The following is a 114538-nucleotide window of genomic DNA, read 5'->3' as shown; positions in this document are numbered from 1 at the left end:
TGCGCCACGCGCTCACCGGGATGTGCCGGGCGGCGGTGAAGCAGGCGTCGGCGCTCTCCTCCGGGGTGGCGTCGAGCACCGTGCCCATGTCCAACTCCATTCCGTCGGCGTCACACAGCGTGAGGTCGACTGCTCCGCCGGTGCTGTGCGGGGCCACCTCGACCGGCGACACGAACTTGGTGGTCTCCCGGTGCAGCCGGTCCGCCGGCCAGTCCGGGTGCCGCCGCCGCAACTCGTCCCGGTAGCCGGTGAAGATGTCGAGCTGCGCCCGGTACGGCCGGTAGCCCTCGACCACGAGCAGGCGCAGCCCGGCCGGCAGCGCGCGTTGCGCGGCCAGCAGGCGGTCCGCGACACCGCACCGCACCCGCGCGTACGCCCCGGCGGGGTCGGCGGCCCGCGCGTCCACCCGCAGCCCGGGCACCTCGCGCAGGTCAACCAGGGGTTCGCCGTCGTCCCGGCTGGACACGGCGGCGACGCGGGGGTCGGAGAGGAGGATCACGGCGTACCCCCGGGGTGCGCGGTGGACGGCCGGGCCGCGTGCCGGGTGAAGGCGAGCGCGACCAGCCGGTCCACCACCTCGGAATACGCGACGCCGGACTCGGCCCACACCTTCGGGTACATCGAGTGCGCGGTGAAGCCGGGCAGCGTATTCAGCTCGTTGACGTAAAGGTCGCCGGCGGTCTCGTCGTAGAGGAAGTCGACCCGGGCCAGGCCCCAGCCGCCGATCGCGGTGAACGCCCGTACCGACAGCTCGCGGATCCGCTCGGTGACCTCGTCCGGCAGCGGGGCCGGGACGATCATCGGGTCGGCGTCGCCGAAGTACTTCTGCCGGTAGTCGAACCAGCCGCCCGCGACCCGGACCTCGCCGACCGCCGACGCCTCGGGCTGCCAGCCGCCGAGCACGCCGCACTCCAGTTCCCGGCCGGTCACGCCCTGCTCGACCAGCACCACGTGGTCGTGCCGGAACGCCTCCTCCACGGCCGCGACCAGGTCGTCGCCGCCTGCGACCCGGGAGATGCCGATCGAGGAGCCCATCCGGGCCGGCTTGACGAACAGCGGCCCGCGCAGCCCGACGACCAGCTTCTCCGGGTCCGCCGCGGCCCGCCAGGTCGGCTCGTCGAACCAGACGTACGGCGTCGTCGGGACGCCCTCGGCGCGCAGCGCCCGCTTCATCGCCACCTTGTCCATGCCGACGGCGGAGGCGAGGATGCCGCACCCGACGTACGGCACGCCGAGTGATTCCAGCAGGCCCTGCACCACGCCGTCCTCGCCGTACGGGCCGTGCAGCACCGGGAACACCACATCCAGCTCGGCGTGCACGGTGGCCGGGGAGTCGGCGGCGGTGACCGCCACAGTCCCGGCGGCTGCCCCGCGTCGCAGCTCCACCGCCTCGCCGGTGACCGGCAGCCGGTCGTCGATCGCCCGTCCGGCCGCCACCGTGCCGAGGTGCTGCGCGAGCACCGGCTCGGGCAGCAGCCGGAGCCCGCCGGTACGGGTGAGGCCGAGCGCCACCACCCGGTGCCCCTGCCCGGCCAGGGCGCGGGCCACGCCCAGCGCCGAGGCGCAGGAGACCTCATGTTCCGCCGACGGGCCTCCGAACAGGACACCGATCCGCACTGTCGCTCTCATGCCGCCACTCCCACAGTCATCGGGTCGCCCGCCAGCCGGGCCACCAGGTCCGCTTCCACGTTTCCGCCGGTCAGCACCACGCCGACCGTCCGCCGCGTCCCGGTGCCCGAGCTGCCGGGACCGCTCACCTCGTCCAGCCGCAGCGCGCCGGCCAGCGCGGCCGCGCCGGACGGCTCGACCAGCACCTTCAGGTCCAGCAGGAGCAGCCGGAACGCCTCGACGATCGCGTCGTCGTCGACCCGGACCACGCCCCGCACACCGGTGCGGGCCACCGCGAACGGCAGGTCGCCGACGCACCCGGGGCGCAGCCCGTCGGCGAGGCTCGGCGCCGGGGCGACGGGTGTGGGCCGTCCGGCGGCCAGGCTGCGGGCCAGCGAGTCGCACCCGACCGGCTCCACGCCGTACACTTGGATCGGCGTTCCGGCCACGGCCAGGCAGGCACCGGCGATGCCGCCGCCCCCGCCCACCGGCACCACCAGCGCGTCCAGCGGTGCGCCGCGACGCGCCGCCTCCTCGATCAGCTCCAGGCTGGCGCTGCCCTGCCCGGCCACCACATCCGGGTGGTCGTACGCGTCGACCAGCGGGTGGCCCTCCACCTCGGCGATCCGCCGGGCGACGGCGAGGCGCTCCTCGACCGTGGTGCCCGCCCGGACCACCCGGGCGCCCGCCGCCCGCGCCCGGTCCACCTTGACCGGCGCGGCGTCCACCGGCAGCACGACGGTCGCGGCCAGCCCGTGCCGACGCGCGGCCAGCGCCACCGCGACGGCGTGGTTGCCGGTGCTCTGCGCGACCACGCCGGTGTGCCCGGCGGCGGCGAGCCGGCCCACCGCCAGCATCGCGCCGCGCATCTTGTACGAGCCCCCGTCCTGCAGGTTCTCCGCCTTGAGCAGGATCCGGGCGCCAGCCAGGCGGTCGATCACCGGGCTGTGCAGCACCGGGGTACGCACCACCCGGCCGGACAGCGCGCGGGCGGCCTCCTCGACATGTGTGCGGTCCGGCAGCGCCGGCCCGTCGATTCGGGGCATGGTCTCTCCTTCGGTATTCGAGTGGACGCGGCTGCGCGGCAGGTCGAACAGCCAGTGCGCGCCGAGCGCGGTGAGGCCGCGGTGCGCGGCGAGGCTGAGCGCCAGCACGAGCGCGGTGAGCACGACCGGGTAGACGGTCACCAGCAGCGCCCGGGCGGGTCCGCCCAGACCGGCCACCGGCGCGGCGAGGAGCCGGTCCAGCAGCGCCAGCACCGGCATGTGGATCACGTAGACACCAAGCGTGCGGCGGCCCAGCCGGGCCAGCGCCGGACCGGCCAGGCGGTGCCGGGCCAGCCGGGCGGCGGCGGTCAGCCCGAACGCCACAGCGAGCACGGAGACGAACAGGTACGCGCCGGGCCAGCTCTGCACGCCGGCCAGGCCCATGGCGGCCAGCCCGATCGCGTACGCCGCGCCGGTGCCGGCGAGCCGCCGGGTGCTCGCGCCGTCCGCCCACCGCGTGAGGTACGGCTTCAGGCGCACCCCGGCCAGGAAGAACACCAGGTTCTGGTAGACCTGCCCCCGGTTGCCGGGGCTGTCCAGCAGCCCGGTGGCCGCCACGGCGGACAGCGCGCCCGCGGCGGTCAGCAGCACCGCCGGGTGGACCCGGCGCAGCGCCTTGGCGAGCACGAAGTAGAGCGCCAGCGCGTACAGGTACCACAGGTTCGAGGGCGTCACGGTGAGCTGGGCCAGCAGCTCACCCGGGTCGGTGGCCCGGTCGGTCGGGAAGCCGGGCGCCAGCGCCAGCAGCGCGGTGTGGATCAGCAGCCAGATCGCGTACAGGTAGAGGTTCCGCGTGATCCGGGGCCGTCCGGACACCCGCCACGGGCGGGCCACCGCGTTCGCCGCGAAGATGCCGGAGATCGCGAAGAACAACGGCATCCGCAGCGGCAGCAGCTGCTCGCCGAGCAGCCCCCACGCGCCCGGCACCGGCAGGCCGGCCCGCCAGTCGATGCGCAGGTAGTCCTTGACGACGACGTGCCACAGCACCACGAGCACGATGCAGGCGCCCTTCGCCACGTCGGCCCAGGCCACCCGGTCACCGGGTGGTGCGCTCCCCTCGGTACGCGTCGGCACTGCGGTCTCCTCTCCGGCCCTCTCCAAGGCAGGCGGCGGTGCCGCCGGTCCGGTCCTCGGGCAGGTGTCATCGCGGGATGCCGCGACGGCGGCTCCCGGAGTCGTATGTGGGGTGGTCAGCCCACGTGGGGCAGGTGGACGTCGACCCGCAGGCCGCCGTCGTCACCTGGGCGGGCAGCGATGATGCCGCCGTGCGCCTGGGTGATGGAGCGGGCGATGGCCAGGCCGAGCCCGGCGCCGCCGCCCTGGTTGGTCCGGTCCCGGGCGAGGCGCCGGAACGGTTCGAACAGCCCGTCGACCGCTTCGGCGGGCACGGCCTGCCCGCTGTTGGTGACGGTCAGCGCGGGGTCGCCGCCGACGGTGACGACGAGCCGGCCGCCCGGGCGGTTGTACTTGATGCCGTTCTCCACCAGGTTGGTGACCAGGCGTTCCAGCAGCACCCGTTCGCCGGTCACGATCCGGGGCGACAGCCGGGTCTCGACCGTCACGCCGGCCTCGGCGGCCCGGTCGGCGTACGCGGCCAGCACGCCGCTGACGATCTGTTCGAGGCGTTGCGGGGTGGAGGACCGCAGGCCCTGGTCGCTCTCGCTGAGCGCCAGCAGCCCTTCGATGAGCCGCTCGTTGCGTTCGTTCGTGGCGAGCAGTTGCGCGGTCAGCAGCTCCAGTTGCTCACCGGTGAGCGACTGCGCCATGCCGACCTCGATCAGCGTGCGTTGCACCGCGAGCGGCGTACGCAGTTCGTGGGAGGCGTTCGCGGCGAACCGCCGCTGCCCCTCGTACCCGGCGGTGACCCGGTCCAGCATCGCGTCGATCGCGCGGGCGAGCCCGGCCAGCTCGTCCCGGCCGCGATGCCGGATGCGGTAACCGAGGTTCTGCGGGCCCAGGTTCGCGATCGGGGCGGCCAGGTCGCGCACCGGGCGCAGGCACCAGCGGGCCGCTCCCCACACCGCGAATCCGGCGGCCACCAGCACCAGCAGTTGGACCAGCAGCGGCAACAGCGGGACGAACGGGCGGCCCGGCTCGCACACCGCGCCGATGGTGGCCAGGCCGCAGAACCACTGGGCCTGCCCCCACACCAGTTCGAGCAGCGACTTGACCATGTTGGGCACGAAGAACCCGGCGAGCAGGGCGAGCAGCCCGACCAGCAGGATGCGGCGACGGGGGCTCATTCCGGCTCGCCGATCCGGTAGCCGGCCTTCGGCACGGTGTGGACGACCGACGGCTGGCCGAGCTTCTTGCGCAGGGTCATCACCGTCACCCGGACCGCGTTGGTGAACGGGTCGGCGAACTCGTCCCACGCCTGTTCCAGCAGCTCCTCGGCGCTGACCACCCGGCCGCCGGCCCGCATCAGCACGTGCAGGACGGCGAACTCCTTCGGGCTCAGCCCGAGCGGGCGGCCGTCCCGGGTAGCGGTGTGCCGGGCCACGTCGAGTACCACGCCGTGCCGTTCCAGCACCGGCGGCAGCGCCGGCGTGGACCGGCGGCCCAGCGCCTGGACCCGCGCCACCAGCTCGGCGAACGCGAACGGCTTGGTCAGGTAGTCGTCGGCGCCCAGCCCGAGGCCGGCGACCCGGTCCCGGATGCCGGCGGCTGCGGTCAGCAGCAGCACCCGGGTGCCGGCGTCGGACCCGGCCAGGCTCCGGCACACCTCGTCGCCGGTGGCGCCGGGCATGTCCCGGTCCAGCACCGCCACGTCGTACCGGTTGACCCCGATCCGTTCCAGCGCGCCGTCGCCGTCGTAGCAGACGTCGACAGCCATGGAGAACCGTCGCAGCCCCTCGGCGACCGTGTCCGCCAAGAGCCGCTCGTCGTCCGCCACCAGCACCCGCACCTTGCGCTCCCCGTGTCTTCCCTCGTCGTCCGGCACACCTTCGCAGGCCGGAGTTAAGGGTTCTGTAAGCGTCCGCAGCAGCCATCCTCCACGCGGGCCACGCTGCGACAACCGGCGTCGGGCCGTCTGGGCCGTTCGTCCGGTCCGCGGGCGGCGCGAGCACCGCTGAAGTGACCCGGATCACGCATTGGCGCTCGGGCGTGAGGTGGGTCACGATGGGTGGAAGGAGGCGCTGGTGGCTGACCCGTGGCTCGCCCTGGAGTTCGGCGCGGATCCGGCGGAGCGGATCGCGCAGGTCGGTGCCGCCCACGAGGCGTTCCTCACCGCCGGCACCACATCCGGCCGGGTCCGGGAGGTGGTGGCCCGTTCCTGGGAGCGGTCCGCGCTGCTCGACCCGGAGGCCACCGCGCCGGTCGACCTCACCGACGACGCGCTGGAGACGTACCGCGCCGCGCACCCGCTCGCCCGGGTGATGCCGCTCTTCCGCGACCTGCTCGGCGGCATCGCGCAGGACGGCGCGCACCTGATGGCGGTCTGCGACGCCGCCGGGCGGCTGCTCTGGGTGGAAGGCCACCCCGGGGTGCTGCGGCACGCCGAGCGGATGAACTTCGTACCGGGCGCACGCTGGGACGAGGCGCACGCCGGCACGAACGCGCCCGGCACCGCCCTCGCCGTCGACCACGGCGTGCAGATCTTCGCCACCGAGCACTTCGTGCGGCCGGTGCAGCGCTGGACCTGCGCCGCCGCGCCGATCCACGACCCGGTCAGCGGCGCGCTGCTCGGCGCCGTCGACATCACCGGCGGGGACCACCTGGCCAACCCGCAGAGCCTGGCTCTGGTCCGGGCCACCGCCCGGGCCGCCGAGGCGTTCCTGGCCGGCGTCGCGCCCGCCGCGCCGGACGTCGCGTACGTGTCGGCGCTCGGCCGCGACGAGGCGGAGCTGCGCGTCGGCGGCCGGCGCATCCGGCTCGGTCGCCGGCACAGCGAGCTGCTGGTGCTGCTCGTCGACCATCCCGAGGGGCGCACCGGGGAACAGCTCGGCCTCGACCTCTACGGCGACGACAGGCGGCACCCGGTCACGCTGCGCGCCGAGCTGTCCCGGCTGCGCCGCGTGCTCGGCGAGGAGCTGCTCGACTCCCGCCCGTACCGGCTGCGCCCGACCGTGCGCGCCGACTTCCGTACCGTCACCGAACTGCTGGAACGTGGCGATCCGGCGGCGGCGCTGCGCGCGTACCGTGGGCCCCTGCTGCCCCTGTCGGACGCACCGGGAGTCGCGCGACTGCGCCGCCTGGTCGACGGCCAGTTGCGCGCCGCCGTGCTGGCCGGCGGCGACCCGGGGCTGCTCGCGGCCTGGACCGCGACGGCGGCCGGCGCCGACGACCTGGCCGCTTGGCAGGCCCTGGCGCGGGCGCTGCCGCCGGGCGCGCCCCGCCGGCCGCTCGCGCTCGCGCGGGCCCGCCAGCTCGCCGAGGAGTACGCGCTGCCGCGCGCAACGTTCCTGCAACGTCCTGGAAACTAGCCTGCCCGCCATCCACCCCAGACGGACGGCGGAGGTACCCATGACGCGCTACGACGCCCCCACCCACTGGCAGTCCCGCTACGACCACTACATCGGCGGCGAGTACGTGAAGCCGCACGGTGGCAAGTACTTCGAGAACCCGACCCCGGTGACCGGGCAGACCTTCTGCGAGGTGGCCCGGGGCGCCGCCGAGGACGTGGAGAAGGCGCTGGACGCGGCACACGGCGCGGCCGACGCGTGGGGCCGCACGTCGGTCGCCGAACGCTCGCTGATCCTCAACCGGATCGCCGACCGCATGCAGGACAACCTGGAGTCCCTGGCGATCGCCGAGACGTGGGAGAACGGCAAGCCGGTACGCGAGACGCTCGCCGCCGACATCCCGCTCGCGATCGACCACTTCCGCTACTTCGCCGGGGCGATCCGGGCGCAGGAGGGCTCGCTCGGCGAACTCGACGACGACACCGTCGCCTACCACTTCCACGAGCCGCTCGGCGTGGTCGGGCAGATCATCCCGTGGAACTTCCCGATCCTCATGGCGGTGTGGAAGCTCGCCCCGGCGCTGGCCGCCGGCAACGCGGTGGTGCTCAAGCCGGCCGAGCAGACGCCCGCCTCGATCCACTACCTGCTCTCGCTGATCGGCGACCTGCTGCCGCCGGGCGTGATCAACGTGGTGAACGGCTTCGGCGTCGAGGCGGGCAAGCCGCTGGCGTCCTCGCCGCGGGTGGCGAAGGTGGCGTTCACCGGCGAGACCACCACCGGGCGGCTGATCATGCAGTACGCCAGCGAGAACATCAAGCCGGTCACGCTGGAACTCGGTGGCAAGAGCCCGAACATCTTCTTCGACGACGTCAGCGCCGCCTCCGACGACTTCCTGGACAAGGCTCTCGAAGGCTTCACCATGTTCGCCCTCAACCAGGGCGAGGTGTGCACCTGCCCGTCCCGGGCGCTCATCCAGCAGGGCCACTACTCCGACTTCCTCGCCGCCGCCGTCGAGCGGACGAAGGCGGTCAAGCAGGGGCACCCGCTGGACACCGACACGATGGTCGGCGCGCAGGCCTCCAACGACCAGCTGGAGAAGATCCTGTCCTACCTGGACATCGGGCGGCAGGAGGGCGCTCGCGTCCTGGCCGGCGGCGAGCGGGCCGACCTCGGCGGCGAGCTGTCCGGCGGCTATTACGTCCAGCCGACGATCTTCGAGGGCGACAACTCGATGCGGATCTTCCAGGAGGAGATCTTCGGCCCGGTGGTGTCGGTGACCTCCTTCGCCGACCTGGACGACGCCGTGAAGATCGCCAACGACACGCTGTACGGGCTCGGCGCGGGCGTGTGGACCCGGGACCTCAACACCGCGTACCGGGCCGGGCGCGCCATCCAGGCCGGCCGGGTCTGGACGAACTGCTACCACGCCTACCCGGCGCACGCGGCGTTCGGCGGCTACAAGCAGTCAGGCATCGGCCGGGAGAACCACAAGATGATGCTGGAGCACTACCAGCAGACCAAGAACCTGCTGGTCAGCTACTCGCCGAAGAAGCTCGGCTTCTTCTGATGGGCGACACCGTGACAGTGACCCCCGCGGCGGCCGACCTGATCCGGTCGCTGCGGGGGCAGCACGGCCCGCTGATGTTCCACCAGTCCGGCGGTTGCTGCGACGGCAGCGCCCCGATGTGCTACCCGGCCGGTGAGTTCCGCACCGGCGGCTCGGACGTGCTGCTCGCCTCGCTGGCCGTCGACGGCGTGCCCGAGCCGGTGGAGTTCTGGATGTCGAAAGCCCAGTGGGAGCTGTGGAAGCACACCCGGCTCACCGTCGACGTGGTGCCCGGCCGGGGCAGCGGCTTCTCCCTGGAGGCACCGGAGGGTGTCCGCTTCCTCATCCGGTCCCACCTGAACCGCTGATCTGTCCGAGATCTTGCAGCTCGCGGGCATCGCGGCGGTGGGATGCTGACGCCGTCCACTTCGGAGTCGCATCCCACCGCCCGACAGGAGACCGCCCATGCACCCGGTCCGACAGCCAGTGCTCGCCGCCGGCCTCACCGCCTTGGCCACCGCCGCCACGCTCGGGCTCTCACCCGGCGCCGCCGTCGCCGCCCCGGCGGCCTCTCCGAGCATCTCCGTCAACTGGTTCGGCACGGCCGACGGGCGGGCGCACACCGCCACCGTCGGCGGCCGGTTCGACTGCGGCGACGAGCGCGGCCTCGCGTACATCGAGGTGCACCTGGAGCAGCGGCGCGGCTCGGTCACCGGCTTCGGGTTCGGCGTGATCGGCGCGTGCACCGACGAGCGCACCGCCGGCACCTGGACCGCGACCATCCCCGCCGACCAGGGCAGGTTCCGCCCCGGCCCGGCCACCACGATCGCCCGCCTGGTGATCGAGCCCAACTCGATCACCGAAACCACCGAGCCCGTACGCCTGCGCCCCCGCTGCGCCCGCCCCTGACCGCCCTCCCCGTCTTCTCCCCCGCGATCTTGCACTTGGTGCCCCGAGGTTGTCGTTATTGCTCCTATTTGTCGGGCACCGAAGTGCAAGATCGCGAGGGAGAGAGGGCGAGGGCGGGGCAGGTTAGGGGGTCAGGGCGGCTCGGAGGGTGGTGAGGATGTGGGACGGGCGGCGGTACAGGTCGCGGTCGGTGAAGTAGCGCATCCGCCATCCGTTGGCGTCGAGCCAGTTGATCCGGTCGCGGTCGTACCGCATGTGCTCCCGGTCCAGGTGGGACAGACCGTCGTACTCCACTCCCACCCGCCGCTCCCGGTAGCCCAGGTCGATGCGGAAGCGGGGTATGCCGTACCGGTCGTGAACCCACATCTGCGGTTCAGGTGCCGGCAGCCCGTCATCGAGCAGCAGCAGCCGCAACTGGCTCTCCTGCCGGCACTCGGCCCGGCCGTCGGCTCGTGGCACGAGGTCACGCGCCTGCCGTACGCCACGAAGCGCTCGATGCAGAGGCAGCTCGGCCGCGAGGTCGTCGACCGTCACGGCGCCCGAGCGGAGCGCGGCGTCCAGCACGGGAAGGGCGTCCATCCGGCGTACGCCTCGGGCCAGGTCGATCGCGCACTGCGCGGCCGGCACGCACGGTAGGCCGCCGACGAACACCGGCCGGACCGGCAGGACCGAGTGATGGACGACGAGCCCCGGTAGCCGTGGCTTGGCGACCTCCGGCGGCAACTGCACGTGCACAGCGGATTCCCGAAGTACGCCGAAGCCGTGACGGCGTGCCGCACTCTGCATGGCGAGCATCGCGCCGTCGGGAAGACACAGCAGCAGTGCCCTCAGTTCGTCCTCGTCATCGCACGGCGTCGGCGCATAGACACCGCGTCGAACCCGGGTCAGCTCCTCCCGTTTGACCTGTGTGCGTACTCGCTTCACGGTGAGCACCCGCATCAGCTCCCGGGTCCGCCAAAGCTGCGTAGACATACGCAGACCATGCCGCCCTCACCCTTCCGAGGCCCCTCGTCCCACGCTTCCCCTGTGGACAACCCTGTCCTTGTGCACAACCCCCACACCACCCCGCCCTCGTGCTAGACCCCACCCACCCCCGCGCGATCTTGCAGTTGGTGCCCGTGGCACACCCGAAAGGACCGGAATGCCGGGGCCGAAAGTGCAAGATCAACGGGGAGAGGGAGGGGTGGGGGCGGGTTAGCGGGAGTCGAGGAGGGGCTGGGTGGGGTTCCACGGGGTTCCGCCGGCGGCGTCTCGGCGGCGGCGGGCTATCGCTGAGAGCGCCTCCAGCACCACCCGGTTGCCCAGGTACGCGGTGATGTCGGCGTGGTCGTACGGCGGGGCGACCTCGACCACGTCCAGCCCGACCACCGGCAGCTCGTAACAGACCCGGCGGACCGCGTCGAGCAGCTGCCGGGACGTGAACCCGCCCGGCTCTGGCGTGCCGGTGCCCGGCGCCATGCCGGGGTCGACCACGTCCACGTCGACGGAGAGGAACACGCCCTCGCACTCGTCGGTCGCGATGCCGAACGCCTCGGTGAGGCAGGTGTCGAGGCCGCGCGCCACGATCTCGGTCATCTCGTACGAGCGCATTCGCTGCTCGGCCATCCACGCCAGCGTGTCCGGGCCGGGCCAGTAGCCGCGCAGCCCGATCTGGAGGAAGCGGTCGCCGCGTACCGCGCCGGACTCGATGAGCCGGCGCATCGGCTGGCCGTGGCCGTGCAGCGAGCCGAACTCGACGTCGCCGGTGTCGGCGTGCGCGTCGAAGTGCACCAGCGACACCCGGCCGAGCCCGTGGTGCCGGGCCACGCCTGTGGCGTCGGGCAGCGCGATGGAGTGGTCGCCGCCGAGGACCACCGGGATCGCTCCGGCGGCGGCGACCGCGTGGACGGCGGTCTCCAGCGCGGCGAGTGAGCGCTCGATGTCGCCGGCGAACATCTCCACGTCGCCGGCGTCGTAGACGCACAGGTCCTTCAGCGCGTCCACGCGCAGCGCCAGCGACGGCCGGGAGCCGTCGTGCGGCAGGTAGCAGGCCTGCCGGATGGCGGACGGCCCGAACCGGGTGCCCGGCCGGTGCGAGGTGCCGCCGTCGAACGGCGCCCCGATGATCACCACGTCCGCGTCGGCGTACGTGACCGGCTCCTCGACCGTGCACGGCGGCACGCCGAGGAACGTGATGTCGGGGCCGTACATCGGGCCGTACCGGGTCATCGTTCCTCCATCCCCCACGGCGAACCGTAGCCGGTGAGCAGGTCCAGGAAGGGGGTCGGCGGGAACGCCTCGGGACCGAGCACGCCCGTGCCGGACCAGGCGCCGGTGGCGAGCAGCTCCAGCGCGACGACCGGGTTGACGGCGGTCTGCCAGACCACCGCCTGGTGGCCGTACTCGGCCATCGACCACTCGTTGTCGACCACGTGGTACAGGTAGACCCGGCGCGGCCGCCCGTCCGGGCCGGTGCCTGTGACGTACGTGCCGGCGCAGGTCTTGCCGCTCATCCGGTCGCCGAGCGTGGCCGGGTCGGGCAGCGCGGCGGCCACCAGGTCGCGCGGCGACACGTCGACGCCGCGTACGCGCACCGGCTCGGTCGAGTCGAGCCCGAGCTTGTGCAGCGTGCGCAGCACCTCGATGAACTCGGCGCCGAGGCCGTACTTGAAGGTGACCCGCTTCGCCTGGACCCAGCGCGGGATGAGCAGCACCTCCTCGTGCTCGACGTTGACGCACTCGACCGGGCCGATCCCGGCCGGGAAGTCGAAGACCTCCGGCTCGCTGAACGGTTCGGTGGTGAACCAGCCGCGCCCGGCCTCCCAGATCACCGGCGGGTTGAGGCACTCCTCGATGGTGGTCCAGATGGAGAACGACGGCGCGAAGTCGTAGCCGGCGACTGTCAGGTTCGCGCCGTCGCGTACCCCGATCTCGTCGATCTCGGCGAAGAGTTCGTCGGCGGCGTAGCGGGCGAAGACGTCGGACAGGCCCGGTTCGACGCCGATGCCGCAGAGCGCGAGCCGCCCCGCGGCGGCCCATTGCTCCGCGACGGCGAACTGCTCGTCGCCGAGCTTGACCCCGGTCTGGGCGTAGGGACGCTCGGGGTGCGGCCGGGACAGCGACATCGCCATGTCCAGGTAGTCGGCCCCGGCGGCGAACGCGCCGTCGAAGATCGGCATGACGAAACGCGGGTCGACCGCGTTCAGGACGTGCGTGATCCGGTGTTCCCGGCACAGCGCGGCCACCGCGTCGGCGGAGGAAGCGTCCACAGTGGCGGCGACGAACCGGTCGCCGTGCCCGGCGACGGCCCGCGCCGCCCGCGCCGGGTCGTGGTCGGCGACCACCATGAGCTCGAAGAAGGTACGGCGGGCGGCGATGGATACGGCTGCGGAGCCGACGCCACCGGCGCCGACGAGGAGGATACGCATCAGGAGTCGAACCCCAGTCCAAGACGGTCGAGAGTACGGAGCCAGAGGTTGCGCCGTCCGTCGCGCGCGTCGGCGCGGGCGAGCGACCAGCGGGTGAGGTTGATGCCCACGGACCGGACCGGTTCCGGCGGGAACGGCAGCGGCTTGCGGCGCACCAGGTCGAGCCGGGTCAGCGGGGTGTCGGTGCCGGAGAGCAGGTCGAGCGTCACGCGGGCGCCGAATCGCGTCGCGCCCACGCCGAGCCCGGTGAACCCGGCCGCGTACGCCAGGCGTCCGGAGTACGCGGTGCCGAAGAACGCGCAGAACCGGGTGCAGGTGTCGATGACGCCACCCCAGCGGTGACTGAAGCGCACATCGGCGAGCTGCGGGAACGTCGTGAAGAAGTGCGAGGCGAGCGTGGTGAAGGTGGCCTCGCGCTGCTCCAGCGCGGGCGCCACCCGGTTGCCGTAGTGGTAGATCGCGTCGTAGCCGCCGAACAGGATCCGGTTGTCGGCGGTGAGCCGGTAGTAGTGGAACTGGTTGCCGGTGTCGGCGAGCCCCTGCCGGTGCCGCCAGCCGATCGCGTCGCGCTGCGCGGCGGTCAGCGGCTCGGTCATCAGCGCGTAGTCGTAGACCGGCACGATCCAGGAGCGCAGCCGGCGCAGCAGCGGCGGGAACGCGTTCGTGGCGAGCACGACCTGCCGCGCCCGTACCGTGCCGGGCGCCGCTTCCGCGCCGCCCGCAGTGGTGGCCCGCAGCGCGGCGCCGCCGTTGGCCAGGCCGGTGACGCGGGTGTGCTCGTGCACGCGTACGCCCAGGTCGAGCGCGGCCCGGCGCAGTCCCCAGGCGAGCTTCGCCGGGTCGAGCAGCGCCACCCGGTCGCGATCCCACATCCCGCCCAGGTACGTCGGCGACGCCACCTCGGCGCGTACCTGGTCGCGGTCGAGCAGCCGCACGTCGTGGCCGTACCGGCGGGCCAGCTCGGCGTCGGCGGCGAGCCCGTCGAGCTGGTGCGGCTCGACCGCCACCGCCAGTTCACCGGTGCGTTCGAAGTCGCAGTCGATGTCGTACTTCGCCACCGTGGCGGCGATGGCGTCCAGGTTCTCCCGGCCCAGCCGCTCCAGCTCGTCGATCTCGCCGGGGAACCGCTCGACGCCGTTGGCGAGCCCGTGGGTGAGCGACGCGGCGCAGAACCCGCCGTTGCGCCCGGACGCCGCCCAGCCGCACGTGCCCGCGTCGACCAGCAGCACGTCGCGGTCCGGGTAGGCCTCCTTTGCGAGCAGCGCGGTCCACAGCCCGGCGTACCCGCCGCCGACCACGAGCAGGTCGGCGGCGTGCGCACCGGACAGCGGCGGCAGCGGGTCGGGGCGCTCCGGCCGGTCCAGCCAGTACGACACGGGCGCGGCGTCGGCCAGCGCCCGGCCGGTATGCGGGAGTGTCATGGCTTGCCCGCAGGTGTGGCGACCACCGCGAGGGCGGCCCGTCGTGCCCGCCGTCCGCGCAGCGAGGTGGCCCCGACCAGCAGCAACGCGATCACGAACATGGCCGTGCCGATCACGTTCACCTGCGGCGGGATGCCCCGCTGGGAGGCGCCCCAGACGTACATGGGGAACGTGACTGTGGTGCCGGCGTTAAAGTTCGTGATGATGAAGTCGTCGAAGCTGAGCGAGAAGGCCAGCAGCGCTGCGGCCACGATGCCCGGCAGCACCAGCGGCAGCGTGATCCGCCGGAACGTCTGCCACTCAGTGGCGTACAGGTCCATCGCGGCCTCCTCCAGCCGCCGGTCCATGCCGGAGAGCCGGGCCTTCACGGTGACCACGACGAACGACACGCAGAACATGACGTGCGCGATGACGATGGTCCAGAAGCCCTGCGGCACCCCGGCGGCGACGAAGAGGGCGAGCAGCGAGGTGCCCATCACGAGTTCCGGGGTGGCCATCGGCAGGAAGATCAGCCCGTTGAGCCCGGACCGGCCGCGGAAGCTGTGCCGGACCAGCGCGAACGCCATCAGCGTGCCGAGGAGCGTGGAGACGACTGTGGCGATGAGCCCGATCTGCATGCTGCGCACCACTGCGTCGCACATGTCCGAGGTGGCGCAGGGCTGCTTCCAGTTGTCGAGCGTGAACTCGTTGAAATCGTAGGAGAGCCGGCTGGAGGGCCGGTTGAAGGACAGACCGGCGACCACCATGATCGGCAGCGTCAGGTAGCCGAGGACGAGCAGGGCCACGCCCATCACCCACCGGTCGGCGAGCCAGCGCCTCATCAGAGCACCTCCTCCGTGCCGGCCTTCCGCAAGTAGACGAAGACGATCGCCAGGATCGCGGCCATCAGCAGGAACGACAGCGCCGCGCCCTGCGGGTAGTCCAGCCGGACCAGGAACGCCGAGTCGATGACGTTGCCGATCATGTACTCGTTCGGGGTGCCGAGCAGCTCGGCGTTGATGTAGTCACCGGTGGCCGGGATGAAGAACAGCAGCGTGCCGGCGATCAGGCCGGGCATCGACAGCGGCAGCGTGACCTTGGCGAACGCGCGCAGCGGGCTCGCGTACAGGTCGCTCGCCGCCTCCAGCAGCCGGGGATCGAGCCGCTCCAGGCTCGCGTACAGCGGCAGCACCAGGAACGGCAGGAAGTTGTACGTCAGGCCGAGCACCACGGCGATCGGGGTGGCCAGCAGCCGGCCGTCCGGTCCGAGCAGGTGCACGTCGCGCAGCAGCCCGACCAGCGCGCCGTTGTCCGACAGGATGGTCTTCCAGGCCAGCGTGCGCACCAGGAAGCTGGTGAACATCGGTGCGACCACGGCCACCAGCAGCAGGTTCTTCCACCGGCCGGCCTTCTGCGCGATCGCGTACGCCAGCGGGTAGCCCATCAGCAGCGCGAGCACCAGCGCGATCGCCGAGTAGAGGAACGACCGGGAGAACTGCGGCCAGTACGCCTGGAGCGCGTCCGGGTAGTTGCCGAACGCCCAGGTCATCGCGTACCCGGTGGAGAGCGAGCCGGCCGGGTCGTAGAGGCTGGCCGAGGCGAGCTGCACCAGCGGCAGCGCGAAGAAGACGAGCAGCCAGACCGCGCCGGGCAGCAGCAACAGGTACGGCAGGAGCCGGCTGCGCCCGCGCCGCACCGGCGGCGGCGCCGGTTTCCCGGCGGAGGTCGGTACGTGGGCCAGCGCGCTCATGCCGCCACTCCGCTTCGCTCCGTGCCGCCATGAGACACCTTCGCGCTGAGCCAGCCGATTCGCTCGCTGCGCTCGCTCATGCCGACGCACCCACCGGCGGCTCGTCGAGCAGCGGCGCGGTCTGGTCGTCCTCACCGGCGGCCCGGGGCAGCAGGAACGCGTGCCGCGGATCCCAGTGCGCGGTCACCGCCGTGCCGACCGCCAACTGACCGCCCAGCCCGCTGTTCGCGGCGAACGCGGTCAGCTCGCTGCCCCACGCGGTGCGCACCAGGTACTGGGTGCTCACCCCGACGTAGGAGGCGTCGCTGACCACGCCACCGACGTGCTGGTGTCCGGCCGGCACCCGGTCCGGGTCGTCGACCAGGTGCAGCTTCTCCGGACGTACGCCGAGGAAGGCCGGCCCGTCGGTGAGCCGGGCCCGGCCGGCGGGCACCGAGAAGCGCGAGCCGTGCGCCGTGACCAGCACGTCGTCGGCGGCGCGCCCGCCGGCTTCGGCGGCGAGCAGGTTGGACTGGCCGAGGAAGTTCGCCACGAACGCGGTGGCCGGGTACTCGTAGATGTCGGCGGGCGCGCCGAGCTGCTCGATCCGGCCGGCGTTCATCACCGCGACCGTGTCGGCCATCGTCATGGCCTCCTCCTGGTCGTGGGTGACGTGCACGAACGTGATGCCGACCTCGGTCTGGATCCGTTTCAGCTCGATCTGCATCTGCCGGCGCAGCTTGAGGTCGAGCGCGCCGAGCGGCTCGTCGAGCAGCAGCACCTGCGGGTGGTTGATGAGCGCCCGCGCCAGCGCGACGCGCTGCTGCTGGCCGCCGGAGAGCTGGGCCGGGCGGCGTCGGCCGTACCCTTCGAGCTGCACCAGCGCGAGCATCCGCTCGACCTGGTCGCTCACCTTGCGGATGCCGCGGCGGCGCAGCCCGAACGCCACGTTCTCGTGGATGTCCAGGTGCGGGAAGAGCGCGTAGCTCTGGAACACCGTGTTGACCGGCCGCTTGTACGGCCGCAGCCCGGCGATGTCCTGCTCGCCGAGCAGCACCTGCCCGCTGGTCGGCTGCTCCAGCCCGGCGATCATCCGCAGTGTGGTGGTCTTGCCGCAGCCGGAGGCGCCGAGCAGGGCGAAGAACGAGCCCTGCGGGATGGTGAGGGTGAGGTCGTCGACGGCGGTGAAGACGCCGAACCGCTTGGTCAGGTCGACCAGGCGCAGGTCGCCGGCCGGGGTCTGCTGCCCCTTCACGCGCCGATCACCTGCTGGAACTTGGTCTCGTACTCCTTCTCCTGCGCCTCGTCGAGCGCCATGAAGACCTTGGCTTTGGACAGCATCGTGTCGTCTGGGAAGATCAGCGGGTTGCTCGCCAGGTCCGGGTCGATCTTCTCCATCTCGGCCTGCGCGCCCTGCACCGGGCAGATGTAGTTGACGTACGCGGCCAGCTTCGCCGCCACCGCCGGGTCGTAGTAGTGGTTCATCAACGCCTCGGCGTTGGCCTTGTGGGTGGCCTTGTTCGGCACCAGCATGTTGTCCGACCAGAGCATCACGCCGGACTCGGGCACCACGAACTTGATCTTCTCGTCGTCGAAGCCGAGCTGGACCACGTCGCCGGACCAGCCGATGCACGCGGCGATGTCGCCCTTGGCCAGATCGGGCGCGTAGTCGTTGCCGGTGAACCGCCGGATCTGCTTGCTGTCCACGGCCTTCTTCAGCTTGTTCAGCGCGTCGTCGAACTGGGCCGAGGTGAACTTGGCCGGGTCGTGGCCGAGCGACTGGAGCAGCAGGCCGATGGTGTCGCGCATCTCCGACAGCACAGTCACCTTGCCCTTGAGATCGGGGCGGGTGAGCAGCTCGTCGACGGTGCGGATCTCCTTGGTGACGTTCGCGTTGTACGCGAGCCCGGCGAGACCGGACTGCCACGGGACGGCGAGCTGGGTCTCGGCGTCGAAGGAGCGACCGCGCAGCGACTGCAGCAGGTTCGCCTCGACGTTCGGCATCTTCGACTTGTCCAGCTTCTGGACCCAGCCGAGGCGGATCACCCGGGCGGCCATCCAGTCGGTGAGCACCATGATGTCCCGGCCGGTGCTCTGACACCCGGCGAGCTGGTTGCGCACCTTGCCGAAGAACTCGTTGTTGTCGTTGACGTCCTCGGTGTACGTCACCTGGATGCCGGTGGCGGCGACGAACGCGTCGAGCGTGGGGCGCTTGGACTCGTCCTTCTCGTCGGTGTCCATGTACTGCGGCCAGTTCGAGAAGGCGACCTTCTTCTCGGTGGCGGACAGATCCTCGCTCTTGCAACCGGCTTCGGTCTGCTGGGCGCCCTTGGTCCCGCAGCCGGCCAGGGCGCCCGCGGTGGCGAGCAGTGCGGCCGAGCCGACGGTCCCGGTGAGCAGACCACGCCGGGTGAGGGTCCGAAGGGGACTACGCATGTGACGACTCCTTGGGGGCATCGTCGGCGGCGGGACGGGGGGCGGCACGCCGGCGGGAGGGTCAGTGGCGATGGACGACTGATCCTGACATGAGAAAACCTCTCTCACAAGGGATTCCGTTGCTGGAATAGCCAGTCGCCACGAAATACGCCAGACTGCGCGGGGCACTACGCTCGATACGAAGAATCGGACACAAGGAGCGTCGATGGTCAACCGGCACCAGGAGAACGCCAACGGCGGCCGTCGGGTCACCGTGCGTGAAGGCGCCAATCACGTTCTGCTCGACGACGTGGCGAAGCAGATCATCGAGCAGCTCCAGGAGGACGGGCGCCGCCCGTACGCGAGCATCGGCAAGGCGGTGGGCCTCTCCGAGGCGGCGGTACGCCAGCGGGTGCAGCGGCTGCTCGACGCGGGCGTCATGCAGATCGTCGCGGTCACCGATCCGCTCCAGCTCGGCTTCCCCCGCCAGGCCATGATCGGGCTGCGCACCGACGGCGACCTGGAGTCGGTGGCCGACCGGCTGGCCGAGTTCGAGGAGATCGACTACGTGGTGATCACCGCCGGCTCGTTCGACCTGCTGGCCGAGGTGGTCTGCCGCAACGACGCGCACCTGCTGGAGATCCTGCAGAAGCTGCGCGGCGTGCCCGGAGTGCTCTCCACCGAGGCGTTCGTCTACCTGAAGCTGCGCAAGCAGACCTACAGCTGGGGCACCGCCTGATGCGGATTCCGTTGACAGCGCAGTTATATGGCGCTGAATCCGTCGCGGTTAAGCTTCTTCGCTTGCCTTATCGGCACCGCCTGTGGGATAACCGTGGGCAGAGCGGCCGGTGTCACCCCTGACCGGCCCGAGACCCGATGGGGCTGACATGGCCAACGCCACCGACCACCTGTGGATGCACTTCACCCGCATGGCGAGCTACCCCGCCGGCGAGGTTCCGACAATCGTCCGGGGCGAGGGCGCGTACGTCTGGGACGCGCAGGGCCGCCGCTACCTGGACGGGCTGGCCGGGCTGTTCGTCGTCAACGCCGGCCACGGCCGCGCCGAGCTGGCCGAGGCCGCCGCCAAGCAGGCCGGCGAGCTGGCCTACTTCCCACTCTGGTCGTACGCCCACCCGAAGGCCGTCGAGCTGGCCGAGAAGATCGCCACGCTCACGCCCGGCGACCTGAACCGGGTCTTCTTCACCACCGGCGGCTCCGAGGCCGTCGAGGCGGCGTGGAAGCTGGCCCGGGCCTACTTCAAGCGCACCGGCAAGCCCACCAAGCACAAGGTGGTCAGCCGCTACATCGCCTACCACGGCACCTCGATGGGCGCGCTGTCGATCACCGGCCTGCCCGGTATCAAGACCGACTTCGAGCCGCTGGTGCCCGGGGGCATCAAGGTGCCGAACACCAACTTCTACCGCGCCCCCGAACACGGCGACGACCCCGAGGCGTTCGGCCGCTGGGCCGCCGAGGAGATCGGCCGCGCGATCGAGCGGGAGGGGCCGGAGACGGTCGCCGCCGTCTTCCTGGAGCCGGTGCAGAACTCCGGCGGCTGCTTCCCGCCGCCGCCCGGCTACTTCGAGCGGGTACGCGAGATCTGCGACGCGTACGACGTGCTGCTGGTCAGCGACGAGGTGATCTGCTCCTGGGGCAGGCTCGGCGAGTACTTCGGCGCGGTGCGGTACGGCTACCAGCCGGACATCATCACCACCGCCAAGGGCATCACCTCCGGCTACGCCCCGCTCGGCGCGATGATCGCCAGCGAGCGGCTGATGGAGCCGTTCCTCACCGAGACCGGCATGTTCGCGCACGGCGTGACGTTCGGCGGCCACCCGGTCTCCTGCGCGGTCGCGCTGGCCAACCTGGAGGTGTTCGCCCGGGAGGACCTGATCGGGCACGTCCGGGCCAACGAGGGCGCGTTCCGGTCCACCCTGGAGAAGCTGCACGACCTGCCGATCGTCGGCGACGTCCGCGGTGACGGCTACTTCTACGGCATCGAGCTGGTCAAGGACAAGACCACGCGGGAGACGTTCGACGAGGCCGAGTCGGAGCGGCTGCTGCGCGGCTTCCTGTCCACCGCGCTGTTCGACGCCGGGCTCTACTGCCGGGCCGACGACCGTGGCGACCCGGTGGTGCAGCTCGCCCCGCCGCTGATCGCCGACCAGCAGCACTTCGACGAGATCGAGCAGATCCTGCGCGCGGTGCTGACCGAGGCGTGGTCCCGGCTCTGACGCCGATGACCGGTTACCGGCACCTCTCGTACTGGCTGTCCAGCCTGGACGAGCCGCTGACACCGCGACCCGGGTTGCCCGGCGACACGGACGCCGACGTGGCGATCGTGGGCGCCGGGTACACCGGGCTGTGGACGGCGTACTACCTGGCCGAGGCCGACCCCACGTTGCGCGTCGTCGTGCTGGAGCGGGAGATCGCCGGGTACGGCGCATCCGGGCGCAACGGCGGCTGGTGCTCGGCGCTGTTCCCCACCTCGCTGCCGGCGCTGGCCCGACGCCACGGCCGGGACCGCGCGCTCGCCCTGCAACGGGCCATGCACGACACGGTCGGCGAGGTGGGGCGGGTCGCCGCCGCCGAGGGCATCGACTGCGACTGGCGGGCCGGCGGCACGGTGACGCTGGCGCGCAGCGAGGTCCAGCTCGACCGGGCCCGCGCCGAGGTCGACCAGGCCCACGCGCACGGGCTCACCGACGACGACCTGACGCTGCTGGACGCCGCCGAGGCCGCCGCGCGGTGCGACGCCGAGGGGGTACGCGGCGGCACGTACACCCCGCACTGCGCCGCCGTGCACCCGGCGAAGCTGGTCCGGGGCCTGGCGCGGGCGGTGGAGCGCCGGGGCGTACGCATCCACGAGCGCACCCCGGTGACCGCGCTGCGGCCCGGCGCGGCGGTGACACCGGCGGGCGTGGTCCGGGCGCCGGTGGTGGTCCGCGCGACCGAGGGCTACACGCCCGGGCTACCCGGCCAGCGGCGCACAGTGGCGCCCGTCTACTCGCTGATGGTGGCCACCCCGCCGCTGCCCGAGGAGACGTGGGCGCGGATCGGGCTGGCGGAGCGGGAGACGTTCTCCGACTACCGGCACGTCATCGTGTACGGCCAGCGCACCGCCGACGGCCGGCTCGCGTTCGGCGGGCGGGGCGCGCCCTACCACTACGCCTCCCGGGTGCGGCCGGGCTTCGACCGGGAGCCGCGGGTGTTCGCGGCGCTGCGCCGGACGCTCGGGGAACTGTTCCCGGTGCTCGGGCCGGACGTGCCGGTGACGCACGCCTGGGGCGGGCCGCTCGGCGTGGCCCGGGACTGGGCCGCGTCGGTGGGGCTGGACCGCCGCACCGGGCTCGCCTGGGCCGGCGGGTACGTCGGTGACGGAGTGGGCACGAGCAACCTCGCCGGTCGTACGCTGGCCGACCTGATCCGCGGCGTGGAGACCGACCTCACGGCACTTCCCTGGGTGGGCCACCGCTCCCCGCGCTGGGAACCGGAGCCGCTGCGCTGGCTGGCGATGAACGCCGGCCTGAGGATCATGTCCTCAGCCGACCACACCGAGCACCGCACGTCCCGCCCGTCTCGCCGAGCCGACCTCTTCAACCGCTTCCTGGGCCACTGACCCCGGGTTCCCAATCCGTTGATCAAGGAGTTTGTGTCTTCCGGACACGGTTTCCTTGACACAAACTCCTTGATCAACGCGCGGAGGCCGGCGGAGGGGGTCAGTGGTGGGGTGGGATGACCCGGAGGTGGCCCCGGCGGCCCTGCTGGTGGGGGGCCTGGGGCTTGGTGGTGGGTTCGTCCTCCGGAGGGCGCGGCGGGGCCGGGCGGGCGGCCTCACGGACCGCCTCGGCCAGCGCCACCAGGTCGTCGGTGGTGGGCGGCGGCGGCTCGAACTCACCCTCGTGCCGCACCACGTCCCAGCCGCGCGGGGCGGTCAGGCTGCGGGCGTGCGGCTCACACAGGTCGTACGTGTGCGGTTCGGCGAACGCGGCGAGCGGGCCCACCACCGCCGTCGACTCGTTGTAGACATAGGTCAATGTGGCGACCGCTTGCCGGGGGCAGCCGTTACGGGAGCAGCGCCGTGGTGACCTCACGGCGGCAGGGTATCCCCATTACCGGGTCCGGCGCACCGCTTCGCGTTACGACACGCCCGTCATGGTGATCACAATTCCTCCGATCGGCGCCCCGGCGCGCCGGACAGCCTCGCGGCGACGGGTGGACCGCCACCCCGGGCTACCCTGTCCGTCATGACGAGCCCGCAGAACCGCCGCCCCGGCTCCGGCCGGCGCACCCACCGTGACCGGCACGGTCGCGGGCTGCGCGGGCGGCTGGTGCCGGCCACCGTCCCGCTGGCCCGGACGAAGGCCGAGGTCTTCGACGACCTGGTGCTCGACACGGTGGAGACGCTCGAACGCCGGTTCGCCAAGGAGCTGGCCGGGGTGGAGTTCGCGGTCGAGGACGTCCCGCCGGATCTGAACGTCTACGACTCGGACGTGCTGGAGGACGGCGAGGTGCCGCTCGCCCGGCTGCTGCCCGGGCGGCCCGGCCGCCAGGAGGTGCCGCCCCGGATCGTGCTCTACCGGCGGCCGCTGGAGTTCCGCGCGATGGACCGCGAGGATCTCGCCGACCTGGTGCACGACGTGATCATCGAGCAGGTGGCGAATCTGCTCGGGGTGGACCCGGACGAGCTGGCCTGACGCCGCCACCCGGCCGGCCCCCGCCGGCCGGACAGCGACCCGGGCCCGGACGGCCCCCACCGCCCGTCGGCCCGTACGTGGATCAGGCGGCGACCCGCCGCTTGAGCTTGCGCCGCTCCCGCTCGGAGAGGCCACCCCAGATTCCGAACCGCTCGTCGTGGCCGAGCGCGTACTCCAGGCATTCCGTCTTCACTTCGCACCGCGAGCAGATGCGCTTCGCCTCGCGGGTCGAGCCGCCCTTCTCGGGAAAGAACGCCTCCGGGTCGGTCTGCGAGCAGAGCGCCCGCTCCTGCCACTCCGGCGCGTTCCCGAGCAGGTCGGCCACCTCGAGCTGGCCGTCCATCGATTGCCTCCTTGTCGCGCACCGGCGTCATTCGCCGCTGCAACCCCCCACGCGAAAGGCGTGCCTGTCCGTACGGTCACCATTTGTTGCGTTCCGTGCGAACAACCCCATTCAAATTACACGCGTGTAATGCGTGCGCCGTCAAGCCAAACTTGATAATGGAGTCGCCCTCCCGACACGTCCGGGACGACCGCCGCGGTCGCCCGTAGCCTCGCAACCTGCCCTATCGATTCAGACCCCGGACGAGTAACGCCCTCCCCGGCGAGTTGCCGGAAGTTTTCTGCCGTGGCGCACCGCCGGCGGGCCGGCCGGACGCCCCCGCCGGCCGCTCGTACCAAGATCAGAATTGGTGGGCCAAAGGGTAACGCGCTCGTTGCGGTACCGCCCGCCGAGCCGTCCAACGCCGACTGCGCCCCGTCCACCATGTGGACAGGGCGCAGGCGTCGGCGCGGTCGCCGGTTCAGTCCACCCGGGCGGGTGAGCTGGTCGGCCAGACGAATTCGGCGATACACCCACCGGTAACAGAGATCGCGCCGGCCGATGTGTTCTCGTCCCACCAGACGGTATAGACACCCGCCTCCAGGTCCGGGTAGACGGCACTGTGGAAGACCCCGTCCAGGACGTGCCGCTCGCGTACGGCGGAGTGGGTCCGCGGGCTGTCGAGGTCCGCCCGGCTGATCTCGATTTCCCGGCCGTGCAGGTCCCGGCCGGTGTGGATGATCAGCGCGCCGCGGTCGCCGCCGAGGTCGAGCACGACGCTGCCGACCTCCGACGGGCCGAGATCGTGATGGTGTGACATCCGCGTCTCCCGTCAGGACTTCTTCGCCTGCGGGTTGCCGAACCCGTCGTACGGTGTGCCGAGGAACGGGAAGTCGGCCAGGAACGGCGCGGTGACGTCGGCCGCGCTCAGACCCGGCGTGACCGCCGCGGCGGCGGCGTCCGGGCGGAACGTCTTGTCGACAAGTGGCACGGTCAGTCCCGCGATGGCACGCAGCGCGATCGTCACCACGTCGTCGGCGACGCGACGGCCGTTCGGGTAACCGGCCAGGTCGCCGCCGAGCACGCCGAACCGGTCCGGTGTGCGGCTGGGCCGGATCGCCGTGTTCAGCCGCAGCATGTCCGCCTGGACGTCGCCGGTGGTGTTGGCGAAGCCGTCGATCAGTCCGGCCGGGATTCCGGTGAGCAGGATCGCCACCAGGTCGGCGCGCGGCTTCTTGGACTTGTTCAGCGCGTCCAGATTTCCGAACACGCCCGGGTACAGCGCCGGCAGCAGCGCGGCCAGCTCGGGCCGCTCGACGAACCCGGCGAAGCGCTTGTCCTCCGACGGCGGCAGCGTGTTCCAGACGTCCTTCCTGGACATCGGCACGATGACCTCGTTGAACAACGGGTTACCGAGCCGCGACACCTGGGTGAACGGGCCGGCGGCGGTGTCCGCGGAGACCCGGTCGCCGAGCACCCGGACCTGCTGGCGGGACGCGCTGGTCCACACCCCGATGGTCGAGGCGCGGTCGGCCACGCCGTAGCGGGCCGCCTTGCGGCGCACCTGGCTCAGCGGCACCTGCACGGCGAGGCTGTGCACGTTCAGCCGGTCCAGCGCGTTCACCGGCTCACCCTCGGCCTGGAACAGCTTCTTGCCGGCGACGTGCAACTGCTGGAACGGCCGCAGCGTGCCCAGGTCGAACACCGCGCCCAGGTCGACGAAGAAGCCGTCGGCCCGCTGGCCGGCGAACACCTTCTCGCCGGTGGACAGCTTGAACGTCGCCTGGCGTACCAGGTTCTGGTACTTCGGGGTGGACAGCGGCCCGACGTTGCAGGGCGGGCAGGGCAGCTTGTGCGCCAGCACCCGCGCCCGGCCGTCGGCGATCCGGGTCAGCCGGTAGAACTGCCGCCGGTTCCAGTTCTTGCTCTCCAGCGACTCGATCAGCCCGGTGTTGTAGAGAAAGCTGTTCTGGTTCGTGATCTCCGTGGTGAATTCGAAACGATAGGTGACGTCCGGATTACCGTCGCCGTCGTTGTCGATGTGAATCTCGTACCGGACGTCGTCGCCGAACTCGAAGAAGTTCGGGCCGCCGGAGGGAAGTTGCACCGGCACGTAGTTGGCGATCAACGTGACCGTGTCCGGCTGGCTCGGCGTGACGAACGCGTACAGGTCGGAACTGTCGGCGACCGGATCCTTGGCGATCTCCGGGGCCTCGCGGTGAGAGGACATGACGGACGCACCTTCGTCGGGGGAACGGAAGACGGAACCGGCGCCGGGAGCCCACGCCGGTGGAGGGGTGGGATCAGCGCCGGCCGGCGGCGCGCACCAGGCGGTCGGCCAGACCGCGGTCGCGGATCTCGACCCTTGTCGTACCGACGAAGACGTCGATCGCGCCGGTGGCGGCGTCACGGAGGTGAGCCACGATCGGCTCGTCGCGCCGGCTCGCCGTGGGGGAGTTCTGCGCGGCGGACAGGCCCGGCACGGTGAGGGCGGCGGCGCCCAGCGTCGCGCTCGCCGCGGCGGTGAGCGTCTGCCTGCGGGTCAACCGCGGCCAGGTCCGCCGTTTCTTCGGCGCGTCGGTGGTCTCGTCAGTGCTCATCGGCAACCTTTCCGGACCGGCGCCGCAGCGCCGCAACGGGCCCGGGACGCCCGGACACCGCCGGGCCCCGGTTCTGGGGTCACCGGCGGCGGTCCTCGCCGAAACCGCCGCCGGCATCCACAGGTACGGCAGGCGACGGGGAAAGGTTCGACCTCAGGCGCCGGCGTGACCGTACGCGGTCGTCCGCTTGCGGAACGGGCGGCCCGCGGCGGTGGCGATGGCCCGCAACTGCTCCTCGGTACGGGCCGAGCCGTTGCCCGAGCCGGCCATCCGGGAGATGGTCTCCTCCATCAGCGTGCCGCCGAGGTCGTTGCAGCCGCCACGCAGCATCGCCACCGTGCCCTCGTCGCCGAGCTTCACCCAGGAGCACTGGATGTTGCCGATCCGGCCGTGCAGCAGCAGCCGGGCCATCGCGTGCACCGCCCGGTTCTCCCGCCACGTCGGACCCGGGCGGGCGATGCCGGCCAGGTAGATCGGCGCGTTCGTGTGCACGAACGGCAGCGCCACGAACTCGGTGAACCCGCCGGTACGGTCCTGCACCCCGGCCAGCACCCGGAAGTGGGCCAGCCACTGGCCCGGGTGGTCGACGTGGCCGTACATCATCGTGGAGCTGGACCGGATGCCCAGCTCGTGCGCCGTGCTCACCACCTCGACCCAGGCGGCGGCCGGCAGCTTGCCCTTGGTGAGCACCCAGCGCACGTCGTCGTCGAGGATCTCGGCGGCGGTGCCCGGGATGGTGTCCAGCCCGGCCTCGCGGAGCTGGAGCAGCCACTCCCGCACCGGCACGCCGGCCTTCGCGGCGGCGGTGACGATCTCCATCGGGGAGAACGCGTGCACGTGCATGCCCGGCACCCGCTCCTTGATCGCCCGGACGATGTCGGCGTAGCCGGTGACCGGCATCTTCGGGTCGATGCCGCCCTGAAGGCAGACCTCGGTCGCGCCGGCCGTCCACGCCTCCTCGGCCCGGTCGGCGACCTGTTCCAGGGACAGCCGGAACGCGTCGGCGTCGCTCTCCCGCTGGGCGAACGCGCAGAACCGGCACCCCACGTAGCAGACGTTCGTGAAGTTGATGTTCCGGTTCACCACGTACGTCACGTCGTCACCCACCGCGTCCCGGCGCGCGTCGTCGGCGAGCCGGCACAACTCGTCCAGCGCCGGGCCGTCCGCGCCGAACAGCGCCAGCGCCTTCGCCTCGTGCGCCGGCGTCAGCAGCGCGGCCGGGTCGTCCGCGGCCAGCCGCAGGCCCGCGCGCAGGTCGGCGTCCGCGCCACCGGCAAGGGGTACGCCCGCGCGCGCCTGCGGCGCCACCTTGCCGGCCACCTCGGCCCAGTCGCCGTACACGCTGTCGAAGTCGCCCCGCCGGTCCTCGGTACGGCCGGTGACGTCGATGGTGGCGTGCAGGTCGGTCCGGCCGCCGTAGGTCTCCTCCGGCTCCTGCCAGGGCTGCCCCACCGGGCGGGCCTCCTCGACCGCGAGCCCGGTGGCCGGGTCGGCGAGCGCCGTGACGTGCGGCAGCAGGCGCGGGTCCAGCCACGGGCCGCCCGCGCGGACGTACTCCGGGTAGACGGTCAGCCGCTCGCGCAGCGTGAACCCGGCACTCGCGGTACGCGCCGCCAGCTCCTCCAGGTGCGGCCAGGGGCGCTCCGGGTTGACGTGGTCGGGCGTGACCGGGGAGACGCCGCCCCAGTCGTCGATGCCGGCGCGCAGCAGCAGGTCGTACTCGCCCGCGATCAGGTTCGGCGGAGCCTGGATGCGGGCCTTCGGGCCGAGCAGCACCCGGGCCACCGCCACGGTGGCGGCCAGGTCGTGCAGCTCCGCGTCCGGCATGCCGCGCATCGCCGTGTCCGGCTTGGCGCGGAAGTTCTGCACGATCACCTCCTGGAGGTGGCCGTACTCCCGCATCGCGCGGCGGATCGCGAAGATCGCGTCGGCCCGCTCGGCCCGGTTCTCGCCGATGCCGATCAGGATGCCGGTGGTGAACGGCACCCCGACCCGGCCGGCGTCGTCGAGCACCCGCAGGCGGACCGCCGGCTCCTTGTCCGGTGAGCCGTAGTGCGGGCCGCCCGGCTCGGACCAGAGCCGGGTGGCGGTGGTCTCCAGCATCATGCCCATGCTCGGCGCGACCGGCTTGAGCCGCTGCAGCTCCGACCAGGAGAGCACGCCCGGATTGAGGTGGGGCAGCAGGCCGGTCTCCTCCAGCACCGCCACCGCGCAGGCGCGCAGGTAGTCCAGCGTCGAGTCGTACCCCCGCTCGTCCAGCCACCGGCGGGCCGCCGGCCACCGCTCCTCCGGCCGGTCGCCGAGCGTGAACAGCGCCTCCTTGCAGCCCTGCGCGGCGCCCTCGCGGGCGATCGCCAGCACCTCGTCGCGCTCCAGGTAGGCGGCGGGCAGCCGGTGCGGCACGGTGGCGAACGTGCAGTAGTGGCAACGGTCCCGGCAGAGCCGGGTCAGCGGGATGAAGACCTTCTTGGAGTACGTGACCACGCCCGGCCGCCCGGCGTCGCGCAGCCCGGCGTCGCGGATCTCACCGGCGATCCGGAGCAGTTCGTCGAGCATCTGCCCGCGCGCGGCGAGCAGCGCGCCGGCCTCGTCGGCGTCGAGCGCCCGGCCGGTGGCGGCCCGTCCCAGCGCCCGCCGGACGCTCGCCTCGGTCGGTTCGGGGTCGCTGCGATCAACCATCCGCCCAGCCTATGCGCTGCCGGGCGACAGGCCGCCCGCGCCCGCTCGCGGTCCGGGCAACGGGACGGCCCGCGTGGCCCGCCTCACAGCGGGACCGGCGCGGGCCGTCGGGAGCCTGCCGTCGGGCGGGCGACGGCGCTCCGTCGCCCGCCGCGCGGCTCAGCGGGGCTGGTTCGGGTCCTCGCGGTCGAACCGCTGGGTGCGCTCGTCGTCGGCGGCGGGCGTCGACGCGCCCGGTTCGGCGGACTGGCGCGGGATCGCCTGCGTCGGGTCGGCCGACGGCGGCTGGCCGAACGGCGGCGCGGACTGCGGCGAGCCGTACTGCGGCGCCTGCTGCGGACCGGCGAACGGCGAGCCGGCCTGCGGGGCCGGCTGCGGGTCGGCGAACGGCGAGCCGGCCTGCGGGGCCGGCTGCGGGTCGGCGAACGGCGGGCCGGACTGCGGGGCGTGCGGCGGCGCGGTGTTGAACGGCGGCGCCGACTGCGGCTGGCCGTACTGGCCGGGCTGCTGCGGCCAGCCGGGCGGCGGCGAGCCGGCCTGCGGGTAGCCCGGGCCGGGCTGCTGCGGGTAGCCACCCGGACCGGGGTAGCCGCCGGGCTGCCCCGGCTGCTGCGGCCAGCCGGGCTGGGCCTGGCCGTACACGCCCGGCTGCGCCTTGGGCTTCGGCACGTAGTAGAGCGTGCGCCAGATCTTGAACACCACGAACGCGGCGACCGCGAAGAGCGCCAGCCAGGCAGCGCGGGTCAGCAGACCGAGGAACGCATCGAGCACCTCACCGTCGGCGAGCCGGCCGACCAGCCAGATCAGGAACGTCAGCGCGCCGAACACGGCGGACACGGCGTACTCGACCAGCGCCACCTGCGTGATCAGCTTGGCCTTCGGCACGACCGGGCGGATCACGGTGGCGATCAGGACGGCGAGCAACGGCAGGACCGTCGCCTCCAGGCCGACGAAGCTGAAGTACGTGCTTCCCGCCCGGCCGCTGAACGTGCTGTAGTCGTCGACCGGCACCAGCAGGCGCAGCAGGCCGACGAAGAGCAGCACGGCGTTGGCGCCGAGAAGGACGAGCGCGGCCAGTTCGCGCAACGGCTTGATCAACTGGCTGGCCTGCGCGGCGTCGCCGGACGCGGGCTCGGCGGGGCTGGTCACGGACTCCCCCAGGGGACGAAAGCGGACAGTTGCCGAAGTGAGCGTAGTCTCTCCGGCCACCGAGCGATCGACGGCGGCACGTGCGGAAGGATGGACGCATGCGCATCGTGGTTCTGACCGGCGGCATCGGGGGCGCCCGTTTCCTGCTCGGCGTACGGGCGTACGCCCGCGAGATGGGCGCCGAGGTGACCGCCGTGGTGAACGTCGGCGACGATCTGCTGCTGCACGGGCTGAAGGTCTGCCCCGACCTGGACAGCGTGCTCTACACGCTCGGCGGCGGCGCCGACCCGGAACGCGGCTGGGGCCGGGTCGGCGAGACCTGGACGGTGAAGAACGAGCTGGCCGCGTACGGCGCGGAGCCGAGCTGGTTCGGTCTGGGCGACAAGGACATCGCCACCCACCTGGTCCGCACCACGATGCTCAACGCCGGCTATCCGCTGTCCCAGGTCACCGAGGCGCTGGCGGCGCGCTGGCAACCGGGCGTACGGCTGCTGCCGGCCACCGACGAGCGCCTGGAGACCCATGCCGTCGTCACCGACGAGCAGGGGCGGCGCGCGATCCACTTCCAGGAGTGGTGGGTGCGGTACCGCGCCGACGTACCCACCGACCGGTTCGTCTTCGTGGGCGCCGAAGCGGCGAAGCCCGCGCCCGGCGTGGTGGAGGCGATCGCCGCCGCGGACGTGGTGCTGATCGCGCCCAGCAACCCGGTCGTCAGCATCGCCCCGGTGCTGGCCGTGCCCGGCCTGCGCGACGCGGTGACCGGCGGGCCGGCCCCGGTGATCGGGGTGTCACCGATCATCGGCGGCGCGCCGGTACGCGGCATGGCCGACCGCTGCCTCGCCGTGCTCGGCGTGGAGTGCAGCGCGGCCGGGGTGGCCGGCCTCTACGGCGCCCGGTCCACCGGCGGGCTGCTCGACGGCTGGCTGGTGGCGCCGGAGGACGAGGGCACGGCGGTGCCGGACGTGGTGGTCCGCGCGGCGCCGCTGCGGATGACCGACGAGGCGGCGACCGCCGCGATGGTGCGCGCCGCGCTGGAGCTGATGTGAGGCTGGAGATTCTGCCGGTGCAGGGCATCGGCGACGTGACCGAGGGCGACGACCTGGCGGCGCTGATCGCCGGCGCGGCGCCGTGGCTGCGTGACGGCGACGTGCTGGTGGTCACCAGCAAGATCGTGTCGAAGGCGGAGGGCCGGCTGGTCGACGTGCCCGCCGACGGTCCGGAACGGCTCGAGGCGCGGGACCGGATCCTGGACGGCGAGACCGCCCGGGTGGTGGCGACGCGGGGCGCCACCCGGATCGTGCAGACCCACCACGGGTTCGTGATGGCCTCCGCCGGCATCGACGCGTCGAACGTGGACAAGACCCGCCTGGTGCTGTTGCCGGCCGACCCGGACGCCTCCGCGCGGGCGTTGCGTGCCGCGCTGCGCGACCGGTACGGCCTCGACGTCGCCGTGATCGTCAGCGACACCATGGGCCGCCCGTGGCGCAACGGGCTCACCGACGTGGCGCTCGGGGTGGCGGGCATGCCGGCGATCCGCGACCACCGGGGCGAGGTCGACCCGTACGGCAACGAACTGTTCGTCACCCAGATGGCGGTGGTCGACGAACTGGCCGGCGCCGGCGAGCTGATCAAGGGCAAGTGCGACCAGGTGCCGGTCGCGGTGGTCCGGGGTTACCTCGGCACCCCCCGGGACGACGACGAGGGCGCCCGGGCGCTCGTCCGCGACGCCTCGATGGACCTGTTCTCGCTCGGTACCGCCGAGGCGCGCGCCGCCGGCCTGCGGGCGGCGGCGACGCTGCCGGACCGGCCCGGGCCGGAGCCCGCCGACGCGGACGCGGTGCGGCGGGCGATCGGCTCGGTGGCCGACGTGGTCGCGCCAGGCACGACCTTCACGCACGTCACCGACGACGAGGTACGCGCCGGGCTCGCCGCCACCGTGCCCGGCTGGCCCGCCTCGGCCACCGGCCTGCTGCTCGGCGCGGCGCCGACCCCGCTCGACCCGGCGGACCTGGTCCGGTTCGGCGCGGACGTGCAACGCCTGCGCGCCGCGCTGGCCGCCGAGGGAATCGGTTCCGTCCTGCTCCCGCCCCCGGCCGGCAGCGCCGCCAGCGCCACGCTGGCGCTCTGAGACGGCCCGGCGGAGGTCAGGCGTCGAGGACGGCTCGGCCCAGCGGCGTCAGCGTGTGCAGGACGGTGTTGCGCTCGCGCTGACTGACCAGCAGCCCGGCGTTGCGCAGCACTGTGGTGTGCTGGCTGGCCGCGGCGGCGGAGATGTGCAGCCGGCGGGCCATCTCGCCGGTCGTGCAGCCCTCGTCGGCGGCATGCAGCACCCGCGACCGGGTGCGGCCGATCAGGGCCGCGAGCGCCTCGCCCTGGGGTGACCCGGCGGCGCCGGACGCCGGTGTCAGGCCGGCCAGCCGGTCCACCGGGTAGACGAGCACCGGCGGCAGGGTCGGGTCGACGAGCGCCACCGGGGTACGCGAGCAGAAGAACGACGGGACGAGCAGCAGCCCGCGCCCGTCCAGGTGCAGTTCCCGGGTGTCCGGATAGTCGAGCACCTCCAGCACGCCGGAGTTCCACCGCATGTTCGGCCGCAGGCTGGCCAGCAGCCCTTCGGCGCCGCCGTCGAGCATGGCGCGGGCACGCCGGGCCCGGTCCGCCTCGACCGCTGCCTGCACCCGGGCCCAGTACGGCGTGACGGCCAGCGACTGGTATCGCGCCATGGAGTCGGTGAGGTGGTGCAGTGTCTCCGGCTCACCCCGGGCGAGCGCCGTCGCCGAGGGCGGCAACGTGGTCTCCTCGGCGAGCCGGGTCAGGTCGCGGCGCAGCATGTCCGTAGGGGTGCCGCGGACCGCGTCCAGCCCCACCTCGAAGCCCTCCCGGCTGGCGAACGGGGTGAGGAAGTCGGGGAAGTAGCCGCGCGGCGGGTTGAGCGCGAGGAGCAGGCGGTACTGCTCGGCGTCGCTGTCGGTGCGCAGCCCGTGCGCCACGGTCCGTCGCCATGTGGTCATCATCGGGTCGCGGCTGCGCCCCTGGAGCAGGTGCAGGCTGAGAACCAGCTCCCAGAGCGGGTCCGCGCGCGGGGCGACCCGGGTCCGCAGGACGTCTTCGCCCGAGAAAACGATCTTCAACATGGAGTGCTCCCGTGCGGACGGCGGGGGTGCCCGCCACGGCTCGACTTTACCCGCCGGCAGTAATCTCCATCTTTAAGCCTGAGGTGAAAGACCTCGACGGTGAGGTGACCGGTTCGGCAAACTCTTCCTTGCCCGCCGACGCCGGGGCGCAGTCTCGACCCGGTCGCCGGCTGACGGGCGTGGCCGGGCGGCACCACGAGGGTCTGCGACATCGTCGCAGGGGTGCCGCCCGGCCTTCGCTCATCCGCAGGTGGGTCGCCGCGCCGGCGTACCGTGGTGGCGCTCGTAGAGTGTCCGGGTGCCCGACACCGATCTCACCACGTACGCCGACCTGCACGCCGACGCCGTCGCGGCGCTGAGCCGCTGGACGGCGACCAGCCCGGCCGCCGGCGCCGCCCGGGACCGGACGCTGGCGCTGCTGGCCGACGGGCCGGCGGCGATGAGCCGGACACACCGGGCGGGGCACGTCACCGCCAGCGCGCTCGTGCTCGACCCGGACGGCCGGGTGCTGCTCTGCCTGCACGGCAAGATCCGCAGGTGGGTGCAGCTCGGCGGGCACTGCGAGCCGGGCGACCGGACGCTGGTGGCGGCCGCGCTGCGCGAGGCCACCGAGGAGTCCGGCATCGCCGGTCTGACGATCGAGCCGGAACCGATCGACGTGGACATCCACCAGGTCGCCTGCCAGGGCGGGTCGTTCCACTACGACGTCCGGTACGCGGTGCTGGCCCCGGCCGGGGCGGTCGAGCAGGTGAGCGCGGAGTCCGAGGCGCTCGGCTGGTTCCCGCCGGACCGGCTGCCCGAGCCGCTCGCCCACGCGACGGCCCAGCTGGTGCCACCGGCGCTCGCCGTGCTGGCCCGTTGCGCCGCCCGCTGACCGGAAGCGGGCGGCCGCACCGGCCGGATCAGACCAGGCCCTCCTCGCCGCGTTCCTTCAGCTCGTCCACGACCTTCTTCACGTCCTGCGCGCGGTCACGCGGGCAGACCAGCAGCGCGTCCGGGGTGTCCACCACGATCAGGTCGTGCACCCCCACGGTGGCGACGAGCCGGCCGGAGTGCGACACCACGACCGTGCCGGTGGTGTCGTGCAGCAGCACGCCCGGCTTGGCGTCGCCGCCCAGCACCACGTTGCCGGCGCCGTCGGCCGGCAGCACCTCGCCGAGCGTGTGGAAGTCACCGACGTCGTTCCAGCCGAAGTCACCCGGCACGGTGCCCACCCGGCCCGCCGTCGCCGCGCCCTCCATGACCGCGTAGTCGACCGAGATCCGGGGCAGCGTCGGCCAGACCCGGCCCAGCACGTCGTCCTGCTCCGGGGTGCCCCACGCCGCCGCGATGGCGGTGATCCCGGCGTGCAGCTCCGGCTCCTGGCGGGCCAGCTCGGCGAGGAAGACGTCCACCCGCCAGACGAACATGCTGGCGTTCCAGAGGTGCCGGCCGGAGTTGACGTAGACCTCGGCCACCTCGGCGGCCGGCTTCTCCTTGAACTCGCGTACCGGGCGCAGCGTGCCGTCCCCCACCGGGTCGCCGGTCTCCAGATAGCCGTAGCCGGTCTCCGGGCGGGTCGGGGTGATGCCCACCGTCATCAGCAGCCCCTGCTCCGCGCCGCGGATGGCCTGCCGTACCACCTCCGCCAGCCGGGCCGGGTCGCCGATCAGGTGATCGGCGGCGAACGAGCCCATCACCGCGTCCGGCGTACGCGCGGCGATCACCGCGGCGGCCAGCGCGATCGCCGCGCAGGAGTCGCGGGGCGACGGCTCGACCAGGATGTTCTCCTCCGGCACGCCGGCCAGCTGCCGGGCCACCGCCGCGGCGTGCGCGGCCCCGGTGACCACGAGCGTGCGCTCCGGTGTGGTCAACGGCGACAACCGGTCGACAGTGGCCTGCAGGAGCGAGGCCGGCGTGCCGGTCAGCGGGTGGAGGAATTTGGGATGGCCGGCACGGGACAGCGGCCACAACCGTGTGCCACTGCCACCCGCCGGGATGACGGCGTAGAACATCAGCACATCATGCCCGAAGCGGGCGAGTCGTCACGGTCGGTCGGCCGGGGCCGTCCCGCCGGCCCTCAGGACCGGGCCCGTCGCCAGGCCGCGATGTGCACGTCCGCGCTGGACTCCCAGGTGAACTCCTTGGCCCTGTCGAACCCGGCCTTTGCCAGCGAGAGCCGCCGCGGCTCGTCGTCCAGCAGAGCGGCCAGGTCGGCGGCGATCTGGTCCGGGTCCTCGCTGGTGTACGCCACCGCGTCGCCGCCCACCTCGGGCAGGGACAGGCGCGGCGTGGTGAGCACCGGGGCCGCGCACGCCATCGCCTCCAGGATCGGCAGGCCGAAGCCCTCGCCGTAGGAGGGGTAGGCGGCCACGAGCGCGCCACCGAGGAAGCCGGGCAGATCGGCGTAACGCAGGTAGCCCGGGCGCAGCAGCCGCAGGTGCGACGGCACCTCGGCCACCGCGCGGTCGATGTCGTCGTCGTGCCCCTGACCGCCCGCGACCACGAGCGCCGGCGGGTTCGGCCGGTCGGCCACCGCCCGCGCCCAGCCGCGGATCAGGTTGGGTACGTTCTTGCGCGGCTCCTTGGCCCCGAGGAACGCGACGTAGCTGCTGTCGCCCAGACCCAGGCGAGCCCGCACACGCGCCTTCTCCTCGTCGCCGGGCGCGTGGAAGGCGTCCTGGTCGACGCCGTGATAGGCGACGTCGATCCGGGTCGGGTCGGCGTCCAGCAGCCGGATCAGCTCGTCCCGGGTGGCCTTGCTCGGCACGATCACCCGGCCGGCCCGCCGCAGCGAGGTCTTGATGGCGCTGCGGAAGAACGTCCGGCGCGACTTGTCGTAGTGCTCCGGCTCGGTGAAGAACGTCGCGTCGTGCACGGTGACCGTCACCGGGCATCCGGCCCGCAGCGGACAGGTGTAGAAGGGCGAGTGCAGCACCTCCGCGCCCACCTGCTGGGCCAGCAGCGGCAGGCCGGTCTGCTCCCAGGCCAGCCGCGCCGGCCGGTGCGCCACCGCCGCCGGGGCGGGGATCACCTCGGCGCCCGGCAGCATCCGGGTGTAGCGCTCCAGGTCGGTGCGGAGGCTCACCACCGCCAGGTCGACGCCGGTGCCGCAGACCCGGCCCAGCGCGCCGAGCAGTCCGTCGACGTATCTACCGACGCCGCCACGGTCGGCGGGGACACTCGTGGCGTCGATGAGAACGCGGGGCGGGCGACCGGCGGTCACGGGGCGGCTCCTCAGATGGCGCAGTTGTGGGGAAGAACACTGTCGGCAAGCGTACGCCGCGCCGGGCGCACAACGCTGACCGCGACCCGACGGTACGCCGACTTGACGTTGTCATCGAGTACGCACGCGGGGCGCGTATCGTTCGCGCCGATGGCCGACAACATTGCCCGGGTGTTCGCCGACGCGATCGCGCCGGACCCCACCCGACCGCTGCTGACCTGGTACGACGACGCCACCGGCGAGCGCACCGAACTGTCCGGCGCGACGCTTGCGAACTGGGTGGCGAAGACCGCGAACCTGCTCACCGACGAGATCGGCGCCGCGCCGGGCGACCCGGTCGGCGTGTTGCTGCCGCCGCACTGGCAGACCGCCGCCGTGCTGCTCGGCTGCTGGTCGGCGAAACTGACGGTGACCGACGCGCCGGGGCCGGTGGAGGTGCTGTTCGTGGCCGCCGACCGGGCGGACGGGGCAGCCGGGTGGCCGGCCGGCGAGCGGTACGCGCTGGCGCTCGACCCGTTCGCGCTGCCGATGCGGCAGGTGCCCGCCGGCTACGCCGACTTCGTGACGGCGGTACGCGGACACGGCGACCACTTCACGCCGTACCCCGAGGGTGGCGAGGGGGACGCGGCGCTGCTGGCCCGCGCGACGGCCCGCGCCACCGAGCTGGGCCTGACCCAGGGCGACCGCCTCCTGGTAGACGTGACCACCCACCCCGACCCGGTCGACTGGCTGCTCACCCCGCTCACGGCAGGAGCCAGCGTGGTGGCGTGCGCCCACCCCGACCCGACCCGCCTGGCTTCCCGCGCCGAAACCGAGAAGACCACCCACACCCTGCCCTGACCCTCGCCCGCCCTCTCCCCGTCGATCTTGCAGTTTCGGCCCTCGGGGCGGGTGATTCGCCCCGTTCGCCGGGGCAGAAAGTGCAAGATCAACGGGCGGGTCGGCGGGGACGGCGGGATCAGCGAGGCGAGACGGGGCTGTCGGTGGTGGACCGGCGCTGGGCCAGAGCGGCGAACGCCGTCAGGGACTCGGGGTTGGCCAGGGCGCCCTTGGCCGCCGCGCTGTCCACCGGGGTACCCGTGAGGATCTTCTTGACCGGGACCTCCAGCTTCTTGGCGCTCAACGTTCTCGGCACGGCCCGGACCTGGTGGATCTCGTCCGGCACGTGCCGCGGCGACAGCGCGGTACGCAGCTCCCGGCAGATCTTCTTACGCATGTCGTCGTCGAGTTCCAGGCCCTCGGCGAGCACCACGAACAGCAGCAGCTCACCCGCGCCGCCCTCGTCGTCCTCCAGGTGCACGACCACCGAGTCGACCACCTCGTCCAGCCCCTCGACCACCGAGTAGAACTCGGCCGTCCCGAGGCGTACGCCGCCCCGGTTGAGCGTGGCGTCGGACCGGCCGGTGATCACGCACCCGCCGCGCTCGTTCACGGTGATCCAGTCGCCGTGCCGCCACACCCCGGGATAGACCTCGAAGTACGCCTCCCGGTAGCGCGCGCCGTCCCTGTCGTTCCAGAACCCGACCGGCATGCTCGGCATCGGCTCGGTGATCACCAGCTCGCCGAGCTGCCCGATCACCGCGCTGCCGTCGGCCGAGCGGGCCTCCACCTTCGCGCCCAGCGCCCGGCAGGCGATCTCCCCCGCGTACACCGGCAGCAGCGGCACGCCGCCGACGAACCCGGTGCACACATCAGTGCCGCCGGACAGCGACTGGAGCTGGAGGCGGTCGCTCACGTTCTCGTACACCCAGGTGAAGCCCTCGGCCGGCAGCGGCGCGCCGGTCGAGCCGAGGCCGCGCACCGCGGACAGGTCGGCGACCTCGCGCGGCACCAGGCCGGCCTTGCGGCAGGCCAGCAGGAACGGCGCGGACGTGCCGAAGTACGTGGTGCCGGTGTCGGCGGCCAGCCGCCACAGCGCGCCCAGGTCGGGGTGGCCCGGGTTGCCGTCGAACAGCACGATCGCCGCGCCCACCGCCGGGCCGGAGACCAGGAAGTTCCACATCATCCAGCCGGTCGTGGTGAACCACAGGAACCGGTCGGACGGACCCAGGTCGTGGTGCAGCGCCAGCATCTTGAGGTGTTCCAGCAGGATGCCGCCGTGGCCGTGCACGATCGGCTTGGGCAGGCCGGTGGTGCCGGAGGAGTAGAGCACGTAGAGCGGGTGGTCGAACGCCACCGGCGTGAACGTCAACGGCTCGTCGGTCGGCGCCGCCAGCTCCGTCCACGGCAACGCGCCGTCGGGGGCCGGGCCGTCCGGATCGAGGTACGCGATGGCGACCGTGTGCCGCAGCGACGGCAGCGCGGCCCGGATCGCGGCCACCTCGGCGCGCCTGTCCACAGGCTTGTCGCCGTACCGGTAGCCGTCCACTGCCACCAGCACCGTCGGTTCGATCTGCTGCCAGCGGTCGGTGACGCTGCGGGTGCCGAACTCGGGCGCGCAGGAGGAGAAGATCGCGCCGAGGCTGGCGGTGGCGAGCAGCAGGACGTACGTCTCCGGGATGTTCGGCGCGTACGCGGCCACCCGGTCGCCCGCACCCACGCCGAGGCGGCGCAGCCCGGCCGCTACCCGGCGGACCCGCTCGCGCAGCTCGGCGGCGGTGAGCGTCTCCGGGGCGCGGGTCTGCCCGTGCGCGATCACCGCCGGGTCGTCGTCGCCCAGCCCCGGCATGCGCAGCACGTTCTCGGCGTAGTTGAGCGTCGCGCCGGGGAACCAGCGGGCGCCGGGCATGGCCCGGTCGGTCAGCGTCGCCGTCGGCGGGGTGTGCGCGACCACGTCGAACCAGTCCCAGATCGAGCGCCAGAACGCCTCCAGGTCGGTCACCGACCACTGCCACAGCGCGTCGTAGTCGGCGAACTCCAGCCCGCGGTGCTCGGCCAGCCAGCGCAGGTAGTCACCGATCCGGGACCGCTCCCGCACGTCCGCCGGCGGCGTCCACAGCACGTCAGCCACTGATCCACCCTCCCTGAGGCCCTGCCACGACGGTGTGCCGGGGCCGTGGCGCCATCTTGCCCTACCTCGTGCCGCCATTGTCCGCGCCGGGCACGGCGCACGGGGCGTGGCCCGCCCACACCCCGCACCCCCACCCCATGTGGCCCGCGTGTAAGGAAGGGCCCCCTATTAACGCCTCCGGTAGAGGAAGGGCCCCTTGTTAACACCTCGCCCTCCGCGGGTGTCCAGGCGCCGGTGGAGGCGGCGTGTGTCGGCGGGGGTGTTAATAGGGGTCCCCTCCTCTACCGGAGGCGTTAACAAGGGGCCCTTCCTTACACCTCAGCCGGCGCGGTGGGCCTGGATCGCCCGGCGGCGGGCCAGCCGGTGCGCCCGCCGGATCTCGGCCTCCCGGAAGCGGCGCTCGTCCTCCGGCGTCTCCGGCAGCACCGGCCGGACCGGACGGGGCGTGCCACCCACGTCGACGCCCACGAAGACCAGGTACGCGGTGGCGACCCGGACCGGTTCCTCCTCGGCCGAGTCCCAGCGCTCGGCGACCACCTTCACGCCGACCTCCATCGAGGTGCTGCCGGTCCAGTTGATCTGGGCGTGCGCGTGCACGAGGTCGCCCACCCGGACCGGCTCGGAGAAGACGATCTCATCGATGGAGGCGGTCACCGCGGTGCCGCCACTGTGCCGGGCCGCCGCCGCGCCGGCAACGTCGTCCACGAATTTCATCAGTACCCCACCGTGCACGGTCCCGTACAGATTGACATCGACCGCGGTCATGATACGACTGAGCGTGACGCGGGAGTACGAGGTCGGTTTACCCGGCGGGACCGCGGGATGATCTGTCATGCCGAAAACGGTACGGTGCGCGGATGCGACATCTCTGGAGCTTCCTCGCCGGGTTGGCGGTGGCGCCCGTCACCTGGGTGCTCGTCACGCTCGGTCAGGACGGATCTGAGCGGACCGTCGACCGCTGGGTGGAGATCGGGACGTACAGCACGCCGAACCTGATCGAGCCGGCCGTCTATCTGGGCGTCGCCGGCATCCTGCTCGGCCTGCTCGGCACGTTGCGCTTCTCGCCGCTCGGCCCGCTCGTGGCCGGCCTGCTGCTCGCGGTCCCGTACCTCGGGCTGTTCGTCGCGCCGTTCAGCGTGCGGGACCGGGTGCCCGGTGACCTGAAGCTGCTCGGTGACCCGCTGCCGCTGCGCGACCCGCTCGACAACGGCACGCTGTTCCTCATCGGCGTGCTGCTGCTGATGGCCGTGTTCAGCACGAGCCGCTGGCGGCGTCCCGCCACACCCGCGCCGGCCGAGGCGGAGCTGACCCCGGCCGCCTCGCCGGTGGAGCACAAGCCGACGCTCACCGACTGGCCTCCGGCGCCGGCGAAGGACCCGGACACGCCACCGCTCACGCTGGCGTACCCCGAGAGCCCGACCGAGCCGCTGCCCCGCCGTACCGGCGGCGAGTCGCCGTGGTCCGCCCCGCCGCGCGGCGCGGGCCGGCCGGAGGGCACCGAGAGCCGTTGAACGAGCGCGGGCGGGCCGGTGTGCACCGGCCCGCCCGCCCGAACGCCTCCGGTCAGCCCTTGAGCAACTGACGGGCCATGACGATGCGCTGCACCTGGTTGGTGCCCTCGTAGATCTGGGTGATCTTGGCGTCCCGCATCATCCGCTCGACCGGGTAGTCGCGGGTGTAGCCGTAGCCGCCGAGCAACTGGACCGCGTCGGTGGTGATCTCCATGGCGGCGTCCGACGCGAAGCACTTCGCGGCCGCGCCGAAGTAGGTCAGATCCGCGTCGCCGCGCTCGGACCGGCCGGCGGCGGCGTACGTGAGCTGCCGGGCCGCCTCCAGCTTCATGCCCATGTCGGCGAGCATGAACTGGATGCCCTGGAAGTCGGCGACCGGCTTGCCGAACTGCTTGCGCTCCTGGACGTAGCCCTTGGCGTAGTCCAGCGCGCCCTGGGCGATGCCGACGGCCTGCGCGGCGATGGTGACCCGGGTGTGGTCCAGCGTCTTCATGGCGGTGGCGAAGCCGGTGCCCTCGGCGCCGATCATGCGGTCGGCCGGGATCCGCACGTTGTCGAAGTAGACCTCGCGGGTCGGCGAGCCCTTGATGCCGAGCTTCTTCTCCGGGGCACCGAAGCTGACGCCCGGGTCGGACTTCTCCACGACGAAGGCGGAGATGCCCTTCGACCGGGCTGTGGGATCGGTCACGGCGAAGACGGTGTAGTACTCGGAGACGCCCGCGTTGGTGATCCACCGCTTCACGCCGTTGAGCACCCAGTGGTCGCCGTCGCGTACCGCCTTGGTGGTCATCGCGGCGGCGTCGGAGCCCGCCTCCGGCTCGGAGAGGCAGTAGGAGAACATGCCCTCCCCGGCCGCTACCGGAGTCAGGTACTTGCGCTTCAGCTCCTCGGAGCCGGCCAGCAGCAGCGGCATGGTGCCCAGCTTGTTCACCGCCGGGATCAGCGAGGACGAGGCGCAGGCCCGCGCCACCTCCTCGATCACGATGGCCGTGGCCAGCGCGTCCGCGCCGGCGCCGCCGTACTCGACCGGGATGTGCGGGGCGTGGAAGTCGGCGGACCGCAGCGCCTCGTAGGACGCCTTCGGGAACTCACCTGTCTCATCGGCCTCAGCGGCATGCGGTGCCACCTTGGCCGCACAGACCTCACGGACCGCCTCCCGGATCGCCTCGTGCTCCTCCGGCAACCGGTAGACGTCGAACGACTGCTCTGCGGCCATGTCGGCCCTCCCCTTTCACCGCTATCATGCGCAGTCTGTACCGCCCGGGGGCCGAAGACTGCCGCAAACTGAAGGATAGCCACCGGCCCCTGCCGGACCTTACCGGCGGGTAGGCTCGCGCCCGAGCGTCGCCCGCCCGGCCCCACTACCCTCACAGCAGAAATTCAGTTCCCTCGGTGCCCGGCCCAGGCGCCCCCAGCAGAATGCGACGCATGGAAGCGCCGCCAGTGCGAGCGGAGAAGACAGGCGTGACGATTCCGTACCCGAACACCCAGCCGATGCCCGCCATCGCCGCGGTGACCCCGCCGTCCGGCGCCCCCCGCCCCCGGGTGACGTTCCTCGGCACCGGCTACCTCGGTGCGACCTACGCCATCTGCTACGCCGAACTGGGCTACGAGGTGCTCGGCTTCGACGTCGACGCGGACAAGATCGCCAAGCTGAACGCCGGTGAGGTGCCGATCCACGAGCCCGGCCTCGACGAGCTGCTGCGGCGCAACCTGGCCGCGGGCCGGCTGCGATTCAGCACGGACATCAACGAGACCGCCGACTTCGGCGACGTCCACTTCATCTGCGTCGGCACCCCGCAGCGGGCCGACGGCATGGGCGCCGACCTGTCGTACGTCGAGGCGTCCGTGACCAGCCTGGCCCAGCACCTGACCCGTAAGGCGCTGATCGTCGGCAAGTCCACCGTGCCGGTGGGCACCGCCGAGTGGGTGGAGCAGCTCGTCGGCAAGCACAGCCCGGCCGACCTCGGCGTCGAGGTGGCGTGGAGCCCCGAGTTCCTCCAGGAGGGCTTCGCCGTCGACGACGTGCTGCGTCCGAACCGGATCGTGGTCGGCGTCAAGAGCGAGTGGGCAAACGGCATGCTCTACGCCGCGCACAAGGGCGTCTTCGACCTCGCCGCCACCGAGGACCGCGAGGTACCGCTCGTGGTCACCGACTTCGCCACCGCCGAGCTGGTCAAGGTCGCCGCGAACGCGTTCCTCGCCACCAAGATCTCCTTCATCAACGCGATGGCGGAGGTCTGCGAGGCCGCCGGCGGCGACGTCACCCAGCTGGCCCGCTCGATCGGCTACGACCCGCGCATCGGCAACCGCTTCCTCCAGGCCGGACTCGGCTTCGGCGGCGCCTGCCTGCCCAAGGACATCCGCGCCTTCCAGGCCCGCGCGCAGGAGCTGGGCGCCGGTGAGGCGCTGCGCTTCCTGCACGAGGTCGACCTGATCAACCTGCGCCGGCGCAGCCGCGTCGTGCAGCTCGCCGCCGAGCTGCTCGGCCGCCGCTCCGGCCCGGCCGGGCCGGACCTGTCCGGCACCCGCGTCGCGGTGCTCGGCGCCACGTTCAAGCCCAACACCGACGACGTACGCGACGCGCCGGCGCTCGCGGTCGCCGCGCTGCTCGGCAAGGCCGGCGCCGACGTACACGTGTTCGACCCGCAGGGGATCGAGAACGCGCGCCGCGCGGTGCCCGAGCTGACGTACGAGGAGACCATGAACGACGCCGTCCGCGGCGCCGACCTGGTCTGCGTGCTCACCGAGTGGGCCGAGTTCCGCAACGCCGACCCGGTGGCCCTGGGCGAGCTGGCCAACGGCCGCAAAGTGGTCGACGGGCGCAACTGCCTCGACTCCACACTGTGGACGCAGGCCGGCTGGGAGTACCGCGGCATGGGCCGCCCCTGATCCGCTGACCGCGCGGACCGGCCGCCGGGAACGTCTCCCGGCGGCCGGTCCGCTTTTTGTTGTCCGGAACGCGGCGGCAACTGTCGAAATCCCGGCCCACTCAAGGCATGCTGCCTCTGGGAGGTCCACAGTGCGAGGGCACGGGCGGACGGGAGACTGTCGTGGAGAGCTTCAGGTGCGCCTCGTGCGGGCAGGACATCAAGCCCGCCGTCGTCTGCCCGCACTGCGGCGCGCACCAGCCGCAGTGGGCCGAGCACCTGGCCGACATCGAGCGCTCGATCGCCGAGATGAAGGCCCGCGACGCCGAGATCGCCCGGGAACAGCGGCAGATCGCCGCCAAGATGCAGGCCGCCCTCTTCCAGCGGGACATCCTGGCGCACGCCGGTGAGGAACGGGTCCGGCAGGCCACCCGGCCGCGCCGGGTCCTGCGCCGCCGGCCCGGCCGCCGCCCGCCCACCGCCGCCACCGGCGCGCCGCCCCGGGTGCCCCGCCAGGGCACCTCGCCGCCCGGGCCGCCGGAGGACCTGCCCCCGTCGCCGCCGCGCGGTCGCCCCCGCTGGCTCGATGCGGACGACCCGGAGCACCCGCCCGAGGCGTCCTCGCGCGAGGTGCAGAACATCCCGCTGGGGCTGGGCGCGCTCCTGCTCGGCGTCGCCGCGGTGGTCTTCGCGGCGGTGGCCACCAGCTCGATGGACGCGCTGGCGCGTCTCGGCGTACTGCTGGTGGCGACGGCGCTGATGCTCGTCGCCCCGCCGGTCCTGGCCCGGCGCGGGCTGACCTCCACCGCCGAGACCGTCGCCGCGGTCGGGTTGCTGCTGGTGCCGCTGGCCGGGTACGCGCTCTGGGCCGTGGACCGGATCGGCGGCGACGGATCAGGTGCCGCGTTCGCCGGGACGATCTTCCTGGTCACCACGCTCGTCGCCCTGGGGTACGCGTACGGGACGGGTCTGCGCGCGCCACGCTTCGCCACAGTGCTGGCCGCCCAGCCGGTGCTGCCGCTGCTGGCGTACGAGCGGATCACCGGGCCGGTCGGCTGGGCGCTGGTGATCACCGTGGTGGCCGTGCTCGACCTCGCGCTCGTCCGTTCCGCTGTGGTACGTGAGCGGCCGGTCCGGCGTGACCTGCCCGCCACCGCGCCGACCCCGCCCGTCCCGCCCCGGCAACGCGCCGACGAGGACCGGCCCGAGTCGGCGCCGGAGGAGGTCGGCGAGGTGCTCGGCGGGGACGCTCCCCCGGAGCCGGCCGCCACCGCCCGGCCGGTGCCGTGGCTGCCCGAGCTGACCTGGCTGCTGCACGGCGTGGCGGTCGCTGTCGCGCTGGCGTACGCGGTCACCGGCCTGCTGCGCGCCGCCACCGTCCCGCCGGCCGCCGCATCGGGCGCGGTGCTGCTGCTCGCCGCCCTGGTCGCGCTGGCCGGCACGCTCGTGCTGCGCCGGCCGCCGCTGCCCGATGTCGGCGCCGGCATCCTCACGCTCGCGGTGATCGGCGCGCTCGGCCGGGTCGCCTCGGTGGCCCTGCCGGGCCGGTCCCTGCTGCTGATCTCCGCCGTCATCGCGCTGACCGGGCTCGCCGTCCGGGCCGTACCGGAGGCGGCCCGGCGGGGTCCGCAGCTCGCGTCGGCGGTGGCGCTCACGGTCAGCGGCCTGGTGGTCGCCGGTGGCGCGCTGCGCGCCGGGCTGGCGCCGCTCCGGGCCGCGCTGCCGGCCTGGTCGGCGGACCTGAGCGGATGGCACGCCGAGCTGGCCCGGGCGGTCGGCCCGACCGGCTGGCAGCTCGCCGCCAGCGCGCTGCTGCTCACCGTCGCCGCCGTGATCGCGCTGCCGCCCGAGATCCGGCGTGAGTTCGCGGTGGTCGGCGCGGCGCTCACCGCGCTCGCCGTACCCGCGTCGCTCGGCCTGGGGTGGGCGGCGGCCTGCTGGCCGATGCTGCTGACCGCGGTCGTCGTCGGTGTGCTCGGGCTGAGCGCCGGCACCGAACGCGCGGCGGTGACACACGCGGTCACCGCGGCCGGGCTGGGCCTGATCGGCGCCGGCGCCGCGCTCGCCCGGCCGGCGCTGACCGCCGCGGCGCTGACGCTGCTCTTCCTGGCCGGCGCGCTGGTCTCCCTCGCCCCTCGGGTCCGGCTCGCCGCCGCCGCGACCGACACCGTCTGCGCCTGGGCGGCCGGCGGCGCGGCGTTCGCCCTGCCGGGCGCCGTCGCCGCGTTCGTCGCCGCCACCGCGCCGACCCCGCCGATCGCCACTCCGGCGAACCTGCGCGAGATCACCGTTCCGATCCTCGCGGCGAGCTTCCTCGCCGTCTGCGTCACGCTCGGCTACGCCGCCCTGGTGCAGGTGGCGCAGCGGCACCTGAGCATTCCGCACGCGCTGGGCACCGTGCTCGGCACGGTGGCCGTCGCCGCCGCCGCGTTCGGAGCGCCGGGCGCGACCTCGGCGGACGCCTGGGTGGGCAGTCTGCTCCTGGTCGCCGCCGCGCTGCTGGCGCTCGCGCCGCGCATCGACGCGGGGCGCCGCGCCGACATGTCCCTGGACGGGTCCGACCTGGCCCTGGCCGCCACCACCGTGGCGCTCGTCGCCACACTGGCCCGGATCGCCGCGGTGCTCGCCCCCGGCGGTCAGCTCGTGGTGGCCTCCGCGCTGGTGCTGCTGGTCGCGGTGGCGGCCCGGGCGCTGCCGGAGGAGTGGCGGCGCGGACCGATCCTCGGCATCGCCGCCGGTGGCCTGCTCCTCGGCCTGATCGCCGCCTGGAGCGCGCTGCGCGGCGGGCTCGGCGTGCTGGCCACCCCCGGCCCGATCTGGGCCGGGGACCTGAGCGGGTGGCCGGCCGCGCCGACGGGCGGCTCGACCTGGCAGGCACCGGTCGCGCTGGTGCTGCTCGCGGTGACCGCCGCCGTCCTGCTGCCGGCGCCGTGGAAGTACGACGTTTCTGGCCTGGCCGTCGTGCTCGCCACGGTGGGCGCGCCGGCCGCGTTCGAGTTGCCCTGGTGGTCCCCGGTGGTGGTGGGCGCAATGGTGGCCACTGTCTACGGCATGGCGGCCGTGGCCGCTGTCGATCCCCGGGCCTCGCTGTCCCGGGCCACGGTGGCCGGTGTGGTCGCGCTGCACGCGGCCGGGGCGGGACTGGTCCGCCCGGGGACCACGGCGCTGGCGCTCGGCAGCATCGCGCTGATCGGGGCGACGGTGGCCGCCCTGGCCCGTACGCTCGCGCCGTCGCTCGTGGACGACGTACGCGCCGAGGGCATGCCGCCGCACCTGGTGCAGGTGGGCGGCGCAGGCGCGGGCGCCGCGGTGCTCGCCCTGCCCGGCGCGGTGGCCGCCCTGGCCGCCGCGTTCGGCCACCCGCCCCAGGTGGTGCTGACCGCCGCGCTGGCCGCCACCAGCATCGGTCTGGCCGCGATCGCGGCCGCGCGCCGGTACGTGCCGCAGTACCTCCCGTTCGCCAGCGTGGCGGTGGTCGGCGCGGCCACCGTCACCGCTGCCGCCGCGCTCGCGGTCGGCCTGCCGGCGGGCGTGTTCGCCGCCGCCGCCGCGCTGCTCGGCGTGCTCGCCGAACTGGTACGGGCCGCCACGGTCCCGCCCGCCGGCTCGGCCCGGCCGGTACGCCGCTGGACCGTCCTGCTGAACGGGGCGATGCGACGTGACCCGGACGATCCGGTGCTGCGCTGGCGGGTCAGCCCGGCCGCCGGCGCGCTCGCCGCCGCGGCGTTGCCCACCGCGCTGGCGCTGGCCACACTGGCGCCCGCGCTTGTGGTGGCGTTGTTCTCGCCGTTCGCGGTGCTGAGCCGGGTGTGGCAGGGGCCGCCACCGGAGCTGCTGACCCCGCCGGCGAACGCGGTGAATCCCACCCACGTGCTCACCGCGCTCCTGCTCACAGTGACAGCGGCGCTCGCCGCCACCGGGTTCAGCGGGGGCCGGCGGTCCCGTGCGGTGCCGGTGATCCTGCCCGGGGCGGCGGTCACGCTGCTGATCACGCCGGTGGCGCTCGGCCGGGGCTGGCCGGTGACCGCGCTGGCCGCGCTGGCGGTGTTCACCATCTCGATGCTCGGCCTGGCGCTGACCCCACCGCCGGCGCTGGCCGAGCCGGGCCGGTCGATCCGGGTGGCCCGGGTGCTGGTCTTCGCCCTCGGGCTGGCCGCCGGTGGCGCCGGGCTGGCCGGCAGCCTCGCCACCAGCGACCTGACCGTGTTCACGCTCGGCGGCGCGGTGGGCGTGGGCGCCGTCGCCGCGCTGTTCGGCACCACCCAGCGCGCCCGCATCCTGGGCTGGCTGTTCGGCTCGCTGATGGCGCAACTCTTCGTGCTCACCGTCGGCCTGAAGTCCGGGCTCGCCGCGGTCTGGTCCGCCTTCGGGGTACTCGCTGTCGGCGCGGCGTTGCAGGTCTTCGCCGCCACGCTGCCCCGGCTGCGCCGCCCCGAGGCGTACCGGGAGGCGGCCACCGTCGAGTGGAGCGGCTTCGGGGCGGCGCTCATCGCGCTGGCCCTGGCGTACGACTCGCCCCGGCACATCGCCGCGCTGCTGGCCGCGTGGGGTGCGGTCCTCGGGGTGGCGGCCACCCGTCCGGGGCGCCGGCCGATGGAGCGCAACCTGCTGTTCTGGGCGGTAGTGGCCTGCGAGATCAGCGCTTGGTGGATCCTGATGCGGGTGGCCGACGTGGCGCTGCCGGAGGCGTACACGCTGCCGTTCGCGGCGCTCGCCCTGCTGGTCGGGGTGCTGCAACTGCGCCACCGGCCCGACCTGTCGAGCTGGGTGGCGTACGGCCCGGCGCTCGTCACCGCTTTCCTGCCCACGCTGGCGATCGTGATCGCCACCGACTCCAGCATGCTGCGCCAGGTGCTGCTGCTGCTCGGCGCCGTCGCGGTGCTCATCTTCGGCTCGACCAGCCGGCAGCAGGCCCCGGTGATCGTGGGCGCCGCGGTGACCGCGATCGCGGCCGTGCACGCGCTGTTCAGCCTCGGCCCGTGGCTGGTGCTGATCCCGGTCGGCATCGTGCTGCTGGCGCTGGGCGCGAGCAACGAGCGTCGCCGCCGCGCCCAGGAGCGCCTGCAGACCGCGCTGCGCGGCATGCGGTGAGCCGATCGGGCCTGGCGGTGCCGGGCCCGCCCGACTCACGCCCGACTCGCGCCCGACTCGCCCGCCGCCGGGCCGCGTGCCCGCCGGTCCGCGGCACCTCACCCGGCCGGTCCGCGGCACTCTGCCGGCCGGTCCGCGGCACCCTGCCCGGCCGGCTCGCGGCGTCTCCCCGGCCGTTCAGTACGGTCACACTCCGTGTCGAAGTGCCGGGGCGGGCGGGGCACCTCTCTGCCGACTTTGCTCTGCAGCCACGGAGGCAACGGTCGCCCACCGTGACGAGTGCCGGTGCGGAGCCAATTTCGAGGAAACGCAGAACCGCAGGTCAAGGCCGCGCCGCGTCGATGGTTGCAGAGCAAAGTCGGCGGAGGGCACAAACAGCCGCCCGCCCAGCCGGTCACGCTCAGCAACCAACCGAGTTAAGCACGAAGAGTGACGAACGGTCAGGTGAGGGAGGCGCGCAGCGCGGCTTCCTTCTCGGCGACCAGATCCTCCAGGCTCGCCTGGTAGGCAACCATCCTGTCGCGCAGCACCGGGTCGGCGGCGCCCAGGATGCGTACCGCCAGCAGGCCGGCGTTGCGGGCGTTGCCGATCGAGACGGTGGCGACCGGCACACCGGCCGGCATCTGCACGATGGACAGCAGCGAGTCCATCCCGTCCAGGTACTTCAGCGGCACCGGGACACCGATCACCGGCAGCGGGGTGACCGAGGCGACCATGCCGGGCAGGTGGGCCGCCCCGCCCGCGCCCGCGATGATCACCTGAACGCCCCGGCCGGCGGCGGCCCGGCCGTACTCGATCATCTTGCCCGGGGTGCGGTGCGCCGAGACCACGCCCACCTCGTACGGCACGCCGAACTCGTCCAGCGCCTCGGCGGCGGCCCGCATGACCGGCCAGTCCGAGTCGCTGCCCATGATCAGCCCGACGGTGCTCATCAGTGCCCCTCCTGGAGCCAGCGGGCGGCACGCGCGGCCCGGGCCCGTACGTCCTCAAGGTCGTTGCCGAGCACGGTGACGTGCCCGATCTTGCGGCCGGGGCGGACCTGCTTGCCGTACAGGTGGACCTTGGCCCCGGGCTCGGCGGCGAACAGGTGGTGCAGCCGCTCGTCGATGGAGATGCCGCCCGGCTCGCCGCCGAGCACGTTCGCCATCACCACGACCGGCGCGGTCAGCGAGGTGTCCCCCATCGGGTAGTCGAGGACCGCCCGCAGGTGCTGCTCGAACTGCGAGGTCCGGGCCCCCTCGATGGTCCAGTGCCCGGAGTTGTGCGGCCGCATGGCCAGCTCGTTGACGACCAGCCCGGACGGCGTGTCGAACAGCTCCACCGCGAGCAGGCCGACCACACCGAGCGCGGTCGCGAGGTCGATGGCGAGCTGCTGCGCGGCGACGGCCTGCTCCTCCGGCAGGTCGGGCGCGGGCGCCAGCACCTCGACGCAGATGCCGTCGCGCTGCACCGTCTCCACCACGGGGTACGCGGCGACCTGCCCAAACGGCGACCGGGCCACCTGCACGGCCAGTTCCCGGCGCAGCTTCACCCGTTCCTCGACCAGCAGCGGCGTGCCACCGGCGAGCAGCGTGGCGGCCAGCTCACCGGCCGCGCCGGCGTCGTCGACCATCCAGACGCCGCGCCCGTCGTAGCCGCCCCGGGCGGCCTTGAGCACCACCGGCCAGCCGGTCTCCTCGCCGAAGGCGATCAGGTCGGCCGGGGACTCCACCGGACGCCAGGCCGGGTTCGGCGCGCCCAGCTCACCGAGCCGTTCCCGCATCACCCGCTTGTCCTGCGCGTGCACCAGCGCCTCGGCCGGCGGGAACAGCTTCACGCCCTCGTCGGTCAACGCGCGGATGTGCTCGTTCGGCACGTGCTCGTGGTCGAAGGTGACCACGTCGCAGCCCTTGGCGAACGTACGCAGCGCGGCCAGGTCGGTGTGGTCGCCGTACTGGACGTCGGCGGCGACCAGCGCGGCGCCGTCGTCCGGGGCGAGCGCCAGCACGCGCAGCGACTGGCCGAGGGCGATGGCGGCCTGGTGGGTCATCCGGGCGAGCTGGCCGCCACCCACCATGCCCACGACGGGGAGACCGGTACGGGAGTCCATAGCGCCGCCAGCCTATAAGGGCCGGCGCCGGGCCGGACCGCGAGGGCGGTCCGGCCCACTCCGCTCAGCCGAGCTGCGCGACCAGCTCCTCGACGCCGGTCACCGGCCGCTGGCAGACGAAGCCCCGGCAGACGTACGCGGCGGGCCGCCCGTCGACGAACGGCCGTCCGGCCAGCAGCGGCACGCCGGGCTGGTCCGGGGCGCCGGCCACCACCACCGCGCCGGGCGGGGCGTGGCGCCGGGCGGCGGCCACCAGCGGGTCGCCCTCCGGGTCGCCGGTCGCCACCGCGATCTCGTACGGCCCGGACAGCAGCGCCTCGCCGACAGTGGCGGCGTAGCCGGTGAACCGGGCGTGCCGGTCGACGATCGGCGCGACAGTGGACAGCGTCTGCTCGGCCGCCTCCCGGTAGCGGGTCTCCCCGGTCAGCGCCGCGTACGCCACGAGCGCCGCGACGATCGCCGAGCGGCCCGACGGGGTCGCGTTGTCGGTCGGGTCGGCGGGCCGGGTGACCAGGCGCTCGGCGTCGTCGGCGGTGTCGTAGAAGGCGCCGTCCGGGCCAGCGAACCGGGCCAGCGCCACGTCGAGCAGCTCACCGGCCAGGCTCAGCCACCGCCCCTCGCCGGTGAGCTGGTGCATCGCGCAGAACGCCTCGGCGACGCAGCCGTAGTCCTCCAGCACCCCGGCCGGCTCGCCCACGACCTTGTCCCGGGAGACCCGGCGCAGCCGCCGGTCCACCACGTGCACGGTGGCCAGGTGCTCGGCGGCGTCCCGCATCGCGCCGTCGGAGACGATCAGCACGCCGTCCATCAGGTTCGCGTCCTCGTCGTCCGGGGACACGAGCAGCGCGGCGACCTGCTGGAACTCGGCGATGGCGGTGATCGCCAGCCCGTTCCAGGCGGCCACCACCTTGTCGTCGCGGGCCGGCTGCGGGCGGGTGTCGCGGGCGGCCAGCAGCCGGCCCACCACGTCCTGCCAGCGGGCCCGCACCGCCGGGTCGGCGTCGTCAACGTCCCGGGCCAGCCGCAGCACGCTGCTGCCGTGCTCGAACGTGCCCTCGGCGGTGACCTCGAACAGGTCGGCGGCGAACCGGCCGTCGTCGGCCCCCAGCACCTCGACGAGCTGGTCGGGCGTCCAGACGTAGGTGAGCCCCTCGACGCCGTCGGTGTCCGCGTCCAGCGCCGAGGCGAAGCCTTCACCGGCCCGGTGCAGCTCGTCGGCGAGGAACCGGGCGGTGTCCCGGGCCACCCGGCGGGCCAGCCCGTCGCCGGTGAGCCGCCAGAGCTGGGTGTAGACGCGCAGCAGCAGCGCGTTGTCGTAGAGCATCTTCTCGAAGTGCGGCACGGTCCAGTGGCCGTCCACCGAGTAGCGGGCGAACCCACCGGCGAGCTGGTCGTTGAGGCCGCCACGGGCCATCGCCTCGCAGGTGTGCCGGACGATCTCCAGGCTGCGCGCCGAGCCGGTGCGCTGGTGGTGCCGGAGCAGGAAGAGCAGGTTCATGTGCGGCGGGAACTTCGGCGCGCCGCCGAAACCGCCGTTCGTCTCGTCGTACTCCCGGGCGAGCTGGCTCGCGGCGGCGTCGAGCAGGTCGGCGGTGAGCGGGGCGGTCACGCCCCCGACCGCCTGCGCGCCGCCGATCGCCTCGACCACGGCGGCGCCCTGGCGCAGCACCGCCTCGCGCTGGTCGCGCCAGGCGGTGGCGACCGAGCCGAGCAGGCGGATGAAGTTGGCGCGCGGGAAGTACGTGCCGCAGAAGAAGGGGGTGCCGTCCGGCGTCGCGAAGACGGTCATCGGCCAGCCGCCCTGCCCGGTCATCGCCTGGGTGGCGGTCATGTAGACCGCGTCGACGTCGGGGCGCTCCTCGCGGTCGACCTTCACGCAGACGAAGTCGTCGTTCATCAGCCGGGCCACTGCCTCGTTCTCGAACGACTCGTGAGCCATCACATGACACCAGTGGCAGGCCGCGTAACCGACCGAGATCAGCACCGGCACGTCGCGCCGCTTCGCCTCGGCGAACGCCTCGTCGCACCACGGCCACCAGTCGACCGGGTTGTCGGCGTGCTGGAGCAGATAGGGCGAGGTGGCCTTGGCGAGTCGGTTCACCACCCGACCCTATCCACCATCGCCTTCCGACGCCGCCGGTGCGGCAGGGGTCAGGATGCGCCGTCGGCGCGCAGCGGGAAGACGTTGCCCCGGGCGCCGTCGCGCAGCGACCCGAGCACCGCGGCGATCTTGTCGGCGGGCATCGGCTTGAAGAAGTGGTAGCCCTGGGCGGCTGTGCAGCCCAGCTCGGCCAGCGCGGTGCGCTGCTCGGCGGTCTCGACGCCCTCGGCCACGACCCGCAGCCCCAACTCGTGGGCCAGCCCGACGGTGGTCCGGACGATCGCCGCCGCCTCGGGCGAGTCGGCCATCCGGAGCACGAACGACCGGTCCACCTTCAGCTCGTCCACGGCGATCCGGGTGAGGAACGTCAGCGAGGAGAAACCGGTGCCGAAGTCGTCCACCGCGAGCTGCACGCCCATGGCGCGCAGCGTGGCCAGCACCTCGTCGATGATCTCCAGCTCGCTCATCACCACCGTCTCGGTGATCTCCAGGACCAGCCGGTGCGGCGGGACCTGGTGGCGGCGAAGCGCCTCGTCGATCTCGGCGGGCAGTCGCGGGTCGAGCAGGCTGCGCGCGGACAGGTTCACCGAGATGGGGACGTCCAGCCCGTCCCGCGCCCACGCGGACGCCACGGCCAGCGCCTTGTCCAGCACGTACCGGGTGAAGCTGCCGAGCTGCTCGCTGTTCTCCACCGGGCGGATGAAGTCGGCCGGGCCGAGCCATCCCCGGCGCGGGTGCCGCCACCGGATCAGCGCCTCCACGCCGGTCGGCGCGCCGGTGGCCAGGTCCACCGCCGGCTGCAACGCCAGGACCAGCTGGTCGTCGGCGGCCAGCGCCTCCCGCATCTCCGCGAGCAACGCCAGGTGGTCGGTGCTCGCCGCGTCGCGGGAGCTGTCGTACGCGGCGACGCTGCCGCCGCCCTCCTTCGCCTGGTACATGGCGATGTCGGCGCGCCGCAGCAGCTCGGTCAGGTCGGCCGCGCCCGCGTCGGCCACCACCACGCCCACTGCCACCTCGACGGACATCCGTACCCCGGCCACCTCGGTCGGGGCGGCGAGGCGTTCGGCGACCTCCCGGGCCTGGCGCAGCGCGTACGCCAGCGGGGCCGTCCGGTCCTCGACCATCGGCACCGAGGTCAGCAGCAGCGCGAACTCGTCGCCGCCGAGCCGCCCGAGCAGGTCGCCCGGCCGGGTCAGCGCGGCGAGGCGGCTGGCGGTGAGCCGCAGCAGCTGGTCGCCCGCCGAGTGCCCGAGCGTGTCGTTCACCTCCTTGAACTGGTTCACGTCGAGCAGCAGCAGGGCCACCGGGTGGTCGTGCGGGCGCTGCCGCAACGCCTGGTCCCCCTTGGTGAGCAGCGCCGCCCGGTTCAGCAGGCCGGTGAGCTGGTCGTGCACCGCGTCGTACGACGAGCGGGCGGTGACAAGCCGCAGCTCCCGATGCGTGGCGGCGTCGTGCAGGGCGGCGGCGAGCGCGTCCCCGAAGGCCGCCACGCCGTCGCGTTCCCGGGCGCTCGGCGGGGCGGACCGGGCGAACCGCACCCGCAGCCGGCCGACCTCGGCGGAGCCCACGACGAGCCGACGCATCAACTCGTGCTCGGCGACGCCGGCGCACCCGGCGGGTTCCACCTCCCGGTCCCGGACCTGCCCGCCACGGTCGGCCCGGTACCGGCGCCAGCGTCCCTCGCCCCGGGCCACGTCGACCTCGACCAGTTCGGCGCCGAACAGCGTGAGCGCTCCGGTCACCGCGGCGGTCGCCACGCCCCGCTCGTCGAGCTGGTTGAGCGCGGCGGTGGCCTCGGCGAACGCCCGCCAGGTCCGCCGTTCATGGTCGGCCCGCAGCCGGTGCCGGTAGGTCTGCTGGAGCAGCCAGAGCGGCGGCGGCAGGAGCAGCAGCCAGCGCGCGTCGAGTTCGAGCAGCGCGACGACCACCAGGCCGACCGCCACGTTGCCGACGAACATGAGCAGCTTGCCGCGCAGCGCGGCGAACAGCGGCGGCCCCATCGGGATGCCGTGCCGCAGCGCGAGCGTCACGGCGCCCAGGAAGGCGGTGGTGAGCAGGTACGTCACCGCGGCGGCGGTGAGCGTGAGCGCGAGCTCGGGGGTGGGCGCGGCGAGCAGCGGCGGGCCGAGGGCGGTCGCGACGGCCGCCGCGAGCGCGGTGGCGGCGGTGAGCGAGCCGGCGATCCCCGCCAGTTCCAGGGCCGGTCGACGGTCCGACACCACCGACATCACGGTCCAGGCGGTGCCCACGCCCAGCAGGGCGGCGGCCGGAAGCCAGCCGGCCGGCACCAGCCAGAGGCAGACCACCAGCGCGGCCTCGCCCCAGGTGATGCTCACCATCCCCGACGCGGTACGGAAGCGCAGCCGGGCAAGTTGGGCAACCGCGAACGCGACAGTGGCGATGCCGAACCGCGCCGGGCCGGGCAGCGGGTGGTCCACCGGGAGGTGTGGCGGGACGACCAGGCCGAGGACGGCGGCCAGCAGACCGGTGAACGCGACCGCGACGGTCAACACGACGACGCCCGTCGGCGTCCCGCGCAGGCCGACCCGGTCCGGGGGACGGTCGGCCGGCTCGGTGGTCACGGGGCCGCCCCGTCACCGGGCCGGGCGGAGGCATGGCCGGGGGCCGGTGCTGCCTTCGACATCGGCGTCCCCCTTCCGCGCAGGGTCCGGGGCCTGACGGTCCCCCCGGCGGAAGGCTAAGCCAAAGCCGGTGGTCGCAACAGGGGGCGACGACCGGCTTGGGCGTGATTCACGCGGTGTTCAGCTGTTCCGTCGCTGCTGGGAGCCGCTGGGCGTGTTCGTCGGTGAATCCTGCTCGACGAGCCCTTCTGTCGGATCGGCGACTGCGGAATCGGCCCGGCCCGGGGTGCCCTGGTGCGGGAAGCGGTCGGGCAGCCGGCGCAGCCGGGCGTTCATGTTGCGGATCAGCAGGACGGTGACGGTGGCCAGCGCAACGATGAGGAAGAGGCCCATCGGACCGGCCAGACCACCCGTGCGGGTGTCACCGAAGTTGTTCTGTGCGAGCACCTCGACGGCGGTCAGCATGGTGTTCCTCCGATGTGCGACTGCGCACCAGGGTAGACCCCGGCCCGGTCAGTGGGCACGGCACGCCTCCCGTACGCCCGCGAAGAGGTCGGACTCGGGCAGCGGGCTGTCCACCAGCGACCGGGCGAGTTGGAAGTCCTCCGTCGGCCAGGCGCGCTTCTGCAGTTCCATCGGCACCTGGAACCAGAACCCGTCCGGGTCGATCTGGGTGGCGTGGGCGCGCAGGGCGTCGTCGCGGACCGGGAAGTAGTCGGCGCACTCGACCCGGGTGGTGATCCGCGCACCCTTGTCGGGGCGCTCGTCCCAGCGCTTCATCCACTCGCCGTACGGCGATTCGAGCCCGGCTTCGAGCACCGCCTCGTGCAGGCTCATGATCTTGGCCCGGGAGAAGCCCACGTCGTAGTAGAGCTTGAGCGGCTGCCACGGCTCGCCCAGCTCGGGATGGCGCTCCGGGTCACCGGCCGCGTCGAACGCCGCCACGGTGACCTTGTGGGTCATGATGTGGTCGGGGTGCGGGTAGCCGCCCTCCTCGTCGTACGTGGTGACGACGTGCGGGCGGAACTGCCGCATCAGGCGCACCAGCGGCGCGGCGGCGACGTCCACGTCCTGCAGGGCGAAGCAGCCCTCCGGCAGCGGCGGCAGCGGGTCGCCCTCGGGCAGCCCGGAGTCGACGAAGCCGAGCCACGCCTGCTCGACGCCGAGGATCGCCCGGGCGGCGTCCATCTCGGCCCGCCGGATGTCACCGATGTTGGCCCACACGTCGGGGCGGTCCATCTTCGGGTTGAGCACGCTGCCCCGTTCGCCACCGGTCGCGGTGACGACGAGGACGTCCACCCCCTCGGCGACGTATTTCGCCATGGTGGCGGCACCCTTGCTCGACTCGTCGTCGGGATGGGCGTGCACCGCCATGAGACGCAGCTGTTCTGCCACCTTCGGCGCTCCTCGTCTGTGCCCGCCGACCACCCTCCGGTCGGCTGACCTGCCGGAATCTCCCCCCGCGCCCGCGAAAGCCCCCGTGACGGCCGGTCGGGGGCCGCCACCGGAGTGGCCAGGGCCACGCCCGCCGGTCCAGGCCGACCTGCCATCCTTGACTCAGCGCCGGGCTGGGAAGATGGACCTAGCCATTCTTGCCGATGCCGCCGACAACAACGCCAGGAGATACCCGCCGGTGAGCGAGACGCACGCCACAGTCGCCGCGGAGGCGCCGGTCTACCCGCCCGGCCGGTACGGCCGACGCCGGGAGCCGGGGCGCCGCCGGCCGGTCCTGCTCGCCCTGACGGTGGCGGTCCTGCTCGCCGTCCTCGGGCTGGGCGCGGCGAAGCTCTACTACCAGTACGGCGACCCGGAGTACCAGGGCGAGATGATCAGCTACTCCGACATCACCGACTCCCGGGTGACAGTCGACTTCCGGGTCACCGTGCCGCCGGGTGGCTCCGCCACCTGTCTGCTGCGGGCCCGCTCGCACGACGGCGCCCAGGTGGGCAGCATCGAGACCACTGTGAGCGCCGAGCCGGGCCAGCGCCACATCCGGACCCGCCAGGAGGTGCCCACGAGCGCCCGGCCGTTCATCGGTGAGGTGTTGCGCTGCCGGCCGGCCGGCTGAGCCGGAGCGCCGGCGAGCCGCCGGCAACCGCACCCCGGTCCCGTCGCCGGCACCGGGGTGATTGAGCACACCTCGACGTGTGCGGCACTGGTAGCCTTGCAAGTTCACCTGTCAGCCAGTCCGCACCAACCGAGGAGACCGCCTGTGTCCACAAATGGAAACGAGGCGCCCGCCACCTGGCTGTCCCAGGACGCCTACGACCGTCTGCAGGCAGAGCTCGACGAGCTGATCGCCAACCGGCCGGTCATCGCTGCCGAGATCAACGCCCGGCGCGAGGAGGGCGACCTGCGGGAGAACGGTGGCTACCACGCCGCCCGCGAGGAGCAGGGCAAGGCCGAGGGCCGCATTCTCTACCTCAAGGAGCTGCTGCGCACCGCCAAGGTCGGTGAGGCTCCGGACACCGACGCGGTGTCGCCGGGCATGGTCGTGACGATCTACTTCGACGACGACGCGGACGACAGCGAGACGTTCCTGCTCGGCTCCCGGGAGATCGCCTCCACCACCGACCTGACGGTGTACAGCCCCGAGTCCGCGCTCGGCCAGGCCATCCTCGGCGGCAAGGCGGGGCAGACCTGCACCTACACCGCGCCGAGCGGCGCCGATATCAAGGTGACCATCGTCTCCTTCGAGCCGTACAGCGGCTGACCTTCCGGACCCGCGCCGGATGGCTCGGGTCCCGAACCCGACCGAGGCTGACAGGCTCCTCGGACCCGAGCCGCACACCCGAACGCCCCGACCGGATCATCCGGCCGGGGCGTTCGCGTTCCGCTGTGACGTCGGTGTTCCACCGAGAGGCTCAGCCCTCGCCGGTGAAGACCACCTGGTAGCCGCTGGCCCGCAACGCGCTGATCAGGGTGTCCGAGTGCTCCACCCCGCGCGTCTCCACGGACAGGGCCACCTCCACCTCGCCCAGGCGCAGGTGCGGGTTGGCCCGCTGGTGCACCACGTCCACCACGTTGGCGCGGTGCTCGGCGATCTCGCCGAGCAGCGAGGCGAGCTGGCCGGGCCGGTCGACGCAGCGCACCGTGATCCGCAGGAAACGGCCGGCCGCCGCCAGACCGTGCTCGATCACCCGGAGCATGAGCAGCGGATCGATGTTGCCGCCGGAGAGCACCGCCACCACCGGCGCGGTCACCTCAACCGCGCCGGACAGCAGCGCCGCCACCCCTACCGCGCCGGCCGGCTCGACCACCTGCTTGCCGCGTTCCAGCAGCATCAGCAGCGCCCGGGAGATGTCCTCCTCGGAGACCGTGACGACGTCGTCGACGAGCTTGCGGACGTGGGTGAAGGTCAGCTCCCCCGGCCGGCCGACGGCGATCCCGTCGGCGATCGTCGCGAAGGAGGGCAGGCGTACCGGCTCGCCGGCCCGCAGCGAGGGCGGGAAGGCGGCGGCGCTCGCCGCCTGGACCCCGATCACCCGTACGTCGGGACGCAGCGCCTTGGCCGCCACCGCCATCCCGGAGACCAGTCCGCCACCGCCCACCCCGGTCACGATGGTGCGCACGTCCGGGCACTGTTCGAGGATCTCCAGCGCGACGGTGCCCTGACCGGCGATCACGTCCGCGTGGTCGAACGGGTGGATGAACACCGCACCGGTCCGCTCGGCGAAGGTCTGCGCCGCGACGAGCGACTCGTCCACCGTGTTGCCGACCAGCTCGACCTGCGCGCCGTACCCCTTGGTCGCGGCGACCTTCGGCAGCGGCGCGTTCACCGGCATGAAGACGGTGGCGTGCGCGCCGACCAGCCCGGCGGCGAGCGCCACCCCCTGGGCGTGGTTGCCGGCGCTCGCCGCGACCACGCCCCGGGCCCGCTCCTCGGCCGAGAGGCGGGAGATCCGCACGTACGCGCCACGCACCTTGTACGACCCGGCGCGTTGCAGGTTCTCGCACTTGAGCCAGACCGGCCCGCCGAGCGCGGCGCTGAGCGGCCGGGACGGCTCCAGCGGGGTGGTACGGGTGACACCGCCGAGCAGTTCCCGCGCAGCTTGAACGTCGGCGAGACCGACCAGTTCCGTCATGCCCCGATCGTGCCACCCGGCCCCGGTGGGATCTGCGCCGACGTGGCCGACGGCGCGGGCGGCACCGGCGCGACGGAAGCGGGCCGGTCGGGGTGCCCCGGCCCGCCCGGCTGACCCGGCCACGCCTGCTGACCCGGCCACGCCTGCTGACCCGGCCACGCGGGCACGGCCCGGGCGAGCCGGTCCTGCTGGGCGGCGGAGATCCGGCGGATCAGCACGACGAACGCGATCCCGGCGACCAGGCAGGCCAACGCCGGCACCAGCCGGGGCGCGAGCGCCTCCTCGTAGTAGCGCACGTACGTGCCGAACTCCGCGTCGTTGCGGGGCAGCTCGGTCAGCCGGTCGTACCGCTGCTGCTGCGCCTGCGCGACGAACCGGTCACCGATCAGGAACACCAGCCAGCTCACCCACCACACCCCGACCAGCCACGACTGGCGGCGCTGCCAGACGCTGTTCCGGAGCAGGTCGGCGAGCACCCGGGCCGGCACCACGAGGTTGGCGAACGGCACCAGCCAGCCGGCGATCGCCCACGCCGGGCTCAGGCTCGGCACGGCGCCCGGGAAGGCGTCCAGGTTCTTGCGCGCCCGCCAGGTCCAGATCACCACGAGCGTCCCCGCGGTCAGCAGGGCGAGCAGGTAGGGCAGGGTGAACAGCACCTCGACCAGCACCGCGCCGAGCAGCACGTCCCGGTCGAGCTGCTCGGCGGCCGAGCGGGCCATCCGCACACCAACCAGCGGGAACAGAGCCGTGAGCAGGTAGCACAGGGTGGCGGCGCCGACCGCGGACGCCCCGGCCACCGCCAGTCCGCGCACGCCGTACGTGGGCACGCCGGGACTCACGGCGGGTTGGCCGACGCGCGTACCGCAGCGCTGGCACTCCTCAAAGGCCGGGGACGTGGCGTCCCCGCAGGTCTGGCAGTTCATCGGGGACCGTCCGAGTTGGTGTGCGCGACAGGGTGCGCACACGCTAGACGATCACGCGGTGGCCGGCGACCCCGTTCCGACGCGGGGGTAGCCGGGGGCGTGCCGGGCCCACGGCGCCTGCATCTCGAACTTGAGCCAGACCGGCCACGCCGAGCAGCAGCAGTTCCGAGCCGGGCGGGCCGACGAACTGCACGCCCACCGGCAGCCCGTCCGGGCGGCGGCCGACCGGCACCACGATCGACGGCAGCCCGGCGATGTTCCACGGCGCCGCGTACGGGGCGTACCTGATGTTCGCCGACATGTTCGCCAGCCAGGAGCGGCCGGACCAGCCGGCGGCCTCCGGCGGCGGCCCGGCCAGCGCCGGGGTGAGCAGCAGGTCGATCGAGTTGTCCGCGAAGAAGTTCACCGACCGTTCGCGCCAGGCGGTCCGGTCGGCCTCCCGCACGTACCCCCGGCGCTGCGCCCACTCGCCGAGCGTGACGTGCCGGCGGCTGCGGCGCTGGAGCTGGCGCGGGGCGACCCCGGCGGCGCGCACGTCGGCGGCGGCCGCCGCGAACCAGGTGGCGATGCCCTGCAGGCCGAGCCGGGTCGGGTAGACCGGGTCGGTGGGCACGGTGTCGTGACCGGCGGCGGCGAGCAGGCGGCCGGCGGCGGCCACCGCGTCCCGGTTCGGGGCGTCCGGCGAGACGCCGCGCACCGGCGAGCGCAGCGAGACGCCGACCCGTAGCCGCGCCGGCGGGACCAGCTTGTCCGGCCGGCGGCCGGCCAGCACCGAGAAACCGACCACCGCGTCGGCCACGGTGCTGGTGAGCATGCCGTGCTCGGTCAGGCCGAACCAGTCGTCCGCGCCGAGCTGGCAGGGCACCACGCCCCGGCCGGGCTTGAGCCCGACCAGGCCGCAGCAGGCCGCCGGGATGCGGATCGACCCGAGGCCGTCGTTGCCGTGCGCCATCGGCACCAGCCCGGCGGCCACCGCGGCGGCCGCGCCGCCGGAGGAGCCGCCGGGGGTACGCGCCGGATCCCACGGGTTGCGGGTGGCAGCGGTGTCGTCGTCGGTGAGCGCCCACAGGCCCAGTTCCGGCATCCGGGTCACGCCCAGGATCACCGCGCCCGCTCCGCGCAGCCGCCGGACCACCTCGTGGTCGGCCTCCGCCACCGGTGTACGCATGGCGGCCGACCCGTTCCACGTGGGCAGGCCGGCCACCGGCGTGTTCTCCTTGACCGCCACCGGCACGCCGGCGAGCGGGAGGTTCGCCAGTTCCTCCTGCTCGTCGACCTTCTCCGCCTCGGTGATCGCCTCACCGCCGCGTACCGTGCGGAACGCGGCCAGGTCGGCGTCGACCCGGGTGACGTGATCCAGGTGGTCGGCGACGACCTGGGTGGCGGAGACGTCGCCACGGCGTACCGCCCGGGCGATCTGTTTCGCGGTCGCACCGACCCACGTCGTCGGCAAGATCTCCGGCACTGCCACCCTCCCCAGCCAGCGGTCAGCCCAGGGCCTGCTCCAGATCGGCGAGCAGGTCGTCGACCGTCTCGATGCCGACAGACAGTCGCACGAGATCGCCGGGAACTTCAAGCGGCGAGCCCGCAGCGCTTGCGTGTGTCATCCGGCCCGGGTGCTCGATCAGGGACTCGACGCCGCCGAGCGACTCGGCGAGCACGAACAGCCGGGATCGGTTGCAGATGTCCACGGCATGCTCCTCGCCGCCCGCCGCGCGGAACGAGATCATGCCGCCGAACCGCCGCATCTGCTTGGCGGCGACCTCGTGGCCGGGGTGCGAGGGCAGGCCCGGGTAGATGACCTGCGCGACCTTCGCGTGGCCGTCCAGGTAGGCCGCGATCCGCTCGGCGTTGTCGCAGTGCCGGTCCATCCGTACCCCGAGGGTCTTGATGCCGCGCAGGGTGAGCCAGGCGTCGAACGGGCCGTTGATCGCGCCCATCGCGTTCTGGTGGTAACGCAGCTCCTCGCCGAGCGCCCGGTCCGCCGCGACGAGCGCGCCGCCGACCACGTCGGAGTGTCCGCCGACGTACTTGGTGGTGGAGTGCACCACCACGTCCGCGCCGAACGCGATCGGCTGCTGCAGGTACGGCGAGGCGAACGTGTTGTCGACCACCAGCAGCGCGCCGGCGTCGTGCGCCACGGCGGCCAGCGCCGCGATGTCGGCGATGCCGAGCAGCGGGTTGGTCGGCGTCTCCACCCACACGATCCGGGTGGCGCCCGGGCGGATCGCCGCGCGCACGGCGTCCGGGTCGGAGACCTTCGCCGGGGTGTAGTCAAGCCCCCAGCGCTCGGCCACCTTGGCGAACAGCCGGTAGGTGCCGCCGTACGCGTCGTCCGGGATCACCACGTGGTCGCCCGGCTTGCAGACGGTCCGCAGCAGCGTGTCCTCGGCGGCCAGGCCACTGGCGAAGGCGAGTGCCACCTGGCCGCCCTCCAGCGCGGCCAGGCACTCCTGGAGCGCGTCCCGGGTGGGGTTGCCGGAGCGGCTGTACTCGTAGCCCTCGCGCGGCGCGCCGACGGCGTCCTGGGCGTACGTGCTGGTCTGGTAGATCGGCGGAATCACCGCGCCGGTGCGGGCCTCCGGGGCCTGACCGGCGTGGATGGCGAGTGTGTCGAAGCCGTGCCTCATGCCGCAGACGTTAGTCCGCCCGCTTCCCCTTTGCTCCCGGTAGGCCGGGCGCGCCTGTCACAACCAGGACTCTGTCGGGGTGGTCGGCCATACTGGTCCGGTGAGTACGACCGAGGCGCTCCCCTCCCGCCTGCACGGCGTCGCCGACCGGATCCCCACGTCACTGGACGACCTCAAGGGGCCCGAGCGCGGCCGGGTCACGCTGCCGACCCGCCTCGCGTGGTCCGGGCTCAGCGAGTTCGACGTCGACGACAGCGGACAGCGGCTCACGCTCTACCGCACGCTGATGGACTGCGGGCAGCGCGAGGACATCGTCCGGTACGTCAACCCGGCGCTCCTCCGGCAGGACTGGTCCCGCATCCGCAAGCTGACCGCGCACCGGGTGATCCGACTCTGGGAGAGCAGAATGCCGGGCCTGGCAGCCTAGCCGTGGACGAGTTGCACACGCGCTTGCTGCACGTCGGATTCCGTGCGGGTGACGACCTCGGTCTGGTACTCGCGGGTGGCTACGCACTCGCCGCGCACGATCTCGTGAGCCGACCGTCCCGCGACATCGACTTCGCCACCGCAACCGCGTTGCCGCTGCCCCTCGTGGCGGCGCGGCTGGCCGAGGCGTACCGAGCCGGAGAATTCGGCTGCCGGGTCGTTGAGGCGACGCCGCGGATGGCCCGGTTGCTGGTCGAGGGGCAGGGTTTCGCCTGCGAGGTCGACCTCTTGAAAGAGGCGATCGGGCCGCCGGCGAGGTTGCAGATCGGCCCGGTGCTCGCGCTGGAGGATGCCATCGGCCTCAAGGTCAGGGCGCTTCACGACCGCGCCGCGCATCGCGACTACATCGACGTATGCGCTGCCAGCCGGATCGTGGAGTTCACGGGACTCGAATCCTTGGGCGCCCGGCACACCGTCGCGTTTTCGCTTCACGAGCTGGCCGACCGACTCGGCGGGGTCGACGAGCTCGACGTGGAGACATTCGCCTCCTACGGTCTCGGCGAGGACGAAATCGGCGGACTCAGGCGCTGGGCCCGTCGGTGGGAGGCGGACATCCGGGCGCGCCTCGCCAACGGCGAGACCGGCCCGACCGGCATCCCCGACGACGACTGGGACGCCTACCTCGATCGCGCCTGACCTACGGCCGGTCTTCTCGTCGATCATGAGGTTGACGGTGGTCGCCGTCCGATTTGTCGCCGCCAACCTCATGATCAACGCTCGCCCGGAGGTGGGGTGGGCGGGTCGGGCCTAGGGTGGGCGGATGAGCGGGTGCGTGTTCTGCGGGATTGTGGCGGGCGAGGTGCCCGCGTTCCGGGTCACCGACGAGCCGGACGGGGTCGCGTTCCTGGACACCCGCCCGGTGTTCAAGGGGCACGTGCTCGTGGTGCCCCGCACCCACCTGGTCACCCTGTCCGACCTGCCGCCCGACGCGCTGCCCGGCTACTTCCGGCTGGTCCAGCGCATCGCCGTGGCGGTGGAGACCGGTCTGGACGCCGGTGGGACGTTCGTGGCGATGAACAACCGGGTGTCCCAGTCCGTACCGCACCTGCACACCCACGTGGTTCCCAGGACGAAGGGCGACGGTCTGCGCGGCTTCTTCTGGCCGCGTACCCGGTACGCAGGTGACGCCGAGGCCGAGGCGTTCGCCGGGCGGATCTCGGCGGCGCTGGCCTGACGTCGCGGTGGGCGGGTAAGGAACCGGAGGGCCACGCTGTTGCACACGCTGGGAAAGCCAAGAGAGGAGTCCCACCGTGTTCCTCCGCCGCATGAAGGCCGAGATGATCTCTCCTGACCAGGCCCTGCCGGGCCGCCCGATCGCGATGCCGATCGCCGACCGGCACGAGGTGCTGCCGTCGACGCTGAAGGGCCCGTTCCCCGAGGGCGCGCAGGTCGCTGTCTTCGGCATGGGCTGCTTCTGGGGCGCCGAGCGGCTGTTCTGGACCCTCCCCGGCGTGATCACCACGTCCGCCGGCTACGCGGGTGGCTACACCACCAACCCGACGTACGAGGAGGTGTGCTCGGGTATGACCGGGCACGCCGAGGTGGTCCAGGTGGTCTACGACCCGTCGAAGATCGCCTACGAGGACCTGCTCAAGGTCTTCTGGGAGAACCACGACCCGACCCAGGGCATGCGCCAGGGCAACGACGTGGGCACCCAGTACCGCTCGGCGATCTACACCACCACCGACGAGCAGGCCGCCGCTGCGAAGGCGTCGCGGGACGCGTTCGCGCCGATCGTGGCCCGGGCCGGCAAGGGTGAGATCACCACCGAGATCGCGCCGCTCGGCGACTACTACTTCGCCGAGGACTACCACCAGCAGTACCTGGCGCCGACGAAGAACCCGAACGGCTACTGCAACCACGGACCGAACGGGCTGAGCTGCCCGGTCGGCGTGGCCCGCACCGCGTAGCCAGACCGAGCACTGCCCATTCCATTCGGGCCCTCGCCCCTCAGGGACGGGGGCCCGAACGCACTGCGGTCATTCGGTGGCTCTGGGATGGCCGGTTCCGGCGTGCTTCATCCAGCAGGTTCGGGTCTGGTCGTCGACCAGGTACCAGATGCGGCCGCCGGCGGTGACCTCGTACTGCCACTGCGGCAGTGACCGCCCGTTGTGCACGGCTGTGGCGAGGGAGCCCTTGAGGGGGTGCTGGCGGCTGTTCGGCGGAGACGGGCACGGGTGCGCCTCGATCGCGTCGAACGCGCCGCGCGTGTTGGCCGCGGCCTGCCGGCACAGTTCCTCCCAGCCCTTCGCCGCGTCGTTTGTGGCGAACCGCAGGGCGTACCCGCCGGGCCGGGGTGGCGGGGCGGCGCGATCGCCGCGCTTCGCGCTCACTCGTCGGTCGGGCGCGTCACCGGCCCGAAGTCGTCGGCGCTGGGCGCGGCCAGGATCCGATGCAGGTCGGGATCGGCGTGCACCTCAGCGGTGTGCCGCCATTCGGTGAGCAGCTGGGACACCGCCGCGGTGCTGCCGACAGCCGCTGCGGCCTCGGCCGTGGCGATGAACTCGTCGGTCATCTGCTCGGCGTCCCCCTGCGGCAGGAACCGCATCCAGGGCAGCACAGTCGGAAGCGTCTCCCGGACCAGGGCCGGCTCTCGCCGCGCCAGGCCGGCCAGCAGCCGCGCGGTCAGGTCGACCACCTCCCCCTCGGCTTCAGCCCGCTCGGCGGACATCAGCACCAGGTCGGCGGCGTCGCGGCGACGGAGGCGCAGCGCCCGGGTTCGGGCCAGCCGTTCGGCGGTTTCCGTCGGCTGGCGCAGCAGCTCGGAGAACGGCACCGACTCCAAGGGCATCGACATGACATCAATACTACTTCAGAAGTAGCCTGCTGCGGCATTCCTCACACCCCTGCGGGTGCCGAATCCCGACATCGGGTGGAGCGAGGCAGGAACCGAAGGCGTGACAGGCAACCACGCTGCGTGACGGCGCATCGTAGCAAGCTGTCACACGTTCGTCATCGTCTCAACAGGCGAACCGAAACAACCTCTGGCAGCATTGGCTCGTATGTGCGGACTTGCGGGAGAGTTCCGCCGTGACGGTTCACGCGCCGATGTCTCGGCCGTGGAGCGGATGGCGGCCACGATGAGTGACCGAGGGCCCGACGACAGCGGCGTCTGGTCGCAAGGGCCGACCGCGCTGGGACACCGGCGCCTGAAGATCATCGACCTGTCCGCGGCGAGCGGCCAACCCATCGTGGACGCCGCCGCCGGGCTCACCGGTGTCTTCAACGGCTGCATCTACAACTACCGGGAACTACGCGCCGAACTGCAGGCCAAGGGCCACCGGTTCTTCTCGTCCGGCGACAGCGAGGTAGTGGTCAAGGCGTACGCCGAGTGGGGGCTCGACTTCGTCGACCACCTGATCGGCATGTTCGCGGTGGCGATCAGCGAGCGCGACACCGGCCGCCTGGTGCTGGCCCGGGACCGCCTCGGCATCAAGCCGCTCTACCTGGCCGAGAGCCCCGGCGTGGTCCGGTTCGCCTCGACCCTGCCAGCGCTGCTCGCCGGTGGCGGCATCGATACCACCATCGACCGGGTGGCGCTCGCCCACTACCTGAGCTTCCACAGCATCGTGCCGCCGCCGCGCACCATCCTCGCCGGCGTCACCAAGCTGCCGCCGGCCACGGTCCGGGTGTACGAGGCGGACGGCTCCACCCACGAGCGGGTCTACTGGGACCCGTCGTTCGGCCGCGCCGCCGAGCGGGCCGGCTGGTCCGAGCGGGACTGGCAGGACGCGCTGCTCGACTCGCTGACCACCGCCGTACGCCGCCGCATGGTGGCCGACGTTCCGGTGGGCGTGCTGCTCTCCGGCGGCCTCGACTCCAGCCTGGTGGTCGCGCTGCTCGCCGGCGAGGGGCAGGCCCGGTCCGGCCTGGCCACGTTCTCGATCGGCTTCGACGCGGTGGGCGGGCGGGAGGGCGACGAGTTCGTCTACTCCGACCTGGTCGCGAAGACGTTCGGCACCGACCACCACCAGATCCGGGTGCCCACCGGCGACCTGCTGCCGCCGCTGGAGGCCGCCGTCGGGGCCATGAGCGAACCGATGGTCAGCCACGACTGCGTCGCGTTCTGGCTGCTCAGCCAGGAGGTCGCGAAGCACGTCAAGGTGGTCCAGTCGGGTCAGGGCGCGGACGAGATCCTGGGCGGCTACCACTGGTACCCGCCGCTCGCCGGGGTGGACCGGGAGCAGGCGCTCGAGACGTACGCGAAGGCGTTCTTCGACCGCGACGCGGCCGGACTGGCCCGGGTGCTCAACCCGGCGTGGCTGGCCGACGGCGACCCGGCGCGGGAGTTCGTGGCCGCGCACCTGGGCCGCCCGGGCGCGCAGACCGCCGTCGACGCCGGCCTGCGGATCGACACCCAGGTCATGCTGACCGACGACCCGGTGAAGCGGGTCGACAACATGACCATGGCGCACGGGCTGGAGGCCCGGGTGCCGTTCCTCGACCACGAGTTCGTCGAGCTGGCCGCGAGCTGCCCGCCGGAGCTGAAGCTGGCCCAGGGCGGCAAGGGCGTGCTCAAGGAGATCGGCCGGCGGGTCCTGCCGCACGAGGTCATCGACCGGCCCAAGGGCTACTTCCCGGTGCCCGGACTCACCCACCTGGAGGGCAAGCTCCTCGACCGGGTACGCGACGCGCTCACCGCGCCCGAGGCGCGCCGTCGCGACCTGTTCCGCGCCGACTACGTCGACGCGCTGCTCGCCGACCCGAATGCCGAACTGACCCCGTTGAACGGAAACAAGCTGTGGCAACTGGGACTCCTGGAAATGTGGCTCCAGAGCCACGGAATCGACTGACCGTGACCGACACCCTCGCCACCGGAACGGCACGTACCGACCGGGAACGGGTGCTGGGGCGCCGCCGGGAACGCATCGGCCCCGGCGGTGACCCGGTCGCACCGGGTACGCCGGAGCAGCGGCAGCCGGAGCCCACGTCCACCGACGCCTCGGGCGTGGTGCTGGACTGCGGCTGGGGCCGGCTGGTGTTCGGGCAGACCTTCGACGACCAGGTGCACGTGGCCGACGTGCTGCGCTCCGAGGCGGTCGGCGCCCGGGACATCTGCATCTACCTGCGCGACCCGCACGTGCTGGTGTCGCGGCTGCCGGACGAGCTGTTCATCGACCCGTCGCTGACGTACCGGCTGCCGCTGGGCGAGAAGCGGCCCGCCGCGACCGAGGGCGGCGAGGTGCCCGGGCTGACCGTCCGGCCGCTGCGTGACGCCGCCGACGCGGAGGCGGTGAACCGGATCTACGCGCGCAACGGCATGGTCACCGCCCCGGTCGAGGTGCTGGTGGACAACGCCGGCACGGACCGGTTCCTGCACCTGGTGGCCGAGGACACCACGGGTGAGGTGGTCGGCACCATCACCGGCGTGGACCACGTCGCGGTCTTCGGCGATCCGGAGAACGGCGCGAGCCTGTGGTGCCTCACAGTCGACTTCAACACCGCCCCGCCCGGCACCGGCCAGGCGCTGCTGACCGCGCTCGCCGACCGGCTCGACGGGCGCGGCCGGGCGTTCGTGGACCTGTCCGTGCTGGCCGAGAACTCGGGCGCGATCCGGCTGTACGAGCGCCTCGGCTTCCACCGCACCGGCACGCTCTGCGTGAAGCGGAAGAACCCGATCAACGAGCGCCTGTTCCTGCCCGCCATGCCCGAGGGGTACGACGAGCTGAACCCGTACGCGAAGATCGTCGCGGACGAGGCGATGCGCCGCGGCATCCGGGTGGAGGTGACCGACCCGCACTGGGGTGAGCTGAAGCTGACCACCGGTGGCCGGACCATCCACACCCGCGAGTCGCTGTCGGAGCTGACCTCGGCGGTGGCGATGAGCCGCTGCGACGACAAGCGGGTGACCCGGCGCATCCTCACCGAGGCGGGCCTGTCGGTGCCGCGCGGGCGTACCGCCACCGGTGAGCCCGACGACGTGGCGTTCCTGAACGACGTGGGTCCGGTGGTGGTCAAGCCGGCGCGGGGCGAGCAGGGCAACGGCATCACCGTCGGCGTGCGTACGCCCGAGGCGCTGACCGCGGCCGTCGAGCTGGCCCGCCGGTTCTGCCCGGACGTACTGATCGAGGAGCTGCGCGCGGGCGAGGACCTGCGGGTCGTGGTGATCGACCACGAGGTGGTCGCCGCCGCGGTACGCCGCCCGGCGCAGATCACCGGCGACGGGGTGCACGACATCACCGAGCTGATCGAGCGGCAGAGCCGCCGCCGGGCCGCCGCCACCGGGGGCGAGTCCCGCATCCCGATCGACGACATGACCCGCGAGGTGGTGGCCGAGGCCGGGTACCGGATGCACGACGTGCTCCCGGAGGGCGAGGTGCTCGCGGTACGCCGGACGGCCAACCTGCACACCGGCGGCACGATCCACGACGTGACCGCCGAGCTGCACCCGGCGATCGCCGAGGCGTGCGTGACCGCGAGCCGGGCGCTGGACATCCCGGTCACCGGGCTGGACCTGCTGGTCCCCGCCCCGGACCGGCCGGAACACGTGTTCATCGAGGCGAACGAGCGGCCCGGACTGGCCAACCACGAACCGCAGCCCACCGCCGAGCGCTTCGTCGACCTGCTCTTCCCGGGTACCCGGGCACCGCAGCGACTCTGGTCGCCGGCCGGTGCGGCAAGCTCTGGGGCATGACCGCACGCAAGCCCCAACCGCTCAAGCTCGACCTCGACTACCTCCGCCAGGTGCTGGTGGAGCTGCTGGAGATCCCCAGCCCGTCGGGGCGCACCGACCACATCCAGCAGTACGTGGGCGAGCGGCTCTCCGCGATCGGGATCAGCTCCACGCTGACCCGTCGCGGGGCGCTGAGCGCCTGTCTGCCCGGCCCCCGGTCGACCGGCGCCGACCGGGCGATCGTGGTGCACACCGACACCATCGGCGGCATGGTGAAGCGGCTCAAGGAGAACGGCCGGCTGGAGGTCAACCCGATCGGTACGCACAGCGCCCGTTTCGCCGAGGGCGCCCACGTGCGGATCTTCACCGACGACCTGGAGCGGGTCGTCACCGGCCAGGTGCTGCCGCTGAAGGCGAGCGGGCACCGCTACAACGAGGCGGTCGACCTGCAGGGCGTCGGCTGGGAACTGGTCGAGGTGCGGGTGGACGAGCCGGTGCACGACGAGGCCGGGCTGCGGGCGCTCGGCATCGACGCCGGGGACTTCGTCGCGTTCCTGCCCAACCCCACCATCACCCCGAACGGGTACGTCAAGTCCCGCCACCTGGACGACAAGGCGGGCGTGGCGGCGGTGCTGACCGCGTTCAAGGCGATGGTCGACGCCGGTGTCACCCCGGCGGTCACCGCGCACCTGCTGGTCACCGTCACCGAGGAGATCGGCCACGGCGCGAGCCACGGGCTGGACCCGGACGTCGCGGAGATCGTGTCGGTGGACGCGGCGGTGGTCGCGCCGGGCCAGCAGTCCCGGGAGACCGCGGCGACGCTCGCCATGGGCGACGGGGTCGGCCCGTTCGACTACCACCTGACCCGCAACCTCGCCTCGATCGCCAAGGAACACGGCGTCGACCTGGTCCGGGACGTGTTCGACTACTACCGCTCGGACGTGGCCGCCGCGGTCGAGGCCGGGGCGCACGCCCGGGTGGCGCTGCTCGGGTTCGGCGTGGACGCCACCCACGGCCACGAGCGCACCCACCTCGACGGCCTGCACCAGCTCACCCAGCTGCTCTGCCTCTACCTGCAGAGCCCGCTGGTGTTCCCCGAGTGGGACGCCGAGCCGGAGGGCGACCTGGCCGACTTCCCGTCGCTCGCAGTGCAGCCGGCGAACGAGGACGGCCCGCGCGAGGGCCCGATCGGCCTGGACTGACCGGGCCTGTGATCGAAATCCGTTGCCGCGGCCGCCGCGAAGTGGATAGCGTGGCGGTACACGGGAAAGGAGGTGGTCCAGACTTGTATAGCAATCGGACTCGTGAGGTGGCTGTCCGCTAGCCGCTGTCCTCGACAGTGAAAACTCGCCCGCCGCGAGGCGGGCACCTGCAGGATCGTCGAGACCGTGTGGCAGCGGTGCGGCGAAACCACGACAGCCACCCGACCCCCGGGGTGCCGGCCCAGTCCAGCCGGCCCGCGCGCGAGCGCGGAAGCCCCGGGGGTCGCTTTTTGCGCTCGGGAGGGTGCGGTGTCCATGCGTGAGCTGGTGGTGCTCGGTACGGCCAGCCAGGCCCCGACCCGGCAGCGCAACCACAACGGCTACCTGCTGCGCTGGGACGACGAGGTGATCCTCTTCGACCCGGGCGAGGGCAGCCAGCGGCAGATGCTGCACACCGGGATCACCGCCACCGACCTGACCCGGATCTGCGTCACCCACTTCCACGGCGACCACTGCCTCGGGCTGCCCGGCATGATCCAGCGGCTCTCGCTGGACCGCGTACCGCGCCCGGTGGCGGTGCACTTCCCGGCCGGCGGCGCCGAGTACTTCGCCCGGCTGCGCCACGCCTCCAGCTTCTACGAGACCGCCGAACTGGCAGTCGAGCCGATCGACGCCGACGGGCAGCGGATCACCCTGGGCATCGGCACGCTGGAGGCCCGCCGGCTGCGGCACCCGATCGAGACGTACGGATACCGGCTGGTCGAGCCGGACGGCTGCCGGATGCTTCCGGAGCGGCTGGCCGCGTACGGCATCGCCGGTCCGGACGTGGGGCGGTTGCTGCGCGACGGCCACCTGGACCGCGACGGGCGCCGCGTCACCCGGGACGAGGTGAGCGTCGTCCGGCCGGGGCAGCGGTTCGCGTTCGTGATGGACACCGGGCTCTGCGACGGCGTGTACGCGCTGGCCGAGCACGCCGACCTGCTGGTGATCGAGTCGACGTTCCTGGAGTCGGAGGCGGCGCTCGCCGCCGAGGTCGGGCACCTCACCGCCGGCCAGGCCGCGCGGGTCGCGGCCGAGTCGGGGGTACGCACGCTCGTGCTCACCCACTTCTCCCAGCGGTACGCCGACCCGCGCCGCTTCCACGACGAGGCCCGGGAACACTTCACCGGTGATCTGGTGGTCGCCGAGGATCTCCAGACGGTGCAGGTGCCGCCCCGGCGGGTACCGTCGCCCGGGTGACGATCTCCCTACGTTCCGCGACCGAGGCCGACCTGATGGCGGTCGGCGCCCTGCACCAGCGTTCCCGGGTGGCGGCGTACTCGTCGTTCCTGCCGCCCGAGGCGCTGGCCGACCCGACGCCGGAGGCGATGGGCCGCTACTGGGTGGAACGGCTGACCTGGGAGGGCGCGGACCACCGGATGACGGTGGCCGAGCGGGACGGGAAGCTGGTGGGCTTCAGCTACCTCGGGCCCGACGACGAGGGCGACCCGGCGACCGGGCTGCTCAACGCGATCCACCTGGAGCCGACCGAGCGGGGCCGGGGCACCGGACGGGCGCTGATGGTGGACGCGCTGGACGCGATGCGGGCCCGGGGCTGGACGCGCGCGGTGCTGTGGGTGCTGCGGGACAACGCCCACGCGCGCCGTTTCTACGAGCGCGGCGGCTGGACCGCCACCGGTGATGAGCGGGACGAACACATCGGCCGGGTGCTCGTCCCCCAGCTCCGCTACGCCCGCCGCTTGTAAGGAAGGGCCCCTTATTAACGCCTCCGGTAGAGGAAGGGCCCCCTTTTAACACCGCGGTGTTAAAAGGGGGCCCTTCCTTAGAAGCAGGGTCAGCGGGCGCCGAGGTGGGCCAGCAGGTCCTGGCGGGTCAGCACGCCCTTGGGCTTGCCGTCGACCAGCACCAGCGCCGCGTCCGCCTTCTCCAGCAGCCCGACCGCCTCGCTCACCGGCTGCCCGCCGCCGATCATCGGCAGCGGCTCGCCCATGTGCCGCTCGATCGTGTCGTGCAGGTGGGCCTGGCCGGTGAACAGCGCGTCGAGCAGGTCCTTCTCGGCGATCGAACCGGCCACCTCACCGGTCACCACCGGCGGCTCGGCCTTGAGCACCGGGAGCTGCGAGACGCCGTACTCGCGCATGTAGTCGATCGCGTCGCGGACCGTCTCGGTCGGGTGCACGTGCACCAGCTCGGGCAGGCCACCGGGCTTGCCGGCGAGCGCGTCGGCCACCGTCGGCTCGGTGCCCGAGTCGTCCAGGAAGCCGTACCGGGCCATCCACTTGTCGTTGAAGATCTTCGACAGGTAGCCCCGGCCGCCGTCCGGCAGCAGCACCACGATCACGTCGTCCGGGCCGGCCTTGCGGGCCACCTCCAGCGCGCCCACCACGGCCATGCCGCAGGAGCCGCCGACCAGCAGACCCTCCTCGCGGGCGAGCCGGCGGGTCATCTCGAAGGACTCCTTGTCCGACACCTCGACGATCTCGTCGGCGATCTTCCGGTCGTACGTCTCCGGCCAGAAGTCCTCACCGACGCCCTCGACCAGGTACGGCCGGCCGGTGCCGCCGGAGTAGACCGAGCCCTCCGGGTCCGCGCCGATCACCTTGACCCGGCCCTCGGACGCCTCCTTGAGGTAGCGGCCGATGCCGGAGATGGTGCCGCCGGTGCCGACGCCCGCCACGAAGTGGGTGATCCTGCCCTCGGTCTGCTTCCACAGCTCCGGGCCGGTGGTCTCGTAGTGCGAGCGCGGGTTGGCCGGGTTGCTGTACTGGTTGGGCTTCCACGCGCCGGGGATCTCCCGGGCCAGCCGGTCGGACACGTTGTAGTAGGAGCGCGGGTCCTCCGGCGCGACGGCGGTCGGGCAGACCACCACCTCGGCGCCGTACGCGCGCAGCACGTCCTGCTTGTCCTGGCTGACCTTGTCCGGGCAGACGAAGACGCAGCGGTAGCCCTTGAGCTGGGCCACCAGGGCCAGCCCGACGCCGGTGTTGCCGCTGGTCGGCTCCACGATCGTGCCGCCCGGCCGCAGGATGCCCGCCTTCTCGGCGTCCTCCACCATGCGCATCGCGATCCGGTCCTTGACCGAGCCGCCCGGATTGACGTACTCCACCTTCGCCAGCACGGTGGCCTGGATGCCCTCGGTGACGTTGCGCAGGCGGACCAGCGGGGTGTTGCCGATCAGCTCGACGACGTTGTCGTAGTACTGCACCTCGTTGTGCCCTTCGTCGCGCCGCCGTCGTGGGGCGGTCGGTCAGCCGTCAGTTCGCCGATCAGCGTACGTGCCGTCAGGGCACCACATGCCCCGGGATGACCGAGCTGCGACGTGCCTCCCACTCCAGGAACCGTTCGGTCTCGGCGAGCACGCTGCCGGCCAGCCAGGTGACCATCACCGCGTCGTCGGCCAGCCCGAAGATCGCCAGCGGAATCTCCGGCAGCAGGTCGATCGGGCTGACGATGTACGCGGTCGCGCCGGCCATCAGCGCCAGGCGCAGGCCGCCGTCGTACTCGCCCCTGGTGGTGGCGCGGATCATCCTCGGCAGCGCCGCCAGCCGGGCCCCGAGCGACGGCCCGCCCCGCGTACCGGCCGCCAGCGCCCGGGCCAGCGCGGCGAACGCGGCGCTGCGCTTCAACGTCTTCCCCATGTCTTCGCCCCTCTCCGCCCGACCATGGTGCGGCCCGGGGGCAAGCCCGCGTCCGCCACCCCCATCGGTACCCAGTCCGGGCGCCGCCCAGCCATCCGATCAAGGACAGCAGTGGTCGTACCGGCGCGATACTGTCGGTTCATGGGGGACGCTGGTTCCGTCGCGCCGGTCCACTGGCAGCGCGTCCGGCAGATCGCCCGCCTCGCGGCGATCGGCACGGGCGCCACGGTGGCGGCCACCGCCGCCACCGGCGGGGTGCTGCTCGGCCAGGCCCGGCAGGCCCGGCGCACCATCCCGATGGCGCAGGCCCCGCCACCGCGCTGCGACGGCGTGTACGGCGCGAAGCTGCCCGGCCCGCCGGTCACCATGGTCATCCTGGGCGACTCCTCGGCAGCCGGCTACGGCGTGCACAGGCGCCGGGAGACACCGGGCTCGCTGCTGGCCACCGGGCTGTCCCGCCGCCTGCACCGGCCGGTACGCCTGCACCGGTTCGCCGTGGTGGGCGCGCTCTCGTCCGGGCTGAAACCGCAGGTCGAGTCCGCCCTGGAGGTCGAGCCGGACGTGGCGGTGATCCTGGTGGGCGGCAACGACGTCACCAACCGCACGCCGCCGGGGCTGGCCGTGCGCTACCTGGTCGACGCGGTCCGCACGCTGCGGGCGGCCGGCTGCGAGGTGGTCGTCGGCACCTGTCCCGACCTGGGCACCATCCGGCCGATCCAGCCGCCGCTGCGCTGGCTGGCCCGGCGCTGGAGCCGCCAGCTCGCGGCCGCGCAGACGGTGGGCGTGGTCGAGGCCGGCGGCCGGGCCGTCTCACTCGGCGACATGCTCGGGCCGCGGTTCGCCGCCGAGCCCGCCCGGATGTTCGCCTGGGACCGGTTCCACCCCTCCGCCGAGGGGTACGCGATAGCCGCGGCGGCGTTGCTGCCCACCGTGCTGTCCGCGCTGGGCGCGGTCCCGGAACGCAGGCCTGTCCTGCCCGGCGTGGAAGGCGTACGGTCGCTCCCGGAGGCGGCTCACGAGGCGGCCCGGCACGCCGGCACGGAGGTCAGCGGCGCCCAGCTCCGGGGCCGCGACCGCGGGCCCGGCGGACGCTGGGCGCAGCTTCGCCGACGGGCCTTCTTCGGCGTCGGCGCGCTGCCCCCGACCGGCAGCGCCGCCGACTCGGCCACCCTGGAGGAAACGGCATGAGCGAGCGAAGCGGAGTGCTGTCATGAGCGAGCGCAGCGAGCGAATCGGCCAGCTCAGCGCAAACGTGCCTCATGACGGCACGGAGCGAAGCGGAGTGCTGTCATGAGCGAGCGGAACGAGGTGGCCCGGTGGGGCCGGGCGGCGGCCCTGTCGCTGCTGGCCGGCACGGTGGGCGGCGCGGCGGTCCTCGCCGGGCAGGCCATCGCCGCCCGCAGCCGGGAGTACGCCCAGCCCGAGCTGGGTCTGGTGTTGCGCGCGACGGTCGGCCGGGCGGACGCGCCGCCGCTGCGCCTGGTGCTGCTCGGCGACTCGTCGGCGCTCGGTGTCGGCGTCGACCGCTTCGAGGAGACGATCGGCGGTCAGCTCGCGAACCTGCTCGCCGAGGGGCCGCACGGCCGCCGGGTGCATCTGTCCAGCGTCGGGGTCTCCGGCTCCCGCGCCACCGACCTGGCCACCCAGGTGGCCCGGGCGCTGCTCGGCGAGCGGCCCGACGTGGCGGTGGTGCTGATCGGGGCGAACGACGCGACGGCGCTGAGCCGCCCGGGTGACGCGGCCGCCTATCTCGGCTCGGCGGTGCGCCGGCTGCGGGAAGCGCACGTCGAGGTGGTGGTGGGCACCTGCCCCGACCTCGGCGCGGTACGCGCGGTCGCCGCCCCGCTGCGTCAGGTGCTCGGCTGGTCCGGCCGGCGGATGGCACGGGCCCAGACAGCGGCCGTGCTGGACGCCGGTGGCACGGTTGTCGACCTGGGCACCGAGACGGGCCCGGTGTTCCGCGCGGATGCCGGCACGCTCTGCCGCGACGGCTTCCACCCGTCCGCCGACGGCTACCGGGTCTGGGCGCACGCCCTGCTGCCGGCGGTCGAGGCGGCGGCGACTGTCGCGTTCCGGCACCACCGCCGACCGCCCACGGGGTGACATTTCCCGCCCGCCGCACACCTTCCCGCGCATGTTACCGGCGCGTTAACGTTGGCTCATGCCGATTGAGTCGCCCCGCGACGCCGTCATCGTCGCCACCGCCCGGTCCCCCATCGGCCGCGCGTTCAAGGGTTCCCTCCGCGAGGTCCGCCCGGACGACCTCGCCGCCACCATCGTCCAGGCCGCCCTCGACAAGGTTCCGGCGCTCGATCCCACCACCATCGACGACCTCTACCTCGGGTGCGGCCTGCCCGGCGGCGAGCAGGGCTTCAACATGGCCCGGGTGGTCGCCACGCTGATGGGCCTGGACGGCCTGCCGGGCGCCACGCTGACCCGCTACTGCGCGTCCTCGCTCCAGACCACGCGGATGGCGATGCACGCGATCCGGGCCGGTGAGGGCGACGTGTTCATCTCCGCCGGTGTGGAGATGGTCTCCCGGTACGCCCGGGGCAACTCGGACACGCTGCCGCCGGAGGCGCAGGCGCTGGTCGGCGGCGGCTGGGAGAACCCCCGCTTCGCCGAGGCCCGGGAGCGTTCCGCGGCCCGCGCCCAGGGCGGCGCCGAGGTGTGGGCCGACCCGCGCGAAGCCGGGCAGCTCCCCGACATCTACCTCGCCATGGGGCAGACCGCGGAGAACCTGGCCCAGGTGTACGACGTGACCCGCGAGGACATGGACGCGTTCGGCGTCCGCAGCCAGAACCTCGCGGAGAAGGCGATCGCGGACGGCTTCTGGGCCCGCGAGATCACCCCGGTCACCACGCCGGACGGCACGGTGGTCAGCACCGACGACGGCCCGCGTGCCGGGGTGACCCTGGAGGCCGTGGCCGGTCTGAAGCCGGTGTTCCGCCCGGACGGCCGGATCACCGCCGGCAACTGCTGCCCGCTCAACGACGGCGCCGCCGCAGTAGTGATCATGAGCGCCGAGCGGGCGTCCGAGCTGGGTCTCACCCCGCTGGCCCGGATCGTCTCCACCGGCGTCAGCGCGCTCTCTCCCGAGATCATGGGCCTGGGCCCGGTCGAGGCGTCGAAGCAGGCGCTGAAGCGGGCCGGCATGACCATCGACGACGTCGACCTGGTCGAGATCAACGAGGCGTTCGCCGCGCAGGTGATCCCCTCGTACCGGCAGCTCGGCATCCCGGAGGAGAAGCTGAACGTCGCCGGTGGCGCGATCGCCGTCGGCCACCCGTTCGGCATGACCGGCGCCCGGATCACCGGCACGCTGCTCAACGCGCTGGAGTGGCACGACAAGACCATCGGTCTGGAGACCATGTGCGTCGGCGGCGGCCAGGGCATGGCGATGGTGCTGGAGCGACTGAGCTGAAACCGGTTCGCCGGCGCGCGGGCCGGGTACGGGAGGCCGTATGGCGACCGTCGTGGAACGTGAGCGCAAGTACTCCGGCGACGAGGGTTTCCAGCTGCCCGACCTGACCGGGTGCGGTGGCGTCGTGACCATGTCCGACGCCACCGTCTCGGATCTGGACGCCGTCTACTGGGACACCGACGACCTGCTCCTGCTGCGCAGCGGGCACGCGCTGCGCCGGCGTACCGGGGGGCACGACGCGGGCTGGCATCTCAAGGTGGGCGCGGTCGGCGGCGCGCGGGTCGAGCACCAGTTCCCGGCCGGGGCGTCCGACGACGGCCCGCCGTCCGAGCTGGTCGCGCTGATCCGGGGCGCGTCGCGGGGCCGTACCGTCGCTCCGGCCGCCCGGGTGGTCAACCGCCGCCGGGAACGGCGGCTGCTGGACGCGGACGGCCGGGTGCTGGCCGAGGTGGCCGAGGACGACGTCCGGTCCGGGGATCTGGTGGACGGCGCCGCGCGGACCTGGCACGAGATTGAGATCGAGCTGGTCGACGGCGACGAGGCGCTGCTCGACGCGCTGGGCGAGCGGCTGCGCGCGGCAGGTGCCCGGGAGGTGGCGGTCAGCAAGTCGCACCGGGCCGTCGCGGGCCGGATCGAGCGCTTCGACGACCGGGAACCGGACGGCCCGGCGGGGCCGGTCCTCACGTACGCCAGGGCGCAGCGGGACGCGATCGTCGGCAACCACGCGGCCGCGTACCAGGGTGACGAGGACGCGGTCCACGACATGCGCGTCGCGGCCCGCCGGTTGCGGGCGACGCTGCGTACGTTCCGGGGGTTGTGGGACCGCCGGGAGAGCGAGGCGGTCCGGGCCGAGCTGCGCTGGCTCGGCGGCGAGCTGGGCCGGGTCCGCGACACCCAGGTGATGGCGGCCCGGCTCACCGAGGCGGTGCACGAGCTGCCGGACGAGCTGGTGCTCGGCCCGGTGGCCGCGCGGATCGGCGAGCGGTTCGCGGCCGACCTGGCCGGGACGACGGTGGCGCTGCGGTCCGCGTTGGACTCCGACCGCTATGCCGAGCTGCTGGCCCGCCTGGATCGGCTGGTCGACGGCGCACCTGCCGACGTGGGCCGGCGCTGGGTGGACCGGCGGATCCGCAAGGCGGTACGCCGTGCTGACGAACGGCTGGACCGGGCGCTCACGCTCGAAGGGACGGCCGGGGACGCGGCGCTGCACGAGGCGCGTAAGAAGCACAAGGCGGCCCGGTACGCGGTGGAGGTGCGGGAGCCGAGCGCCGGCAAACCGGCCGCCCGCCTGGTGAAGCGGTTCAAGGCGCTCCAGGATCTGCTCGGCGCCCACCAGGATTCGGTGGTGACCCGGGAGACGCTGCGGCGGCAGGCGCTCCAGGCGTACGCCGACGGCGAGAACACGTTCACCTACGGCCTGCTGCACGGGAGGCAGGCGGAGGCCGCCGGCCACGACCGCCCGGCGGTCCTGCGGGCACGCGACCGGGCCCGACGCCGCAAGGCACGCCGCTGGCTCAACCCCTGACCGCCCCCGCCACCCGGTCGATCATGAAGTTAGCGGGGATCCGCGTCCGTTTTGTCGCCGCCAACTTCATGATCAACGCGACGAAAGGGCAGGGGGCGGGTCAGAGGGCGGCGCGGGTTCGGGTTATCGCCTCGGCGGCCTCGGCCAGGACGGGGGCGGGGGGATCGGCCAGCGTCAGGTCGGCGGTTACCACGCGGAGCTGGTCTGGGAGCGCCTGGTCGCTGGGGAGCCGGGGCACCTCGCGGCGCGGCTCGCCCGCCGCGTCGGCGGCCAGGTTGGCGATCTCCTGGACCAGCTTGTGCACCAGGTCGGCCCGGGACACGTTGCCGCCCTCGGCCTTGGCCGACCAGCGCGGCTGCTGCCAGTGCCCCACCTGTCGGACCAGCAGGGTCACCGCCCGGTCCAGTTCCGCTGCGCTCATCGCCGCCGAGTCTACGGCGACGCCGGGCCGGAGCGTGCTCAGCGGCGTACGTAGCTGAGCAGGCGCAGGATCTGCCAGTACAGGAAGATCAGCCCGACGAGCAGCCCGAACGCGCAGTACCAGGCGTAGCGGCGGGGCAGCCGATTCGCGGCCGACCGCTCGACCAGGTCGAAGTCGAGGATGAAGCTGAGCGCCCCGGCGATGATCGCCACCACCGAGAACACGTACGGCAGCCAGCCCACCCGGTCGCTGAGGCTGTAGACGGCCACGCCCTGCCGCCCGGTGAACAGGTACGCGAACAGGTTGACCAGGCCGATCGCCACGATCCCGACGAGCGTGCCGATGACCAGGCGGGCCAGGCGCGGCGTGGCGCGTACCAGCCGGGCCCGGTAGAGCACCGCCATGCCGAGGAAGACGCCGAACGTGCCGACCACCGCCTGCGCCACGATGCCCGGGTAGACCAGTTCGAAGGCGCGGCTGGCCACCCCGAGCAGCAGCCCCTGCAACACGGCGTACCCGACGATGACCGGCGGACTGGTGATCTGCTTCAGCGAGATGACGAGCACCAGGGCGAGGCTGGCCAGCGCGCTTCCGGCCAGCGCGGCGGAGATCCACGCGGCCTGCGGCACCAGCACCCAGGACAGCGCCGCCGTGACGCCGGTGACCAGCAGCAGGCCCACGGTGCGGCTCACCACGTCGGCCACTGTCATCGCGTCGGCGGTTCCGACCCCGAGCACCTGCCGTTCGGCGCGGCCGACGTCGTCCAGCCGGTCCAGCACCGGATTGGCACTGCGCACCGTGACCACCTCCCGCCCACGTACCCGAGTCCCACTCTGCCCCGGGCGGCCCGGAAGAGGCGGGAAAACGGCGACGCCCGCCGCCGCGGATGCGGCAGGCGGGCGTCGGCAGAAAGCGAGACGTCAGTCGTCGCCCTGGAAGTAGCTGAGCAGCCGCAGGATCTCGATGTAGAGCCAGACCAGGCCGACCACGATGCCGAAGGCGGCCGTCCACGAGTAGCGCTGCGGGAGTCCCATCCGGACCCCCTCCTCGATGTCGGCGAAGTTGAGCACGAAGCTCAGCGACGCCACCACGATGCAGACCAGGCTGAAGCCGATGGCCAACTTGCTGCCATCCCGCAAGCCGGTGTTCACGCCGGCCAGGGACAACACGAAATTGATCAGCATGACCGCGAAGAGGCCTGCCATGATCGAGACCAGGATGCGGGCGAACTTCGGGGTGGCCCGGATGATCCGCGCCTTGTAGATCATCGCCATGAGGAAGAAGACGCCGAAGGTCGCCACCACGGCTTGGAGCACGATCCCGTCGTACCGCGCCTCGAACGCCTTGCTGACCATGCCGACGAAGACGCCCTCGATGATCGAGTACGCCACCACGAGCGCCGGGTTGGCCATCCGGGAGAACGAGATGATCAGACCCAGCACCAGGCCGACCACCGCGGCGCCGATCCACGCCACGCCGACGAGCGAGTCCGGCACGAGCACCCAGGCCGCAGCGGCCGAGGCGCCGAGGATGGCGAGCATGAGGACCGTCTTGACGACCACGTCGTCGAGCGTCATCGGGGTCACGGTGGGCGGTGCCACCGGCTGGCCGTAGCCGCCCGGGTAGGGCTGGGCGTAGGGCTGCTGCGGGTACTGCTGCTGGGGGTATCCGGGCTGACCGTAAGGCCCGGGCTGGGCGTACCCGGCCGCCCGCTCACGCTCTGCCGCCTGGCCGAGCCGGGCGAGCACCGGGTTCGAGGTCTTCACTTCTCAGGCCTCCCTCAGGGGGTCGATCGCACGTAGACGTGCTACTCCAGGGTAGACGTGGCCGCAATCGCGCGTGCGACGGCTAGCTGTGGGAAACCTGAGAGTTCGTGTGCCCGGGGCGGGGGTCGAACCCGCACGCCTTGCGGCAGCCGCTTTTAAGGCGGCCGTGTCTGCCGTTCCACCACCCGGGCGGGTGACACCGGCGCGCCGACACGCGCGGTGCAGATCTCACCGTAGCGGCTCGGCCGCGACCCGGCGTACCCCGACGGCTGCGGCCGTTATGGTCGAGGCCGTGACCAGCGCCGCCCGCACGGCCTCCGGGCCCGACCAGGTCCGGGCGGCCCGCCCGGCGACGGTCACGCGGCGGATGACGGCCGCCGTCCGGCGGCGCCGCGCCGACCTGCTCGTGGGGCTGGCGTTCGCCGCGTTCGCCGCCTGGCTCACCCACGGCCTCTGGCCGGCGCCGGGCACGCGGGTACTCGCGCTCAACCCGGCCGACCAGACGCTGTACGAGTGGTTCCTGGCGCTCGACGCGCGTGCCCTGCGCGGCGAGCTGAGCCTGGTCAGCGACCGCCTGAACGCGCCGGACGGGGTCAACCTGATGGCGAACACCTCGGTCGTCGCGCTCGGCGTGCCGCTCGCCCCGGTCACGCTGGCGTTCGGCGCGCCGGTCACGTTCGCGCTGCTGGTCGCGCTCAACCTGGCCGGTACCGCGCTGGCCTGGTACCTGCTGTTCACCCGCGTCCTACGGGCCCGTCCGCTCGCGGCCGGGCTGGGCGCGTCACTGTGCGGCTTCGGGCCGGGCATGGTCTCGCAGAGCAACGGCCATTTGCACATGACCGCGCAGTGGCTGGTCCCGGCGCTGGTCTGGCTGGTCGTCCGGCTGCTACGCGCCGCCGACCCGGCCGGGCGCCCGGACGGCCCGGACCGCCGCCGGATGATCTCGTCGGCGGCCGGGCTCGCCGCTGTCGTCACCGTGCAGGTGTTCGTCGGCGAGGAGGTGCTCTTCCTCACCGCGCTCACGCTGGCGGTGATGACGCTCGCGTACGGGCTGGCCGACCGGGAACTGCTGCGCCGGGCCGGTCCCGGCTTCGCCCGCGGGCTGCTGGGCGCGGCCGGGCTGGCGCTGCTCGTGCTGGCGTACCCGCTCTGGGTGCAGTTCGCCGGTCCGCAGGGCGTCGCCGACGGGATGTTCCCGCCCGCCTACTTCTCCGCCGACCTGGCCGGCTGGACCCGCCTCTCCGCGCTGACCGTGTTCGGCAGCCCGGAGGCGGTCCGGCTGACCACCGGTCCGGCCGAGTTCACCACGTTCCTCGGCTGGCCGCTGCTGCTGGTCGCGGTCGGCTGCGCGGCCTGGCTGGGCCGGCGGCCGCTGGTGGTGGCGCTGGTGGCAGGCGCGCTGGTGACGGCCGCGCTCGCGCTCGGCCCCGAGGTCGTGGTCGGCGGCGAACGGACCGGGCTCCCCGGCCCGTACCGGCTGCTGGCCGGGCTGCCGGTGGTGGACGGCGCGCTGCCGATGCGCTTCGCGCTGGCAGTGCTGCCGCTGGTCGGTACCGTGCTCACGCTCGCCGTGCACCGGGCGCTCGGCGAATCCGGCCGGGCCCGCCGGGGCGTCCCGATCGCGGTCGGCGCGGCGGTGCTCAGCGTCCTGCCGACGCCGCTGCCCACGATGGACCGGCCGCCGCTGCCCGAGTTCGTCACCGGCGGCCACTGGCGGCAGTGCGTACGCCCCGGTGGGGTGCTGGTGCCGGTGCCCACTGCCACTCCGCAGACCCCCTGGCCGATGCGCTGGGCCACCGCCACCGGCGTCGGCTTCGCCATGCCGGAGGGCTTCTTCATCGGCCCGTACGGGCGGGGCGGCTCGGCCACCATGGGCACCTGGCAACGCCCCACCTCGGCCCTGCTCGCCGACGTGGCCCGCCGGGGCGTGGCGCCGGCGGTCGGTGACCGGCAGCGCCGCCAGGCCGCCCGGGACGTCGAGTTCTGGCGCGCGTCCTGTGTCGCGGTGACCGACGACGCGCCGCACGCGGACATGCTGCGCCGCACCCTGGAGCAGTTGTTCGGGCGGCCGGGTACGCGGCTCGCCGACGCCTGGACCTGGCGGTTCTGAGCCACGAAAACGGCGCGGGGACCTTCCGTTCGGAAAGTCCCCGCGCCGGATCCGTCAGACGCGCGCGGCGACCGGCGGGGCGGACGCCTCGGCGAACTCCTCGCGCGGGTCGTGCAGCTGACCCAGCGCCACCACCTCACGCTTGAGGAAGAACGCCAGCGTCCAGTCGACCACCACGCGCACCTTGCGGTTGAACGAGGGGATCCGCGACATGTGGTACGTCCGGTGCATGAACCAGGCCGGCCAGCCGGTCATCTTGATGCCGTAGACCTGCGCCACACCCTTGTGCAGGCCGAGGCTGGCCACGCTGCCGGCGTGCTTGTGCTTGTAGTCGACCGGCTCGCGCCCGCGGATCACGTTGGCGATGTTGTCGGCCATCCGCGCCGCCTGCCGCACCGCGTGCTGGGCGCTCGGCGAGCAGAAGTTGCCCGGCTCCTTGGTCAGGTCCGGCACGGCGGCGCAGTCGCCGGCGCTCCACGCGCCCTCGACCACCCGGTCGCCGTCCACGATCTGCAGCGTCGGCCGGCAAGTGACCCGGCGGCGCTCGTCGCGCGGGAAGTCCGTGGCGTCGAGCATCGGCGACGGCTTCACACCGGCGGTCCAGACGATGGTGTCGGACGGGAAGCTGTCGCCGTCGGAGAGCTTCACCACACCGTCGACGCAGGACTCCAGCCGCGTGTCCAGGCGGATGTCCATGTCCCGCTTCATCAGCTGCTGCACCGTGTAGGCGCCCATGTCCCGGTCGACCTCGGGCAGCACCCGCTGGGTCGCCTCGACCAGCACCCAGCGCATCTCCTCCGGCTTCAGCTCCGGGTAGTAGCGCAGCGCGTCGCGGGCCATGTCCTCCATCTCGGCGAGCGCCTCGATGCCGGCGTAGCCGCCACCGACGAAGGTGAACGTCAGCGCGCGGCTGCGTACCGCCGGGTCGGTGGTGGAAGCCGCCACGTCGAGCCGGTCCAGCACGTGGTTGCGCAGGTAGATGGCCTCACCGATGGTCTTGAACCCGATGCCGTGCTCGTGCAGGCCGGGAATCGGCAGGGTGCGGGAGACCGAGCCGGGCGCGACCACCACGTGGTCGTACTGGATCTCCCGGGCCGGGCCGCTGATCGGCTGCACCACTGCGGTCATGCGGTCGTGGTCGATCCGGGTGACGGTGCCCGCCACCACGGTGCACTTGCGCAACTCCCGCCGCAGCGGCACGACGGCGTGCCGCGGGGAGATGTTGCCCGCCGATGCCTCCGGGAGGAACGGCTGGTACGTCATGTGCGGCTGCGGGTCGACGACGATGACCTCGGCCTCACGCCTGCTCAGCTTCTTGGACAGGCGCAGAGCGGCGTACAGGCCCACGTGACCGGCACCCACGACAAGGATCCGCTTCGGGTTCACGTCATCTATCTTTCCCCGGGGGCCCCCGGTAATCCCGCGCGAGACCCCCTTCTGTGACGGAGCACAACCCATGTGACCTGCGCAACGTCATCGGAACGCTGCGTCACTTGCGGCGCAGCAACCAGCCCAGCAGCGCGCTCAGCCCCACCGCCACCAGCAGCCCCACCACTGTCGCCGCCTGCGAGCCGTCCGTCCCGCCGACGCCACCCAGCCACGCCAGCACCACGCCGAGCACAGCGCTGGCGAGCACCACCCCGCCCGCCCGGCTCAACCACCGGAACACCGCATCCGGGTCGATCAGCCCGTCGTAGGGCAGCAGCGCGGCGAGCGCGCAGAGCGAGTGCGCCAGATAGAGCAGCGTCGCCACGGCGAGCAGCCGCCACAGCGCCGGCGGCCGGTCGAAGCCGAGCGTGGCCAGCAGCCAACCGCCGACCGTCACCAGCGCGGCGAACGTCGGCCAGATCCGGCGCGGACCGAACGCCGGCAGCACCGCGGCCACCGCCAGGGCCAGCAGCGAGCGCGCGGTGAGGGCCTGCACCGGGTACGCGAGCAGGAAACCGGCCAGCACGGTGAGGAAGATGCCGCCGCGTACCAGCAGCGGCAGCGGGCTGACCCGGGCGGCCGCGTACCGCAGCGCCCGCACCCGCTCGACCAGGGCGTCCGTCACTGAGCCGGCCTTTCGTTCGCGACTGCGGGACTCCGCTTCGCTGCGTTCCTCGCGCTCACCGCAACCCTGCCTTCGGGGCGGTCGCCAGCCGGGCCACGTCGCGGAGCACCTCGTCCAGGCTGCCCGCGCCGGCCCAGCGCACCACCGGCACGCCGTGCTCGCGGAGCTGGCCGATCATCGTGTCCCGGTCCAGCCGCCACAGCCGGTACGCCACCTCGGCCCAGCCCCGCTCCTTCGGCACCGGCAGTTCGGCCGGCAGCGTGTCCACCGCCACCACGAACCGGCCGCCGCGGGCCAGCCGGGCCAGCATCTGCGCGGACCGCTCGTCGAGCAGCGGGGTGAGCACCACCACGAGCGCGTCCGAGGAGAGCAGTTGCGGGCCGAAGACCTGGTCGTACGGCTCGTGCGGGGACGACTCGGCGTGCACGTCGAGCAGCCACTCCAGCACGGTCAGGTACTGCCGCCGCCCGGTGGCCGGACGCAGCCGGCGCGCGGCCGGGCCGTACTCCAGCATCGACACCCGGTCACCGCGGTGCAGGTAGTGCTCGGCGATCGCGGCGGCGGCCCGCACCGTGGTGTCCAGCACCGACGCCGGGCCGTTCACGCCACCGGAGCGGCCCGCCTCGGCGAGCACGTCCAGCAGCACCACCACCTCGGCGTCCCGGTCCGAGAGCGTCGCCGCCACGTGCAGTTGGCGGGCCCGCAGCGACACCCGCCAGTCGATGCGGCGCAGCCGGTCGCCGGGCGCGAACACGCGTACCCCGGCCAGCTCGCCGCCCTCCCCCGGCCGCCGCGACCGGTGCGCGCCGACCAGCCCGGCGGCCCGGGGCATCGCCTCGACCGCGTCGAACGGCTCGGTACGCGGGTAGACCCGGGCCCGGATCGGGTCGGTGATCACCGCGCGGGAGACCAGCAGCCCGTCGGCGACGGCGACCCGCGCCCCGGCCGGTCCGATCGGGTGCCGCCCCCACCGCAGCGCCGTGCCGGTCAGCTCCAGGTCGACGGCGCTGCCCCGGGGTACGGAGGTGACGAACGGGCGGTCCGCCCCGCCGGAGCGGCTCACGTCCAGCCCGGTGCCGCCGAAGCCGACCTGCTCCACGCGCAGCCAGCGCGACATCCGCGTCCGCACCACCGCGAGGTCGTACCCGACCAGGTCCGGGTTGGCCACCGCGACGGTCGCGGCCAGCGGGGAGCCCTCGACCAGGTGGGTGTCCCCGACGCCCAGCTCCAGTTCCGGCAGGCCCGCGGGGCGGCGGCGCAGCGCGTACGCGGTGCCCAGCGCGAACGGCGTGGCGAGCACCACCAGGTCGATGCGGCCGAGCAGGACCGCCGCGACGAGCAGCACGCCGGTGAGCAGCACGGCCCGGCCGAGCGCCCAGGTGGGTGCCCAGCCGCTCGCCGCCTCGGCCCGATCCATCAGCGCCCGGCGGCGTAGCTGGGCAGCGCGCCGCTGGCCGGGGCGGGCGTGGACTCCAGCACCTCGCCGACCACGAACGCCGGATCCACCCGGCGCAGCCACATCTCCGGCCGCAGCGTGATCCGGTGCGCCAGCGCGGGCGCCGCCACCGCCTTGACGTCCTCCGGCACCACGTAGTCGCGGTTGGCGAGCACCGCCCGGACCCGGGACAGCAGCAGCAGCGCCAGCGAGCCGCGCGGGGACGCGCCGACGAGCACCGACGGGTGCTCCCGGGTGGCGGCGGTGAGCGCCACGATGTACCGGCCGACCGAGTCCTCGACCACCACGTCCTCCAGCGCCGCCTGCATGGCGCGCAGCGTCGCGGCGTCCACCACCGGCTTGATCTCCGCCTCCTCGCGGCGGCGGGCGATCCGGCGGCGCAGCACGTCCCACTCCTCGTCGTGGCTGGGGTAGCCGAACGACACCCGCAGCAGGAACCGGTCGAGCTGCGCCTCCGGCAACGGGTACGTGCCCTCGTACTCGATGGGGTTGGCGGTGGCCAGCACGTGGAACGGCTCGTCCAGGCGGTAGGTCACGCCCTCCACCGACACCTGCTTCTCCTGCATCGCCTCCAGCAGCGCCGACTGCGTCTTCGGCGGCGTCCGGTTGATCTCGTCGGCGAGCAGCAGGTTGGTGAACACCGGCCCGGCCCGGAACGCGAAGTCGCCGCTGCTCTGGTCGTAGAGGAACGAGCCGGTCACGTCGGCGGGCAGCAGGTCCGGCGTGAACTGGAGCCGCCGGAAGTCCAGCCCGAGCGCCTGCGCGAAACAGCGCGCGGTGAGCGTCTTGCCCAGGCCGGGCAGGTCCTCCAGCAGCACGTGGCCACCGGCGAGGATGCCGGCCAGTACCAGCTCCAGCGCGTCCCGCTTGCCGACCACGACGGTGCCGACCGCCTCCAGGACGGCCCGGGCGAGCCGGCCCACCTCGGCGGGGGCCATGCTCCGGTCCACGTCGTTCATCAGATCTTCTCCAGTTCGGCGACGATCGCCGCGAGGTCGCGCGGCGACGGAGGGCGGCGGGCGGGGGTGGTGAGGAACGTCCACAGTGGCTCGCCGAGCAGGGCGCGGGCGCGGGCCGGATCGGACTCGCGGGTGACGCCGTGGCGCTGGCGCAGCCGCTCGTCGGCCAGCTCGCCGAGGCGCGGCAGGATGCGTTCGGTGAACCGCTCCCGGTTGTCGCCGGACCAGTCCAGCGGGCGCTCCCAGCCGTTGATCGCGGTGCGCAGCGCGTCCCGGGCGGACCAGTTCCAGGTGCCGGGCTCCTCACCGGCGGGCGTCCGGGCGCCGGCGCGGGGCGGCGGCGGGGGCGACAGCGCGGCGGTGACCCGGCGTACGGCGAGCACGGCGAGCACCCCGGCCACGATGATCCAGATCGGCACCTTCAGGCCGACCGCGCGCAGCCCGACCACGACCACCACCACGACGGCGGCGGTGACCGCCGCAGTACGCAGCAGCAGGCGTGCCCGGCCACCGCCCGAGGGGCGTACGTCCTCCCCGGCGGGCTCCTCGCCGAACGACAGCAGGTCGTCGATGCTGGTGCTCACGACGCCTCCCCCGCCAGGCTGGTCAGCTCGCCGCGCAGCCGGCGTAGCGCGGCGCGGGCCTGGTCCCGGGTGTGCTCGTCGACCGGGTGCGTGGCGTACCGGGCCTCCCGGTAGACGTGCGCGAACCCGTCGAGCACGTCGGCGCTGGCGATCGCCGGGATGCCGGCCTCCGGGTCGCCGCGCAGCAGCCGGGCCACCAGGTCGGTCGGGGTGTCGCCGGTGTGCCGGGGCACGCCCGCGTCCTCGGCGGCCTCCTCCAGGCGCACCCAGCACGCGATGACGGCGGTACGCGGGTCGGTGGAGCGGTCGTCCAGTTCGACGAGCCCGGCGTCGAGCGCGGCCACCACCTCACGCGCGGTCCCCTCGGCGGTACGCCGGGAGCGCCGCACCGGCACCGCCCGGGTCGTCCGCCGCAGCGCGCCCCGGAGCACGTTCCACAGGACGTACCCGATGGCGCCCAGCACCACCGCGAACAGCAACGCCACGGCGGCGGTGGCCAGCCAGTCGGGCACACCGCCCGACGTGGACTCACCCACGTCGCGGGGTTCCACCGGGTACGACGGCACCGCCTCGGGCGACGGGTACTCCGGCACGTACGGGATGGTGTCGGCGGCCGGCGGGATCCGGCTGGCCCCGATGGCGGAGTGACCGGCGGCGAACGCGGCGAGCGCGAGCAGCACCGTCACCGCGGCGACCGGCCACCACCTGCGCAGTACGCCGAAATCCATCCCACCGCCTCAGGTGTTCCTCAGTCCACCCCGGCCAGGTCCTTCGCCCGGGTGAACACGTCGTCCAGCATCGCCGGTGTGAGCCGGCCGGTGAACGTGTTCTGCTGGCTGACGTGGTAGCAGCCCAGCAGGTCCGGCACGGACTCGCCGGACCAGTGTGCCCCATGGCCGAACGCCGGTCGCGGCGTGGGCGGCCGCTGCCCGTACACCTGGCGTAGCACCGGCCACCACGCGGCCCACGCGAACGCGCCCAGCGCGACCACGACGCGCAGCGTGGGCCGGATCAGTTCGACCTCGCGGTGCAGCCACGGCGCGCAGGTGTCCCGCTCGGCCGGGGTGGGCTTGTTGTCCGGCGGCGCGCACCGCACGGCGGCGAAGATGCGCGTGTCACGCAGCGTCAGGCCGTCGTCGGCGGAGACGCTCGTCGGCTGGTTGGCCAGCCCAGCGCGGTGCAGCGCGGCGAACAGCACGTCACCGGACCGGTCCCCGGTGAAGATCCGGCCGGTGCGGTTGCCGCCGTGCGCGGCCGGCGCCAGACCGAGAATGGCGATGCGCGCGTCCGGCGGGCCGAGGCCGGGCACCGGCCGTCCCCAGTAGTCCTGGTCGCGGAACGCGGCGCGCTTGACCCGCGCCACCTCCTCCCGCCACGCCACCAGGCGCGGGCAGGCGAAGCAGTCGCTGACCGCGCCGTCGAGGTCGGCCAGGTCGGCCGCCCGCGCGGCGCGGGCGACCACGTCCTGCGGGGTACGCGACTCAGCCAAGCTTCGCCCGGAACAGTTCCAGCGTGCGGGCCCAGGCGGTGGCGGCGGCCCGCTGGTCGAAGTGCTCCGGCCGGTCCTCGTTGAAGAACGCGTGCGCGGTGCCCGGGTAGTCGAACGTCTGGCAGGTGCCACCGGCCGACTCGATGGACCGGCGGACGCTCTGCACCCCGTCGGCGGCGGACAGGCCGTCCGCCTCGGAGCAGTGGATGAGCGCGGCCTTCCCGGCGTAGCCGGCCCAGCCGCCTTCGTCCGCCGCTCCCACGGCCATGCCCTCCCAGGGCAGGCGCGGGTAGAACCCGGCGGTGGCCACGATGCGCTCGGAGAACGTGCCGGACCACAGGGCCAGGCTGGCGCCCGCGCAGAACCCGGCGCAGCCCACCTTGCCGGCGACCTCGGGCCGGCTCGCCAGGTATTCGGCGGCAGCGGCGATGTCGCTCGCCGCCTCGTCCATCTGGGAGCTGTTGAGCATCAGCCGCGGCTCGGTCGGCTTCACGGCCGGTCCGCCGTGCCGGAAGTCGGGCGCGAGCGCGACGAAGCCGGCCTCCGCGAAGCGGTCGACCACGGCCCGTACGTGGGGTACGAGACCCCACCAGTCCTGGATGACGATGACCGCCGGGCTGGCCACACCGCCGGAGGGTATCGCGAGATACCCCTCGCTCGTCCCCCCGTTGCCGGTGAAGCTCACCATCTCGCCCATGGGCCCGTCCTCCTTGCGGTCAGTCAACGTTGGCTGGTCGCACAGTTGGCTGTTACGTGCCGGTAGCGTGCCACGCGGTCAGCGGCCCGGGGAAGACAGAACAACAGTGGCATTCACCTCCTGTAGACCTCACAGACCAGTGGCCGACGCCCCGCACCACAACCCGGCGAGATCTTGGAAGCTTGCGGCCCTTATGAGCCCTTATGAGGGCCGTTTCCTTCCAAGATCTCGCGGTATCGAGCGCGCTCAGGGAGTTGACGTGGGTTCCGGGGAAGCGGTGGGGGTGGCACTGCCGGTGGGCGCGAGTGCGGGCGGAGCGATCGACGGCGAGGCCGGCGGACCGAACGGGGCCAGCTCCGGGCAGTACGGGTAGGTGTTACGCATCTCCGGCACCGCGCCGGCGTCAGCCATGCAGCTCGGCCAGCCGAGCCGGATCGGCACGCCGTTCTGGTCGAAGAGCCGCGCGTCGCGGATCAGCCGCCCCTGCTGGTCGTAGACGAAGACGTCCTCGATCCGGTCGTACCTGTGGTCCACCGACGTCTGCTCGTAACTGCCGTAGCTGTCGGTGTCGGCGCGCTCGTCCACCTGGGCCAGCACGGCGAAGGAGAACAGCAGCAGCGCGGCGGTGCCGATCTGGTGCAGTTGCCGCCGCCACCCGGTGATCCCGGCGGATCGGCGACCCCACCACATGGACGCGACGATCGCGCCGATGAGCAGCAACAGCCCCGTCGAGCTGTTGCCGTCCAGCCGGGGCACCAGGCCGGACCGGCCGTCCACCATCCACGCCACGATCAGCGCGGCCAGCCATCCGCGCACCAGCCACCAGGCCGGGCGCAGCGGGCGCAGGAAGTCGCTCACCGTCTCGTGCCCGAGCACCGGGCCGAGCTGGCGGTCGAGCAGACGCAGCTGGGTAGCCGCCTCCCGCCGGGCCTCGGCGAGGCGGTGGAAACGCGCCGGCCGCCGGCTCGGCTGGGCACCGGCGACGGCGCGCAGCTCGGCGGCGTACGCCTCGGGGGCGCCCAGGCGGTCGACCAGCGTGCCCTCGCCCTCGGCGGCAACCTCGGCGAGGTGTTCCGGCAGTTCCTCGGTCAACTCGTCGCGGACCTCCGGCGGCAGGTCGGCGAGCGCGGCCCGCACCCGGTCGACGTAGTCCGTGATCTCCTGCCCCGTGACGGTCATGCCGCCATCCCCCGATCGTCGAGCAGCGCGTCCATGGTGGTGGCGAACGAGCGCCAGGTCTTGCCGGAGCGGGTGAGCTGGTCACGCCCGGCGGAGTTGAGCGAGTAGTACTTGCGGTGCGGCCCGGACTCGCTCGGCACCACGTACGTGGTGAGCAGACCGGCCGCGAACAGCCGGCGCAGCGTGCCGTAGACCGAGGCGTCGCCGACCTCGGTGAGACCGGCCTCGCGTAGCCGCCGCAGGATGTCGTAGCCGTACCCGTCCTCGTCCTTGAGCACGGCGAGCACCGCGAGGTCGAGCACGCCCTTGAGGAGCTGCGTGGTATCCACGCTCCGCACACTAGTGCGCAATACGCACTACCGTCAACGACACAGCACCTACAGGCGGGCGGTCCATCCGATGAAACGGTCGAACAGGTCGGCCGGGTTCGGGTTGGTGCGCAGCAGGTCGGCGGTGGCGTCGAACAGGCAGCCGGCCATGTGGATCGACAGGGCGACGCGGTCACGCCGGTAGTCGAGCAGCAGCAACAGGCGGGCCGGCTGGCACGGCCAGGGGGCCGCGCACACCCGGCACAACCACAACGGCCGCATCGGGACGTGCGGCCGCACGACCCGGCGACCGCGATCGGGTACGGGAGAACAGTTCCCCATGCTCATCCCCCGATCGTGTCGCCTTCTATTGTCAGTGTCAATAGCCTCCGTAGTTGTCGCTGTTCGGCGACGTCGACGCTGCCATCGTCAACGTGTGGAGCTGGTGGGCGTGTCGGAGATCCGGGCGATGCTCGGCAACGTGTCGCGTCAGCGCGCATCCGTGATCGCCAACCAGCGCAACTTCCCGGAGCCGATCGCCGTGCTGGCGATGGGCAAGGTCTGGCGGAAGTCCGACGTCGAGAAGTGGATCAGGGAACACCGCCCCGACCTGGCGACGGACTGACGCCGCCCGCCCCTTCTTGTTGACCAAGGAGTTGGCGGCCCCGGAGGCGTCCGGATCGGACACAAACTCCTTGATCACCGCCGGAAGGGGCCAGAGGGCTAGGCGAGGCTCCAGGCGATGCCGTCGAGGATGTCGTGCTCGGAGGCGACCACCGACGGCATCCCGGCCCGCTCCATGATCACTCGCAGCACCAGCGCGCCCGCGCCGATCACGTCGGCCCGCCCCGGGTGCATCACCGGGTACGCCAGCCGCTGCTCACTGCTCTTGCCGAGCAGGTCGGCGGTCACCTCGGCCACCTGCTCGTACGAGACGCGGGCGTGGTGGATGCGGCTCGGGTCGTACTCCTGGAGCCCTTGCGCCAGCGCGACCACGGTGGTGACCGAACCGGCCAGCCCGACCAGCGTGGCGGCCTCGCGGCCGGGCACGGCGGCGAGCGCGCGGTCGACGGCGGCGGCGATGTCGGCCTCGGCGGCGGCGATCTGTGCCGCGGTCGGCGGGTCGCCGTGCAGGTGGCGTTCGGTCATCCGGACGCAGCCGATGTCCACCGAGATCGCGCCCCGGACGCCGTCGGCGCGGGTGCCGACGACGAACTCGGTCGAGCCGCCGCCGATGTCGACCACCAGGTACGGCGGTTCGGCGTCGGCGGGCAGGCCGCGCACCGCGCCGGTGAACGACAGGCGTGCCTCCTCGTCGCCGGTCACGACCTCGGGCGGTACGCCGAGCGTGCGCTCGACCATCGTCCGGAAGTCGGCGGCGTTGGAGGCGTCGCGGGAGGCCGAGGTGGCGCACATGCGTACCCGCTCGGCGCCGGACTTCTCGATCTCGGCCGCGTAGTCGGCGAGCGCGACCCGGGTCCGCTCGATGGCCTCGGGGGCGAGCATGCCGGTCTGGTCGACGCCCTGCCCCAGGCGGACGATCTCCATCCGCCGGCTGACGTCCACGAGCGGCACCGTTTCCCCGGCCGAGGGGCCGGGCAGGTCGGCGATCAGCAGTCGGATCGAGTTGGTCCCGCAGTCGATGGCTGCCACACGCGCACTCACGGCGCCCACCCTACGGCAGCCCGCCCGGGGCAGCTCAGAGGCGCAACAGCATGCGGGAGTTGCCCAGGGTGTTGGGCTTGACCCGTTCCAGGTCCAGGAACTCCGCGACACCCTCGTCGTACGAGCGCAGGAGCTGCTCGTAGACCGGCTGCGGCACGGGCGCGCCGTCGATCTCGCGGAAGCCGAACGAGCCGAAGAAGCCGGTCTCGAACGTGAGCACGAAGATCCGGGCGATGCCCAGGTCGCGCGCCGAGTCGATCAGCTCACCGACGATCCGGTGCCCGATCTTGTGGCCCCGGCAGGACGGGTCGACCGCCACCGTCCGGATCTCGGCCAGGTCCTCCCACATCACGTGCAGCGCGCCACACCCGACCACCGTGCCGTCCGGCGTCACCGCGACCCGGAACTCCTGCACGTCCTCGTACAGCGTCACAGTCGCCTTGCTGAGCAGCCGCCGGTCGTCGGTGTAGGTGTCCACCAGCCGCCGGATGCCGCGCACGTCGGCGGTGCGGGCCCGGCGCACAGTGATCTGGTCGGCGCTCATCTCACTCCGCCGGCACGTCCACGCAGGGGCCGGCGGCCCACCACTTCTCCACCAGCGCCAGCGTCTCGTCGCCGAACGGGTTGACCCCCGGCCCGGCGGCGAGCGCGTGCCCCAGGTGCACGTGCAGGCACTTCACCCGCCCCGGCATGCCACCGGCCGAGATGCCGGCGATCTCCGGCACCTCGCCGATCGCCTCCCGGCGGGTCAGGTAGTCCTCGTGCGCCGCCCGGTAGCGCGCGGCCAGCTCCGGGTCCTCGGCGAGCCGTTCGGCCATCTCCTTCATCAGCCCGGCCGACTCCAGCCGGCTGCACGCCGCCGTGGCACGCGGGCAGGTCAGGTAGAACAGCGTCGGGAACGGCGTGCCGTCGGCCAGCCGGGGCGTCGTCTCCACCACGTCGGGCAGGCCGCACGGGCACCTGTGGGCCACCGCACGGGTGCCGCGCGGCGGGCGTCCGAGCTGCGCGGCCACCGCGGCCAGGTCGGCCTCGGTGGCCGGCTGGCGTTCCGGCGGGGGTACGGAGTCCGCCGCCGGCTCCTGCGGTGGTACGACGCTCAAGGTTGTGCCTCTCGAATCAAAGCTCACTTGTCCTGGCGCTCGGCGTTCGCCGCCCGCACGCTCGACCACAGGGTGTCGTACCAGGGCTCCGGCGCGGTCGGCGCCCCCGGCTTCGCGTCCTTGCCGGCGTCCTTGGCCGCGCCCTCCGGGTCGGAGAGCACCACCAGCAGCGTCTCGCCCGGCTTGCCCATGAAGAACCGCTCCCGGGCCTGCGTCTTGACGTACTCCGGGTCCTTCCACTTGGCCGCCTCGGCGGTGAGCCGCTCGATCTCGGCCCGCTGGGCGGCCTGCGCGGCCTCCATCCGTTCGATGTCCGCCTGCTGGTCCAGGTAGACCCGGACCGGATAGGTGTACGCCAGCGCGAGCGCGATCAGCACCGCGAACAGCACTGTGGCGCGCCCGGTGAAGCGCCGGGGTTGGGGTGCGGTGAGCCGCTTGACCGGACCACCGGCAGCGGTACGCCGGGCCGCGGCGGGGCGGCTCGCGGAGCGTACGCCGTCGCTGGCCCGGGACGCGCCGGGTGACCGGCCGGCGGCGCGCGTCTCCGCGCGGACGCCGTTGTCGCGGGCCGTGGACCGGACCCGGGCGCCGCCCGTCCGGCCGGGCTGACCCGGCCGACGGGCGGGCCGCTGGCCACCCGGTGTGCGGCGCTGCTGCATCGTCACACCCCTCCCCCGGAGCGCTCGCTCAGGCCGAACGGTAACGCGGGAACGCGCCGGCGCCGGCGTACCGCGCCGCGTCGGCCAGCTCCTCCTCGATCCGCAGGAGCTGGTTGTACTTGGCCACCCGGTCCGAGCGGGCCGGGGCGCCGGTCTTGATCTGCCCGCAGCCGGTGGCGACGGCCAGGTCCGCGATGGTGGTGTCCTCGGTCTCGCCGGAACGGTGGCTCATCATGCACTTGAAGCCGGCCCGGTGAGCCAGGTCGACGGCGTCCAGCGTCTCGGTGAGCGAGCCGATCTGGTTGACCTTGACGAGCACCGCGTTGGCGGCCCGCTCCGCGATGCCCCGGGCGATGCGCTGCGGGTTGGTCACGAACAGGTCGTCGCCGACGATCTGGATCCGGTCGCCGAGCGCGGCGGTCAGGGTGGCCCAGCCGCTCCAGTCGTCCTCGGCCAGCGGGTCCTCGATCGACACGATCGGGTAGTCGCCGGCGAGCTTGGTGTAGTAGTTGCTCATCTCCTCGGCGCTCTTCGCGGTGCCCTCGAACGTGTACGTGCCGTTGTCGAAGAACTCGGTGGCGGCCACGTCGAGCGCGAAGACGATGTCGGTGCCGAGCCGGTAACCGGCCTTCTCCACCGCCTCGGCGATCAGGTCCAGCGCGGCGGCGTTGGTGGGCAGGTTCGGGGCGAAGCCGCCCTCGTCACCCAGGCCGGTCGACAGGTCCTTCTTCTTCAGCACCGACTTCAGCGCGTGGTAGACCTCGGCGCCCGAGCGCAGCGCGTCCCGGAACGTCGGCGCGCCGATCGGCGCGATCATGAACTCCTGGATGTCGACGTTCGAGTCGGCGTGCGCGCCACCGTTGAGGATGTTCATCATCGGCACCGGGAGCAGGTGCGCGTTCGGGCCGCCCAGGTAGCGGAACAGGCTCAGCTCGGCGCTGCCCGCGGCGGCCTTGGCCACGGCCAGGGAGACACCGAGGATGGCGTTCGCGCCCAGCTCGCCCTTGTTGTCCGAGCCGTCGATGTCGATCATCTTCTGGTCGATCAGCCGCTGCTCGCTGGCCTCGTAGCCGATGAGCTGGTCGACGATCCGGTCCTCGATGTTGGCGACGGCCTTCTCGACACCCTTGCCCAGGTAGCGGTCCTTGTCACCGTCGCGCAGCTCGACCGCCTCGAAGGCGCCGGTGGAGGCGCCGGACGGCACCGCGGCGCGGGCGATCGTGCCGTCGTCGAGCCCGACCTCGACCTCGACCGTCGGGTTGCCCCGCGAGTCCAGGATCTCCCGGGCGACGATTCCCTCGATGGTTGCCACTGAGTCGCTCCTCGTTTGTGTGGTTCCGGTCCGATATGGGCCGCGACGGTGCGGCTGAGGCAGGTGTTGAACGCAGCGTATCGGTCCCCGCCCCGCCGTACGCCGCTCGGGGCGGCCCCCGAGGCGCTTGCTGAGACGGACATTCCCGGATTACCGGTCGTCAACCGGCAACCGGTTTGCGAGAGGTTGCGTCGATCGACAAGGCTGGGCATCATGCCTGCCGCCTCGACGACTCTCCGCGTGCTCGCCGCCTCGGTCATCGCGTCGCTCTCGGTCACCGGCTGCCAGGCCCTGGACGACGCGGGCGTCGCGCTCGGTCGGGCCGACCTGGTCAACGACCTCGCCGCGCGGATGGACCGGGCGCTGGAGCAGACCTGGGCCGCCGACTACCAGCTCGACGGCGGTCGCACCGCCTCGATCGCGCAGACCAGGAAGCCGCTGCGCTCCACGTACACCTGGCCCGGCGGCAAGATCACGGTGACCCAGGAGTCGGTGACCCGGTGCGCGAGCACCGCCGCCCGCACCTCCTGCACCGTGTCTCCGCCCGTCCTCACCGCCGGAAAACCCTCGGTGATCGTCTACGACGAGGCACGCAAGCAGGGCCTGGTCACGCCCCCGGCGGTGATCCGGCTGCTCACCGAGGCCGCGCTCGCGCCGGACGCGGTCATCGAGCAGAGCGACACCACGCTGGCCGGGCACCACGCCACCTGCGTGAACGTCACCCACGACGGTGAGCGCTTCAGCACCTGCGTGACGAACGAAGGCGTGCTGGGCAGCTTCTCCGGCACGATCGACGGCAAGCCGGCCGAGGTGACGCTGAGCCGCTACACCGAGAGCGTCGAGGCCGCCGCGTTCGCCGTACCGGCCGGCGCGGGTGTGGTGGACCGCCGCCCCGCCACGTCGTGACCCCGCCCGACGGCGCCGGGTTCCGGCCCGCCGCCGATCACGGGCGGCCGCCGCAGCCGGGCGACCTGGCGCTGCCGGTCGCCGGCCGGAAACTGCTGACCGGCCCGGACGCCGCGCAGCCGCTGCGCATCGGCGCGCTGCCCGGCGACCTCGCCTGGACACCCGTCGGCACGCTCGACGGCACCCCGGCGTGGGCGGCCGAGGTCACCGACCCCGAGTCGCTGCCCGGCCGGTGGCGCGGCTGGCGCGGCCTCGCCGCCGAACTGCCCGCACCCCACGCCGACCTGGCCGGGCGGGCGCTCGCCGTGGTCACCTGGCGGCGTACGCACAGGTGGTGCGGGGCGTGCCGGGCCGAACTGGCCGACGTGCCGGGCGAGACCGCGCGGCGCTGCCCGGACTGCGGGCTGACCGTGTTCGTGCCGCTGTCCGTAGCGGTGCTGACCGCGATAACCCGCCCGGGCCGGGCCGGCGGAGCAGACGAGCTCCTGCTGGTCCGGCACGCGCACGGCCCGACCGAGTTGTGGGCGCTCGTCGCCGGTTTCGTCGAGGCCGGCGAGTCGCTGGAGGCGGCGGTGCACCGCGAGGTCGCCGAGGAGGTCGGCCTGACCCTGCGCCGCCCCGCGTACGTGGACAGCCAGCCGTGGGCGCTGACCGGACCGGGCACACTGCTCGCCGGGTTCACCGCCGAGGTGACCGACCCGGCCGCACAACCGGTGGCCGACGGCACGGAGCTGACCGAGGCGCGCTGGTTCCCGGTCGACGCGCTGCCCGCCGAGCTGCCGCCCGCGTACTCCCTGTCGCGCTGGCTGATCGACGCGGTCGCCGCCCGCCGGTGAGCCCTCACACCCCCAGCAGGGTGCGCAGGTGGCGCGGCGGCGGGCAGTCGTACGCCAGCATGGCGTCGTGCCAGTCGCGCACCGGCACGCCGTCCGGACGGGCGGCGGCGATGTCGGCCATCTCGCTGTAGCCGACGAAGTACGTCGACAGCTGCGTGGAGGTGAGCAGCGCCCGCCGCCACTTGCCGGCCGCCTCCCCCTCCTCCTGGAAGCCGCGCCCGGTCATCAGCGCCATCGCCTCGGACTCGGGCAGATCGTCGCAGTGCACTAGCTGGTCGAGCAGCGCGTTGATGGTCATCCGCAACTGCATCTTGAGCTGCTGCAACCGCACCGGCAGCCCGCCGAAGCCGAGCCCGGCCATCAGCTCCTCGGTGTAGACCGCCCAGCCCTCGATGAACACGCCCGACTCGGTGAGCGCGCGTACCCGCGTCGGCCCGTCGTAGCGGCGGGCGTGGGCGAGCTGGAGGAAATGGCCGGGCATCGCCTCGTGCACGGTCAGGTTGCGGATCATGTGGTCGTTGTATTCCCGGTAGAACGACTCGACCCGCTGCGCCGGCCAGTCCGCCGGGGTGGGCGCGATGCAGTAGAACGTCGGCACGTCGGCCGTCTCCAGCGGCCCCGGCGAATCGCAGTAGGCGACCGCCACACCCCGCGCGAACTCCGGCATCTCCTGGATCACGCACGGGTCACCGACCATGCTGACCAGGTCGTGGTGGCGCACGAAGTCACTCGCCTCGTCCAGCGTCACCGAGGCGAGGTCGACGATGGTGGCGTCGTCCGGGTGCTCGGCGGCCAGCAGGTCCAGCGCCCGGCGTACCGTCTCGTCGTCGGCCGGGCCACCGACCAGCTCGACGGCCGCCGCGCGGATCTCCTCGGTGACCCGGTCGAGGTTCGCCCACGCGCGGCGCTGCACCTCGGCGGCGCTCAGCTCGGTGTCGAGCGTGTGCCACAGCCGCGCCTCCCAGCGCCGCCGGCCCAGCCGCGGGTCACGCCCCGGGCCCGCATCGGCCGCCAGACCCTGCCGCAGCCACGCCACGAACTCCTCCAGCGCGGCGATCGCCTCCGTGGCCGCCGGGCCGACCCGGTCACGCAGCGCCGGCGCCTGGGCGAGCAACGCCGGCACCTCGTCGCGGATCAGCGCCGCCGTGCCGGTGAACTGCCCGACCGCCGTCTCCGCGTGGATGCGCGGCATGTCCCGCAGCGTCGCGCGCGCCGTCGCAAGCGCATCCGGTACGGCCGACAGGCGCCCGGCGAGGCTGGTCAGGCGCTCCTCGGCCGGGGCGAAGGGACGGGCCAGCAGGGCGTGCAGCAGCGGCCCCGGATTGTGGCGCAGCGGATCCCACTCGTGGGCGCGAATCTCGGTGGCCTCGAACAGCCCTCTGTCGATCATGCTGGTGAGCAGCGCGTGGTCGACGCTCTCCGCCACGTCGAGCGCGTCCGGGTCGATCTCGGCGAGCGCGTCCGCCGCGTCCTTCAGCATCGCCTGATCGGCGGCGAGCGCGTCCGCGGACAGATCGGGCAGCCGGTCGTCGTAGCGGTGGTCCCCGGCGGAGGTGGCCAGCCCGGGCCGGCTCTCCAGCAACGCCTCCACGATCCGCTCCGCCAGCGGTACGAACGACTCCATACCCGGCACCCTACCGATCACCCCCGACCCCTTCCGCGACCCAGCTCCCGCCCGCCGGGCCACCCTCCGCGTTGATCAAGGAGTTCGCGCCCGCCGCGACCCCAAACTCCTTGATCACCGACACGGCCCGCCGGGTGGCTGGGCAGATCTTGGTACGGAACGGCCCCTATGAGGGCCCTTTCGTACCAAGATCTACCGCCGATCCCGAGATGCGGTCTACGAGTCTCGGGAAGCGAGAGGGCTCAACTCGGGCCGGCAGCGCGCTGGGTCCCGACCGGGCGGACAAGGGCCCTCCGCGATCTTGCACTTCCTGCCCGGACGGAAGGGACATTTGCGATGCCCAGGGGGCCGCAAGTGCAAGATCGCGGGGGCTGGAGGGCGGGAGGGGTGCGCGGGGTCAGGTGGGGCGTTCGGCGGCTCGGACCGCCTCGGCGTACGCCAAGGTGGCACGACGCAGGGCGGCCTCCGGGTCGATGCCGGCCTGCCGGGCGGCGGCGACAGTTGCCAGCAGGCTCGCCCCCAGCCGCGCTTCCGGGTCCACCTGCGACTCGGCCAGCGGGGGCGGTACGGCCAGGCCGACCCGGCCGGCGCGGTCCAGGATCTTCGCGGCCAGCGCGAGCGCGGGCTGGCTCAGCGCGATGCCGTCCAGCACCGATTCGCGGGTCTTCTCGGCCCGCTTGATCCGTTCCCAGTTCGCCTCGATCTCCTCGATCGAGCCGGCCGGCTCGCCGGAGAACACGTGCGGGTTGCGCCGCACCATCTTGTCGACGAGCGTTCCGGCCACGTCGTCGACGGTCCAGCTCTTGCCGTCCGGTAGGTCCTCGGCCAGCCGGGCGTGCAGCAGCACCTGGAGCAACACGTCGCCCAGTTCCTCGCGGAGCGCGTCGGTGTCGTCGGCGCTGATCGCGTCGTACGCCTCGTAGCACTCCTCCAGCAGGAACCCGGCCAGGCTGCGGTGGGTCTGCGCCCGCTTCCACGGGTCTCCGCCCGGGGAGGCCAGCCGGTCCATCACCTCGACCGCGTCGAGCAGCCGGGCGCCGGGCGGGTCCCACGAGCCGTACATCAGTTCCAGCTCGGCCAGCCCGGGCTCGCGGGCCAGCCGCAGCCCCAGCTCACGGGCCAGCGTCTCGTCGCCGGCCGGGCCGGCCAGCCACACCGCCCCGCCGTGCGTGGCGGCGGCGTCGAGCAGCGCCTGGGTCGCGCCCTCGGTCACCACGCTCACCTCGGCGCCGGCCGTCCGGACCGCCCGGGTCAGCTCGCTCTCCGCACCGGCGAGGACCGGCGCGGAGCGTACGGCGTCCCAGGCGGCCGAGGTCAGCAGGCCGGCGGGCAGCCGGGGCGAGGTGACGAGCAGGACGATGCGGGCGGTCATGCGGTTCCGGGGGCCGGCGAACCACCGGCCGGCGCCTCCGGCGTCGAGATGTCGGTGACCGGGCCGTCCTGGTTGACGTAGGGCAGGGAGTAGAAGACGAGCGACTGGCCGGTGTTGACGAGCGACGGCACGCCGCTCACGCCGAACCGGGGGTTGACGCTCACGTCCACCTTCTCGGCCTGCTGCTGCAGCGCGTTGCTGAGCGCGGTGGCGCTGCGCACGAACCCGGCCTCGCCGAACGCCTGCCGGACCTGGTCGACGGTCAGGCCCGGCTGGATCGCCCCGGTCTTCTCGATGGCGCGGTAGACGGCCATCAGGGACTCGTCGCTGAGGTCGGCCGGGGGCAGGCTCTGCTGGAGGGTGGCGGAGAGGTCCACCCACTCGCCCCACAGCTTCGTGTACTCGGTGGTCGCCGGCATCCGCAGCGGCTGCTGAAGCTGCTCCGGGGACACCTCGTCGGTGACCTGGAGGCCCTTCTCGGCCGCGACGCGCTTGCCGAGGTCGAGCGCGACGAGCAGGTTCAGCACGTCCTGCCGGGTCACCGGGGACCGCAGCTCCTCCGGCGACGGCGTCTGCGGCGCCTGGTTCCGGACGGCGTCCGCGTACTGCCGCTGCGCGTCGTCGTAGATCGCATCGACCCGCTCGACGGAGTAACGGGTGTCTCCGACGTAGGCGGCGACGTCCGGGGCGGACCGGCCACAGGCGGCGAGAGAGAGCGCGGCAAGGGCCGCGACGCTGACGGCGACGAGGGAACGACGTGCACGCATGTGGCTCACTCTCTCACGCCCCGTACCGGCCTGTGACTCCACCCACCTCATCGCGCACCCGCCGGGACGGAGACTGCCAGCTCCTCGGGCTTGCCCAGGACATCCGCCAGGAGCTGCTCGCACCACTCCAGCAGCGCCTGGTCGCGCAGCGGCTCGCCACCGATCCGCCGGGTGCTGGGCCGGGGAACGCTGACCTGGTCGAGCGCCTGCTTGTAGACCGAGTCCGGGTGGTAGCGCTTGAGCCGCATCTGCTTCGAGTCGGGCAGCGGCAGCGGGCCGAACCGGATGTGCTTGCCCTGCATCGACACGTCGGTGAGCCCGTAGCGGCGGGCCAGCAGCCGGAACCGCGCCACCGCGACCAGGTTCTGCACCGGCGCGGGCGGCTCGCCGTACCTGTCGGTCATCTCGGCGACCACCTCGCGCAGCCGCTCGGCGTCGCGGGCCTCGGCGAGCTTGCGGTACATCTCCAGGCGCAGCCGCTCCACTCCGACGTAGTCGTGCGGCAGGTGCGCGTCGATCGGCAGGTCGACCTTGACCTCCGTCTCCTCCTCGGTGCTCTCGCCCTTGAACGCGGACACCGCCTCGCCGACCATCCGGACGTACAGGTCGAAGCCGACGCCCTCGATGTGGCCGGACTGCTCGCCGCCGAGCAAATTGCCGGCGCCGCGGATCTCCAGGTCCTTCATCGCCACGTACATGCCCGCGCCGAGTTCGGTGTGCTGGGCGATGGTGGCCAGCCGCTCGTGCGCGTTCTCGGTGAGCGGCTTCTCCGGCGGGTAGAGGAAGTACGCGTACGCCCGCTCGCGGCCCCGGCCGACCCGGCCGCGGATCTGGTGCAGCTGGGCCAGGCCGAGCAGGTCGGCCCGCTCCACGATGAGCGTGTTGGCGTTCGGGATGTCGATGCCGGACTCGACGATGGTGGTGCAGACCAGGACGTCGAACTCCTTCTCCCAGAAGCCGACCATCACCTTCTCCAGCGCCTCCTCGCCCATCTGGCCGTGCGCCACCGCGACCCGGGCCTCCGGCACCAGCTCCCGCAACTTGCGGGCCGTCTTCTCGATCGACTCGACCCGGTTGTGCAGATAGAAGACCTGACCGTCGCGGAGCAGCTCGCGGTGGATGGAGGCGGCCACCTGCCGGTCGTCGTACGCGCCGACGAACGTGAGCACCGGGTGCCGCTCCTCCGGCGGGGTGGCGATGGTGGACATCTCCCGGATGCCGGTGATCGCCATCTCCAGCGTGCGCGGGATCGGGGTGGCCGACATGGCGAGCACGTCGACCGAGGCGCGCAGCGTCTTCAGGTGCTCCTTGTGCTCGACGCCGAACCGCTGCTCCTCGTCGATGATCACAAGGCCCAACTGCTTGAACCGGGTGGACGCCTGGAGCAGCCGGTGGGTGCCGATGACGATGTCGACGGTGCCGGCGGCGACCATCTCCAGCGTCTGCTCGGTCTCCTTCGGCGTCTGGAACCGGGACAGCTGCCGGATCGACACCGGGAACTGGCTCATCCGCTCGGCGAACGTGTTGTAGTGCTGCTGCACCAGCAGCGTGGTCGGCACCAGCACCGCCACCTGCTTGCCGTCCTGCACCGCCTTGAACGCCGCCCGTACCGCGATCTCGGTCTTGCCGTAGCCGACGTCGCCGCAGATCAGCCGGTCCATCGGGACGGTCTGTTCCATGTCCCGCTTGACCTCCTCGATGGCGGCCAGCTGGTCCGGCGTCTCCTGCCAGGGGAAGGCGTCCTCCAGCTCCCGCTGCCACGGGGTGTCGGGGGCGAAGTTGTGCCCCTTGGACGCCTTGCGCGCGGCGTAGAGCTGGATGAGCTGCGCGGCGATCTCGCGGACCGCCTTGCGCGCCCGCGCCTTGGACTTCTGCCAGTCCGAGCCGCCCATCTTGTGCAGCGTGGGCTGCTCGCCGCCGACGTAGCGGGAGAGCTGATCGAGCTGGTCGGTCGGGACGAAGAGGCGGTCGCCGGGCTGGCCGCGCTTGCTCGGCGCGTACTCGATGACCAGGTATTCGCGGCTGGCGCCGTTGACCGTGCGCTGCACCAGCTCGACGTACCGGCCGATGCCGTGCTGCTCGTGCACCACGAAGTCGCCGGCCTTCAGCTCCAGCGGGTCGATGGTGTTGCGCCGCCGGCTGGGCATCTTGCGCATGTCGCGGGTGGAGGTGCCCCGGCCGCCGGTGACGTCGTTGCCGGTGAGCAGCACGAACTTCGACGCCTCGTCGACGAAGCCGGCGGTCAGGCAGCCGCACGACACGAGCAGCTCGCCCGGTGCGGGCGCGGTGGGCACCTCCTCGGTGAGCCGGGCGCCGAGACCGGCGTCACGGAGCACCTCGACGGCCCGCTGGGCGGGGCCGTGCCCCTCGAAGACCAGCGCGATCGACCAGCCCTCGCCGGCCCAGCGCTTCAGGTCCTCGACCACCCGGGCCGTCTCGCCGTGGTAGAGCGGGGCCGGCTGGGCGGCCAGGCTCACCGCGATGGCGTTGTCGGGGGTGACGTCGACCTCGGCCGGCGCGTCCTCCCAGGGCTGCCGGGCCGGTGCCGCGTCCGCCTCGACCAGGCCGAACGGCGCGAGCGTCCACCAGGGCTGGCGCAGGGCGCGGGCTGCCGTGCGTACCTCGGCCAGGGTCTTGAAGGCGGCGGCGCCGAGGTCGACCGGGGCCTGGCCGCCGACGGCGGCTGCGGCCCAGCTGGCCTGGAGGAACTCCTCCGAGGTACGCACCAGGTCGTGCGCGCGGGTGCGGATGCGCTCGGGGTCGCAGAGGAGTACGTGGGTGCCGGCCGGCATGCAGTCGACGAGCAGTTCCAGCGCGTCGGCGCCGATCAGCACCGGCGCGAGGGACTCCATGCCCTCCACCGGGATGCCCTCGGCCAGCTTGTCCAGGATCTCGGCCAGCTCGGGGTGCTCGGCGGCGAGCGCGGCGGCCCGCTCCCGCACGTCCGGGGTGAGCAGCAGCTCGCGGCACGGCGGCGCCCACATCTGCGCGACGCCCTCGATGGTGCGCTGGTCGGCGACCGCGAACGTGCGGATCTCCTCCACCTCGTCGCCCCAGAACTCGACCCGGGACGGGTGCTCGTCGGTGGGCGGGAAGACGTCCAGGATGCCGCCGCGTACCGCGAACTCGCCGCGCTTGGTGACCAGGTCGACCCGGGCGTACGCCATGTCGGTGAGCCGGCGGGCGACCTCTTCCAGGTCGGCCTCGTCACCGGCGGCGAGCTGGACGGGTTCCAGGTCGCCGAGGCCCTTGAGCTGCGGCTGGAGCAGCGACCGGACCGGCGCGACCACGACCCGCAGCGGCCCGGTGCGGCCGTGCGCGTCGGCGGCCTCCGGGTGGGCGAGGCGGCGCAGCACGGCGAGGCGCCGCCCGACCGTGTCGGAGCGGGGCGACAGGCGCTCGTGCGGCAGCGTCTCCCAGGACGGGAAGACCGCCACCTGCTCCGGCGGCAGCAGGCTGCCCAGCGCGGAGGCCAGGTCGTCGGCCTCCCGGGTGGTGGCGGTGACCGCGAGCACGGGACGGCCCGCGCCGCCGGCCGACTCGTCGGCGGCGACCGCTGCCACCGCGAACGGGCGCAACGCGGCGGGGGCGGTGAGGTCGAGCCCGTCGACCTGCGCGGCACCGGAGCGCGCCAGGTCACGCGCCCGGGCCAGCCCCGGGTCGGCCAGGGCGGCGGAGAAGAGTCCGGTGAGCATCAGTGATCACTTCCAGCGGATCGACACACGACGACGACCCCGCGTCCAGCCGGACGGGGGGTGCACCGTTCGAGCCTATCCCCCTCCACCGACGATCCGGGCCCGCCCGATCTTCGATCTTGACCGGCCGTGACCGGGCGTGGTGCGGTGGGCGGATGGTCGAGTATCGGGCGGTCTTCGACGCCCAGGTGGATTTCGCAAACGGTGGTGGCCTGCGCACGGACGGGTTCCGGTTGGACGTGCCGCACCCGGACGTCACCGACGACGAGGTGGCCGCGCTGCTGGTCCGGCACCTCGGGCTGCTCATGGTCGGCGAGGTGCGGATCACCAACCGGACCGTGGTCGAGGAGCCGCACAAGGGCGGACGGGGCCTCGATGTGCCGGCCTCGGGTGGGCGGAAGCTCGTCGAACTGAGTCACGTGATCGCCGAAGGGCTGGTCACGCTGCCCGGCTGGCCCGGCCCGGCGATCAGCGACTGGCTGACCCGGGAGGAGTCCCGGAATCGGTACGCGCCGGGCGTCGAGTTCCACGTCGCCCGGATCGACATGATCGCCAACACCGGCACGTACGTGGACACGCCGTCGCACCGCTTCGCCGACGGCCCGGACCTGACCGGGGTGCCGCTGGACCGCCTCGCCGACCTGCCCGGCCTGGTGGTACGGGTGCCGGCCGGTACCCGGGCGGTGGACCGGCTGATGCTCGCCCCGTACGACGTGGCCGGGTGCGCGGTGCTGCTGCACACCGGCTGGGACGCGCACTTCGGCACCGACAGGTACGCCGCGGCGGACGCGCCCTACCTGACCGGTGACGGCGCGCAGTGGCTGGCCGAGGCGGGCGCGGCGCTGGTCGGCATCGACTCGATCAACATCGACGACATGACTCCGGCGGCGGAGGGCCAGCGCCCGGCGCACACCGGTCTGCTGGCCGCCGGGGTGCCGATCGTGGAGCACCTGACCGGCCTGGACGCGCTGCCGCCGACCGGCTTCCGGTTCACCGCCGCCCCGCCACGGGTCGCCGGCATGGGCACGTTCCCGGTCCGGGCCTTCGCCGTCGTGGCCGCCTGACCCAGCCGAGATGGCGGCCCACCGCTCTCCGACACCCACCGCTCGCCTCGCCGAGGCGCAGTAGATCTCTGCGCCCACCCGACCGCTGCCAGCAGCGAGTGGAGCGGCACGGGTGTCAAGACGGGCCCGAGACACCCACGGCGTTCCACTGACCGGCACTTCCATCCGTGAGTGGAACGGCGTGGGTGTCAAACGGGGACGTAGACACCCATGGCCGAGCGGCGGACGGCGGGTGCGGGCGGGTCAGTAGCGGACCGCTATCCGTCGCTCCACCGCGTCCACGCGGATCTCGCCGCCGTACGGGATGATCAGCTGCGGGTCGGTGTGGCCCAGGTCGACGTCGAAGACCACCACCGGGTCGCCCGCGTAGGGTGCAAGAGCCGACAGGATCGCCGCCCGCTGGTCGGCGGCCCAGGCCAGCCGCTCCGCGACCGTGTGGGGCCGGTCGAAGTCCCACGCCTTGGGCCGGCCCACCACGATCGCCGGGAAGCCGGCGAGCAACCCGCGCTCGCCCAGGTTCCGCACGATCCGGAAGACCTCCTGCGCGGACGGCATCTCCTCCGAGGTCTCCAGCACCAGCACCGAGCCGGCCAGGTCGGCCGCGCGCGGAACGCGGTCGGTCGCCATCAGCCAGTGCAGGATCTCCAGATTGCCGCCCCACGTGCGGCCCTGCACCACCTCGGCCGGGCCGTGCCAGCGCCAGCCCTCGGACGGGTACATCGGCGGCTCCTCGGCCAGGGTGGCCGGGTCGCGCCAGTCGCACGGCTCGTCGCCCCACTCGGGGGCGGCGGTCAGCTCGTACCAGCCGGAGGTGAACAGCGCGGCGCGCAGCGAGTCGAGTGTCAGCGGGTGCGGCTTGCCGGAGCGCCCGAGGTGCACCAGCACGGACCCGCCGTGGTAGCCGACGAGATCCAGCCGGTAGAGGTGGTTGAGCACGTTGGTGTTGTCCGAGTAGCCGAAGTACGGCTTCGGGTTGGCCCACAGCTCCTCGTCGTTCAGGTATGGGGTGACAGTGATCAGGTCGTCCCCGCCGACGGTGGCCAGCACGGCGGTGATCGTCGGGTCGGTGAACGCGGCCATCAGGTCACGTGCCCGGTCGCGCGGGTCGGCGCCCATGACGCGGGTGGTCGGGTACTCCACCGGTTCCAGCCCCAGCTCGTCGCGGAGCCGGCGCAGCCCCAGCTCGTACACGTGGGGGAAGAGACCCGGCAGGCCGGCGGAGGGTGAGACGACCGCGACGCGGTCGCCCGGCTTCGGTTTGGGGGGATAGACGGGTGCCTGCATGGCCCGACGCTATCGGCCCGGACCAGCGGTTTTCGCCCTGACGAAACCGCCTCAGCCAGGCAAATGCCGCCAATAGGCTGAGCGCGTGGACGACGAGCCGGAACTGCGTACCCGGGACTGGCTGCCGCGCACGGCGGCGCTGATCCTCGGCACCCTGGCGCTGGCCAGCGCGTTCATCGCCGCCTACGTCGGCGCGCTGCACAAGCCCGACCCGCGCGACATCCCGGTCGCCGTCGTCACCAGCGACCAGCAGGCCCAGGCCGTGATGTCCGCCGTCCGCGCCCGCACCGACACGATCAAACCCGTCGGGTACGACAGCCGCGGCGCCGCCCAGGACGGCCTCACCGACAGATCGGTGTACGCGGTGCTCAGCTCCGCCCCGGACGGCGGCCTGACGCTCGCCACCGCCAGCGCCGGAGCGCCCGCCGCCACGGAACTCGTCACCGACGTGTTCACCGAGGCGGCCCGGCAGGCCGGGGTGCCGCTTCAGGTCACCGACGACGTGCCGGTCTCCGGCGACGACCCGCGCGGCCTGGTCCCGTTCTACCTGGCCGTCGGCGTGGTGCTGGGCGGCTACCTGGCGTCCACGGCGCTCGGCATCTCACTCGGCACCAGCCCCCGCGACCTGCGCCGGGCCGGGCTGCGGATCGCCACGCTCGCGGTGCACGCGATCCTGCTCGGCGTCATCGGGGCGATCCTGGTCGGACCGGTGCTCGGCGTGTTCGCCGGTCACGTGGCGGCGGTGGCGGTGGTCGGCGCGCTCGCCGCTTTCGCGGCCGGGATGGTCGCCGCCGCCGTCCAGGGCTGGCTCGGACTGCTCGGCACCGGCGTCGTGATCCTGCTGCTCGTGGTGCTCGGCAACCCCGGGTCCGGCGGCATCTACGCGCCCGAGTTCCTGCCGCCGCTCCTGCGCGGCATGCACCGCTGGAACGTTCCAGGCCTCGCCACCGACCTGTTCAAATCGGCCATCTACTTCGACTGGCGCGGCGGCGGCTGGGCGCTGACCGGCCTGCTGATCTGGGTCGTCGCCGGCCTGGCCGGGCTGCTCACCGCGACCATGTTCCGCGCCCGACGGCGCCCGGCGCCGGGCCGGCACGCCGTCGACCGGGGCTGACCGGCGGGCCGTCCCAGAGTGCAGATCATCACGCGGTCCCCCTCCTGTCCCCCGGGGGTACGCGGATACGATCCAGGGGAGTCGGACAGCGCTGTCCTTCGTCCTCGCGTAAGGAGCGCAACCGTGACCGACCAGCACGACCACGACGGCCCCGACGCCGCTCTCCGGGCCGACATCCGCCGCCTCGGCACGCTGCTCGGGCAGACCCTGGCCCGGCAGGAGGGCCGCCCGCTGCTCGACCTGGTCGAGGAGATCCGCGCCCAGGTCCGCTCCGACGCGCCGGCCGCCGCCCAGCGCCTCGCCGGGCTCGACGTCACCACCGGCACGAAGCTCGCCCGTGCCTTCTCCACCTACTTCCACCTGGCGAACATCACCGAGCAGGTGCACCGCGCCCGGGACCTGCGCCGCCGCCGCGCCACCGACGGCGGCTGGCTGGACCAGGCCGCCAAGATGATCGCCGAGCGGGGCGTACCGGCCGAGGAGATCGCCGCCGCGGCCCGCCGGCTGGCCGTACGCCCGGTCTTCACCGCGCACCCGACCGAGGCGGCCCGCCGGTCCATCCTGTCCAAGCTGCGCGCGGTCGCCGACGAGCTGGACACCGAGACCGCGAACGCGATCCTGTACGGCGCCAGCGACGAGGGCCCGGCCAACCGCCGCCTCGCCGAACTGCTCGACCTGATGTGGCAGACCGACGAGCTGCGGCTGGACCGGCCGGACCCGACCGACGAGGCGCGCAACGCGATCTACTACCTGCGGGACCTGTACGCCGAGGCCGCGCCGCAGGTCCTCGACGACCTCGCCGACACGCTGCGCACGCTCGGCGTGGAGACGTCACCGACGTCCCGCCCGCTGAGCTTCGGCACCTGGATCGGCGGCGACCGCGACGGCAACCCGTTCGTCACGCCGGTGGTCACCCGCGAGGTGCTGCGCATCCAGCACGAGCACGGCATCGCCGCCACCGAGAAGGCGATGGACGAGCTGATCACCGAGGTCAGCGTGTCCCGGCGGCTGCGCGCGGTGTCGCTCGACCTGTCCGCCAGCCTCGCCAAGGACCTGGACGCGCTGCCCGAGGTGGCGCCCCGGTTCCGCCGGGTCAACGCGGAGGAGCCGTACCGGCTCAAGGCACGGTGCGTGAAGGCGAAGCTCGCCAACACCCGGGAGCGGCTGCGCGCCGACACCCCGCACGTGCCGGGGCGCGACTACCGGGGCTCGGCCGAGCTGATCGCCGACCTGGAGCTGCTGCGCGCGTCGCTGGCCCGCAACTCCGGCCAGCTCACCGCCGTCGGGCGGCTCGCCTCGACCATCCGTACGGTGTCCGCGTTCGGGCTGCACCTGGCCACCATGGACATCCGGGAGCACGCGGAGAAGCACCACGAGGTGCTGGCCCAGCTCTACGAGGCCGTCGGCGAGGTGTCCGACTACCCGGCGCTGACCCGGCTGGAGCGCACCAAGCTGCTCGCCGACGAGCTGACCGGCCGCCGGCCGCTCTCCACCCAGGACAGCCCGCTCACCGAGTCGGCCCGCAAGACGTTCGACGTGTTCGCGGCCATCCGCGAGGCGCAGGACCGGTTCGGCCCCGAGGTGATCGAGTCGTACATCATCTCGATGACGCTCGGCGTGGACGACGTGCTCGCCGCCGTGGTGCTGGCCCGCGAGGCCGGCCTGGTGGACGTGCACTCCGGGCGGGCCCGCATCGGCATCGTGCCGCTGCTGGAGACCCCGGCCGAGCTGAACGCCGGCGGCGAGCTGCTGGACGAGCTGCTGTCGCTGCCCGCGTACCGGGCGCTGGTGGCGGCCCGGGGCGACGTGCAGGAGGTGATGCTCGGCTACTCCGACTCCAACAAGGAGGCGGGCATCACCACCAGCCAGTGGTCCATCCACCGGGCGCAGCGCGCGCTGCGGGACGTGGCCGCGCGGCACGGCGTACACCTGCGGTTGTTCCACGGCCGGGGCGGCACCGTCGGCCGTGGCGGCGGTCCCACGCACGACGCGATCCTGGCCCAGCCGTACGGCACGCTGGACGGCGCGATCAAGGTGACCGAGCAGGGCGAAGTCATCTCCGACAAGTACACGCTGCCGGCGCTGGCCCGGGAGAACCTGGAGCTGACTGTCGCGGCGGTGCTTCAGGCGACGCTGCTGCACACCGCGCCCCGGCAGCCGGCCGAGATGCTGGAGCGCTGGGACGCGGCCATGGACGTGGTGTCCGAGTCGGCGTTCCGGTCGTACCGGTCGCTGGTCGAGGACCCGGACCTGCCCGCGTACTTCTGGGCCTCCACGCCGACCGAGCTGCTCGGCGCGCTGAACATCGGCTCCCGGCCGGCGAAGCGCCCGAACACCGGCGCCGGCCTGTCCGGCCTGCGGGCCATCCCGTGGGTGTTCGGCTGGACGCAGACCCGGCAGATCGTGCCGGGCTGGTTCGGCGTGGGCTCCGGGCTGGCCGCCGCGCGGGCGGCCGGGCTGGCCGACGTGCTCGCCGAGATGAACCGGAACTGGCACTTCTTCCGCACGTTCCTGTCGAACGTCGAGATGATGCTGACCAAGACCGACCTGACCATCGCCCGGCGGTACGTGGAGACGCTGGTGCCGAAGAAGCTGCACCCGATCTTCGACAAGATCGAGCAGGAGTACGAGCTGACCAAGCAGGAGGTGCTGGCCATCACCGGCTCGCCGGCGCTGCTGGAGAACTCCCCCGTGCTGCAGCGCACGCTCGCCGTGCGGGACACCTACCTGGAGCCGCTGCACCACCTCCAGGTGGCGTTGCTGCGGCAGTACCGCGAATCAGGTGCGGCCGGGCGGGCGGTGGCGACCGCGCCGGGTGGGCGGCGTGCCCCGAACGACGGTACGGCGCTGGAACGGGCGCTGCTGACCACCGTCAACGGCATCGCCGCCGGCATGCGCAACACCGGCTGAGGTGTAAGGAAGGGCCCCCTCTTAACGCCTCGTGCATAAGAGGGGGCCCTTCTTAACGCCTGCGCGCGGCGCGTCGCGAGCAGCGCCCGACGCGCGGCGCACCGCGCCCGGCGCGGCGGTGCCGGCTAGAAGTCGCCGCCGCCGAAGTCACCGCCGAAATCTCCGCCGCCGAAGCCACCGAAGTCGCCACCGCCGTAGTCCCCGCCGCCGAAGTCGCCACCGGCGTAGTCACCACCGCCGCCCATGTCTCCGCCCTGGTCGCCGAAGTCCTGGCCGTCGCCGAAGCCCTCCTGGTAGCCGGCGTCGTAGCCGTACCCGGGGTCGGCGAACGCGGGCGAGAACAGCGCGTCGGCGATCAGCAGACCGCCGACCACACCGACGCCGGCGCCGAGCGCGGTCTTCCACCACGGCGTGGAGTACCAGCCGGCCGGCACCGGCCGCCCCTGGAACCGGCCACCCGGGTAGTAGTAGGGCGTCGCGTTGCCCGGCTGCGGTCCGGCCCGGAACGTCTGCCCCTGCACGTCGACCTGCCGCTCCTTGGTGAGCGCGCCCGCGCCCTGGGCGGCGGCGAGCGGCGGCAGCTCCGGGCCCGGGTCGATGCCCATCGCGGTACGCGCCGCCCGGATGTACGCCAGCCCTTCCAGCGCGGTCTCCCGGGCCAGCCCGAACTGGCGCGGCGTGCTCGCCTGCTCCAGCTGCGAACCGGCCGCGTTGTAGCGCTCACCGGCGTCGGCGAGCGCCTGCCGGACCGCCGGGGCGTCGCCGTGCAGGTTCATCAGCTGGCCGCCGAGCCGCTCGTACCACCGCTGCGCCTCGGCGCGGGCGTCGGCCAGTTCGTTCGAGCGACGCGATCTGCTCCCCCTCCGCCAGAACATGAACGCACCTCCGAGCAGCAGGATCAGGAACAGCCACAACGCGAACTCCATGACTCGAACGTACCCACCGGGCGCACGTCGTACCCGTTTGGCAAGCTCTTGGCCATGAGCTTTGCGACGCTGGCCGTGGTGGTGCTCTGCCTCGCCGCGGGCGGCGCGGTGGGCTGGCTGGCCGCGCGGGCGCGCGCGGCGGCCGACATCGCCCGCCTGGAGGCGACGCTCGCCGCGACCAAGGCGGGCGAGGGCCGGCTGGAGCAGTCCATGCGGGCGCTGAGCTACGAGGCCACGGCGCAGTCGCAGGAGGCGGTGGCCCGCGCGGTCGCGCCGCTGCACGACACGCTGCGCCGCTACGAGCAGCGGGTGG

At 73.2% G+C, this 114538-nt stretch carries 102 protein-coding genes, 1 tRNA gene and 1 pseudogene (2 of these 104 only partly in view); 38 read left to right on the top strand and 66 right to left on the bottom strand.

Features of this window, described 5'->3' with window-relative positions; genetic code table 11:
• From KBX43_RS11080 to KBX43_RS11060, 5 genes are all read right to left on the bottom strand, one after another.
• A protein-coding gene (locus tag KBX43_RS11080; protein ID WP_210884269.1) for a M15 family metallopeptidase crosses the window boundary here: on the bottom strand, positions 1-499 show its 5' portion. Its footprint begins 137 nt before the window's first position; only the first 499 of its 636 coding nucleotides appear in the window; the start codon lies at positions 497-499; the stop codon falls past the left edge of the window.
• A complete protein-coding gene (locus KBX43_RS11075; protein ID WP_210884267.1) occupies positions 496-1629 on the bottom strand; it encodes a D-alanine--D-alanine ligase family protein in 1134 nt (377 codons plus the stop codon). Before KBX43_RS11075 ends, KBX43_RS11080 begins: the two co-directional genes overlap by 4 nt.
• Positions 1626-3728, bottom strand: coding sequence for a pyridoxal-phosphate dependent enzyme (locus tag KBX43_RS11070; RefSeq protein WP_210884265.1), 2103 nt, complete (start codon positions 3726-3728; stop codon positions 1626-1628). Before KBX43_RS11070 ends, KBX43_RS11075 begins: the two co-directional genes overlap by 4 nt.
• Positions 3729-3844: 116 nt before the next feature.
• On the bottom strand, positions 3845-4897 hold the full coding sequence (locus tag KBX43_RS11065; RefSeq protein WP_069087444.1) for a HAMP domain-containing sensor histidine kinase: 1053 nt from the start codon (positions 4895-4897) through the stop codon (positions 3845-3847).
• Complete coding sequence (locus KBX43_RS11060) at positions 4894-5559, bottom strand: response regulator transcription factor (RefSeq protein ID WP_043326436.1); 666 nt, start codon at positions 5557-5559, stop codon at positions 4894-4896. The genes KBX43_RS11065 and KBX43_RS11060 overlap by 4 nt, the downstream gene beginning before the upstream one ends.
• 235 nt (positions 5560-5794) lie before the next feature.
• Between KBX43_RS11060 and KBX43_RS11055 the strand changes: the two genes are divergently transcribed.
• The 4 genes from KBX43_RS11055 to KBX43_RS11040 all read left to right on the top strand — a co-directional run bounded on the left by KBX43_RS11055 (position 5795) and on the right by KBX43_RS11040 (position 9512).
• The gene (locus KBX43_RS11055) at positions 5795-7078 is read left to right on the top strand and encodes a hypothetical protein (protein WP_064447716.1); all 1284 of its coding nucleotides are present in this window, start codon (positions 5795-5797) and stop codon (positions 7076-7078) included.
• 40 nt (positions 7079-7118) lie between these two features.
• Positions 7119-8624 carry an aldehyde dehydrogenase gene (gene adh / locus KBX43_RS11050; RefSeq protein ID WP_210884261.1) on the top strand — a complete coding sequence of 502 codons (1506 nt, stop codon included), beginning with the start codon at positions 7119-7121 and terminating at the stop codon, positions 8622-8624.
• Positions 8624-8971 carry a DUF779 domain-containing protein gene (locus tag KBX43_RS11045; protein WP_069087443.1) on the top strand — a complete coding sequence of 116 codons (348 nt, stop codon included), beginning with the start codon at positions 8624-8626 and terminating at the stop codon, positions 8969-8971. The genes adh and KBX43_RS11045 overlap by 1 nt, the downstream gene beginning before the upstream one ends.
• A gap of 97 nt (positions 8972-9068) precedes the next feature.
• A complete protein-coding gene (locus KBX43_RS11040; RefSeq protein WP_210884253.1) occupies positions 9069-9512 on the top strand; it encodes a hypothetical protein in 444 nt (147 codons plus the stop codon).
• Positions 9513-9635: 123 nt separating this feature from the next.
• On the opposite strand, the gene KBX43_RS11035 is transcribed toward KBX43_RS11040, so the two are convergent.
• From KBX43_RS11035 to KBX43_RS11000, 8 genes are all read right to left on the bottom strand, one after another.
• On the bottom strand, positions 9636-10484 hold the full coding sequence (locus KBX43_RS11035; protein ID WP_210872318.1) for a DUF559 domain-containing protein: 849 nt from the start codon (positions 10482-10484) through the stop codon (positions 9636-9638).
• Between the two features lie 222 nt (positions 10485-10706).
• Positions 10707-11720 carry an agmatinase gene (gene speB, locus KBX43_RS11030; RefSeq protein WP_210884252.1) on the bottom strand — a complete coding sequence of 338 codons (1014 nt, stop codon included), beginning with the start codon at positions 11718-11720 and terminating at the stop codon, positions 10707-10709.
• A complete protein-coding gene (locus KBX43_RS11025) occupies positions 11717-12919 on the bottom strand; it encodes a saccharopine dehydrogenase family protein (RefSeq protein ID WP_043326453.1) in 1203 nt (400 codons plus the stop codon). Before KBX43_RS11025 ends, speB begins: the two co-directional genes overlap by 4 nt.
• Positions 12919-14340: an FAD-binding oxidoreductase gene (locus KBX43_RS11020; protein WP_210884250.1), complete on the bottom strand. Its 1422-nt coding sequence runs from the start codon at positions 14338-14340 to the stop codon at positions 12919-12921. Before KBX43_RS11020 ends, KBX43_RS11025 begins: the two co-directional genes overlap by 1 nt.
• Complete coding sequence (locus tag KBX43_RS11015) at positions 14337-15161, bottom strand: ABC transporter permease (protein WP_210884249.1); 825 nt, start codon at positions 15159-15161, stop codon at positions 14337-14339. The genes KBX43_RS11020 and KBX43_RS11015 overlap by 4 nt, the downstream gene beginning before the upstream one ends.
• The gene (locus KBX43_RS11010; protein WP_187693991.1) at positions 15161-16069 is read right to left on the bottom strand and encodes an ABC transporter permease; all 909 of its coding nucleotides are present in this window, start codon (positions 16067-16069) and stop codon (positions 15161-15163) included. Before KBX43_RS11010 ends, KBX43_RS11015 begins: the two co-directional genes overlap by 1 nt.
• 76 nt (positions 16070-16145) lie before the next feature.
• On the bottom strand, positions 16146-17303 hold the full coding sequence (locus KBX43_RS11005; protein WP_210884248.1) for an ABC transporter ATP-binding protein: 1158 nt from the start codon (positions 17301-17303) through the stop codon (positions 16146-16148).
• Entirely contained in the window at positions 17300-18484 is a 1185-nt protein-coding gene (locus KBX43_RS11000) for a spermidine/putrescine ABC transporter substrate-binding protein (RefSeq protein ID WP_064447711.1), read from the bottom strand. The genes KBX43_RS11005 and KBX43_RS11000 overlap by 4 nt, the downstream gene beginning before the upstream one ends.
• A 205-nt stretch (positions 18485-18689) precedes the next feature.
• On the opposite strand from KBX43_RS11000, the gene KBX43_RS10995 reads away from it, so the two are divergent.
• The 3 genes from KBX43_RS10995 (at position 18690) to KBX43_RS10985 (ending at position 22082) form a co-directional block, all read left to right on the top strand.
• A complete protein-coding gene (locus tag KBX43_RS10995) occupies positions 18690-19202 on the top strand; it encodes an Lrp/AsnC family transcriptional regulator (RefSeq protein WP_030501361.1) in 513 nt (170 codons plus the stop codon).
• Positions 19203-19350: 148 nt separating this feature from the next.
• Positions 19351-20697, top strand: coding sequence for an aspartate aminotransferase family protein (locus tag KBX43_RS10990; RefSeq protein ID WP_043326464.1), 1347 nt, complete (start codon positions 19351-19353; stop codon positions 20695-20697).
• A 5-nt stretch (positions 20698-20702) separates the two neighbouring features.
• A complete protein-coding gene (locus KBX43_RS10985) occupies positions 20703-22082 on the top strand; it encodes an FAD-binding oxidoreductase (protein WP_210884271.1) in 1380 nt (459 codons plus the stop codon).
• 100 nt (positions 22083-22182) lie between these two features.
• On the opposite strand, the gene KBX43_RS10980 is transcribed toward KBX43_RS10985, so the two are convergent.
• Positions 22183-22557 carry a DUF3499 domain-containing protein gene (locus KBX43_RS10980; protein WP_043326466.1) on the bottom strand — a complete coding sequence of 125 codons (375 nt, stop codon included), beginning with the start codon at positions 22555-22557 and terminating at the stop codon, positions 22183-22185.
• Positions 22558-22710: 153 nt separating this feature from the next.
• On the opposite strand from KBX43_RS10980, the gene KBX43_RS10975 reads away from it, so the two are divergent.
• The gene (locus KBX43_RS10975) at positions 22711-23160 is read left to right on the top strand and encodes a metallopeptidase family protein (RefSeq protein WP_018787548.1); all 450 of its coding nucleotides are present in this window, start codon (positions 22711-22713) and stop codon (positions 23158-23160) included.
• Between the two features lie 82 nt (positions 23161-23242).
• Here KBX43_RS10975 and KBX43_RS10970 read toward each other — a convergent pair whose 3' ends face one another.
• The 6 genes from KBX43_RS10970 to KBX43_RS10945 form a co-directional block, all read right to left on the bottom strand.
• Positions 23243-23503 carry a WhiB family transcriptional regulator gene (locus KBX43_RS10970; protein WP_013284161.1) on the bottom strand — a complete coding sequence of 87 codons (261 nt, stop codon included), beginning with the start codon at positions 23501-23503 and terminating at the stop codon, positions 23243-23245.
• A gap of 460 nt (positions 23504-23963) precedes the next feature.
• Positions 23964-24302 (bottom strand): hypothetical protein, encoded by a 339-nt coding sequence (locus KBX43_RS10965; protein ID WP_043326469.1) that lies wholly within the window; start codon positions 24300-24302, stop codon positions 23964-23966.
• Between the two features lie 12 nt (positions 24303-24314).
• Positions 24315-25712: a DUF4331 domain-containing protein gene (locus tag KBX43_RS10960; RefSeq protein WP_210884247.1), complete on the bottom strand. Its 1398-nt coding sequence runs from the start codon at positions 25710-25712 to the stop codon at positions 24315-24317.
• A gap of 73 nt (positions 25713-25785) precedes the next feature.
• Entirely contained in the window at positions 25786-26082 is a 297-nt protein-coding gene (locus KBX43_RS10955) for a hypothetical protein (RefSeq protein ID WP_030501355.1), read from the bottom strand.
• Positions 26083-26235: 153 nt separating this feature from the next.
• Positions 26236-28761 (bottom strand): bifunctional FO biosynthesis protein CofGH, encoded by a 2526-nt coding sequence (locus KBX43_RS10950; RefSeq protein WP_064447707.1) that lies wholly within the window; start codon positions 28759-28761, stop codon positions 26236-26238.
• 159 nt (positions 28762-28920) lie between these two features.
• Positions 28921-29910, bottom strand: coding sequence for a hypothetical protein (locus KBX43_RS10945; protein ID WP_210884245.1), 990 nt, complete (start codon positions 29908-29910; stop codon positions 28921-28923).
• Between the two features lie 98 nt (positions 29911-30008).
• On the opposite strand from KBX43_RS10945, the gene cofD reads away from it, so the two are divergent.
• Together cofD and KBX43_RS10935 are read left to right on the top strand one after the other, a co-directional pair.
• A complete protein-coding gene (gene cofD / locus KBX43_RS10940) occupies positions 30009-30956 on the top strand; it encodes a 2-phospho-L-lactate transferase (RefSeq protein WP_064447705.1) in 948 nt (315 codons plus the stop codon).
• Positions 30953-32038, top strand: a complete 1086-nt coding sequence (locus KBX43_RS10935; RefSeq protein ID WP_069087434.1) for a coenzyme F420-0:L-glutamate ligase — start codon at positions 30953-30955, stop codon at positions 32036-32038. The genes cofD and KBX43_RS10935 overlap by 4 nt, the downstream gene beginning before the upstream one ends.
• 16 nt (positions 32039-32054) lie before the next feature.
• Here the strand turns inward: KBX43_RS10935 and KBX43_RS10930 are convergent, their stop codons facing one another.
• Positions 32055-33044 (bottom strand): helix-turn-helix transcriptional regulator, encoded by a 990-nt coding sequence (locus KBX43_RS10930; protein WP_043326482.1) that lies wholly within the window; start codon positions 33042-33044, stop codon positions 32055-32057.
• A 298-nt stretch (positions 33045-33342) separates the two neighbouring features.
• Here KBX43_RS10930 and KBX43_RS10925 point away from each other — a divergent pair, with 298 nt between their 5' ends.
• The gene (locus tag KBX43_RS10925) at positions 33343-33918 is read left to right on the top strand and encodes an NUDIX hydrolase (protein WP_210884243.1); all 576 of its coding nucleotides are present in this window, start codon (positions 33343-33345) and stop codon (positions 33916-33918) included.
• Between the two features lie 28 nt (positions 33919-33946).
• On the opposite strand, the gene KBX43_RS10920 is transcribed toward KBX43_RS10925, so the two are convergent.
• Together KBX43_RS10920 and KBX43_RS10915 are read right to left on the bottom strand one after the other, a co-directional pair.
• Complete coding sequence (locus KBX43_RS10920) at positions 33947-35038, bottom strand: mannose-1-phosphate guanylyltransferase (RefSeq protein WP_043330633.1); 1092 nt, start codon at positions 35036-35038, stop codon at positions 33947-33949.
• A 65-nt stretch (positions 35039-35103) separates the two neighbouring features.
• Positions 35104-36249: a glycosyltransferase family 1 protein gene (locus KBX43_RS10915; RefSeq protein WP_030501347.1), complete on the bottom strand. Its 1146-nt coding sequence runs from the start codon at positions 36247-36249 to the stop codon at positions 35104-35106.
• A 150-nt stretch (positions 36250-36399) separates the two neighbouring features.
• On the opposite strand from KBX43_RS10915, the gene KBX43_RS10910 reads away from it, so the two are divergent.
• The gene (locus KBX43_RS10910; protein ID WP_210884241.1) at positions 36400-37089 is read left to right on the top strand and encodes a TIGR03089 family protein; all 690 of its coding nucleotides are present in this window, start codon (positions 36400-36402) and stop codon (positions 37087-37089) included.
• A 118-nt stretch (positions 37090-37207) separates the two neighbouring features.
• Here the strand turns inward: KBX43_RS10910 and KBX43_RS10905 are convergent, their stop codons facing one another.
• Positions 37208-39199: an acetoacetate--CoA ligase gene (locus KBX43_RS10905; RefSeq protein ID WP_043326486.1), complete on the bottom strand. Its 1992-nt coding sequence runs from the start codon at positions 39197-39199 to the stop codon at positions 37208-37210.
• Positions 39200-39517: 318 nt separating this feature from the next.
• The gene (locus KBX43_RS10900; protein ID WP_030501344.1) at positions 39518-40033 is read right to left on the bottom strand and encodes an acyl-CoA thioesterase; all 516 of its coding nucleotides are present in this window, start codon (positions 40031-40033) and stop codon (positions 39518-39520) included.
• Between the two features lie 23 nt (positions 40034-40056).
• Here KBX43_RS10900 and KBX43_RS10895 point away from each other — a divergent pair, with 23 nt between their 5' ends.
• Positions 40057-40710 carry a hypothetical protein gene (locus tag KBX43_RS10895; protein WP_209960076.1) on the top strand — a complete coding sequence of 218 codons (654 nt, stop codon included), beginning with the start codon at positions 40057-40059 and terminating at the stop codon, positions 40708-40710.
• Between the two features lie 52 nt (positions 40711-40762).
• On the opposite strand, the gene KBX43_RS10890 is transcribed toward KBX43_RS10895, so the two are convergent.
• Positions 40763-41926, bottom strand: a complete 1164-nt coding sequence (locus KBX43_RS10890) for an acyl-CoA dehydrogenase family protein (protein ID WP_043326488.1) — start codon at positions 41924-41926, stop codon at positions 40763-40765.
• A gap of 248 nt (positions 41927-42174) precedes the next feature.
• Here KBX43_RS10890 and KBX43_RS10885 point away from each other — a divergent pair, with 248 nt between their 5' ends.
• Positions 42175-43602 carry a UDP-glucose/GDP-mannose dehydrogenase family protein gene (locus KBX43_RS10885; protein ID WP_043326489.1) on the top strand — a complete coding sequence of 476 codons (1428 nt, stop codon included), beginning with the start codon at positions 42175-42177 and terminating at the stop codon, positions 43600-43602.
• A 161-nt stretch (positions 43603-43763) separates the two neighbouring features.
• Positions 43764-48671 (top strand): SCO7613 C-terminal domain-containing membrane protein, encoded by a 4908-nt coding sequence (locus tag KBX43_RS10880; protein WP_210884239.1) that lies wholly within the window; start codon positions 43764-43766, stop codon positions 48669-48671.
• A 440-nt stretch (positions 48672-49111) separates the two neighbouring features.
• Here the strand turns inward: KBX43_RS10880 and purE are convergent, their stop codons facing one another.
• From purE to mca, 6 genes are all read right to left on the bottom strand, one after another.
• On the bottom strand, positions 49112-49603 hold the full coding sequence (gene purE / locus KBX43_RS10875) for a 5-(carboxyamino)imidazole ribonucleotide mutase (RefSeq protein ID WP_210884237.1): 492 nt from the start codon (positions 49601-49603) through the stop codon (positions 49112-49114).
• On the bottom strand, positions 49603-50760 hold the full coding sequence (locus KBX43_RS10870; RefSeq protein WP_210869444.1) for a 5-(carboxyamino)imidazole ribonucleotide synthase: 1158 nt from the start codon (positions 50758-50760) through the stop codon (positions 49603-49605). Before KBX43_RS10870 ends, purE begins: the two co-directional genes overlap by 1 nt.
• 64 nt (positions 50761-50824) lie before the next feature.
• Positions 50825-52861 carry a thioredoxin domain-containing protein gene (locus KBX43_RS10865; RefSeq protein WP_210884234.1) on the bottom strand — a complete coding sequence of 679 codons (2037 nt, stop codon included), beginning with the start codon at positions 52859-52861 and terminating at the stop codon, positions 50825-50827.
• A gap of 50 nt (positions 52862-52911) precedes the next feature.
• Positions 52912-55401 carry a bifunctional diguanylate cyclase/phosphodiesterase gene (locus tag KBX43_RS10860; protein WP_205798294.1) on the bottom strand — a complete coding sequence of 830 codons (2490 nt, stop codon included), beginning with the start codon at positions 55399-55401 and terminating at the stop codon, positions 52912-52914.
• Between the two features lie 222 nt (positions 55402-55623).
• Positions 55624-55908, bottom strand: coding sequence for a hypothetical protein (locus KBX43_RS10855; protein ID WP_043326501.1), 285 nt, complete (start codon positions 55906-55908; stop codon positions 55624-55626).
• A 48-nt stretch (positions 55909-55956) separates the two neighbouring features.
• Positions 55957-56838, bottom strand: a complete 882-nt coding sequence (mca, locus tag KBX43_RS10850; RefSeq protein ID WP_043326504.1) for a mycothiol conjugate amidase Mca — start codon at positions 56836-56838, stop codon at positions 55957-55959.
• Between the two features lie 238 nt (positions 56839-57076).
• Between mca and KBX43_RS10845 the strand changes: the two genes are divergently transcribed.
• Together KBX43_RS10845 and greA are read left to right on the top strand one after the other, a co-directional pair.
• Complete coding sequence (locus KBX43_RS10845; protein WP_043326506.1) at positions 57077-57511, top strand: DUF4307 domain-containing protein; 435 nt, start codon at positions 57077-57079, stop codon at positions 57509-57511.
• A gap of 144 nt (positions 57512-57655) precedes the next feature.
• Positions 57656-58156, top strand: coding sequence for a transcription elongation factor GreA (greA, locus tag KBX43_RS10840; RefSeq protein ID WP_043326508.1), 501 nt, complete (start codon positions 57656-57658; stop codon positions 58154-58156).
• A gap of 151 nt (positions 58157-58307) precedes the next feature.
• Here the strand turns inward: greA and ilvA are convergent, their stop codons facing one another.
• The 4 genes and pseudogenes from ilvA to KBX43_RS10820 form a co-directional block, all read right to left on the bottom strand.
• Positions 58308-59528 (bottom strand): threonine ammonia-lyase, encoded by a 1221-nt coding sequence (gene ilvA, locus KBX43_RS10835; protein ID WP_043326509.1) that lies wholly within the window; start codon positions 59526-59528, stop codon positions 58308-58310.
• Positions 59525-60355: a DUF4328 domain-containing protein gene (locus KBX43_RS10830; protein ID WP_233514582.1), complete on the bottom strand. Its 831-nt coding sequence runs from the start codon at positions 60353-60355 to the stop codon at positions 59525-59527. The genes ilvA and KBX43_RS10830 overlap by 4 nt, the downstream gene beginning before the upstream one ends.
• A gap of 147 nt (positions 60356-60502) precedes the next feature.
• Positions 60503-61922: pseudogene (locus tag KBX43_RS10825) on the bottom strand (amidase).
• Between the two features lie 16 nt (positions 61923-61938).
• Complete coding sequence (locus KBX43_RS10820) at positions 61939-63081, bottom strand: cystathionine gamma-synthase (protein WP_043326515.1); 1143 nt, start codon at positions 63079-63081, stop codon at positions 61939-61941.
• Positions 63082-63181: 100 nt separating this feature from the next.
• Here KBX43_RS10820 and KBX43_RS10815 point away from each other — a divergent pair, with 100 nt between their 5' ends.
• From KBX43_RS10815 to msrA, 4 genes are all read left to right on the top strand, one after another.
• Positions 63182-63508 (top strand): hypothetical protein, encoded by a 327-nt coding sequence (locus tag KBX43_RS10815; RefSeq protein ID WP_064447694.1) that lies wholly within the window; start codon positions 63182-63184, stop codon positions 63506-63508.
• A 2-nt stretch (positions 63509-63510) separates the two neighbouring features.
• Positions 63511-64203: a nucleotidyl transferase AbiEii/AbiGii toxin family protein gene (locus KBX43_RS10810; protein WP_158559962.1), complete on the top strand. Its 693-nt coding sequence runs from the start codon at positions 63511-63513 to the stop codon at positions 64201-64203.
• 124 nt (positions 64204-64327) lie between these two features.
• Positions 64328-64741 carry an HIT family protein gene (locus KBX43_RS10805; protein WP_064447693.1) on the top strand — a complete coding sequence of 138 codons (414 nt, stop codon included), beginning with the start codon at positions 64328-64330 and terminating at the stop codon, positions 64739-64741.
• Between the two features lie 76 nt (positions 64742-64817).
• Entirely contained in the window at positions 64818-65477 is a 660-nt protein-coding gene (gene msrA / locus KBX43_RS10800; protein ID WP_043326524.1) for a peptide-methionine (S)-S-oxide reductase MsrA, read from the top strand.
• A 69-nt stretch (positions 65478-65546) separates the two neighbouring features.
• Here the strand turns inward: msrA and KBX43_RS10795 are convergent, their stop codons facing one another.
• Together KBX43_RS10795 and KBX43_RS10790 are read right to left on the bottom strand one after the other, a co-directional pair.
• A complete protein-coding gene (locus tag KBX43_RS10795; RefSeq protein WP_210884231.1) occupies positions 65547-65900 on the bottom strand; it encodes a hypothetical protein in 354 nt (117 codons plus the stop codon).
• The gene (locus tag KBX43_RS10790; RefSeq protein ID WP_043326527.1) at positions 65897-66364 is read right to left on the bottom strand and encodes a hypothetical protein; all 468 of its coding nucleotides are present in this window, start codon (positions 66362-66364) and stop codon (positions 65897-65899) included. The genes KBX43_RS10795 and KBX43_RS10790 overlap by 4 nt, the downstream gene beginning before the upstream one ends.
• A gap of 205 nt (positions 66365-66569) precedes the next feature.
• Here KBX43_RS10790 and KBX43_RS10785 point away from each other — a divergent pair, with 205 nt between their 5' ends.
• The 5 genes from KBX43_RS10785 to KBX43_RS10765 all read left to right on the top strand — a co-directional run bounded on the left by KBX43_RS10785 (position 66570) and on the right by KBX43_RS10765 (position 73127).
• On the top strand, positions 66570-68360 hold the full coding sequence (locus KBX43_RS10785; RefSeq protein WP_210884229.1) for an N-acetylglutaminylglutamine amidotransferase: 1791 nt from the start codon (positions 66570-66572) through the stop codon (positions 68358-68360).
• A gap of 2 nt (positions 68361-68362) precedes the next feature.
• A complete protein-coding gene (ngg, locus tag KBX43_RS10780; protein ID WP_113972006.1) occupies positions 68363-70201 on the top strand; it encodes an N-acetylglutaminylglutamine synthetase in 1839 nt (612 codons plus the stop codon).
• Positions 70198-71382, top strand: a complete 1185-nt coding sequence (locus KBX43_RS10775) for an osmoprotectant NAGGN system M42 family peptidase (RefSeq protein ID WP_030501323.1) — start codon at positions 70198-70200, stop codon at positions 71380-71382. The genes ngg and KBX43_RS10775 overlap by 4 nt, the downstream gene beginning before the upstream one ends.
• Positions 71383-71691: 309 nt before the next feature.
• Positions 71692-72621: a ribonuclease Z gene (locus KBX43_RS10770; RefSeq protein WP_210884228.1), complete on the top strand. Its 930-nt coding sequence runs from the start codon at positions 71692-71694 to the stop codon at positions 72619-72621.
• The gene (locus KBX43_RS10765) at positions 72618-73127 is read left to right on the top strand and encodes a GNAT family N-acetyltransferase (RefSeq protein WP_210884227.1); all 510 of its coding nucleotides are present in this window, start codon (positions 72618-72620) and stop codon (positions 73125-73127) included. Before KBX43_RS10770 ends, KBX43_RS10765 begins: the two co-directional genes overlap by 4 nt.
• Positions 73128-73216: 89 nt before the next feature.
• On the opposite strand, the gene KBX43_RS10760 is transcribed toward KBX43_RS10765, so the two are convergent.
• Both KBX43_RS10760 and KBX43_RS10755 read right to left on the bottom strand, forming a co-directional pair.
• Positions 73217-74587: a cystathionine beta-synthase gene (locus tag KBX43_RS10760; protein ID WP_043326537.1), complete on the bottom strand. Its 1371-nt coding sequence runs from the start codon at positions 74585-74587 to the stop codon at positions 73217-73219.
• A gap of 76 nt (positions 74588-74663) precedes the next feature.
• On the bottom strand, positions 74664-75020 hold the full coding sequence (locus KBX43_RS10755; protein ID WP_013474058.1) for a YkvA family protein: 357 nt from the start codon (positions 75018-75020) through the stop codon (positions 74664-74666).
• A gap of 141 nt (positions 75021-75161) precedes the next feature.
• Between KBX43_RS10755 and KBX43_RS10750 the strand changes: the two genes are divergently transcribed.
• The 4 genes from KBX43_RS10750 to KBX43_RS10735 all read left to right on the top strand — a co-directional run bounded on the left by KBX43_RS10750 (position 75162) and on the right by KBX43_RS10735 (position 79969).
• On the top strand, positions 75162-76208 hold the full coding sequence (locus KBX43_RS10750; RefSeq protein ID WP_043326540.1) for an SGNH/GDSL hydrolase family protein: 1047 nt from the start codon (positions 75162-75164) through the stop codon (positions 76206-76208).
• Positions 76209-76310: 102 nt separating this feature from the next.
• On the top strand, positions 76311-77123 hold the full coding sequence (locus tag KBX43_RS10745) for an SGNH/GDSL hydrolase family protein (RefSeq protein WP_043326542.1): 813 nt from the start codon (positions 76311-76313) through the stop codon (positions 77121-77123).
• Between the two features lie 58 nt (positions 77124-77181).
• The gene (locus KBX43_RS10740) at positions 77182-78444 is read left to right on the top strand and encodes an acetyl-CoA C-acetyltransferase (protein WP_043326544.1); all 1263 of its coding nucleotides are present in this window, start codon (positions 77182-77184) and stop codon (positions 78442-78444) included.
• Positions 78445-78484: 40 nt separating this feature from the next.
• Entirely contained in the window at positions 78485-79969 is a 1485-nt protein-coding gene (locus KBX43_RS10735; protein WP_210884226.1) for a CYTH and CHAD domain-containing protein, read from the top strand.
• 100 nt (positions 79970-80069) lie between these two features.
• Here KBX43_RS10735 and KBX43_RS10730 read toward each other — a convergent pair whose 3' ends face one another.
• The 4 genes from KBX43_RS10730 to KBX43_RS10715 form a co-directional block, all read right to left on the bottom strand.
• Complete coding sequence (locus KBX43_RS10730; RefSeq protein ID WP_069087424.1) at positions 80070-80390, bottom strand: hypothetical protein; 321 nt, start codon at positions 80388-80390, stop codon at positions 80070-80072.
• A gap of 38 nt (positions 80391-80428) precedes the next feature.
• Entirely contained in the window at positions 80429-81187 is a 759-nt protein-coding gene (locus KBX43_RS10725; protein ID WP_030501314.1) for a Bax inhibitor-1/YccA family protein, read from the bottom strand.
• 123 nt (positions 81188-81310) lie between these two features.
• The gene (locus tag KBX43_RS10720) at positions 81311-82156 is read right to left on the bottom strand and encodes a Bax inhibitor-1/YccA family protein (RefSeq protein ID WP_043326550.1); all 846 of its coding nucleotides are present in this window, start codon (positions 82154-82156) and stop codon (positions 81311-81313) included.
• Between the two features lie 110 nt (positions 82157-82266).
• A tRNA-Leu gene (locus tag KBX43_RS10715) sits at positions 82267-82347 on the bottom strand.
• 101 nt (positions 82348-82448) lie between these two features.
• Between KBX43_RS10715 and KBX43_RS10710 the strand changes: the two genes are divergently transcribed.
• Positions 82449-84266, top strand: a complete 1818-nt coding sequence (locus KBX43_RS10710) for a hypothetical protein (RefSeq protein ID WP_307851497.1) — start codon at positions 82449-82451, stop codon at positions 84264-84266.
• 54 nt (positions 84267-84320) lie between these two features.
• Here the strand turns inward: KBX43_RS10710 and KBX43_RS10705 are convergent, their stop codons facing one another.
• The 11 genes from KBX43_RS10705 to KBX43_RS10655 all read right to left on the bottom strand — a co-directional run bounded on the left by KBX43_RS10705 (position 84321) and on the right by KBX43_RS10655 (position 93249).
• The gene (locus KBX43_RS10705) at positions 84321-85652 is read right to left on the bottom strand and encodes an NAD(P)/FAD-dependent oxidoreductase (RefSeq protein WP_043326553.1); all 1332 of its coding nucleotides are present in this window, start codon (positions 85650-85652) and stop codon (positions 84321-84323) included.
• A 103-nt stretch (positions 85653-85755) separates the two neighbouring features.
• The gene (locus tag KBX43_RS10700) at positions 85756-86319 is read right to left on the bottom strand and encodes a hypothetical protein (protein ID WP_210884224.1); all 564 of its coding nucleotides are present in this window, start codon (positions 86317-86319) and stop codon (positions 85756-85758) included.
• A 55-nt stretch (positions 86320-86374) separates the two neighbouring features.
• Positions 86375-87736, bottom strand: a complete 1362-nt coding sequence (locus KBX43_RS10695; RefSeq protein ID WP_210884223.1) for a DUF58 domain-containing protein — start codon at positions 87734-87736, stop codon at positions 86375-86377.
• A complete protein-coding gene (locus KBX43_RS10690; RefSeq protein ID WP_043326556.1) occupies positions 87736-88734 on the bottom strand; it encodes a MoxR family ATPase in 999 nt (332 codons plus the stop codon). The genes KBX43_RS10695 and KBX43_RS10690 overlap by 1 nt, the downstream gene beginning before the upstream one ends.
• A complete protein-coding gene (locus tag KBX43_RS10685; protein WP_064447685.1) occupies positions 88734-89318 on the bottom strand; it encodes a hypothetical protein in 585 nt (194 codons plus the stop codon). The genes KBX43_RS10690 and KBX43_RS10685 overlap by 1 nt, the downstream gene beginning before the upstream one ends.
• The gene (locus tag KBX43_RS10680) at positions 89315-90046 is read right to left on the bottom strand and encodes a DUF4129 domain-containing protein (RefSeq protein WP_043326558.1); all 732 of its coding nucleotides are present in this window, start codon (positions 90044-90046) and stop codon (positions 89315-89317) included. Before KBX43_RS10680 ends, KBX43_RS10685 begins: the two co-directional genes overlap by 4 nt.
• 20 nt (positions 90047-90066) lie before the next feature.
• Positions 90067-90780, bottom strand: coding sequence for a uracil-DNA glycosylase (locus KBX43_RS10675; RefSeq protein WP_209963995.1), 714 nt, complete (start codon positions 90778-90780; stop codon positions 90067-90069).
• A gap of 19 nt (positions 90781-90799) precedes the next feature.
• The gene (locus KBX43_RS10670) at positions 90800-91504 is read right to left on the bottom strand and encodes a dienelactone hydrolase family protein (protein ID WP_043326560.1); all 705 of its coding nucleotides are present in this window, start codon (positions 91502-91504) and stop codon (positions 90800-90802) included.
• 246 nt (positions 91505-91750) lie between these two features.
• Positions 91751-92683 (bottom strand): hypothetical protein, encoded by a 933-nt coding sequence (locus tag KBX43_RS10665; protein ID WP_210884220.1) that lies wholly within the window; start codon positions 92681-92683, stop codon positions 91751-91753.
• Positions 92680-93012: a PadR family transcriptional regulator gene (locus KBX43_RS10660; protein WP_209960039.1), complete on the bottom strand. Its 333-nt coding sequence runs from the start codon at positions 93010-93012 to the stop codon at positions 92680-92682. Before KBX43_RS10660 ends, KBX43_RS10665 begins: the two co-directional genes overlap by 4 nt.
• A gap of 48 nt (positions 93013-93060) precedes the next feature.
• Complete coding sequence (locus tag KBX43_RS10655) at positions 93061-93249, bottom strand: hypothetical protein (RefSeq protein WP_370446773.1); 189 nt, start codon at positions 93247-93249, stop codon at positions 93061-93063.
• Positions 93250-93427: 178 nt separating this feature from the next.
• Between KBX43_RS10655 and KBX43_RS10650 the strand changes: the two genes are divergently transcribed.
• Positions 93428-93616, top strand: coding sequence for a hypothetical protein (locus KBX43_RS10650; RefSeq protein WP_176921700.1), 189 nt, complete (start codon positions 93428-93430; stop codon positions 93614-93616).
• A 98-nt stretch (positions 93617-93714) separates the two neighbouring features.
• Here the strand turns inward: KBX43_RS10650 and KBX43_RS10645 are convergent, their stop codons facing one another.
• Genes KBX43_RS10645 through eno form a run of 5 tightly spaced genes read right to left on the bottom strand, consistent with a single transcriptional unit; the run spans position 93715 to position 97727 of the window.
• Positions 93715-94644, bottom strand: a complete 930-nt coding sequence (locus tag KBX43_RS10645; RefSeq protein WP_209963994.1) for a Ppx/GppA phosphatase family protein — start codon at positions 94642-94644, stop codon at positions 93715-93717.
• 46 nt (positions 94645-94690) lie between these two features.
• Complete coding sequence (locus KBX43_RS10640; protein ID WP_043326570.1) at positions 94691-95200, bottom strand: amino-acid N-acetyltransferase; 510 nt, start codon at positions 95198-95200, stop codon at positions 94691-94693.
• Between the two features lies 1 nt (position 95201).
• Positions 95202-95756 carry a DUF501 domain-containing protein gene (locus KBX43_RS10635; RefSeq protein WP_064447681.1) on the bottom strand — a complete coding sequence of 185 codons (555 nt, stop codon included), beginning with the start codon at positions 95754-95756 and terminating at the stop codon, positions 95202-95204.
• 23 nt (positions 95757-95779) lie between these two features.
• Positions 95780-96415 (bottom strand): septum formation initiator family protein, encoded by a 636-nt coding sequence (locus KBX43_RS10630; RefSeq protein WP_043330639.1) that lies wholly within the window; start codon positions 96413-96415, stop codon positions 95780-95782.
• Positions 96416-96443: 28 nt separating this feature from the next.
• Complete coding sequence (gene eno, locus KBX43_RS10625; RefSeq protein WP_064447680.1) at positions 96444-97727, bottom strand: phosphopyruvate hydratase; 1284 nt, start codon at positions 97725-97727, stop codon at positions 96444-96446.
• A 213-nt stretch (positions 97728-97940) separates the two neighbouring features.
• On the opposite strand from eno, the gene KBX43_RS10620 reads away from it, so the two are divergent.
• Together KBX43_RS10620 and KBX43_RS10615 are read left to right on the top strand one after the other, a co-directional pair.
• Positions 97941-98633: a hypothetical protein gene (locus KBX43_RS10620; protein ID WP_064447679.1), complete on the top strand. Its 693-nt coding sequence runs from the start codon at positions 97941-97943 to the stop codon at positions 98631-98633.
• Positions 98630-99469, top strand: coding sequence for an NAD(+) diphosphatase (locus KBX43_RS10615; RefSeq protein ID WP_209960037.1), 840 nt, complete (start codon positions 98630-98632; stop codon positions 99467-99469). The genes KBX43_RS10620 and KBX43_RS10615 overlap by 4 nt, the downstream gene beginning before the upstream one ends.
• Before the next feature lie 4 nt (positions 99470-99473).
• Here KBX43_RS10615 and KBX43_RS10610 read toward each other — a convergent pair whose 3' ends face one another.
• The 4 genes from KBX43_RS10610 to mfd form a co-directional block, all read right to left on the bottom strand.
• Positions 99474-101093 carry a DUF885 domain-containing protein gene (locus KBX43_RS10610; protein WP_209960035.1) on the bottom strand — a complete coding sequence of 540 codons (1620 nt, stop codon included), beginning with the start codon at positions 101091-101093 and terminating at the stop codon, positions 99474-99476.
• A 397-nt stretch (positions 101094-101490) separates the two neighbouring features.
• Positions 101491-102465 carry a nucleoside triphosphate pyrophosphohydrolase gene (locus KBX43_RS10605; RefSeq protein WP_043326583.1) on the bottom strand — a complete coding sequence of 325 codons (975 nt, stop codon included), beginning with the start codon at positions 102463-102465 and terminating at the stop codon, positions 101491-101493.
• The gene (locus KBX43_RS10600) at positions 102462-103232 is read right to left on the bottom strand and encodes a SurA N-terminal domain-containing protein (RefSeq protein WP_113972026.1); all 771 of its coding nucleotides are present in this window, start codon (positions 103230-103232) and stop codon (positions 102462-102464) included. The genes KBX43_RS10605 and KBX43_RS10600 overlap by 4 nt, the downstream gene beginning before the upstream one ends.
• 47 nt (positions 103233-103279) lie before the next feature.
• Positions 103280-106927 (bottom strand): transcription-repair coupling factor, encoded by a 3648-nt coding sequence (gene mfd / locus KBX43_RS10595; protein ID WP_210884219.1) that lies wholly within the window; start codon positions 106925-106927, stop codon positions 103280-103282.
• Between the two features lie 155 nt (positions 106928-107082).
• Here mfd and KBX43_RS10590 point away from each other — a divergent pair, with 155 nt between their 5' ends.
• Positions 107083-107991, top strand: a complete 909-nt coding sequence (locus KBX43_RS10590) for a cyclase family protein (RefSeq protein WP_210884218.1) — start codon at positions 107083-107085, stop codon at positions 107989-107991.
• A 243-nt stretch (positions 107992-108234) separates the two neighbouring features.
• Here KBX43_RS10590 and KBX43_RS10585 read toward each other — a convergent pair whose 3' ends face one another.
• Positions 108235-109275, bottom strand: coding sequence for a S66 peptidase family protein (locus KBX43_RS10585; protein WP_069087411.1), 1041 nt, complete (start codon positions 109273-109275; stop codon positions 108235-108237).
• A gap of 85 nt (positions 109276-109360) precedes the next feature.
• Between KBX43_RS10585 and KBX43_RS10580 the strand changes: the two genes are divergently transcribed.
• Together KBX43_RS10580 and ppc are read left to right on the top strand one after the other, a co-directional pair.
• Positions 109361-110389 carry a hypothetical protein gene (locus KBX43_RS10580; protein ID WP_210884213.1) on the top strand — a complete coding sequence of 343 codons (1029 nt, stop codon included), beginning with the start codon at positions 109361-109363 and terminating at the stop codon, positions 110387-110389.
• 123 nt (positions 110390-110512) lie between these two features.
• Positions 110513-113299 carry a phosphoenolpyruvate carboxylase gene (ppc, locus tag KBX43_RS10575; protein WP_210884212.1) on the top strand — a complete coding sequence of 929 codons (2787 nt, stop codon included), beginning with the start codon at positions 110513-110515 and terminating at the stop codon, positions 113297-113299.
• A 125-nt stretch (positions 113300-113424) separates the two neighbouring features.
• Here the strand turns inward: ppc and KBX43_RS10570 are convergent, their stop codons facing one another.
• The gene (locus KBX43_RS10570; protein ID WP_043326597.1) at positions 113425-114225 is read right to left on the bottom strand and encodes a hypothetical protein; all 801 of its coding nucleotides are present in this window, start codon (positions 114223-114225) and stop codon (positions 113425-113427) included.
• 54 nt (positions 114226-114279) lie between these two features.
• Between KBX43_RS10570 and KBX43_RS10565 the strand changes: the two genes are divergently transcribed.
• Positions 114280-114538 carry the start of a DNA recombination protein RmuC gene (locus tag KBX43_RS10565; protein ID WP_210884211.1) on the top strand. It continues 887 nt past the right edge of the window, so 259 of the gene's 1146 nt are visible here — the first part of the coding sequence; it begins with the start codon at positions 114280-114282; its stop codon lies beyond the right edge, outside the window.

It is taken from the genome of Micromonospora sp. C41 (assembly GCF_018070485.1).
GTDB classification, from domain to species: domain Bacteria; phylum Actinomycetota; class Actinomycetes; order Mycobacteriales; family Micromonosporaceae; genus Micromonospora; species Micromonospora chalcea.
The sequence above is the reverse complement of the archived record's forward strand: the minus strand, read 5'-3'. Positions and strand labels throughout refer to the sequence as shown.

What these genes read in the sequence shown, in the direction of transcription:
- KBX43_RS11075 (WP_210884267.1), bottom strand. Translation starts at nt 1,629, where the DNA reads ATGAGAGCGACAGTGCGGATCGGTGTCCTGTTCGGAGGCCCGTCGGCG.
- KBX43_RS11065 (WP_069087444.1), bottom strand. Translation starts at nt 4,897, where the DNA reads ATGAGCCCCCGTCGCCGCATCCTGCTGGTCGGGCTGCTCGCCCTGCTC.
- adh (WP_210884261.1), top strand. Translation starts at nt 7,119, where the DNA reads ATGACGCGCTACGACGCCCCCACCCACTGGCAGTCCCGCTACGACCAC.
- KBX43_RS11045 (WP_069087443.1), top strand. Translation starts at nt 8,624, where the DNA reads ATGGGCGACACCGTGACAGTGACCCCCGCGGCGGCCGACCTGATCCGG.
- KBX43_RS11040 (WP_210884253.1), top strand. Translation starts at nt 9,069, where the DNA reads ATGCACCCGGTCCGACAGCCAGTGCTCGCCGCCGGCCTCACCGCCTTG.
- KBX43_RS11035 (WP_210872318.1), bottom strand. Translation starts at nt 10,484, where the DNA reads ATGTCTACGCAGCTTTGGCGGACCCGGGAGCTGATGCGGGTGCTCACC.
- speB (WP_210884252.1), bottom strand. Translation starts at nt 11,720, where the DNA reads ATGACCCGGTACGGCCCGATGTACGGCCCCGACATCACGTTCCTCGGC.
- KBX43_RS11025 (WP_043326453.1), bottom strand. Translation starts at nt 12,919, where the DNA reads ATGCGTATCCTCCTCGTCGGCGCCGGTGGCGTCGGCTCCGCAGCCGTA.
- KBX43_RS11020 (WP_210884250.1), bottom strand. Translation starts at nt 14,340, where the DNA reads ATGACACTCCCGCATACCGGCCGGGCGCTGGCCGACGCCGCGCCCGTG.
- KBX43_RS11015 (WP_210884249.1), bottom strand. Translation starts at nt 15,161, where the DNA reads ATGAGGCGCTGGCTCGCCGACCGGTGGGTGATGGGCGTGGCCCTGCTC.
- KBX43_RS11010 (WP_187693991.1), bottom strand. Translation starts at nt 16,069, where the DNA reads ATGAGCGCGCTGGCCCACGTACCGACCTCCGCCGGGAAACCGGCGCCG.
- KBX43_RS11000 (WP_064447711.1), bottom strand. Translation starts at nt 18,484, where the DNA reads ATGCGTAGTCCCCTTCGGACCCTCACCCGGCGTGGTCTGCTCACCGGG.
- KBX43_RS10995 (WP_030501361.1), top strand. Translation starts at nt 18,690, where the DNA reads ATGGTCAACCGGCACCAGGAGAACGCCAACGGCGGCCGTCGGGTCACC.
- KBX43_RS10990 (WP_043326464.1), top strand. Translation starts at nt 19,351, where the DNA reads ATGGCCAACGCCACCGACCACCTGTGGATGCACTTCACCCGCATGGCG.
- KBX43_RS10985 (WP_210884271.1), top strand. Translation starts at nt 20,703, where the DNA reads ATGACCGGTTACCGGCACCTCTCGTACTGGCTGTCCAGCCTGGACGAG.
- KBX43_RS10975 (WP_018787548.1), top strand. Translation starts at nt 22,711, where the DNA reads ATGACGAGCCCGCAGAACCGCCGCCCCGGCTCCGGCCGGCGCACCCAC.
- KBX43_RS10970 (WP_013284161.1), bottom strand. Translation starts at nt 23,503, where the DNA reads ATGGACGGCCAGCTCGAGGTGGCCGACCTGCTCGGGAACGCGCCGGAG.
- KBX43_RS10965 (WP_043326469.1), bottom strand. Translation starts at nt 24,302, where the DNA reads ATGTCACACCATCACGATCTCGGCCCGTCGGAGGTCGGCAGCGTCGTG.
- KBX43_RS10960 (WP_210884247.1), bottom strand. Translation starts at nt 25,712, where the DNA reads ATGTCCTCTCACCGCGAGGCCCCGGAGATCGCCAAGGATCCGGTCGCC.
- KBX43_RS10955 (WP_030501355.1), bottom strand. Translation starts at nt 26,082, where the DNA reads ATGAGCACTGACGAGACCACCGACGCGCCGAAGAAACGGCGGACCTGG.
- KBX43_RS10950 (WP_064447707.1), bottom strand. Translation starts at nt 28,761, where the DNA reads ATGGTTGATCGCAGCGACCCCGAACCGACCGAGGCGAGCGTCCGGCGG.
- cofD (WP_064447705.1), top strand. Translation starts at nt 30,009, where the DNA reads ATGCGCATCGTGGTTCTGACCGGCGGCATCGGGGGCGCCCGTTTCCTG.
- KBX43_RS10930 (WP_043326482.1), bottom strand. Translation starts at nt 33,044, where the DNA reads ATGTTGAAGATCGTTTTCTCGGGCGAAGACGTCCTGCGGACCCGGGTC.
- KBX43_RS10920 (WP_043330633.1), bottom strand. Translation starts at nt 35,038, where the DNA reads ATGTTCTACGCCGTCATCCCGGCGGGTGGCAGTGGCACACGGTTGTGG.
- KBX43_RS10910 (WP_210884241.1), top strand. Translation starts at nt 36,400, where the DNA reads ATGGCCGACAACATTGCCCGGGTGTTCGCCGACGCGATCGCGCCGGAC.
- KBX43_RS10900 (WP_030501344.1), bottom strand. Translation starts at nt 40,033, where the DNA reads ATGACAGATCATCCCGCGGTCCCGCCGGGTAAACCGACCTCGTACTCC.
- KBX43_RS10895 (WP_209960076.1), top strand. Translation starts at nt 40,057, where the DNA reads ATGCGACATCTCTGGAGCTTCCTCGCCGGGTTGGCGGTGGCGCCCGTC.
- KBX43_RS10890 (WP_043326488.1), bottom strand. Translation starts at nt 41,926, where the DNA reads ATGGCCGCAGAGCAGTCGTTCGACGTCTACCGGTTGCCGGAGGAGCAC.
- purE (WP_210884237.1), bottom strand. Translation starts at nt 49,603, where the DNA reads ATGAGCACCGTCGGGCTGATCATGGGCAGCGACTCGGACTGGCCGGTC.
- KBX43_RS10870 (WP_210869444.1), bottom strand. Translation starts at nt 50,760, where the DNA reads ATGGACTCCCGTACCGGTCTCCCCGTCGTGGGCATGGTGGGTGGCGGC.
- KBX43_RS10855 (WP_043326501.1), bottom strand. Translation starts at nt 55,908, where the DNA reads ATGCTGACCGCCGTCGAGGTGCTCGCACAGAACAACTTCGGTGACACC.
- ilvA (WP_043326509.1), bottom strand. Translation starts at nt 59,528, where the DNA reads ATGACGGAACTGGTCGGTCTCGCCGACGTTCAAGCTGCGCGGGAACTG.
- KBX43_RS10820 (WP_043326515.1), bottom strand. Translation starts at nt 63,081, where the DNA reads ATGAGGCACGGCTTCGACACACTCGCCATCCACGCCGGTCAGGCCCCG.
- KBX43_RS10805 (WP_064447693.1), top strand. Translation starts at nt 64,328, where the DNA reads ATGAGCGGGTGCGTGTTCTGCGGGATTGTGGCGGGCGAGGTGCCCGCG.
- KBX43_RS10790 (WP_043326527.1), bottom strand. Translation starts at nt 66,364, where the DNA reads ATGTCGATGCCCTTGGAGTCGGTGCCGTTCTCCGAGCTGCTGCGCCAG.
- KBX43_RS10785 (WP_210884229.1), top strand. Translation starts at nt 66,570, where the DNA reads ATGTGCGGACTTGCGGGAGAGTTCCGCCGTGACGGTTCACGCGCCGAT.
- KBX43_RS10775 (WP_030501323.1), top strand. Translation starts at nt 70,198, where the DNA reads ATGACCGCACGCAAGCCCCAACCGCTCAAGCTCGACCTCGACTACCTC.
- KBX43_RS10755 (WP_013474058.1), bottom strand. Translation starts at nt 75,020, where the DNA reads ATGGGGAAGACGTTGAAGCGCAGCGCCGCGTTCGCCGCGCTGGCCCGG.
- KBX43_RS10750 (WP_043326540.1), top strand. Translation starts at nt 75,162, where the DNA reads ATGGGGGACGCTGGTTCCGTCGCGCCGGTCCACTGGCAGCGCGTCCGG.
- KBX43_RS10745 (WP_043326542.1), top strand. Translation starts at nt 76,311, where the DNA reads ATGAGCGAGCGGAACGAGGTGGCCCGGTGGGGCCGGGCGGCGGCCCTG.
- KBX43_RS10740 (WP_043326544.1), top strand. Translation starts at nt 77,182, where the DNA reads ATGCCGATTGAGTCGCCCCGCGACGCCGTCATCGTCGCCACCGCCCGG.
- KBX43_RS10735 (WP_210884226.1), top strand. Translation starts at nt 78,485, where the DNA reads ATGGCGACCGTCGTGGAACGTGAGCGCAAGTACTCCGGCGACGAGGGT.
- KBX43_RS10730 (WP_069087424.1), bottom strand. Translation starts at nt 80,390, where the DNA reads ATGAGCGCAGCGGAACTGGACCGGGCGGTGACCCTGCTGGTCCGACAG.
- KBX43_RS10695 (WP_210884223.1), bottom strand. Translation starts at nt 87,736, where the DNA reads ATGGATCGGGCCGAGGCGGCGAGCGGCTGGGCACCCACCTGGGCGCTC.
- KBX43_RS10690 (WP_043326556.1), bottom strand. Translation starts at nt 88,734, where the DNA reads ATGAACGACGTGGACCGGAGCATGGCCCCCGCCGAGGTGGGCCGGCTC.
- KBX43_RS10680 (WP_043326558.1), bottom strand. Translation starts at nt 90,046, where the DNA reads ATGGATTTCGGCGTACTGCGCAGGTGGTGGCCGGTCGCCGCGGTGACG.
- KBX43_RS10670 (WP_043326560.1), bottom strand. Translation starts at nt 91,504, where the DNA reads ATGGGCGAGATGGTGAGCTTCACCGGCAACGGGGGGACGAGCGAGGGG.
- KBX43_RS10665 (WP_210884220.1), bottom strand. Translation starts at nt 92,683, where the DNA reads ATGACCGTCACGGGGCAGGAGATCACGGACTACGTCGACCGGGTGCGG.
- KBX43_RS10640 (WP_043326570.1), bottom strand. Translation starts at nt 95,200, where the DNA reads ATGAGCGCCGACCAGATCACTGTGCGCCGGGCCCGCACCGCCGACGTG.
- KBX43_RS10630 (WP_043330639.1), bottom strand. Translation starts at nt 96,415, where the DNA reads ATGCAGCAGCGCCGCACACCGGGTGGCCAGCGGCCCGCCCGTCGGCCG.
- KBX43_RS10620 (WP_064447679.1), top strand. Translation starts at nt 97,941, where the DNA reads ATGCCTGCCGCCTCGACGACTCTCCGCGTGCTCGCCGCCTCGGTCATC.
- KBX43_RS10610 (WP_209960035.1), bottom strand. Translation starts at nt 101,093, where the DNA reads ATGGAGTCGTTCGTACCGCTGGCGGAGCGGATCGTGGAGGCGTTGCTG.
- KBX43_RS10605 (WP_043326583.1), bottom strand. Translation starts at nt 102,465, where the DNA reads ATGACCGCCCGCATCGTCCTGCTCGTCACCTCGCCCCGGCTGCCCGCC.
- KBX43_RS10600 (WP_113972026.1), bottom strand. Translation starts at nt 103,232, where the DNA reads ATGCGTGCACGTCGTTCCCTCGTCGCCGTCAGCGTCGCGGCCCTTGCC.
- mfd (WP_210884219.1), bottom strand. Translation starts at nt 106,927, where the DNA reads ATGCTCACCGGACTCTTCTCCGCCGCCCTGGCCGACCCGGGGCTGGCC.
- KBX43_RS10590 (WP_210884218.1), top strand. Translation starts at nt 107,083, where the DNA reads ATGGTCGAGTATCGGGCGGTCTTCGACGCCCAGGTGGATTTCGCAAAC.
- KBX43_RS10585 (WP_069087411.1), bottom strand. Translation starts at nt 109,275, where the DNA reads ATGCAGGCACCCGTCTATCCCCCCAAACCGAAGCCGGGCGACCGCGTC.
- KBX43_RS10570 (WP_043326597.1), bottom strand. Translation starts at nt 114,225, where the DNA reads ATGGAGTTCGCGTTGTGGCTGTTCCTGATCCTGCTGCTCGGAGGTGCG.